Source organism: Streptomyces cavernae (genome assembly GCF_004023625.1).
GTDB lineage: Bacteria > Actinomycetota > Actinomycetes > Streptomycetales > Streptomycetaceae > Streptomyces > Streptomyces cavernae.
Map to the genome: position 1 here is coordinate 167,258 of NZ_RPDJ01000005.1, position 115,343 is coordinate 282,600.

At 70.9% G+C, this 115,343-nt stretch carries 82 protein-coding genes and 8 pseudogenes (2 of these 90 running past the window's edge); 33 read left to right on the plus strand and 57 right to left on the minus strand.

Annotation, left to right across the window (positions count from 1 at the left end):
- A protein-coding gene (locus EF387_RS15385; RefSeq protein ID WP_128377118.1) for an SDR family NAD(P)-dependent oxidoreductase crosses the window boundary here: on the plus strand, positions 1-619 show its 3' portion. Its footprint begins 332 nt before the window's first position; the window shows 619 of its 951 coding nt (coding positions 333-951); its start codon lies beyond the left edge, outside the window; it ends in the stop codon at positions 617-619.
- 276 nt (positions 620-895) lie between these two features.
- Here the strand turns inward: EF387_RS15385 and EF387_RS15390 are convergent, their stop codons facing one another.
- The 3 genes and pseudogenes from EF387_RS15390 to EF387_RS15400 all read right to left on the minus strand — a co-directional run bounded on the left by EF387_RS15390 (position 896) and on the right by EF387_RS15400 (position 3,003).
- The gene (locus EF387_RS15390; protein ID WP_128377119.1) at positions 896-1,447 is read right to left on the minus strand and encodes a DUF3455 domain-containing protein; all 552 of its coding nucleotides are present in this window, start codon (positions 1,445-1,447) and stop codon (positions 896-898) included.
- A gap of 92 nt (positions 1,448-1,539) precedes the next feature.
- Positions 1,540-1,671 (minus strand): annotated as a pseudogene (locus tag EF387_RS48350) (FtsK/SpoIIIE domain-containing protein); the annotation flags it as partial.
- A gap of 399 nt (positions 1,672-2,070) precedes the next feature.
- Positions 2,071-3,003, minus strand: a complete 933-nt coding sequence (locus EF387_RS15400) for a pentapeptide repeat-containing protein (protein ID WP_128377120.1) — start codon at positions 3,001-3,003, stop codon at positions 2,071-2,073.
- 675 nt (positions 3,004-3,678) lie between these two features.
- Here EF387_RS15400 and EF387_RS15405 point away from each other — a divergent pair.
- The 11 genes and pseudogenes from EF387_RS15405 to EF387_RS15455 all read left to right on the plus strand — a co-directional run.
- Positions 3,679-4,977: an extracellular solute-binding protein gene (locus EF387_RS15405; protein ID WP_128377121.1), complete on the plus strand. Its 1,299-nt coding sequence runs from the start codon at positions 3,679-3,681 to the stop codon at positions 4,975-4,977.
- 7 nt (positions 4,978-4,984) lie between these two features.
- Entirely contained in the window at positions 4,985-5,902 is a 918-nt protein-coding gene (locus EF387_RS15410; protein ID WP_128377122.1) for a carbohydrate ABC transporter permease, read from the plus strand.
- Positions 5,899-6,798, plus strand: coding sequence for a carbohydrate ABC transporter permease (locus tag EF387_RS15415; RefSeq protein WP_128377123.1), 900 nt, complete (start codon positions 5,899-5,901; stop codon positions 6,796-6,798). Before EF387_RS15410 ends, EF387_RS15415 begins: the two co-directional genes overlap by 4 nt.
- Before the next feature lie 115 nt (positions 6,799-6,913).
- Complete coding sequence (locus tag EF387_RS15420) at positions 6,914-8,053, plus strand: ROK family transcriptional regulator (protein WP_420802578.1); 1,140 nt, start codon at positions 6,914-6,916, stop codon at positions 8,051-8,053.
- Between the two features lie 45 nt (positions 8,054-8,098).
- Positions 8,099-9,643, plus strand: coding sequence for a GMC oxidoreductase (locus EF387_RS15425; RefSeq protein WP_128377125.1), 1,545 nt, complete (start codon positions 8,099-8,101; stop codon positions 9,641-9,643).
- Positions 9,644-9,657: 14 nt separating this feature from the next.
- Positions 9,658-10,266, plus strand: a complete 609-nt coding sequence (locus EF387_RS15430; protein WP_128377126.1) for a nucleoside deaminase — start codon at positions 9,658-9,660, stop codon at positions 10,264-10,266.
- Positions 10,263-11,231 (plus strand): sugar phosphate isomerase/epimerase family protein, encoded by a 969-nt coding sequence (locus EF387_RS15435; RefSeq protein ID WP_128377127.1) that lies wholly within the window; start codon positions 10,263-10,265, stop codon positions 11,229-11,231. Before EF387_RS15430 ends, EF387_RS15435 begins: the two co-directional genes overlap by 4 nt.
- 62 nt (positions 11,232-11,293) lie before the next feature.
- Positions 11,294-12,352 carry an isopenicillin N synthase family dioxygenase gene (locus EF387_RS15440; RefSeq protein ID WP_128377128.1) on the plus strand — a complete coding sequence of 353 codons (1,059 nt, stop codon included), beginning with the start codon at positions 11,294-11,296 and terminating at the stop codon, positions 12,350-12,352.
- Positions 12,353-12,410: 58 nt separating this feature from the next.
- Positions 12,411-13,511, plus strand: a pseudogene (locus tag EF387_RS15445) (NAD-dependent DNA ligase); the annotation flags it as partial.
- 246 nt (positions 13,512-13,757) lie between these two features.
- Positions 13,758-14,249, plus strand: a pseudogene (locus EF387_RS15450) (nucleotidyltransferase domain-containing protein); the annotation flags it as partial.
- Positions 14,250-14,253: 4 nt separating this feature from the next.
- Positions 14,254-14,604: pseudogene (locus EF387_RS15455) on the plus strand (transposase); the annotation flags it as partial.
- A 315-nt stretch (positions 14,605-14,919) separates the two neighbouring features.
- Here EF387_RS15455 and EF387_RS15460 read toward each other — a convergent pair.
- The 8 genes from EF387_RS15460 to EF387_RS15495 all read right to left on the minus strand — a co-directional run bounded on the left by EF387_RS15460 (position 14,920) and on the right by EF387_RS15495 (position 24,085).
- Positions 14,920-16,284 (minus strand): amidase, encoded by a 1,365-nt coding sequence (locus EF387_RS15460; protein ID WP_238431532.1) that lies wholly within the window; start codon positions 16,282-16,284, stop codon positions 14,920-14,922.
- A gap of 59 nt (positions 16,285-16,343) precedes the next feature.
- Positions 16,344-17,249: an ABC transporter permease gene (locus EF387_RS15465; protein WP_128377129.1), complete on the minus strand. Its 906-nt coding sequence runs from the start codon at positions 17,247-17,249 to the stop codon at positions 16,344-16,346.
- Positions 17,246-18,340, minus strand: a complete 1,095-nt coding sequence (locus EF387_RS15470) for an ABC transporter permease (protein ID WP_128377130.1) — start codon at positions 18,338-18,340, stop codon at positions 17,246-17,248. Before EF387_RS15470 ends, EF387_RS15465 begins: the two co-directional genes overlap by 4 nt.
- Positions 18,337-19,908 (minus strand): ABC transporter ATP-binding protein, encoded by a 1,572-nt coding sequence (locus EF387_RS15475; RefSeq protein ID WP_128377131.1) that lies wholly within the window; start codon positions 19,906-19,908, stop codon positions 18,337-18,339. Before EF387_RS15475 ends, EF387_RS15470 begins: the two co-directional genes overlap by 4 nt.
- Positions 19,908-20,891: a BMP family protein gene (locus tag EF387_RS15480; RefSeq protein WP_128377132.1), complete on the minus strand. Its 984-nt coding sequence runs from the start codon at positions 20,889-20,891 to the stop codon at positions 19,908-19,910. The genes EF387_RS15475 and EF387_RS15480 overlap by 1 nt, the downstream gene beginning before the upstream one ends.
- Positions 20,892-21,057: 166 nt before the next feature.
- Positions 21,058-21,336, minus strand: coding sequence for an AtzH-like domain-containing protein (locus EF387_RS15485; RefSeq protein ID WP_202918270.1), 279 nt, complete (start codon positions 21,334-21,336; stop codon positions 21,058-21,060).
- The gene (locus tag EF387_RS15490; RefSeq protein WP_238431533.1) at positions 21,333-22,949 is read right to left on the minus strand and encodes an AtzH-like domain-containing protein; all 1,617 of its coding nucleotides are present in this window, start codon (positions 22,947-22,949) and stop codon (positions 21,333-21,335) included. Before EF387_RS15490 ends, EF387_RS15485 begins: the two co-directional genes overlap by 4 nt.
- On the minus strand, positions 22,946-24,085 hold the full coding sequence (locus EF387_RS15495; protein ID WP_128377133.1) for an acetamidase/formamidase family protein: 1,140 nt from the start codon (positions 24,083-24,085) through the stop codon (positions 22,946-22,948). The genes EF387_RS15490 and EF387_RS15495 overlap by 4 nt, the downstream gene beginning before the upstream one ends.
- Before the next feature lie 303 nt (positions 24,086-24,388).
- Here EF387_RS15495 and EF387_RS15500 point away from each other — a divergent pair, with 303 nt between their 5' ends.
- Positions 24,389-25,102, plus strand: coding sequence for a FadR/GntR family transcriptional regulator (locus EF387_RS15500; RefSeq protein WP_128377134.1), 714 nt, complete (start codon positions 24,389-24,391; stop codon positions 25,100-25,102).
- A 522-nt stretch (positions 25,103-25,624) separates the two neighbouring features.
- On the opposite strand, the gene EF387_RS15510 is transcribed toward EF387_RS15500, so the two are convergent.
- Positions 25,625-26,224, minus strand: coding sequence for a TetR/AcrR family transcriptional regulator (locus tag EF387_RS15510; RefSeq protein WP_128377135.1), 600 nt, complete (start codon positions 26,222-26,224; stop codon positions 25,625-25,627).
- Between the two features lie 403 nt (positions 26,225-26,627).
- On the opposite strand from EF387_RS15510, the pseudogene EF387_RS15515 reads away from it, so the two are divergent.
- A pseudogene (locus EF387_RS15515) lies at positions 26,628-27,626 on the plus strand (BRCT domain-containing protein); the annotation flags it as partial.
- A 174-nt stretch (positions 27,627-27,800) separates the two neighbouring features.
- Complete coding sequence (locus EF387_RS15520; RefSeq protein ID WP_128377136.1) at positions 27,801-28,493, plus strand: hypothetical protein; 693 nt, start codon at positions 27,801-27,803, stop codon at positions 28,491-28,493.
- Here the strand turns inward: EF387_RS15520 and EF387_RS49430 are convergent.
- The 9 genes from EF387_RS49430 to EF387_RS15560 form a co-directional block, all read right to left on the minus strand.
- Positions 28,486-28,614 carry a hypothetical protein gene (locus tag EF387_RS49430; RefSeq protein ID WP_274388944.1) on the minus strand — a complete coding sequence of 43 codons (129 nt, stop codon included), beginning with the start codon at positions 28,612-28,614 and terminating at the stop codon, positions 28,486-28,488. The genes EF387_RS15520 and EF387_RS49430 overlap by 8 nt on opposite strands.
- Positions 28,611-29,780, minus strand: a complete 1,170-nt coding sequence (locus EF387_RS15525; RefSeq protein WP_420802575.1) for a phosphodiester glycosidase family protein — start codon at positions 29,778-29,780, stop codon at positions 28,611-28,613. Before EF387_RS15525 ends, EF387_RS49430 begins: the two co-directional genes overlap by 4 nt.
- Positions 29,781-29,987: 207 nt before the next feature.
- Entirely contained in the window at positions 29,988-30,350 is a 363-nt protein-coding gene (locus EF387_RS15530) for a DUF779 domain-containing protein (protein WP_238431534.1), read from the minus strand.
- Between the two features lie 160 nt (positions 30,351-30,510).
- Positions 30,511-32,580, minus strand: a complete 2,070-nt coding sequence (locus tag EF387_RS15535; protein ID WP_128377138.1) for an SWIM zinc finger family protein — start codon at positions 32,578-32,580, stop codon at positions 30,511-30,513.
- Positions 32,577-36,215 (minus strand): vWA domain-containing protein, encoded by a 3,639-nt coding sequence (locus EF387_RS15540; RefSeq protein ID WP_128377311.1) that lies wholly within the window; start codon positions 36,213-36,215, stop codon positions 32,577-32,579. The genes EF387_RS15535 and EF387_RS15540 overlap by 4 nt, the downstream gene beginning before the upstream one ends.
- 8 nt (positions 36,216-36,223) lie before the next feature.
- Positions 36,224-37,387: an ATP-binding protein gene (locus EF387_RS15545; protein ID WP_128377139.1), complete on the minus strand. Its 1,164-nt coding sequence runs from the start codon at positions 37,385-37,387 to the stop codon at positions 36,224-36,226.
- 466 nt (positions 37,388-37,853) lie between these two features.
- Positions 37,854-42,779: a DNA-binding protein gene (locus EF387_RS15550; RefSeq protein WP_202918271.1), complete on the minus strand. Its 4,926-nt coding sequence runs from the start codon at positions 42,777-42,779 to the stop codon at positions 37,854-37,856.
- Positions 42,780-42,793: 14 nt separating this feature from the next.
- Positions 42,794-43,669 (minus strand): DUF4132 domain-containing protein, encoded by an 876-nt coding sequence (locus tag EF387_RS15555; RefSeq protein ID WP_128377140.1) that lies wholly within the window; start codon positions 43,667-43,669, stop codon positions 42,794-42,796.
- 607 nt (positions 43,670-44,276) lie between these two features.
- Positions 44,277-46,730, minus strand: coding sequence for a SpoIIE family protein phosphatase (locus EF387_RS15560; RefSeq protein WP_128377141.1), 2,454 nt, complete (start codon positions 46,728-46,730; stop codon positions 44,277-44,279).
- Between the two features lie 735 nt (positions 46,731-47,465).
- Between EF387_RS15560 and EF387_RS15565 the strand changes: the two genes are divergently transcribed.
- Complete coding sequence (locus EF387_RS15565; RefSeq protein ID WP_128377142.1) at positions 47,466-48,263, plus strand: helix-turn-helix transcriptional regulator; 798 nt, start codon at positions 47,466-47,468, stop codon at positions 48,261-48,263.
- Here EF387_RS15565 and EF387_RS15570 read toward each other — a convergent pair.
- The 6 genes from EF387_RS15570 to EF387_RS15595 form a co-directional block, all read right to left on the minus strand.
- A complete protein-coding gene (locus EF387_RS15570; protein WP_202918272.1) occupies positions 48,206-50,617 on the minus strand; it encodes a SpoIIE family protein phosphatase in 2,412 nt (803 codons plus the stop codon). The genes EF387_RS15565 and EF387_RS15570 overlap by 58 nt on opposite strands.
- A gap of 138 nt (positions 50,618-50,755) precedes the next feature.
- Positions 50,756-55,036, minus strand: a complete 4,281-nt coding sequence (locus EF387_RS15575) for a HAMP domain-containing protein (protein ID WP_128377144.1) — start codon at positions 55,034-55,036, stop codon at positions 50,756-50,758.
- A gap of 301 nt (positions 55,037-55,337) precedes the next feature.
- Positions 55,338-56,522, minus strand: a complete 1,185-nt coding sequence (locus tag EF387_RS15580) for a substrate-binding domain-containing protein (protein ID WP_420802576.1) — start codon at positions 56,520-56,522, stop codon at positions 55,338-55,340.
- Positions 56,523-56,572: 50 nt separating this feature from the next.
- Complete coding sequence (locus tag EF387_RS15585) at positions 56,573-57,622, minus strand: ABC transporter permease (protein WP_128377314.1); 1,050 nt, start codon at positions 57,620-57,622, stop codon at positions 56,573-56,575.
- A gap of 464 nt (positions 57,623-58,086) precedes the next feature.
- Positions 58,087-59,634: a sugar ABC transporter ATP-binding protein gene (locus tag EF387_RS15590; RefSeq protein WP_128377315.1), complete on the minus strand. Its 1,548-nt coding sequence runs from the start codon at positions 59,632-59,634 to the stop codon at positions 58,087-58,089.
- Positions 59,635-59,847: 213 nt separating this feature from the next.
- A complete protein-coding gene (locus EF387_RS15595) occupies positions 59,848-63,033 on the minus strand; it encodes a SpoIIE family protein phosphatase (RefSeq protein ID WP_128377145.1) in 3,186 nt (1,061 codons plus the stop codon).
- A 368-nt stretch (positions 63,034-63,401) separates the two neighbouring features.
- Between EF387_RS15595 and EF387_RS15600 the strand changes: the two genes are divergently transcribed.
- Positions 63,402-63,611 carry a DUF2180 family protein gene (locus EF387_RS15600; RefSeq protein ID WP_128377146.1) on the plus strand — a complete coding sequence of 70 codons (210 nt, stop codon included), beginning with the start codon at positions 63,402-63,404 and terminating at the stop codon, positions 63,609-63,611.
- Between the two features lie 410 nt (positions 63,612-64,021).
- The gene (locus EF387_RS50010) at positions 64,022-64,501 is read left to right on the plus strand and encodes an aldehyde dehydrogenase family protein (RefSeq protein WP_420802577.1); all 480 of its coding nucleotides are present in this window, start codon (positions 64,022-64,024) and stop codon (positions 64,499-64,501) included.
- Positions 64,502-64,656: 155 nt separating this feature from the next.
- Here EF387_RS50010 and EF387_RS15610 read toward each other — a convergent pair whose 3' ends face one another.
- Together EF387_RS15610 and EF387_RS46680 are read right to left on the minus strand one after the other, a co-directional pair.
- Complete coding sequence (locus tag EF387_RS15610) at positions 64,657-65,925, minus strand: hypothetical protein (RefSeq protein WP_128377147.1); 1,269 nt, start codon at positions 65,923-65,925, stop codon at positions 64,657-64,659.
- Positions 65,926-66,167: 242 nt separating this feature from the next.
- A complete protein-coding gene (locus EF387_RS46680; RefSeq protein WP_155589762.1) occupies positions 66,168-68,423 on the minus strand; it encodes a protein kinase domain-containing protein in 2,256 nt (751 codons plus the stop codon).
- 287 nt (positions 68,424-68,710) lie between these two features.
- Between EF387_RS46680 and EF387_RS15630 the strand changes: the two genes are divergently transcribed.
- The 3 genes from EF387_RS15630 to EF387_RS47470 all read left to right on the plus strand — a co-directional run bounded on the left by EF387_RS15630 (position 68,711) and on the right by EF387_RS47470 (position 70,460).
- Positions 68,711-69,220, plus strand: a complete 510-nt coding sequence (locus EF387_RS15630) for a hypothetical protein (protein ID WP_128377148.1) — start codon at positions 68,711-68,713, stop codon at positions 69,218-69,220.
- Between the two features lie 85 nt (positions 69,221-69,305).
- Positions 69,306-70,205, plus strand: coding sequence for a glycosyltransferase family 2 protein (locus EF387_RS15635; protein ID WP_238431552.1), 900 nt, complete (start codon positions 69,306-69,308; stop codon positions 70,203-70,205).
- A gap of 87 nt (positions 70,206-70,292) precedes the next feature.
- Entirely contained in the window at positions 70,293-70,460 is a 168-nt protein-coding gene (locus EF387_RS47470) for a hypothetical protein (protein WP_202918273.1), read from the plus strand.
- 137 nt (positions 70,461-70,597) lie between these two features.
- On the opposite strand, the gene EF387_RS15640 is transcribed toward EF387_RS47470, so the two are convergent.
- A complete protein-coding gene (locus EF387_RS15640) occupies positions 70,598-71,719 on the minus strand; it encodes a hypothetical protein (RefSeq protein ID WP_128377149.1) in 1,122 nt (373 codons plus the stop codon).
- Positions 71,720-71,841: 122 nt separating this feature from the next.
- Positions 71,842-75,055, minus strand: a pseudogene (locus EF387_RS15645) (RICIN domain-containing protein).
- Between the two features lie 240 nt (positions 75,056-75,295).
- Here EF387_RS15645 and EF387_RS15650 point away from each other — a divergent pair.
- Both EF387_RS15650 and EF387_RS15655 read left to right on the plus strand, forming a co-directional pair.
- Positions 75,296-75,595 (plus strand): annotated as a pseudogene (locus EF387_RS15650) (glycoside hydrolase family 95-like protein); the annotation flags it as partial.
- A 4-nt stretch (positions 75,596-75,599) separates the two neighbouring features.
- The gene (locus tag EF387_RS15655; RefSeq protein ID WP_128377150.1) at positions 75,600-76,910 is read left to right on the plus strand and encodes an SGNH/GDSL hydrolase family protein; all 1,311 of its coding nucleotides are present in this window, start codon (positions 75,600-75,602) and stop codon (positions 76,908-76,910) included.
- A 150-nt stretch (positions 76,911-77,060) separates the two neighbouring features.
- On the opposite strand, the gene EF387_RS15660 is transcribed toward EF387_RS15655, so the two are convergent.
- From EF387_RS15660 to pqqA, 12 genes are all read right to left on the minus strand, one after another.
- Entirely contained in the window at positions 77,061-79,151 is a 2,091-nt protein-coding gene (locus EF387_RS15660) for a PQQ-dependent sugar dehydrogenase (RefSeq protein ID WP_128377151.1), read from the minus strand.
- A 120-nt stretch (positions 79,152-79,271) separates the two neighbouring features.
- On the minus strand, positions 79,272-80,306 hold the full coding sequence (locus EF387_RS15665) for a LamG domain-containing protein (RefSeq protein ID WP_238431535.1): 1,035 nt from the start codon (positions 80,304-80,306) through the stop codon (positions 79,272-79,274).
- Positions 80,307-80,322: 16 nt separating this feature from the next.
- A complete protein-coding gene (locus EF387_RS15670; RefSeq protein ID WP_128377152.1) occupies positions 80,323-81,096 on the minus strand; it encodes an ABC transporter ATP-binding protein in 774 nt (257 codons plus the stop codon).
- Positions 81,086-81,847 (minus strand): ABC transporter ATP-binding protein, encoded by a 762-nt coding sequence (locus tag EF387_RS15675; protein WP_128377153.1) that lies wholly within the window; start codon positions 81,845-81,847, stop codon positions 81,086-81,088. Before EF387_RS15675 ends, EF387_RS15670 begins: the two co-directional genes overlap by 11 nt.
- Positions 81,828-82,892 (minus strand): branched-chain amino acid ABC transporter permease, encoded by a 1,065-nt coding sequence (locus tag EF387_RS15680; protein WP_202918274.1) that lies wholly within the window; start codon positions 82,890-82,892, stop codon positions 81,828-81,830. The genes EF387_RS15675 and EF387_RS15680 overlap by 20 nt, the downstream gene beginning before the upstream one ends.
- Positions 82,876-83,763, minus strand: coding sequence for a branched-chain amino acid ABC transporter permease (locus EF387_RS15685; RefSeq protein WP_128377154.1), 888 nt, complete (start codon positions 83,761-83,763; stop codon positions 82,876-82,878). Before EF387_RS15685 ends, EF387_RS15680 begins: the two co-directional genes overlap by 17 nt.
- Before the next feature lie 7 nt (positions 83,764-83,770).
- Positions 83,771-85,012, minus strand: a complete 1,242-nt coding sequence (locus EF387_RS15690) for an amino acid ABC transporter substrate-binding protein (protein ID WP_128377155.1) — start codon at positions 85,010-85,012, stop codon at positions 83,771-83,773.
- Positions 85,009-86,187, minus strand: coding sequence for a pyrroloquinoline quinone biosynthesis protein PqqE (gene pqqE / locus EF387_RS15695; protein WP_128377156.1), 1,179 nt, complete (start codon positions 86,185-86,187; stop codon positions 85,009-85,011). The genes EF387_RS15690 and pqqE overlap by 4 nt, the downstream gene beginning before the upstream one ends.
- On the minus strand, positions 86,184-86,441 hold the full coding sequence (pqqD, locus tag EF387_RS15700) for a pyrroloquinoline quinone biosynthesis peptide chaperone PqqD (protein ID WP_238431536.1): 258 nt from the start codon (positions 86,439-86,441) through the stop codon (positions 86,184-86,186). Before pqqD ends, pqqE begins: the two co-directional genes overlap by 4 nt.
- A complete protein-coding gene (gene pqqC, locus EF387_RS15705) occupies positions 86,438-87,148 on the minus strand; it encodes a pyrroloquinoline-quinone synthase PqqC (protein WP_128377158.1) in 711 nt (236 codons plus the stop codon). The genes pqqD and pqqC overlap by 4 nt, the downstream gene beginning before the upstream one ends.
- Entirely contained in the window at positions 87,145-88,089 is a 945-nt protein-coding gene (gene pqqB, locus EF387_RS15710) for a pyrroloquinoline quinone biosynthesis protein PqqB (protein WP_128377159.1), read from the minus strand. The genes pqqC and pqqB overlap by 4 nt, the downstream gene beginning before the upstream one ends.
- 9 nt (positions 88,090-88,098) lie before the next feature.
- Complete coding sequence (gene pqqA, locus EF387_RS15715; RefSeq protein WP_128377160.1) at positions 88,099-88,233, minus strand: pyrroloquinoline quinone precursor peptide PqqA; 135 nt, start codon at positions 88,231-88,233, stop codon at positions 88,099-88,101.
- A 357-nt stretch (positions 88,234-88,590) separates the two neighbouring features.
- Between pqqA and EF387_RS15720 the strand changes: the two genes are divergently transcribed.
- Positions 88,591-89,691 carry a PQQ-dependent sugar dehydrogenase gene (locus EF387_RS15720; RefSeq protein WP_128377161.1) on the plus strand — a complete coding sequence of 367 codons (1,101 nt, stop codon included), beginning with the start codon at positions 88,591-88,593 and terminating at the stop codon, positions 89,689-89,691.
- A 197-nt stretch (positions 89,692-89,888) separates the two neighbouring features.
- On the opposite strand, the gene EF387_RS15725 is transcribed toward EF387_RS15720, so the two are convergent.
- On the minus strand, positions 89,889-90,587 hold the full coding sequence (locus EF387_RS15725; protein WP_202918275.1) for a TetR/AcrR family transcriptional regulator: 699 nt from the start codon (positions 90,585-90,587) through the stop codon (positions 89,889-89,891).
- Between the two features lie 105 nt (positions 90,588-90,692).
- Between EF387_RS15725 and EF387_RS15730 the strand changes: the two genes are divergently transcribed.
- Entirely contained in the window at positions 90,693-91,409 is a 717-nt protein-coding gene (locus tag EF387_RS15730) for an NAD(P)-dependent oxidoreductase (RefSeq protein WP_128377162.1), read from the plus strand.
- 113 nt (positions 91,410-91,522) lie between these two features.
- Complete coding sequence (locus EF387_RS15735; protein WP_128377163.1) at positions 91,523-92,044, plus strand: YcxB family protein; 522 nt, start codon at positions 91,523-91,525, stop codon at positions 92,042-92,044.
- 98 nt (positions 92,045-92,142) lie between these two features.
- Here the strand turns inward: EF387_RS15735 and EF387_RS15740 are convergent, their stop codons facing one another.
- On the minus strand, positions 92,143-93,174 hold the full coding sequence (locus EF387_RS15740; protein ID WP_128377164.1) for a cyclase family protein: 1,032 nt from the start codon (positions 93,172-93,174) through the stop codon (positions 92,143-92,145).
- 120 nt (positions 93,175-93,294) lie between these two features.
- Positions 93,295-94,533 carry an RsbRD N-terminal domain-containing protein gene (locus EF387_RS15745; RefSeq protein ID WP_128377165.1) on the minus strand — a complete coding sequence of 413 codons (1,239 nt, stop codon included), beginning with the start codon at positions 94,531-94,533 and terminating at the stop codon, positions 93,295-93,297.
- 181 nt (positions 94,534-94,714) lie between these two features.
- Here EF387_RS15745 and EF387_RS15750 point away from each other — a divergent pair, with 181 nt between their 5' ends.
- The 3 genes from EF387_RS15750 to EF387_RS15760 all read left to right on the plus strand — a co-directional run bounded on the left by EF387_RS15750 (position 94,715) and on the right by EF387_RS15760 (position 99,528).
- A complete protein-coding gene (locus EF387_RS15750; protein ID WP_128377166.1) occupies positions 94,715-96,190 on the plus strand; it encodes a class I adenylate-forming enzyme family protein in 1,476 nt (491 codons plus the stop codon).
- 96 nt (positions 96,191-96,286) lie between these two features.
- Positions 96,287-98,086: a DUF3556 domain-containing protein gene (locus EF387_RS15755; RefSeq protein WP_128377167.1), complete on the plus strand. Its 1,800-nt coding sequence runs from the start codon at positions 96,287-96,289 to the stop codon at positions 98,084-98,086.
- On the plus strand, positions 98,083-99,528 hold the full coding sequence (locus EF387_RS15760) for a phytoene desaturase family protein (protein WP_128377168.1): 1,446 nt from the start codon (positions 98,083-98,085) through the stop codon (positions 99,526-99,528). Before EF387_RS15755 ends, EF387_RS15760 begins: the two co-directional genes overlap by 4 nt.
- Here the strand turns inward: EF387_RS15760 and EF387_RS15765 are convergent.
- Complete coding sequence (locus EF387_RS15765) at positions 99,513-100,211, minus strand: LuxR C-terminal-related transcriptional regulator (RefSeq protein WP_128377319.1); 699 nt, start codon at positions 100,209-100,211, stop codon at positions 99,513-99,515. The two genes, EF387_RS15760 and EF387_RS15765, sit on opposite strands and share 16 nt — an antisense overlap.
- Before the next feature lie 234 nt (positions 100,212-100,445).
- Positions 100,446-100,967: pseudogene (locus tag EF387_RS15770) on the minus strand (ATP-binding cassette domain-containing protein); the annotation flags it as partial.
- 354 nt (positions 100,968-101,321) lie between these two features.
- Here EF387_RS15770 and EF387_RS15775 point away from each other — a divergent pair.
- Positions 101,322-102,659 carry an LCP family protein gene (locus EF387_RS15775; protein ID WP_128377169.1) on the plus strand — a complete coding sequence of 446 codons (1,338 nt, stop codon included), beginning with the start codon at positions 101,322-101,324 and terminating at the stop codon, positions 102,657-102,659.
- A gap of 22 nt (positions 102,660-102,681) precedes the next feature.
- On the opposite strand, the gene EF387_RS15780 is transcribed toward EF387_RS15775, so the two are convergent.
- Together EF387_RS15780 and EF387_RS15785 are read right to left on the minus strand one after the other, a co-directional pair.
- Complete coding sequence (locus tag EF387_RS15780) at positions 102,682-105,075, minus strand: ATP-binding cassette domain-containing protein (RefSeq protein WP_128377170.1); 2,394 nt, start codon at positions 105,073-105,075, stop codon at positions 102,682-102,684.
- A 153-nt stretch (positions 105,076-105,228) separates the two neighbouring features.
- On the minus strand, positions 105,229-105,597 hold the full coding sequence (locus EF387_RS15785) for a protein kinase family protein (RefSeq protein WP_128377171.1): 369 nt from the start codon (positions 105,595-105,597) through the stop codon (positions 105,229-105,231).
- Between the two features lie 400 nt (positions 105,598-105,997).
- On the opposite strand from EF387_RS15785, the gene EF387_RS15790 reads away from it, so the two are divergent.
- The gene (locus tag EF387_RS15790; protein WP_128377320.1) at positions 105,998-106,837 is read left to right on the plus strand and encodes an SDR family oxidoreductase; all 840 of its coding nucleotides are present in this window, start codon (positions 105,998-106,000) and stop codon (positions 106,835-106,837) included.
- A 296-nt stretch (positions 106,838-107,133) separates the two neighbouring features.
- Positions 107,134-107,616, plus strand: coding sequence for a hypothetical protein (locus EF387_RS15795; RefSeq protein ID WP_128377172.1), 483 nt, complete (start codon positions 107,134-107,136; stop codon positions 107,614-107,616).
- A 221-nt stretch (positions 107,617-107,837) separates the two neighbouring features.
- On the opposite strand, the gene EF387_RS15800 is transcribed toward EF387_RS15795, so the two are convergent.
- From EF387_RS15800 to EF387_RS15830, 7 genes are all read right to left on the minus strand, one after another.
- Positions 107,838-108,494, minus strand: coding sequence for a TetR/AcrR family transcriptional regulator (locus tag EF387_RS15800; RefSeq protein ID WP_128377173.1), 657 nt, complete (start codon positions 108,492-108,494; stop codon positions 107,838-107,840).
- A 72-nt stretch (positions 108,495-108,566) separates the two neighbouring features.
- Positions 108,567-109,412, minus strand: a complete 846-nt coding sequence (locus tag EF387_RS15805; protein WP_128377174.1) for a fumarylacetoacetate hydrolase family protein — start codon at positions 109,410-109,412, stop codon at positions 108,567-108,569.
- Positions 109,405-110,328 (minus strand): 3,4-dihydroxyphenylacetate 2,3-dioxygenase, encoded by a 924-nt coding sequence (locus EF387_RS15810; protein ID WP_128377175.1) that lies wholly within the window; start codon positions 110,326-110,328, stop codon positions 109,405-109,407. The genes EF387_RS15805 and EF387_RS15810 overlap by 8 nt, the downstream gene beginning before the upstream one ends.
- Positions 110,321-111,784, minus strand: coding sequence for an aldehyde dehydrogenase (locus tag EF387_RS15815; protein WP_128377176.1), 1,464 nt, complete (start codon positions 111,782-111,784; stop codon positions 110,321-110,323). Before EF387_RS15815 ends, EF387_RS15810 begins: the two co-directional genes overlap by 8 nt.
- 34 nt (positions 111,785-111,818) lie before the next feature.
- Positions 111,819-112,625 carry an acetoacetate decarboxylase family protein gene (locus EF387_RS15820; protein WP_128377177.1) on the minus strand — a complete coding sequence of 269 codons (807 nt, stop codon included), beginning with the start codon at positions 112,623-112,625 and terminating at the stop codon, positions 111,819-111,821.
- 21 nt (positions 112,626-112,646) lie between these two features.
- Positions 112,647-113,882 (minus strand): NAD(P)/FAD-dependent oxidoreductase, encoded by a 1,236-nt coding sequence (locus tag EF387_RS15825; protein WP_128377178.1) that lies wholly within the window; start codon positions 113,880-113,882, stop codon positions 112,647-112,649.
- Between the two features lie 5 nt (positions 113,883-113,887).
- Positions 113,888-114,076, minus strand: coding sequence for a ferredoxin (locus EF387_RS15830; protein ID WP_128377179.1), 189 nt, complete (start codon positions 114,074-114,076; stop codon positions 113,888-113,890).
- A 351-nt stretch (positions 114,077-114,427) separates the two neighbouring features.
- Here EF387_RS15830 and EF387_RS15835 point away from each other — a divergent pair, with 351 nt between their 5' ends.
- Positions 114,428-115,343, plus strand: the 5' portion of a protein-coding gene (locus EF387_RS15835) for a glutamine synthetase family protein (protein WP_128377180.1). Its footprint extends 449 nt past the window's final position; only the first 916 of its 1,365 coding nucleotides appear in the window; its start codon is at positions 114,428-114,430; its stop codon lies off the right edge, out of view.

The following is a 115,343-nucleotide window of genomic DNA, read 5'->3' on the forward strand; positions in this document are numbered from 1 at the left end:
CCCGTCGCGCAGGGAGACCGAGGACGGTCACGAGCTCATGTTCGGCACGAACCACCTCGGGCACTTCGCGTTGACCCATTGGCTGATGCCGCTGCTGTCGGCTGCGCCGGCGGCCCGCATCGTGACCATGGGCAGCTTCGCGGCGAAGTCGGAGCGGCTCGACCTGGGCGACCTGCAGTCCCGGAAGGACTACCGGCCCAAGCGCGCCTACGGACGCTCGAAGTTGGCACAGATGTACTGCGGCGTCGAACTCGACCGCCGCCTGCGCGCTGCCGGCAGCACGGTGACGAGCGTGGTGGTCCACCCCGGCGGCGCGCTTGACTCCCTCACCCCGTCACGGCCGCCGGTCCATGTGCGAACCGCCGGCGCACGGCTGGGCGCGGCACCTGCGGCCCTCCTCGTCCAGGGCAAGCACGCCGGCGCATGGCCCGCGGTCCGCGCGGTGCTCGACCCGGCCGTGCGCGGAGGCCAACTGTGGGGACCGCGCGTCTTCGGCCTGCGCGGCGAGCCCCGACGTGAACCGGTGTGGAACCACCTCGGCGACACCTCCGTCGCGGCGCGGTTGTGGGACGCGAGCTGTGATCTGACCGGCGTCGACATCGGTACTGTCCCCGGATAGCGACAACGGCGGCGACTGGGGCGGCCACTGGCGCGGCTACCGGGGCAGGCGAGGTCCCGAGTTTCTGGAGCATGACCTCGCGTTCGGTGTTCACCGGCTGCTCGAGGTACTTCGCCCGGCGGCCGGGACGCGTGGACGCTGACGCGCCGGAGGGAGCGGTCCATTGGGGCGCGTACTTCCGCTCCGGGAACTCCGGGCGGAAGTTCAACGCGGTCGACGGCTACCGAGGCCGCTCCGGATCGTCCGGAGCGGCCTCTGCCGTTGTTCCTTACCGCATCACTTGGCGGGCTTGTAGAAGGCGTAGGTGGCGGAGTAGCCGACGCTGACCTGGTCGGTGCCGGTGCAGGCGGTGGTGGGGGCGACGCCGCCGCGGGTGTCGAGGCGCTGGATGTAGGAGACGTCGGCGAAGACCCCGCTGCCGCGGGTGGCGGTGGACTTCAGGAGCAGCTCGGGGATGGTGCCGGTCTTGGGGGAGTTGGCGACGGCGGTGGCGTTGACGGCGCTGCCGTCCACCGTGGACACCCAGACGGGGCCGCGGGAGTGCAGGGCGACGGGGCGGCGGGAGTGGTCCTTCTTGGCCCAGAGGGTGGCGGCGGGCTCCAGCAGCTTCCAGGCGCCGTCGGTGCAGGTGTAGACCTGGACGCCTTCGGCGGCGAAGACGCCGGTGAGCCGGTTGCCGTCGGGTACCTTCAGCGCGGCCGGAACGTCGGCGCCGACGCGGGTGGGCTGCGACGCCGCGGCCTGGTCGGCCGTCGCGCTCGAGAGCGTGCCGGCGGTTACTGCGGCGAGTGCTGCGGTGGTGAGAACGAGACGCTTGGCGAGGTTCATAAGGTGTTTCTCCACAACGATTTCCGAACCAGTGCATGGGGGTGGACGCGGACGTCGGGCAGGTCCCTGAGCCGGGACCGCGTGGTCCGCCGAGTGATGGACCGGGCGACAGCGACGGCGTCCTTGTTGAGATCACCGAGGGGCATTTCAGCCGTGCCGGGATCATTGACGCGATGACAGCTCCGGGCGCCGAGTCGAGCGCGCGGCGCGGTGACGCCGGGGCCCTGCGGCGGCCGGGATTTTCCGCTGCGGATCATCACGCCTCATGAGTAGGGAGTATCGCCGGACGGGTTTCGGCCTGACGAGGGTCTTCGGGGCATACGGGCGGTCACGCCGCCGCGCACTTCCGGGCCGTTCGACGTGCCGTCAGGGCAGTCGGCTGCGGGCGGGCCGCGCACCGCTTGCTTCGGCAGGGGCACGACAAGTGGACGGTCGTGAGGACAGGCTACTCACACACCTCCGTCGAGGACACGCAGGACCATGAGGTGACCCCATGTCTGCCACGTCGAGTTCCACGAAGGCCCGGGCCGCTCCGCGCATCGGCGCGCATCTCACGCATCTCACGCAGGTTCATTCCCGCCGACGGGTAACTACGGCCCCCGGACGAGGGGGCCGCGCTCCGCTCACCGCAGAAGCATCTGCCTCGCCGACGCTGCCGTCCTCATCTGTCCCCAGGTCAGCATGGCGACCCCGACGGCGCCCGCGCCCACCGCCAGATATGGCCCCGCCATGCCCAGGCCGACCCCGACCGCGCACTGCGGGCCCTGACAGGTCTGCTGAACGGGATCGCCGACCCCGGAGGCCACGACTTGGCCGATCATGAATCCGATGAACATGTGCAGGGCGAGTACGACCAACAGCCTGCCCGCCAGGCCGAAGACGAGTCGGCGGGCCCGGACAGCCGCCGGTGCCGGTGCCCGGCCGACGACCACCAGCAGCCGCAGGGCGAGCACGACGAACAGGCCCGCAGCCCCGATGAGCAGATAAAGGTCCCAGCGGGTGACTCCGGTGACACCCTCGAAGGTCGCATCGTCGAGCTCGGCCTGCGTGAACTGCGCCCCGGACAGGGCGGCCCCGTCCAGTCGGGCCCCGGTGAGATCCGCCTGGGTCAGGTCGGCGCCGGTGAGGTTCGCGCCCGTCAGATCCGCCTGCGAGACGTTCGCCTGGGTGAGGTCGGCATGGCTCAGGTCCGCCTTGGCCAGCGTCGCGCCGACCCACTCCGCCTGGGTGAGGTCTGCCTGGTGCAGATCCGCGCCGGACAGGTCCGCGCCGGTGAAGTCGTCCTGGGTGAGCGAGAGGCCGGCCAGGTCGGCACCGCGCAGATCGGCGCAGCGGAACGTGTGGTCGGAGTCGATGTCCTGCTGCGTCAGGTGCTTCCCGGCGAGTTGCTTCCCTGAGTGGGTGGCACATGCAGAGGACTGCGATACCCGCGACGACTCCGGCACCACTGCCTGCGCCGGACCCGCGGCGGCCAGCAGGACGGTGACGGCCAGCGCCCCGCACAGCCGGCGGGCCGTCACAGTGCCGGGCCCCGGCCTACGCAACGACGCGAACATGCAAGCTCCCCTCCGCGAGATTCCACCGGCGCTCGCGCCGATCCGGATCCCCGCAGCCCCCCGCCACACATGGCGTCCCGCACGCACTCCCGCGCAGGCGAACGCCACGGTAAGCCTCCCTGCTTGCCGTGGCAACCTCCATCAACCGGCCCCGCCGGGTCGGATCAGTGGGTGCGTTGAGCAGTGGGTGTTTCCTCACTGAAACCCGCGCTTCGCTCCGGCGTTCCATGGGCCGCCGCGCGGGTTGCTGACACGGTCGCGACGACACCCCCAGGGGACCGCTGCCGGCTCGGCGGGCACCGGGCCGACGGCTACCACGGCGACCACAGGTGAGCGTCCCGACGCTGTCGATGCCGCCGCCAGGGTGTTACCCAACGTGACAGAGGTGCCGTCGTCAATCGCATGAAGCGGGCATACCGCCCCAGAATTTACCAATGCGGCAGGCAGTAGTCGCGACTCAGTGTGACGAAGCAATTTAGCTACAAGTTCCGAAATTATCGGGGACGTTTCCGGGCACGCCGCCGAAACACACCATTCCTACCGTCACTGTCGACGGCACAGATTCCCCATCGGGGCCGTCAAGTCCATCGGCTCATCGGGTCCGGCGGATCAAAAAAGCTACTTCCACCGGAAATCCCCTCACCGCCCCGCACCTTCATCAGGCAGGAGCCACGAGTGTCCAACATCTCCAGACGCGGCGCCCTACGGCTGACCGGCGGCATGGCTGTCCTCGGTACCCTCGCCCTGGCGGGCTGTGGGCGCGGCGACGACACCGCTGCGACAGCCTCCGCCAAGCCCGTCGACAGCTCCCCGGCCACGGGCACCGTCAAGGTGTGGGCCGCCCAGGGGGATGCCGACGTGCTCGACAAGGTCATCAAACCGTTCAAGGCCGCGAATCCCGACCTCGACCTAACGTTCACGTTGATCCCGAACGCCGAGTACTACACCAAGCTCCAGTCGGCGATCGCGGCGGGCAAGGGACCCGATGTGGCCCAGTTCTTCCCCGAGTCGCAGGTGCAGTTCCTCGATCCGTCGATCCTTCAGCCCGTTCCGGACGGCCTCGTCGACCCGAACAGCTTCTTCGAGAGCCTCTGGGACGCCGGCGTCGTCAAGGGCGTCGCCTACACGGTGCCCTGGTACGCCTACACCTACGCGCTCGTCTACCGCGCCGACCTTGCCAAGAAGGCGAGTGTCAAGGCGCCCACCACCTGGGACGAGATGGTGCCGTTCCTCAAGGCGCTCCAGGAGGCGGGCGCCGCGCGCGGCCTCGGGGCCGACATCGGCTGGGACATCTTCAACGGCCAGGACGTCGCCATGTACGCCTGGCAGGCAGGCGGCTCGCTGCTCTCCGCCGGCGGCAAGTGGACCCTCGACACTCCGGCGATGGTCGACGCTCTCAAGTTCAACGCGTCGTTCTTCACCTCGGGCGCCGCCGACACCAGCGGTCCCACATTCCTCGACGCACAGCCGTACTTCGTCGCAGGCAAGACCGCCACGATGATCACCGGCCCTTGGGTCGTCGGTCAGCTCGACACCGCCGCGAAGAAGGACGGCTGGGCAGCGTCCAACGTCGCCACCGCACCACTGCCGGCCGGATCGTCGGGCAGCACCTCCTTCTCCGCCGGAGGCAGTTGGGGCGTGCTCGCGGGCAGCGGCAACGCGGACGCCTCCTGGAAGCTCATCCGGCACATCGCGAAGCCGAGCACACAGGTCGCGCAGTACAAGGCGTACAGCTCGCTTCCGGCCGTCATCTCCGCCTGGGACGACCCGGCCATCGCGGACCAGCCGCTGCTGGACGCCTTCCTCACGCAGATGAAGAACACCCGGGCGTTCCCGCAGGTGAGCACCTGGCAGCAGGTCGCGACCCGGCTGGGCAAGGAGATGGAGGCCGTGGCCAAGGGCACCCAGACCGCCGAGAAGGCGGCTGCGAGGGCGCAGTCGTACGCCGAGAGTCTCGGCACGGGTACGGGGTGACTCCTGGATGACCACCATGATCGCGGGATCCCCGCGCAAGGCTCGGCGCTCCCGGGGCGCCCGTCGAACGGCTGTCGCATGGCTGTTCCTCGCACCGTTCACCCTCGCGTTCCTGCTGTACACGGCGATCCCCACCGTCGCCGCGCTCGGGTTCAGCCTGACCGACCTGCGGGGCACGGATCTGCGTCATCCGCTCGCCGTCGACTTCATCGGGCTCGACAACTACCTCCGACTGTTCCGGGACGAGAGCTTCCTGCGGGACCTCCTCAACACCGCACTGTTCGTGGCCGTCGGGGTGCCGCTGACCATGGGGGTCGGGTTCACGCTGGCTCTCGCGGTGAACTCCGGCATCCGGCGGCTGCGCGGCGTGTTCCGAACGGTCTTCTTCGCTCCGGTCGTCACGAACGTCGTCGCGGTCGCGTTGATCTGGCAGTACGCCTTCAATGCCAACGGCACCGTCAACGAGGTGCTCGGCGCCGTCGGCTTCGCCGGACCGAACTGGCTGGACGACCCCGACCTGGCCATGCCCGTGGTCATCCTGCTCGGGGTCTGGCGCAACTTCGGCACCGCGATGGTGCTGTTCCTCGCCGGTCTGCAGGCGGTTCCACGGGATGTGTACGAGGCCGCCGCCATCGACGGGGCCGGCCGATGGCGGCAACTGAGGCACATCACCCTGCCGCTGCTGCTGCCCACCACCCTCATGGTGACGGTGCTGCTGACCGTCTTCTACCTCCAGGTGTTCGACGAACCGTACCTGCTCACGGACGGCGGCCCGCTGGGCTCCACCGAATCGGTGGCGCTGTACACGTACCACCAGTTCGGATCCGGCGAGTTCGGGGTCTCCTCGGCCGCGTCCTTCGTGACACTCGTGCTCGTGACCCTGGTGAGCGTCGTCCAGTTCCGGCTGCTGAGGCCCCGCACATGACCGCCGTAGCGACGCTGGAAAACGCCGAGCCGAAGAGCGCCGACACGACCACCACCGACCGGATCGCCGTGCGCCACCGGTCCGTCGCCCGGCCCCTGCTGTACGGCGCCCTGGTGCTGTGCGCCCTGCTCACACTGCTGCCGTTCCTCTGGGTGCTCAGCGGATCTCTGCGCAGCCTCGACGAGATCCGCTCCGACCCCGGTGCCTGGCTGCCGGACGACGTCACCCTCGACAACTTCACCCGGCTGTTCGCCACCGCGGGCTTCGGCCGGTTCCTGGTCAACAGCATCGTGGTTGCCGCGATCGTGGTGGCCGGAAACATCGTGGCGGCCTCGGCCGCCGGTTACGCGATCGCGAAGCTCGACTTCGCGGGCAGGCGGATCGCGTTCGGCGCGGTCATGGCGGCGCTGATGGTGCCCTTCACCGCGGTGTTCGTCCCACAGTTCGTGATCACCGTCGACCTGGGTCTGGCGGACACCCTCGCCGGCATCGCCCTGCCCAGCGTGGCGATGCCGCTGTCGGTCTTCATCATGCGGCAGTACGCGCTGTCGATCCCCGACGAACTGCTGGAGGCGGCCCGGATCGACGGCGCGGGCGAGTTCCGGATCTTCTTCCGGATCTTCCTGCCGCTGGCCGGCCCCGCCGTCGCGACGATCACGATCATGTCCTTCCTGAACTCGTGGAACTACTTCATCTGGCCGCTCATCGTGGCCCAGAGCACATCCGGTTACACGCTTCCGGTGGGCCTTGCCGCCACCAGTCAGGCGGCGGCCCACGTCACCGACTACGGACTGATGCTCGCGGGAGCGATCGTGGTGATGCTGCCGGTACTGGTGCTCTTCCTTTTCCTGCAGCGTCACTTCGTGCAGGGCATCGCCGGAACGGGAATGCGGTGACCCCGTCGGACGACCGGACGGAATCACCCGACGCGTCCCGGCACGGCCCCGCCCCGCGGAAGGTGCCGCCTTTCGCCACGGCCACAAAGAGGGCGGAGGTGTGCTGATGCCCCGGATGAACGGGATGAATCAGAGCGCCGTCCGACGCGTCAACACCTCGGTCATCCTCCGTGCACTGGCGGTGTCGGCCGGGCCGACGACGCTGACCGCGCTCGCCGAGCACGTCGGCCTCTCCCGCCGCACCATCGAACTCATCCTGGACTCGCTCGTGGCGGCGGGCTGGGTGACCGAGCTGGATCGCGCGCCGACCAGCGGCTGCGTCGGACGCCCCGCTCGCCGCTATGAACTACGGGCGGAGAACGCGCTGTTGGGAGCCGTGTGCATCACCACCTCGGACGTGTCCGCGGTCGTCGCCGATGTGCGCGGCCGTATCCTCGGCCGGGCGCACCGGCTGCTGCGCGCCTACCAGGATCCGCAGGTCACCCTCGACGACGCGGCGGCACTGGTCCTCGACGCGCTCGACGACGCGCGCGGCTCGACGGACCGGCTGCGCGCCGGGGCGGTCGCGAACGGAGGCGCGATCGACGATGAGGGAGTCGTACGGCGCCTGGTGCACACGACGCGTTGGGAGGGCGTGCACCTGCCCGAACAGCTCGCGCGCCGGATCCGGATGCCGTGGTTCGCGGACAACGACGCCAACCTCGGCGCGCTGGCGGAGCGTTGGCGGGGCGTCGCCGGTGATCACGACAACATCGTATGGGCGATCCTCGGGAACCGGACGGGCCTCGGCATCCTCATCCGCGGAGCCGTGCACCGCGGTCTGGACGGTGCCGCCGGTGAGATCGTCGAGGCACGGTCGATCCCTACCGGCTCGATCGAGAACCGCCCGGTGGCCTGGCTGACGTCACCGGAACCGGCCAGGCGGAGCGTCGCGCTCGACCGCTTCGACGCGGCCCGGGCCGGCGATGCGATCGCGCTCGCGGAGGTCGACGAATTCGTGGAGAACATCGCGTCGATCCTCACCACGTTGTCGTGGACCGTCGCACCCTCGCTCATCGTGCTCGGCGGCGGCCTGGAAGACGCCGCCGACGTGCTGCTGCCCCGGGTCCGCGAGGCGCTGCGCGACGCCCGCACACCCGCGGTCGAGTTGCGTGCCACCGGTCTCGGCCGCGACGCCGCACTCGTCGGCGCCGTCAAGCTGGCCCTCGACCGTATGGACACCGAACTGTTCGGCCCGCTGGTCACCGGCGCGTGACCCCCGCACACATCCGCCCTGTGGCATCAGACATGGAGTCTCCTTGTGACCGACACCCCCCGCACCGACGTACTCATCGTGGGCAGCGGCATCATGGGCTCCGTCGTGGCCCGACTGCTGCGCGAGGCCGACCCCGCGCTGAACCTCACCATGGTCGACGGCGGCTCCGCGATAGGCGAGACCCCCGGCCTGCATCTGCACGACCTCGACGACCCGGTCCTTTGGTCCCGCTACAACGAACAGGTCGCCACCGGCATCCAGGGCATGTACACGGGCGCCGAGGTGGTGCGTGACATCCCCGGAAGCCTCGTCGATCTGAAGCCCGGCATGTTCCACGCGCTCGCCTTCGGCCAGGACGCCGAGGCGATGCCCGCTACGGCACTCTCGTGGAACGCGGGCGGCATGGGTGTGCACTGGACCGCCGCGACACCGTGGCCCGCCGGGGACGAGGTGTTCGACTTCGGCGACCCGGACCGCTGGGCGGCGGACCTGGACACCGCCCGCCGGCTGCTCGCGGTCACGCCCGCCGCGATCGGCCCCACCGAGGTCGGCCGGACGGTCCTCGACGTCCTGCGCCGCCGCTTCGACGGTGTCGGACCGGACGACCGGCGCCCCCAGCCGATGCCCATGGCGGTCACCCCGACGGCGTCGGGTCCCATGCCGCGCACCGCCCCGGGAATGATCTTCCCCGCCATCGCGACCGGCGGCGATCCGGCCTTCACCCTGGTGACCGGCACGCTCGCGACGTCGCTCATCGTCCGCGACGACGACCGGGTCGGCGGCGTCCGCCTGCGCCGCATAGCCGACGGAGCCGAGTCGGACCTCCTCGCGGACACCGTGGTGGTCTGCGCCGACGCGCTGCGCACCCCACAGTTGCTGTTCGCTTCAGGCATCCGGCCCGAGGCGCTGGGCCGGTACCTCAACGAGCACGCGTTCATCACCGCCCGGGTACTGCTCGACCTCGACCGGTTCGGCATCGACCGGGACGCCCTGCCGCTGCCGCGCCCCGGCGAGTTCAGCACGGACTCGCTCTGGCTGCCCCGGAACGGAGCGGCACAGCCGTTCCACGGCCAGATCATGAACCGAACGTACGTGGACGACGACGGCCGGCCCCTGGCGCACTCGGTGGGCCTGTCGCTGTACGTCCCGGTCGAGACGCGCCCGGAGAACCGGCTCGTGTTCTCGCCGACGGAGACCGACCTCGCCGGGATGCCGCGCATCAGCGTCGAGTTCGGCTACTCGGCCGCCGACCGCAAGTCGATCCGGCGGGCACTCGAGGAAGTCAGGTCACTCGCCGAGACGTTCGGCACATTCGATCCCGCCACCGAACGTGCCGTGCTGCCGCCCGGCTCGTCCCTGCACCAGACCGGCACCGTCCGGGCAGGCGCCACCGACGACGGCACCAGCGTGTGCGACCCGGACGGCCGGGTGTGGGGCTACGACAACCTGTACCTCGCCGGCAACGGCGTCATCCCCACCGCGATGGCGGCCAACGTCACCCTGACCGGTGCCGTGACCGCCGTACGCGCCGCCCGTGCCGTCGCCGAACGATCCCGCGCGCTCGCCGCGCACCCACTCGCCGCTCACTGAGAGGAATCCCCGCCATGGTGGACATCCCGAAGCAATACCGCGTGGCGCTGCCCGCGTGGATCGACGACGAACTCGCCGACGTGCCCGCCGTCATACCCGGCCGCGACGACCGGATGCGCCTCGTACACCGACTCGCCGACCGCAACTGGCGCGAGGGCAACGGCGGCCCGTTCGCGGCGCTCGTCGCCGAGCGGGACACCGGGCGGATCCTCTCGGCCGGAGTGAACGTCGTACTCGCCTCCGGCGTCTCCAGCGCGCACGCCGAGGTCGTCGCCCTCGGACTGGCCCAGACGGCGGTCGGCACCTGGGACCTCGGCGGCGACGGAATGCCGGCCCACGAACTGGTCGTGAACTGGCGTCCGTGCGTCCAGTGCTACGGCGCGGCGATGTGGTCCGGTGTGCGCGGCCTCGTGGTCGCCGGCGAGGGCCCGGAACTCGAGGAGATCACCACGTTCGACGAGGGCCCGCTCGGCGCGGACTGGGCCGAGCAGTTCGAGGCGCGCGGCATCGAGGTCACCCGGGACGTGCTCCGCGACGAGGCGCTCGCCGTGTTCCGCGCCTACCGGAAAGCCGTCGACGCCGACGGCATCGTCGTCTACAACGCCCGCGCAGGTGCTGAATGACAGGACCGAACCGCCCGGAGGCTCACACCGCCGCACCCCGCTTCGCAACCGACATCGTGACCTTCTACCACCCGGAATTCTGGGGACTCGAGTCCGCCGGCGACTTCCGTGACTGGGCCGTCGAGAACCCCGAGCGGTTCTGGGAACGGGTGCTGGACGCGCTGACCGAGGCCGGTGTCACCGGCATCGAGCTGACCTTCGCGCCCGGCGACATCGACTCGGTCCTTCGGGCCTTCGGCGACGCCCCGTCGTTCCGCCGCGACCTTGCGGCCCGGGGGCTGTCCGTCGTGAGCGCCTTCATCGCTTCCAGCGAATGCCCCGACTGGCGGCACGGCACGAACCTGCCCGCGATCGTTGCCGACGCCGAGCGACGTGCGGCCTTCCTCACCGAGGTGGGGGCGGAGGTTCTCGTCGCCGGACTGCCCATGCGCGCGACGTTCGGTACGCGTCCGCCCTTCTTCGTCGACGCCGCCTACATGACGCGGATGGCCGACATCGCACACGCGGTGGGGGAGGCCGTCGCACAGCACGGTGTGCGGCTGGCCTTCCACACCGAGTCCAACAGCACGCTCTGGTACGAGAGGGACATCGACCTGTTCATGGTCCTGACCGACCCTCGCTACGTTTGGCTGTGCCCCGACTCGTGTCACATCGCGCTCGGGGGAGGCGACCCCGTCGCCGTCGCGCGCCGCCACTCCCAGCGCATCGCACTGGCGCACTGGAAGGACGCGGTCAAGCCGATCGACGTCGAACTCACCATCGATGAGACGGTCTTCGCTCAACAACAGCCCTACATGACAGAACTGGGCAAGGGCATCGTGGACTTCAAAGGGTGGGCCGACGAAATGTCACGCACTCCCGGCGCCGCCATCGTGCTCATCGAGCTCGATGAGGCACCCGATCCGGTCGCCGCGCTTCGGGCGGGGATCACTGTGGCGCAGGAGGCTCGGGCGACTCGGGCGTGATCGACTTCACCGATCTTACGAACGACCAGTTCGGACCCACACTGAGAAAGGCAGGGAACCAGATGTCCCCACAGGTGCCTGACCACTTCACCGTACCGGTGGTCGACATTTCCCCCTACGTTCAGGGAGGGCCGGAGACGGAGCGCCTCAGGGTCGCGCAGGAGATCGACGACGCCTGCTCGGGTGTGGGCTTCATCCAGATCCTGGGCCACGCCATCCCGGACTCGGCGATCGCCGGCATGGCCTCGGCGATGGACGCCTTCTTCGCCCTGCCTCTGGAAACGAAGCGGACCTACCGCGTCACCGGCGCCAACCGCGGCTACAGCCCACCCAAGAGCGAATCCCTGAGCCTGAGCCTCGGCGTCGAGTCGGCCGGCCGCATGAACGACTTCTTCGAGGCCTTCAACGTCGGCGTGGAGGCACGTTCCTTCGCTTCGCGGGACCTGTCCGAGGAGGACTACGGGATCAACCTGTGGCCCGAGATCGGCGAGTTCAGCGAGAACGTCCAGGCCTACTTCGACCAGGCCGCCCGGGTCGCCCGCACCCTTACCCGGATCTTCGCCGACGCCCTCGGCGTGGATCCCGAGTTCTTCGCGCGGCTCACCGACCACTCCATCGACGTGCTGCGGATGAACAACTACGCCCTGCCGGAAGGAACGGTCACCCTCGACGGCGACCTCACCGGGATGGGGGAGCACACCGACTTCGGGATCGTCACCGTCCTCTGGGCCGACCAGGTCAGAGGCCTTCAGGTCCTCGGCCGGGACGAACGCTGGCACGATGTCGTACCGGCCGACGGCGCGCTGCTGGTCAACCTCGGCGACCTCACGGCCCGGCTCACCAACGACCGATGGATGTCGACCCTGCACCGGGTCAAACCCCCCATCGTCGACGGCACGATCAAGCGCCGCCGCTCAGCCGCCTTCTTCCACGACGGCAACCCCGACGCCGTCATCGAGACGTTGGACAGTCACCGCGACGCCTCAGGGGCGGCCTACGAACCGATCACGGTCCGGGACCACATCAGGGCCAAGCTGGCCGGGTCACGGCAGGGCAAGAAGAACCTCGCCGCGGTACGCGAAGCCGCACGCGTTCACGCCGCCGCCAAGACGGAACGGTGAGTCGTCGGGGTCCGCCACCCAGGGCCCGTTGTCAGTGGTGGCAGGCAGGATGACGGGCATGACGACACCAGTTGCGCAGATCGTGGATGCCGCCGCCTACGCCCAGGCGGTCGAGGACGCGGTGAAGGCCGCGGCCGCCTACTACGCGGGCGGCACGTCGCCCCTGGACGACGACACCTACGACCGGCTGGTACGGGGGATCGAGGCCTGGGAGGCGGAACACCCCGACCAGGTGCTGCCCGACTCGCCGACGGGAAAGGTCGCCGGCGGCGCCGTCGAGGGGGACATCCCGCACACGGTGGCGATGCTGAGCCTGGACAACGTGTTCTCCGCCGAGGAGTTCACCGCGTGGACGCGGTCATTGACCCGGCGGATCGGACGCGACGTGTCCCAGTGGAGCGTGGAGCCGAAGCTGGACGGGCTCGCGGTCGCCGCCCGCTACACCCGCGGCCGTCTCATACAGCTGATCACCCGGGGCGACGGGACGGCCGGGGAGGACGTCTCCCACGCCATCGGCACCATCGAGGGCCTGCCGGAAGCGCTGTCCGAACCGGTCAGCGTGGAGGTCAGAGGTGAAGTCCTCATGACCACTGACCAGTTCGAACACGCCAACACCGTGCGCACCGCGCACGGCGGGCAGCCGTTCGCCAACCCGCGCAACGCGGCGGCGGGCACGCTGCGGGCGAAGGAGCGCGCCTACACGGTGCCGATGACATTCTTCGGCTACGGCCTGCTGCCGCTCGCCGACACCGAGGCGGCCCTGGCCGCCCGGCTGGGCGAGGCCGCGCACAGCGAACTGATGCGGCAGGCGGCCGCCTTGGGGGTGAAGACCACCGCGGCGACCGCGGTGCCCGGTGTCACCGCCGAGACCGGCGAACAGGTCCTGGCCCGGGTGAAGGAGATCGCCGGCTTGCGCGCGGAATTGCCGTTCGGTATCGACGGCATCGTCATCAAGGCTGATCTGGCCGCCGACCAGCAGACGGCCGGATCCGGGTCGCGGGCGCCACGGTGGGCGATCGCCTACAAACTGCCCGCGGTCGAGAAGGTCACCCGGCTGCTGGAGGTGGAGTGGAACGTGGGCCGCACCGGCATCATCGCCCCGCGCGGCGTCCTGGAGCCGGTCCAGATCGATGGATCGACCATCACGTACGCCACGCTGCTTCTGTAGGGGAGACTCGGCTCTACGGGGCTCGTCAACTCTCAAAAGATGCAGCTCAGATGCCTTATGGGCTGAGGTTATCGAGTGCCACAGCTGTCGTGCAAGTGAGCTCTGCTCACAGAGCGATGGGCGCGCCTCTTCCAGAGCGACCAACGCGATCAAGTCGTATCCGTCTTGGGTAGTGGCCTGGCTCCGGTGCCTACAAATAGCCGTACCCGGCTCGGGTTGCGGCAGTAAGTTGTGCCGATGACCGAATCCCTGCCGTCCGGCGGCGCTGTGCTCGATGTGGACGAACTGGAGGCCCGTTGGGCGGACGCCTGGCGTCCGGAACAAGTCGCGGAGCGGTTGGATGGGGTCGGACCGCCCTGGTGCATCGCGGCGGGGTGGGCGCTGGATCTGTTCCGCGGGGAACAGTCGCGGCCACACGGCGATCTGGAGATCTCGGTACCCGCGGCGGGGTTCCCGAAGATTCGGCACCACTTCCCCGAGTTCACATTTGACGCGGTGGGTTCGGGGCGGGTCTGGTCGGGGGCGGGAGCTGAGGAGCTGGCGGCCACGCACCAGACCTGGCTGCGGGATCCGGCGAGCGGTCGGTTCCTGTTTGACGTCTTCCGCGAGCCGCACGAGGGCAGGACGTGGATCTTCCGGCGGGACGAGCGGCTGCGGCTGCCGTACGACGCGATCATTGAGCGAACGGCGGACGGGATCCCCTACCTGGTACCGGAGTTGGTGCTGCTGCTTCTCCCGCGTGACCGTTGATGCCTCCCATGTGCAGGCCAAGCGGGGGCGTAGCAGCCCAAAAGTCGGTCCGAGTCCGGTTGACCGTGCGCGGCCGGGCTCGAAACATCACGTGCTGACCGACGCGCACGGCATCTCGCTGCGGGTGTCACTGACCGGCGGACACCGCAACGACGTCACGCAGCTCCTGCCGCTGGTCGACGGCGTGCCGCCGGTGCGGGGCAAGCGGGGCCGGCCCCGGCGCAAGCCCCGCACCTTGTATGCCGACCGTGGCTACGACCACGACGTCTACCGCCGTCGTCTGCGCGAGCGCGGCATCGTCCCGAAGATCGCCCGGCGCGGCGAGCCGCACGGCCTCAGCGAGCATGTCGATGGCGCCCGCCGCATCCTCGACCGCGCCCATGCTCCATGTGCTCGGAGATACCGCGTCGACCAGCTCGCACACAGCGTCGGCCACAGCCTCCGCGTGCTGCTCTACTCGCGACCCGGTCTTGCTCAGCTTCATGTCCCGCCCAACATTCGCGCCGTCCGGCCGGATGCCCGGCGGCACGGCAAAGGGTCCGCGTGTGAGCTCGGGCCCTCGTATCGTCCTGGCGGAACAGAGTTGCAAGATCCGTCATCGGTCTTGGGCCGTGCTGCGATACGCACTCCGCATCGGCTGTGGCCCTCTTCACTCGGCGGCAGGCCGAGGATGTGATGCCCCGGGCGGCCCGATCACGAAGGGGCGTACGGACTCGTAGGCGCCGGCGGCGGCCAGGACGCCCTGGTCAGCAAGGTGACGGCCGGCGATCTGCAGTCCTACCGGCAGGCCCTCGGCGGTCAAGCCGGCCGGGACTGAGATGGCGGGCTGACCGGTGAGGTTGAGCGGCAGGGTGGTGGACAGCCAGTACGCCGGGTGGACCGGCCGGCCGTCGATCACGGTCGGGCCGATGTCGCCGGGCGGGAACGCGGGCACCGGGGATGTCGGGGTGAGCAGCAGGTCGTAGTCGGCCATGAAGGAGGCCATCACCCGGCACACCTGCTGACGGGACCGCCGGGCGTCGGTGAAGTCCTCCGCGGTCCACGTCCGGTCCAGCACCGCCCGTACGTACGGACTGGTCCGCCCGGCCGCGGCAAGCTCCCGCATCCCGCGCAGATCTGTCTCACTCGCGATCAGCGCGCCGAACGCGGTGAACGGGTCGTCGAACCCGGGGTCGGCGACGACCAGTTCGCAGCCGAGCTCGTCTGTGAAGACCTGGACGGCCGTCTCGACCACCTCCGCGACGGACGGGTCGATCGGCGTGTATCCCCAGCCCATCGACAGTGCAACCCGCTTGCCCCGTAGCGAACCCGGCGTCACAGGAGGCGAGAGGGGCAGGCTGAACCGGTCCCGCGGGTCCGGCCCGGTCAGTACCCGGTAGGCCAGCGCCACATCATCCACCGTGCGCGCCATCGGGCCGATGTGCTCCAGCGCGTCCCAGCTCGACACTCCGGGCAGCCGCTCGTCCTTGCACCCCGGGTAGGCCGGGATCCGGCCCATCGACGGCTTGAACCCGGTGATCCCGCACAGCGCGGCCGGGATCCGGATCGATCCGCCCCCGTCGCTGCCCAGCGCCAGCGGCACGATCCCGGCCGCGACCGCCGCCGCGGATCCGGCGCTGGAGCCGCCCGGGCTGAGCGCCGGGTTCCACGGGTTGCGCGTACTCGCGAACAGTTCATTGTCGCCGGTCGCGGCGTAGCCGAACTCCGAGGCGTTGGTCTTGCCGAGCACAACTGCCCCGGCGGCGCGCAGCCGCGCCACCGACACGTCGTCGGCGTCCGGTACGTGGTCCCGATACGACCATGAGCCGAATGTGGTGCGCAGCCCGCGGGTCGCGATCAGGTCCTTGACCCCGACCGGCACCCCGGCGAGCGGTCCCGGGTCGATGCCGCGGGCCAGCGCCTCGGCCTGGGCCCTTGCGGTACGGAGGGCACCGTCCGCGTCCAGCGTGCAGAAGGCGTGGATGGATTCCTCCCACAGTGCGGCCTGGGCGAGTGCCGCCTCGACCACTTCCACCGGAGAGATCTCCTTTGCCCGGACCGCCCGGGCCACTTCGGTCGCCGACAGCACGGCTCTCACCCCTTCCGGACGAACGGAACAGCCAGCGCGGCCGGCGCGCGACTGCGGCCGGCCAGCCCGCTCACCGCCAGCAGCGCGATGAGGTACGGCGACACCACCAGGATCGCGACCGGCAGGTTCACCCCCATGGCGGGCGCGGTGAACTGCAGCGCCTGCGCGACTCCGAAGAAGAGACAGGCCAGCATCATCGGCACCATCCGCCAGCGGCCCGCGATGACCGCGACGATGGCCAGGTAGCCCAGCCCGCTGGTCATGTTGTCGGTGAAGGCATGGACCTCCGACAGCGCGAGCTGCGCTCCGGCCAGCCCGGCCATCAGCCCGGTGGTCAGGACGGCCCCGTACCGGACCGCGCGGACCGGCAGCCCGGCCTGGTCGGCGACGGCGGCGTCCGCGCCGACCGCGTCCAGCGCCAGCCCGAGCCCGGTCCGGCGGCTGCCCAGCACTCCGAGCACCACCACCAGTGCCAGTGCGACATAGGCGAGCCCGGACTGCCTCAGTACCGGGATGTCGTGCAGCAGGGGAACCTTCAGCGGTTGGAAGCCGGGCACCGTCCTGCCCTGGGCGTCGCCGAGCAGCACCCGCGAGCCGTACGAGGTGATGCCCAGGGCAAGCGTGTTGGCCGCGATGCCGACGATCATCTGGTTCGCGCGCACCGTGACGCTGAGCACGGCCTGCCCGCCGGCGAACACCAGCCCAGCGAGTACCCCGCACAGCGTGCCCAGCACCGGGCTGTCCGTTTGGCCCGACCCGTACACCGCGGCAAAAGCACTGGTCAGCACCATGCCCTCAAGACTGAGGTTGAGGATTCCGGTGCGTTCACTCACCAGTTCGCCGCTCGCCGCCACCAACACCGGGACGGCCATGGTGACCCCACCCGCCAGCAGATCGACGACCGCGCTCATGAGTTCGCCTCCCGGGTCCAGAGCATCGCCCCGGCGATCGAAATGACCAGGAGGCTCTGCACGATCTGCACGGTGGCCGCCGGGACCTGCGCGACGAGTTGCAGGTTGATGCCACCCGAGTTGAGAAAGCCGAACAGCAGCGCGGCCGCGACGACCCCCAGCATCGAGCCGCGGCCGAGCAGGCCCACGACCAGCCCCTGGAACCCGTATCCGGAGGAGAACCCGTCGGAGAGCACGAACGGCGCGGTCGCCACCAGCGCCGCCCCGGCCAGCCCGGCGAACCCGCCCGCGCAGGCCAGGCTCGCCATCTCCAGCCGGGTGACCGGCAGCCCGAGCCGGGCCGCCGCCGGCGCCGACAGCCCGACGGCCGTCAGCTTCAGCCCGGTAGCCGTGCCGCGCAGCAGTATGCCGAGACCGATCGCGGCGACGAGGGCCAGCACGATCGCGATGGTGGCGGGCGAGGTCACCAAGCCGAGCAGCGGCAGGTGCGCACCAGCCGCCAGCGGTTCGGACTGCGGCAGCGTCTCGGCCGAGGTGACCGGTTGCCGCAGCAGCGCGTTCTCGTGGACGGCGAGGGAGACCAGCCCGAGCCCGACGAAGTTCAGCAACAGGGTGGTGATCACCTCGCTGGTACCTCTGCGTACCTTCAGCCAGGCGGCGGGGAAGGCCCATACCGCGCCACCGGCGAAGCCCGCGACCAGGACGAGCGGCACCGCGACCGCCGCGGGCAGCCCGCCCGCGTTGACGCCGACCGCCGTCGCGGCCAGTGCCCCGATGCAGATCTGGCCCTCGCCGCCGATGTTGATGAGCCCCGTCCGTTCGGCGACCACGAACCCGCCGCCGACGAGGATGAGCAGCGCCGCCTGGTTCAGCGAGATCCCGATCGCGTAGTCGGTGCCGAACATGCCGTCCCAGAGCGCCGACCCGGCCGCCCCTGGGCTCACCCCGGCAGCGAGCACGCAGCCGGCCCCGACCAGGGCCGCCAGCACCGAGGCCAGCGCGGCGACGGTCAGCGGGTGGCGCATCAGGTCCGGCATCGATGGTGATGGGAGTCGGCGGCGTGGCACCGTGGCGGTCGATTCAGCGGTCATGAGTCGGTTCCCGACATGAGCCGACCGAGATCGTCCCGGGCGGTGGGTGAGTCGGAGTCGACCGGGCCGAGCAGTCGGCCCCGGTAGCAGACGTACACCCGGGCGCTGAGGGCGAGCAGTTCGGACAACTCGCTGGAGATGACCAGGATCCCCGCCCCGTGGGCGGCCGCCGCGCGGAGCCGGCCGACGATCGCGTCGACCGCGCCGATGTCCAGGCCCCTGGTGGGCTGCGCGGCGAGCAGGCAGACCAGCGGATCCAGGGCCAGCTCCCGGGCCAGCACGACCCGCTGCTGGTTGCCGCCGGAGAGGCTGCGCAGGGGAGCCCGGGGACCGGCGGCCCGGACCGCGTAGTCGGTCAGCACCGCAGTGGCCGCGCGGTCCATGGCCCGCCGGTTCAGGAGGCCGAACCGACGGAACTCGCTCAGCCGCCCCAGACAGAGGTTGTCGGCGACCGTCATGCCGGGCAGGCACCCGTCCAGCAGCCGGTCCTCCGGGATCACCCCCAGCCCGGCCTCGGTACGCCGTCGCGGCGGCGCCTGCGTGAGGTCGGCTCCGCCCACCTCGATGGTGCCCGCCGCGACGGGCAGCGCCCCGCCGAGGACGGCCGCCAACTCGCTCTGCCCGTTCCCCTCCACCCCGGCGATCCCGACGATCTCGCCGGGCGCGACAGTCAGCGACACCCCGTCGAGTGCGGTGGTCCCGTCACCCCGAACGACCGTCACCCCGCTGAGCCGCAGCGCCGCCTTCTTTCGCCTATCTTGAGGTGACAGGCGTATCGACGGGACCGTGGTCTCTAGATCGGCGGGGGCCAGGCCGAGGCTGGCGGCCAGGAGGGGGTCCAGGGTGGCGGGGGAACGGGCGACCATCAACGAAACCAGCTCTCTCGTGGGCAATTTGGACAGCGGGCCGCCGCCCGCCACACGGCCGTTGCGCAGGACTGTGGCGGCGTCGCCCGCCGCGGCGACCTCGCCGAGTTTGTGGGTGACCAGGACGACCGCCTTGCCCGCGGCGGCGATCCGGCGGCAGGTGGTGAGCAGCGCGTCGATCTCGGCCGGGGCGAGGACGCCGGTCGGTTCGTCGAGCAGCAGCAGCCGAGGATCGCGGACCAGGCATTTGATGATCTCGACCTGCTGGCGGATCCCCACCGGGAGGTCGGCGACGACGGTATCCGGCTCTACCCGCAGATCGTACGACTCGGCGATCGCGGCGAGGCGGGCCTCCAGCCGGCGGCGTGGGAGCCGCAGCCGCAGGCCGTCGCCCAGCATGAGGTTCTCCGCGACCGTCATGGTCGGCACCAGACTGAAGTGCTGGTGCACCATGGCGACTCCGGCGGCGAGGGCCTCGGCCGGCCGGGCCGGCGCGTACGGCTCTCCGTACAAGGTCATGGAGCCGGTGTCGGGCCGGTAGTTGCCGTACACCAGGTCACACAGTGTGGTCTTGCCGGCGCCGTTCTCGCCAAGGACGCAGTGCACGGTCCCGGCCTGCACCCGGAGCGTCACCGCGTCGAGCGCGGTGACGCCGCCAAAGGTCTTGCCGATGCTGGTGATCTCAAGGGCTGCGGGGCTCATCAGCCGGTGGTGATCTTGCCGGCGGTGAGGTCGGCCTTGATCTGGGCGATCTTCGCCGAGACGCCGGGCGCGGCGCCGCACAGCTTGATGTCGCTCGCGCCGGTGCCCGAGTTCAGCCCGAACGACTTGGCCTCGGCCTTCCAGGTCCCGGCGAGGTACTGCTTTACGGCGTACTCGGTGGCCGCGCCGATGTCGGACTTGGTGTGCCCGATGAAGACCGGACTGGCGCCGCACGGCTGGACCAGCGGGCCGCCGAGCACGTGGGTGCCGGTCTCCTTGGCGCCCTGCAGCATGCCCTGCAGGCCGTTGTTGAGGATCTGGTAGAAGACGTCGCCGCCCGCTGAGACATCGGCTTGTACTGCCTGTTTGGCCTTGGCGACGTCGTCGAAGTCGCCGGTGTACTGGGGCGGGAGCACGGTGACGTCCGGCCGGGCGTACTTGGCTCCGGCGGCGAACTGCTTGGCGGTGGCGACGATCGGCGGGATCTCCACTCCGGCGACGAATCCGACCTTGCCGGTCTTGGAGGACAGCGCCGCGTATGCGCCACCGAGGAAGGCGATCTCGCCCTGCTTCGGGTCGTACATCGCGAGGTTGGGCAGCGTGGTGGTCGGCCCGCCCACTTCGACGAACTTCACCTTGGGGAACTTCGGCGCTACCTTGCGCACGTCGGCGTCGGTCTGCCCGCCGATCGAGATGACGAGTTGGTCGGTGGAGGCAAAGCGGACCAGCGCCTGCTGATAGTTCGCGGGCTGGACCTTCTCGATGTAGGAGATCTCGACCTGACCGGCGAGCTGCTGCTTGATCCGCACCACACCCTCGTAGGCCGACTGCATGTAGCCCTCGTCGCTGATCGAGCCGGGAATGAGGACGCCCACCTTGACCTTGGGATCCGGGCTTGCCGAGCTGGTGGACTTCGAGGAGCCGCAGCCGGCGAGCAGGGCGAGGACCGCGGCGGCGCAGAGGGCGCGCGAGGAGGAAGTCATCATCGTTCTCTGCCGGGACGAAGAGAAGAAAGTCATCATGGATGTTCCCTGGGGTGAAGGGGTTCAGCACGGGGATGCGGGAGGCTCGTGGGGGCTGACGATGCGTCAGCCCTCGGGGGGCTGGGCCCAGGACCTGCGGCTGGCGGCGGATGCCGGGCGTGGTCGTTCAGGTGCGAGTGGTGCCGACCACGGCTAAGGAGTCTCCAAAGGTGACGATCTCGGTATGGCCGAGCTCGCGGGGCAGGCCCTTCGGAGCGCGCAGGGCGCCGAAGGGCCTGGTCACGGTGAACCCGAAGAGCTCCTCCGCGGCCCTGAACCGCACCGTGCTCCCGTGATCCCGGAACAGCTCGTCCCGGACCGCGACATCATGGCTGACCAGGGCCTTCTCGCACCGCTCGAACGCGGCCCGGGTCTCGGCCACCGTCGCCGGGTCGTTGACGATCATCGATGATCCTCTCGGGGGCGCAGAGAGCGGCCTTCCAGGACGGCCGCGGCCTTGCGGGCGAAGTGGATCAGGCGGACGTCCGAGTGCTGCCAACCCACCAGACTCAGCCCGGCCGGGATCCCGTCGACGCGGAGCGCGGGAAAGGTCAGCGCGGGAAGGCCCGCCAGTGAGGCGAGGCAGGTCAGCCGGAGCGTTCTGTCGCGGGCGCTCTCCAAGTCGGCGAGACCGGTGCCGGCCACCGGTGGCGTCGATGCCGTTGCGGGGAGGAGCAGGAAGCGGTCGCCGAGCGCGGAACGGAGGGCTGCCCCGGCTTGCCCCACGTCGCGTCGGGCCGCCGCTGCCTGCTGCTGCGTGACCTGGGCAGCTGCGGCGAAGCGGGCCGCCACCTCCGCGGACAGAGCGTCGGGGTGGCTGCTGATCCACGCGCCGTGGACGCACCATGCTTCGTATGCCTGCACGGTACGGAAGGCTCGGTACCAGGCCTCGAGGTCCGCATCGAGGACGAGGGGAACCGCACCGAGGGAGTGTGCGGCGGCGTGGGCACCGGCCGTGATGCCCGGGTCGGCCACTTCGTCGAGCATGGGCAAGGTCACGAGTTCATCGGCTGGTACCGCGTCGCCGGCGCTCCAGGGCAGCAGGACTTCGGCGACCTTCAGCAGTGTGTCCACGTCGCGTGTCAGCCAGCCGACGGCGTCGAACGAGGGGGCGAGCGGCACCATGCCAGTGGGGTCTACGGCGCCATGTGTGGTGCGCATTCCCCAAAGCCCCTGATAGGAGCCGGGGACCCGGATGGAACCGGCGGTGTCCGTGCCCAGCCCCACCGTCGCGTCCCCCCGCGCGACAGCGACGGCCGGGCCGCTGGTGGACCCACCGGGCACTCTTCCGGGGGCGGCCGGGTTGACCGGCATACCGTAGCGGCCATTGCGCCCGGTGATGCTGTAGGCGAACTCGTCGGTGTGGGCTATACCGATGATGTCGGCTCCCGCGTCGAGCAACGTGGCCACGACGCCCGCGTGTGCGGGCTGCGCCTGCCCCTCCGCCAGGTAATCCCGCACTCCTGCGCCAGTGGCGAATCCGGCGACGGCGTACACGTCCTTGACGGCGACGGTCTGTCCCGCCAGGCCTCCGTCGCCTGTCGCGGGGACCAGAGGTGCACCGACTGCCCGCCATACGCTGCTGTCCAGTGGTTCGGCGGGAGCACTCACGTGGGCGGCGGTCACCCGCCAGCACCCGTCGATGCGCTGCCAGACCTGGGTCTGCAGCCCTCGCGCACCTCGGGGACCTGCTACCTCCGCCATGATGATCGCGAGTCCGGCGGCGGGGAGCCGGACGTGGACACGGGTGACGCGTCGATTGGGGATGGTGGTCCGGGCGGAGCGGAAAGCGCTGATCGCCTCGTGCCCGACCAGAACGCCGAATGCGTCGGCGCGCAGGGGCGTGCCGCCGGAAGCGAAACTGGCGTCGAGGGCCACGGTGTCGTTCGACAACAGGGCACGGTCATACGCCCAGAAGGCATCGATCAAGTCGGCGGGGAGGGGGTGGTCACTGTGCACACTGGCACCGGCCGCCTGCCGGCCCTGTCCGGCGCTGGAGGGAATCACGGACCGGGTCACCGGACGCTCTCCAGAACTCGCCGGCCGAGAGCCGTGGGGCTCACGGTCGCGAAATCGGCAAGGTTCATCGTGCCGTGCACGCCGGCGACCAGGTCCACGGCCTGGGATATGTGGAAATCGCCCGCGGCACTCAAATAGAGGTACGCCTGCCGGGGTTCCATGCCGAAGCACGCGACCAGCAGGTTCACCGCGTTGGTCACGCACCGGCGCAGGGCCACGTTGAGATCGAGGTCCATGCCCGTAGGGATGAGGAATCCGTCGGCAGCGGCGAACGGACCACGCACTTGGCCCAGGTGCTCGGTCACCTCAGCACGCGGGATGACGTCGACCGTGAGGTGAGCGCGCAGCGGCGCCTCCAGGGCGGTCAGTGCAACCTCGCCGTCGCCCTGCGCGTAGTGCGGATCCCCGATGTACAGCAACGCCTCGGGCACCTGGACCGGCAGGAACAGGGTGGATCCGGAGGTGAGGAGTTTGATGTCCATATTGCCGCCGTGCATCCCGGGCGGCACCGAATGAGCCCTGTCGGAGGTGTCCGTGGCCACGCCCATGATCCCGAGGAAAGGGCGCAGCGCGAAGGTGGCCTGATCGGTTCCACCCCTGCGCGTGGGGAGCGCCCCCGCCCAGCCGTCGCCCCTCTCGATCACCCTGCAGAACGTGCTGTATCCGGCGTCCACCAGCGGATTCCCCGCGAGTACCCCTCGCCCGTGCCGAGTGGAGACCACCCCGTACGGGGCACGCATCTCCAATGCGTCGACATGGACGGCCAGCAGGTCACCGGGCCGGGCGCCGACGACGGCGACAGGCCCGGTGACGACGTGAGGACCGTCTGTTCGAGTATCCCGTCTCCGCCTGGCGGCGATCTCGACAGTGTCGGACAGGACCTGGCCGGGCTCGATCCCGTGGCGCCCGAAGAAGGCGACGGGATCTGATCCCTGGTCCTCCAGAATGCCTTCGTGGCTGACGGTGTCGGCAATGATGCTCTGGCCCGGGAAGACCGTGGCAACCGGCTTGTCGTCACGGCAGGGCAGACGGCCCCACAGCACGTGCGGCGGTTCGGCGGGCAGGTAGGCCCTGCCCGCCGCGATGCCGGTTCCCGACTGCAGAACCGGGAAGCCCTGTGATGCCCTTGCGTTCACTCGTGCACCTTCCGCATGTACTCGCGCATCGGACACCCTTCCCAAGAAATTGGTCAGACCGTCCGATGTATTGGCCACGCTAGGGAGTTGCCTGCGCAGCCGCCAGCCCGGCCGGTGAACGTCACATCCCTTTTACGTCCCGGCAACTCACCGGCCCGGGACACCCCTCAGCAGCAGCTGCAAGCCGTTCCGGACCGAGGGACTGCCCGGCTTGTCAGTGCGGCGAGACAAGTGATAGACATTGGTCAGACCAGTGAGCCAAAAAGTGGTTGATCACAGATCTCTCAACACGTGGAGCTCGGAATGACGGCGTCCATCCCTCCCCTGTTGCGGCGCTCCCGTAGTGTGAGCGCTGAGGTCGCGGCACATCTGGAGAAGCTAATTACCAGCGGCCAATTGCGTGCCGGCGACCGGTTGCCGCCGGAGCGCGAGCTCGCGGCCGGCCTGAACGTCTCCCGCGCCTCACTGCGCGAGGCGATGTTCGAACTGGAGTCGAAGAAACTGATCGAGCGTCACCAGGGCCGAGGAAGCGTCGTTGCGGACATCTCCCAGGAAGCCGCGCAGCTCTACGAGAACCTGTCCGAACTGGACGTCGAAATCGCCAACGCCACAGAGCTGCGAGAACTGGTCGAGCCACGCATCGCCCGGCTAGCGGCGCTGCGAGCGGCGGACTCGAATCTTCTTTCCCTGGAAGAGGTGCTGCTGCGCTCCCACGAGAGTCTCGCCCCAGAAGAGTCGCTCAAGTTGGACGTGGACTTCCACACACTGCTCGCGCACGCTGCCCAGAACCCTCTTCTCGTCACGTTGTGCACCATGACGACCGAATGGACCAAGAAGACCAGGGAGTTGTCGCATCAGACTCTGCTTGGCCGTCGGGTATCCGTGAGCGGGCACCACACGATCTACGAAGCCATCTCGGCACGCGACGCCGACATGGCTGCTGCGGCCATGGAAAGGCATCTGCGGGAGATCCGAGAGGTCAGTTCACCGCACAGCCAGGGGCACGGTCCTCGCTGAGTGCGTTGTGGCAAACCGGATCTTGTTCGAGCGGCAGCGGGTGATCATCTGGACGGAGGTTCGGGTGTGGTCGCGGGCATGAGAGAACGGGCCCCTTGGCAGTGACGCGGTTACGACACCAGCACGACCAAGGAAGCACGTTGCCTGATCAGTTGAGCAGTATCTCTGCGTATGCGTCCCCCGCGGTCACCCCTGGGTGTTACGTGCACAGGTTCGGTTCGATCGCTCCGGGACAGCGGGCACGGCGTTATCCGAGTGACATGACGGACGCGGAGCGGGCCGAGGTCCGCTCCGCGATGCCGGTGCCGGCCTGGCTCTTGAAGCGGGGCGGCGTCCGTATTGGGGTCTTCGAAGTTGAGCGGTGCGCTGGCTCGGTCTGCGGACGGGACGTCACAGTTCGTGTTGCTGTCCTGCGTGATCATTTCTGTTCTCTCCGCAGAACGATCACGCAGGAGTCACGAGCTTGCTTAATTGACGGGCCCCACCGGCCTTCTGCCTCAAGGCGGGTGGTGAGGAGAACCGTCAGGGTTCCCCGGCATGTGTTTCGTCGGCAAGAAGGCCCAGCAGGATGATGTCGAGCGCCCCGGCGAGGCGCTCGTGCAGGTCGAAGGGGGCCGGTTCCTCGCGGATCCAGCGCAGGATCGTCGAGAAGTAGCAGGCGGCCAGCAGTTGGCCGGCCTGGTCGCAGTCGACGCCGGACCTGATCTCCCCTCGTTGCCGCCCCTGCTCGACGATCCTGGCGAGTTCGATATCCAGGGACGGGTCCTGCAGGAGGTGCCCATACCGCGCTGACGCGTCCAGCAGGACGGCGGTCTCTGCACGGGAGGCGACGTTGAGGTCGCCCATCTCCTTCAGGTAGCGGCGCAGCCGGTCGCCGACCGGCAGGTCCTCGGCGTGCTCCGCGCCGAGAATCTCAGCGACGCGGGCACAGCGGCGGATTCCCCATTCCTCGAGGAAGCCGACCTTCTGCGCGAAGTGGTTGAAAACGGTGGCCCGGGCGACATCGGCGGCCTCGGCGATCTGCTCCATGGTGGTCGCCTCGTACCCCTCGGCGACGAAGAGACCGACCGCCGTCTCATACAGCTGGTCGTGCAGCTTCCGACGCCTGCGCTCCTGGCGCACGGCGACTGCTCAATGCCCGACATGCCCTTCGGCGCGTGCCGCAGCCATGTCATGAACAGACCCAAGTCCGGTGCCGCAGTGCGCCAGTCCCGGTCCGTGCGCAGACACCAGCGCAGGAACAACGCGAGCGCGTACGCGTAGGTCTCCGTAGTCGATTCGGCCTTGCCCCTACCGAACCGCACATGCTGCAAGAACCGATCCGCAGCCGCCACTGGAACGAACAACTGGTCCAACACCGTCCAGTACCTCTGCCCCGAAGGCAAGGTCACAGGAAACGCTCTCAACCTGGTGCTCTCTCTCAACTGATGTACGCCATGCAACATGAGCCACACCCCAACAAGTGTGTTGCACACTGCGTTTCGAGAGACTGTCATGCCATGTCACACCACAGAACATCGCCCCCTACAAAACGCTGCACAACCCGGCCGACATCACCCGCCGCGACCTCCGGCTGGGCGACCACGTCATGGTGCACCGGGCCGGTGACGTCATTCCCCGGATCGAAGCCCCGGTCGTCCACCTGCGCACCGGTGACGAACAGCCGATCACCTTCCCCGAGGTGTGCCCGCGCTGCGGGTCCGGCATCGACACCAGTGAAGAGCGCTGGCGCTGCGAGCAGGGCCGCAACTGCCACCTGGTGGCCTCCCTTGCCCACGCCGCGGGCCGCGACCAACTCGACATCGAAGGCCTGGGCGCCACCCGTGTGATCCAGCTCGTCGAGGCCGGCCTGGTCGCCGATCTCGCCGACCTGTTCGTCCTTACCCGCGAGCAGCTGCTGAAGCTGGAGCGGATGGGGGAGACCAGCACCGACAACCTGCTGGCCGCGCTCACCACGGCCAAGGAGCAGCCGCTGTCCAGGGTGCTGTGCGCGCTGGGCGTCCGCGGCACGGGCCGGTCCATCTCCCGGCGCATCGCCCGGCACTTCGCCACGATGGACAACATCCGTGCCGCCGACGCCGCGGCCATGCAGCAGGTGGAGGGCATCGGCACCGAGAAGGCGCCCGCCATCGTCTCCGAACTCGCCGAGCTCGCCCCGCTCATCGACAAGCTCGCCGCGGCCGGGGTGAACATGACCGAGCCCGGCGCCACCCCGCCACAGCCCGCCGCGACCGATGCCGACGGCGACCACAGCAGCGACGAGGGGGCGGGCGGGCCGCTGGCCGGGATGACGGTCGTGGTCACCGGCGCGATGGCGGGGCCGCTGGAGAAACTCAGCCGGAACGAGATGAACGAGCTGATCGAACGGGCCGGCGGCCGCTCCTCCTCCAGCGTCTCCAAGAAGACCACGCTGGTCGTCGCCGGCACCAACGCCGGGTCCAAACAAGCCAAGGCCGAGGAACTCGGCATTCGCCTCGCGACCCCCGACGAGTTCGCCGCCCTGGTCGCCGAGTACCTGGTCTGAATGGCCGGGCCACGACCGGAGTGTCCAGCAGGGACCGGGCCCGCGCGGAGGGAATGTACTCCGGTTGTGGGGATTGGTCTGATCGTCTGGTGTGCCGCTGTGCGACGACGCTAACTTGCCCAGGTACTTGTTCGGTTGACCACGAACAACCATCACAGGGGGACAGAAATCACCATGCGCAAGACGCAGGGACTGCACAGGTTTTTCGCGCGGCTCGCCGTCGCGCTGACCGCGGGCGCCGCACTGGCCATGACCGGACCGGGCGCCGCGCACGCCGACAGCATCGTCGAGATCCCGGCGCCCACCGAGGGCGGGGTCTCGGTGACCGTCGACTTCCACGACGCCGTCGTGCCCCAGCCGTACACCCCGGACCAACACGCTCCGTATTGGGAGCCGACCTCCTGCCAGCTGTACTTCCGCGACTTCCGGGGCTCGTACGGCTGCGGCGGCTTCCGGCTCGGCATCACTCTGAACAATGTGCGCAACCAGCCCGGGTATCTGGCGGGGCTGAACGGCGCCGGGGAGTTCGCGGCACACGCCGACACCTCTCGCACCTTCGGCTGCCAGCGGCCCGACGGCAGCTTCGACGAGTCCACCTCCTTCGTCGTGAACGAGACCCAGCGGCGGCTGTCGTGGGTGTACCCCGAAGGAAGCGTGTCGCAGATGATCTACTCGTCCCGGCAGAACCCGGCCCAGAAGCTCACCCGCAACTGGTACGTCAACTTCTGGGACATCGTCGAGGTGAACTGCCCCGAGGGCATGACCCCGACCCAGACCCGGCTGGAAATCAGCAATCTGAACATCAGCATCGAAGACCCGCAGATCTTCGGCACGACGACCTGGAACCACGCCGGCCCCATCACGTAACCGTCTTCAGGTCCTGGTGGACGGAGGCAGCCAGGGCCGCGGCGGTCAGGGCCGCCGTGCGCGTGGCGAAGATGCCGAGGGCCCGGGCCGAACCCCGGCCGGGTGCCTCGGCTCGGGTCACCGTCGGTAGAACACCCCGATGCCGTTGGCGACGGGGCGCTCGGTGCCGTCGCTGGGGTGGTTGCGTACCGAGACGGTGCTCGCCCCCGGTTTCCGGGCGACCAGGGTGCTGGACCCGCCGCCGTCCAGGCTGAACGCGTGCGTGGAGCCCAACCGGCGCATGGTGGTGGCCACTTCCGCGATGGTGAGTCCACTGCGGTACTCGGGCGCTCCGTCCAGCGCGAGCAGGACCAGCCGGCGGCCCCGGTCCGTGAAGCCGGCCGCCGTCCTGACGGCCGAGGTCCGGTCGTCCAGGCCGGGCAGCGCCTGCCCGCCGCGCAGCACCGGATAGCCCCCCACCGTGAACCAGTACGGGATCCGGGACTTCGCCGCCACCAGCCGCTTGCGCACCCGCACCGACTCACCCTTCGACAGCCGCCGCAGCTGCTGGGCGCCCGCCTCCCGGCCGACCAGCACGGTGGTGCCCGACGCGATCGGTCCGCCGCCGGGCCGGTCGGCCACCTTCACAACCCGGCCCTTCCTGACCGTCACCTCGTAGGTGTCCGAACTGCACGCCGCGGCACGGTCGGTGTCGGTGCCGCAGGTGGCGCGGACCCGCGACACGCTGCCCCAGTCCGGGGTGTACGCGCCGATGGAGCCGACGGGCAGCGCGTACTGGTTGAGGCCGCCGAGCGGCAGCTTCCCGTCGTCCGTGAGGACCGAGCCGTCAAGACCGAGGCCGTCCAGACGGAACGTGCGGTCGGCGCCCATGCCGAGCACGTCCTGGGTGGTGGTGCCCGGCGGCAGGGCGGGGCCGAAGCGCTGGCCGTTCGGCACCGCCGCCTTCAACTGCCGTCCCCTCGCGATCGTCGGACCGACGGGCGCGTTGGTCGCCGCAACACCCGGGTGCTGGGCCTCGGTGATGTTGAAGAAGTCGCCGTTGACGCCCGCCACCGCGCCGCGCGCGTCGGCCAGCCGGGAGACCCGGTCCCGCGACGCGACCGCGCCCGGGTACAGGAGGTCCACGCGCACCCGCGGATTGCGCAGGTCGACGGTGAGCACATGTGCGTGGGCCACCCCCTTCGCCGCCTGGATGTCGAACTGTGTGTACGTAACACCGGGAGCGATCCGTGCCCCGGACACAGCAGCGGCCGGTGCCGCCCCCAACAGGGCCGCACCGGCCAGCACACCGCACGCCGCGACAACAGACAGAACCGTCCCGGGTGTTCTGCGCGTACCGCTGTTTCCGCGCGTTCTTCGTCTACCTCGTTCGCCGGGCGTTCCGATCCGTTTGGTTCCGAGCCGCTCGCTACGAAGCGTCACTGTCCCCCCAATGGTTTCTCCAACTGTCCCAGTGCACAGGGGGAGTTCACCAGAGGACGGTGAGAAGAACGGCTACTGCGCGTCAACCAGACGCGAACGGATGAGGAAACGCACTCCTTCGGGTGCTTCCAGGGAGAAGCCGCTGCCGCGCCCCGCCACGACGTCGACGATCAGCCTGGTGTGACTCCACACATCGAACTGGCTCTTCGACATCCAGAACGTCACCGGTTCGGCAACCCCGTCCACCTCGAGTTCGGCCAGCAGCACGTCCGAGTCGCCGGTACGGAACTCGCCCGCCGGATAGCACATCGGCGCACTCCCGTCGCAGCAGCCGCCGGACTGGTGGAACATCAACGGTCCGTGCGCCTCCCGCAATCGCCGCACCAGATCGGCGGCGTCGGGCGTCAACTCCACACGGGGGGACGTGGCGTTCACATGCATCACTCCTCGGAGCGCCGGGTGCCCCCATTGAACCGGCCACGACGTTGCAAGGGGGTTGCGAGGGGTGTTGCGAGGGGGGCGGCACCGTCCGAGGGGGGCGGCACCGTCCGACGAGGGGCGCGGTCGGCGCCGGGGACCTCGTGCTCCTGCTCCTTCACGAGGCCTGCCACTCCTGCGCCGGGGACTCCCGAGCGCGCCAAGTGGCCCGGACCAACGACCGTTCCGCGCCCGCAAGGAAGACCGCGGTGGCGAGCCACGCCCGCGCGTACCGGTCGGGATCGGCATCGCTCAGCCGGCCGAAGACGTCGCGGGTGCGGCGGTCTGCCTCTGTGGTCAGCGTGACGGCCAGGTCCGCGGCGGTGCGGAAACCGTTGCCGCGCAGGACGGCCCCCGTCGCACGGACGTCCCCGCCGCGCGAGGTCTCGGCGATCGCCCGCCGGCCTCCGGAGACGGCGAGTTCGACGAGACGGCGCACCCGCCACAACGGAGCGTCGGCGAGGGGATCGGACGCGCCGGCCGTGGATGAGAGGCCCGCCGCGGGTACCGTCGCGGCGGCTGACACGGGTGCCACCACCGGGGTCTCCACGGGAAGCAGTGCCTCAGGAGGCGGGAACTGCGAACCCTGGAGGCGGTCGTAGCCCAGGTCCGCACGGCCGAGCCAGTCGGCGGGCAGCCGCAGTGTGGCCTCGGTGTCCGGTACGGGCCCCACCGCGAGGGGGTGCAGGGTGGCGGCCCGGTCCGGAGCGAGGCGGCCGATCACGCGGAGCCGGAGACCCGGACGGGACGCCAGCTGAAGGAAGTTGGCGGTGTGGGCGAGATCGGGATGGGCGTTGGCCGGGACCAGCCGGATCAACGGGCCCTCCGCGTCAGGGAGCTGACCGGCGGAGGCCAGTTCGCGGGCCAGCAGGTGGTCCCCCGCGGCGCCGACGAGAATCAGGTCGCAGCCGATCAGCTCGCGGGCCGCCTGGTCCGCGCCCTCCGGGTCGGCGCCCGGGGTCGTGGACAGCCGCTCCGCGACGACGTCGGCGAGCGGCCGGGCGAAGAGGGCGGAGAGCGGGCCCGAGGTCCAGGCCAGTCCGGCGACGGGGGTGGCACGGACTCCCTTCCCGGCTCCAAGGCGGCCGTCGGGGGAGACCGTGGCACCGGCAATCAGCAGACCGCCGCGAGCGAGTTGGGCGTGGTCCAGTGCGGCGGCCCCGATGGCGACGGGGGCCGTGGCGGCGCCCCGGGCCCGGGCCGGGCCACCGGGTTTGACGTCGGCCACGGAGTACCAGTGGCCGTCGTCGGTCACCACGTGGGTGACCACACCGCCGTAGCCGGTTGCGGCGATCACCGGCTCCCGGCAGACGCCGTACACGCGCAGACCGCCACCGGGCCGGTAGCCCCGGCGGGCGGTGCCGAGGAGGGCGGGGTCGGGGTCGGCCGCCGCCAAGAGCCCCGTGGTGAGCAGGAGTTCTCGTAGGTTCGCGACGAGATCGGCGAGGCGGTGGCCGTCGTGGCGTTCGCGGGCGCCGCGCAGACCACGGACCACGCGCAGCGCCGCGGCCTCGGCGCGGTGCAGTCCGGCGAGCCGGGCCGTGTGAGCGGCCCGCAGCAACTCCGCCTGGGGTACCGCGCCCGCGGCGGGCACCCCGGCGGCGAGAACGGCCGCGGCGGCGGCCCACAGGGCGGCCGCCGCCCTCACCTGGGACCGGGTGGGGCCCGTCGCGCGGGAGCCGTCGGTCTCCTGGACCGTTTCGGGGGCGGCTGCCCGCGGGCCGGTCGCCGGTGGCTCAGAAGCCGGCGCCCCGGTCGTCGGTGGGTCGGTCGTGTGTGGATCGGTCGTGTGTGGTGCGGCCGCCTGGGAGGTGATTGCCGCGGAGGCCGGTACGTCGGTGCTGGTGTCGGCCTGTGCGTCGGTGGTGGTGTCGGCCGGTTCGTCAGCGGTGTCCGGGTCGGCGACCGGGCAGGCGCCGAGAACGGCCGCGCGGTGCAGACAGCGCGGGGCGAGCAGACAACTGCACACGGCCTGCCCGCCATCGGTGAGCACACCCGAGGGCCCCGGGGCCAAGGTCACCTCGGCGTCCGCGCCGCAGCCCACACGGACGATGTCGCCGTCCCTGACGACGGGCGCGGCGGCGTGCCGCTCGATCGCCGCGTCGAGCTTCCTGCGCAGCCGTGAGGTCAGTTCCTCCACGGCCGCGGCCACCACGTCGGGGGCCACGGGGGGCAGTTCCGGGTTCATCGGGCTTCTCCGCGGAGGCGTTCGCCCACCCAGCGGGCGAGGGCGAGGGGACTGAGGGCGGCGACGGGCATGCCGGCGGCGACCAACTGCCGTGCGACGGGCACCGAGTAGCGCGGGGTGCCCGTGTCGTCCAGGGCGGCGCAGCCCATCAGGTGCACACCGCAACTCGCGAGGGCGCGTACCTCGCCGAGGAGCCCGCCGAGCGGGTAACCCTCCTCGAAGTCGCTGACCACCACCACGAGAGTGCGGCTGGGAACCGTCACCAGAGAGCGGGCGTGGGCGAGTCCGGCGGCTATGTGCGTGCCCCCGCCGACCCGCACCTCCAGCAGCAGCGACAGAGGGTCGTCCACCCGGTCCGTCAGGTCGATCACGCCGGTGGAGAAGGCGAGGAAGTGGGTGGAGAGCGTCGGGACGCCACCCAGTACGGCGGCGGTGAGGGCGGACCAGATGACCGACGCCTCCATCGAGCCCGACACGTCCACCACCAGGATCAGCCGCCAGTCCGCCTCCCGGCGCGAACGGGTGGTGAACACGGGCCGTTCCGGGACGACGACGGTCCGGCCGTCGTCGAGCCTGCGGGTGTGCGCGAGATTGGCCCGCAGCGTACGGGGCAGATCGAGGTGGCCGCCCGGGCGGTGGGTCGGCCGCGGAGTGGCCAGCCCGGTCAGGGCGGGCCGAAGACGGGTGGCGAGTTCGCGGGAGAGCTCGTCGACCAGACGGCGGACGAGCGGACGCAGCCGGGCCAGCTGCTGCTCGGGCATGCCACCCGCGAGGGACAGCACGGACGTCAGCAGTTCCACCGACGGGCGCACGGTGTCGGGGTCGAGCTCCGCGAGGACGTCACCGCGCCCGAGGCCGGCGGCCCGCGCCAGCACCTCCTCGCGGACCTCCGTCCCGAACAGCGCGTCGAGCTCCGCGGCCCATTCGCGGGCGGTGGGGAACGGGGCTTCCTGACCGCCGCCCCGGCCCTGGCCGCAGTCCTGCCCGAAGTCCGCGGAGCCCTCGCCGCGGCCCGAGCCGTACAGCTCGTCGAGTGCGTGCGCGTAGCGGCGGGCTCCGGAAGGCAGGCGCTCGGTCTGGCGGCCGAGGAGGAGACGCCACCGGTCGGCGGGCGACAGACGACGGGGCGCCTCGGCGGGGGAGAGACAGGGGGCTGTCTCGGCGGCGGAGGGACGGAGGGATGTCTCGGTCGGGGAGAGACGCAGAGCTGCCTCGGTGGCGGAGGGCGGGGAGGTCACCGCCCGGGCCGGCGTGGGCGTGGCGGGCGCCGGGGCTTCGGACGCGGAGGCGTCGGCCTCCGCCGCCGGGGACGGCAGCCGCAGCGCCCGCAACGCCCCCACTCCCGCCGCGTCCGCCTCCGTCCAGAGGGCGAGCAGATGGGGCGGGGCGGTGAGGGACAGATCGAGCCGGTCGCCGAGACGTTCGGTGACGGTGGCCAGGAGCCGGTCGCGTCCGGCGGGTGTCAGCGTGTCGAACCCGCCGCGCAGTGCGGGCAGCCGGTCCAGGAAGCCCTGGTCGGTGAGCCCGTCGATCCGGTCCAGCAACGGCACGACGGCGGCCGGGGACGACTGCAGCAACGGGGCCGCCGCGCCGAGCAGACCCGTCAGCAGCCGGGCCAGCCGATGGCGCCCCTCCGGGGTGGTGGCGGTGTCGATCCAGCCGGCGGCGCGGGCACCCAGCTCGTCGGGGCCGTCGAGGTCGAGCAGTACCCGGGCGGCCAGCGCCGCGCCCTGGATGAGCGGCGAGCCGGTACGCGCGAGCGTGCCCAGGGCATCGTCCACGCGCAGCCCGAGGCGGTGTTCACCGGCCCGGGCGGACAGGGCGATCAGCGCGGTGGCGTCCGCCGGCTCGTCGCTGCCCGCCAGACCGGGCAGGGCGCGTACCGCCGCTTCGAGGAGGGCCTCGGTGAGTTCGACGGCCTCCTTCCTGCTGCCGGGCGTGGTTCCGGGCAGATGCCCCCGCCGCAGTGCCTCCAACACGTCCAGTCCTTCGAGGAGTTCGGCGAGCGTGGCGGCCGTGGGAAGGACGGCACGCGCGTCGGCCAGCCGGTCGGCGACCAGGCCGGGCAGGTCGCAGCGGGCGGCGTCGCGCAGGGCGGTGATGATCTGGGCGCAGGTCGCGCCACCGTCGGCGGTCTCCCGCCGGAAGGTCTCGCGGAGCGTGCCCGCCGCGGCCAGGGCGAGGGTGACACCCCGTACTCCGGCCAGGTCGAGCCGTGCGGGGACGGCCGGGGTCCAGGCCAGCCGCCAGCGGGTGGTGAGCGCGGTTCCGTCGCCCGTGCCGGTCACCTCGACGGCCTCGCCGTACCCGGCACCGCACACCGCGAGGCGCTGCAGCAGGATCTCGCGGCGGCCGTCGAGCGCGGAGCGCAGCGGGTCCAGACGGAGCTCACGCGGCTCCGGGGCGTCGGGGCCGGGCAACCGCAGCTCGCCGAGTTCCGCCTCCACGGAGGGGCCGAGGCCCGAGCGCGGGGTGCCGGGCGCGACCCGGCCGCGCTCGGCGCCGACCAGGACCACCTCCAGCGCCCGTGCGAGGGCTCGGCCGCGGCCGAGCGGTTCCCCCTGTCCCAGCACCGTCGTCAGGGCCTCGAGCAACTCGCCGCGCCCGGGCGCCGGAAGCCCCCGGAGCCGGGCCAGATCCCCGGCCATGCGCAGGGTTTCGGCGGCCTCACCGGTACCGGCCGTGTGCCCCGCCGTACGCAACTGACGGCACACGTCGGTGATCGCCCGGGCGGCGGCGTCACGGACGCGCTCCGGATCGCCGCCGGAGGCGAAGACTGCTTGCTGCCACCGTGGGTCACGGATGCCCGCGGGGTAGCCGGAACGGGAGTCCAGCAGGTCGAAGGCGTAAGGGACGAGGGACGTGACGACGGACTCCCCGGCCTGCCCGGTGGCGGGCGACGGTTCCGCGGACGTCGGTGCCTCCGCGCCCGCATCCACCAGCGCCGGAGCGTGGAACGCCCCGACCACCGCCGCGACCGGGCGCCCCCCGGCCGCGGCGCGGGCGATCGCCGTCCGCATGTACGCCTCCCGGGCCAGGTCCACCGGCGGCACCCCGCCCGACGACTCCGCGTCGCGGCGCAGGGCCCAGCCGACGCCGAGGGCCGCCCGGCGGACCGCGTCGGGTGCGCAGCCGGGAGCGAGGACCTCGACCGCGCGGTCCCACAGGTCGTCACCGTCGCGGCCGGTGCCGGCGGCGCTGAGGGCGTCGGCGAAGACGGGCCCCGGCCCGCTCGCCCGTTCCGGCGCGGAACCCTCCGCCGAGGTGACCGCCTCCGCGTTCCAGCCGGCATCCGACAGCGGAAGGTCGCAGGCCACGACCTCGACGCCGCGTTCCCGGGCCCACCGGAGGGCGGCCAGCTCGGGGGAGAAGTCGGCGAAGGGATAGAAACCGAGCCGTCCGTCCTCCCGGGCCCCGGCCACGGCCACCGGCGCGAGGGTGCCGGGGTCGGCCAGATGGGGCAGCCAGGACTGGAAGTCGGCGGGCAGCTCCACGCAGACGGCCTCGGCGCCGGAGGCGTCCAGCAGGGAGGGCACGACCGCGGCCAGTGCCGGGCTGTGGTGGCGTACGCCGAGCAGGTACGGCCGTACCGAGCCGGCGAGACCGGCCAGCGCCGCCCGCGGTTCCAGGTGCATGGCCCGCGTCACCGAAGGTTCTCCCGCAGGTCCCACAGGCGGCGCCACATCGCCGAGCCGTCCTCCGCCCGGCGGCGCACCGGGCCGTCCCAGTAGCCGAGCAGCCGGGCGTGGTCGGACGGGTCGTCCTTGCGGACCACTCCGAGGAGATGACCGGGCACCAGGTCGAGGGTGTCGCCGCCGGGGAGGTAGGCCGCGGACACCCCGAGGGACGTGGCGACCTGCACCGCCTCGGCGGTGGACATCACCGTGCCCGGCCGCTCCACGTCCCAGCCCTCGGCCGACCGCCCGGTGCGCAGATCGCGGAAGACGGTGACCAGCACGTCGAGCACGGCGTCGTCCACCCCGAAGGCGGCGCCCGCCCGCTGCACCGCGGCGGTGGCCTGGCCGCGCACGAGCGCGGTCTCCGCGTCGGCGTCCGCGATCGGCTGCACCGTCTCGAAGTTGAACCGGCGCTTCAGCGCGGCCGACATCTCGGACACGCCCCGGTCCCGCAGGTTCGCGGTGGCGATGACGGTGAACCCGGCCGCGGCCGCGACCTGCGCGTCGTCCGTGCCGGACAGCTCGGGCACGCTCACCCGCCGGTCGGACAGGATCGACACCAGTGCGTCCTGCACCTCGGGCAGACAGCGGGTGATCTCCTCGACACGGGCCACCCGTCCGGTGCGCATGGCACTGAGCACCGGCGAGTCCACCAGCGCCTGCCGGGTCGGGCCCTGGGCGAGCAGCAGGGCGTAGTTCCAGCCGTACCGGAAGGCGTCCTCCGTGGTGCCGGCGGTGCCCTGCACGGTCAGGGCGCTGGTGCCGCACACGGCTGCCGCCAGCAGTTCGGACAGCATGGACTTGGCGGTGCCGGGCTCACCGACCAGCAGCAGACCGCGCTCCCCGGCGAGGGTGACCACACAGCGCTCCACGAGGGCGCGTTCGCCGACGAACTTCGGGGCGATCGTCAGCCGGTCGGGCAGCGACTCGTGCGGCTTGGGAAGGGTGAGGGCCTCGCCGCCGCTGCCGCAGACGAAGGTCACCACCGCACGCGGGGTCAGCGCCCACCCCGGCGGGCGCGGGCCGTCGTCGTGGGCGGCGAGGAAGGCGAGTTCGGTGGCGTGGCGCTCCTCGGCGGGCAGTGTCTGCCGGGGCGGAAGCGTGGTGGGGACCGTTTCGGTCGAGGTCATGGTCGTCCTTGGTCGTACGTGTCGTGTCGCGTGCTGTCAGGCATCTTGTGCGGGACCGCGGTACTTCGGTCCGGGGTCTGCCGGGGTTCGGGTTCCGGGTTCCGGGTTGGTACGGGGGGTTCGGGGTCCGGATCTGCTGGGGTCCGGGGTCTGCCGGGGTTCGGGTTCAGGGTTCCGGGTTGGTACGGGGGGTTCGGGGTCCGGATCTGCTGGGGTCCGGGTTCCGCGTTGGTACGGGCTCCGGGTTCGTCTGGGGGAAGGCTTCCGGGGCCGTCCGGGGGTTCAGGGTTCGGGTTGGTCCGGGATCCGGGTTCCGGGTTCGTGCGGGGCACGAATCCGGCGGGGTCGGCGGCTGCCGTGCGTTCTGCGGCAGGGAGCGGCGAGGCACCGCGCCCCCGCGGTGCCTGCGCCGGTCAGCGGCGCCGCCGTCCTCTCCGGAGCAGCGGCGGCGTCGCCACCGGCCGTTTCAGCGGCGCCGCCGCCCCCGCCTGAGCTTCAGCTCCTCGAAGCGCGGAGCGTCGCCGTCCTCGATCCGCTGCCAGGTCCTGCGGTAGAGCTCGGCGGCCGGCTCGCCCGGCACGACCACGCCCAGCAGGGCGTGTTCGCCGCTGGTCAGGTCGTACAGCGGCAGCTTCCACTGCTCCAGCGGCAGACGCGGGGAACTCAGGACCGTCCAGCCGCCCGGCAGGAACAGCGACCGTCCCGCCCGGGCCCGGTCCGCCTGCACCACCAGGTCCGTGGCGGCCAGTTCGGCCCGGGCCGCCTTGAGCCGGGCAGGCCGCCACCCGGTCCACCGGGCCGTGTTGCGGTCGGTGGGGTCGGGCATCGCGAGCAGGGTCAGATACAGCGTGGCGGCGTCCTCGCCGATGCCGTACGCCTCGGCCGCCTCGGTCACCAGCCCGGGCACCGAACGGCTCGGGTCCTGCGGCCACCAGGTGCCGTCCTTGCCCCGCTCGCCCGCCACCGGTTCGCCCGGTTCCGCCAGCAGGGCCGCGAACCGCGGGTCACGGGCGGTCCGCAGCGCCACCTCGGCGGGGAACGGCCGCTGGTCGTCCAGCCGCAGCACCGGCAGATACGGGTCCTGGCCCGCGGCGTCCAGCAACGCGGTCCGGATGCCCGGTGCCGGCTGGTCGTCGTGGGTGGCGAGGACCACCGCGCCGTACCGCTCGAAGCCCTTGCCGACCTCGGTGGGCGTGCCCGCCGCCTTGCGGAACTGGGGGAGGCTGACGTAGCGGCCGAGGTCGAGCATCAGCCCGGGATGGGCGAGCCGGTCCCGCACCGCCGCCAGCGCGCCGGGCAGCACGGATCGGACCGGGTCGCCGACGGGCAGCCGGTGGGCGAGCCAGGCGAGCAGCGCGACCGAACCGGTCAGGGTGTCCGCGGTGAACCCCTGGGTGTCCTTGCCGACGGGCTGGACCCGGTCCCCCTTGACCTTCCACTCGAGGTCACGGCTCAACTCGGGCGCGGCGGGCGGGTCCAGCAGCGCGGGCAGCGCCCGGCCCACGTCCCAGTGCGCGGGCCGCAGCGCACGCTTGGCCTCGGAGAGCAGCGCCTCGGGGACTGCCGTACGCCGGCCCACCCTGCTGTTCCAGATCTCGGCCGCGGCCGCCACGTCCGGACCGTCCGTCCACAGCCGGGCGGGGTCGGCGGGCAGCAGGGCGGCCACGACGGCCCGCCGGACGTCCGCGTCCAGCCCGCTCAACTCGTCCTTGGCGACGGCGGCTTCGGCCACCTTCACCCCGAGAGTGGTCCGCGCCTCGGCCGACAGGAACGACCTCTGGTACGTGTCCACCTGTGGCAGCCCGGCCACCACCAGCCGTGCCATCGTCGGCGTGACACCGGTGAGCCGGGCGAACTCCTCGGCCGCCTCCGGGAACCATCCGGCGGCGCCGCGCTCGGTCAGCTCGGTGAGGAACGCCGTCAGCCAGCCCGCCTCGCGGTCCTCGCCGACCGCGGACGAGGAACGCACCGTGTAGGGCGCCGGAACCTCGAACCCGCCCGCGGGGTCATGGACGTACGCGGTGAACAGACAGCCCTTCTTCCGGCTCGCCGACTCGTGGTCCACGACCGCGAGGCAGGCGCCGCCGCCCAGCGGCACCACCCCGCGCGCGTTGCCGTCGCGCCATTCGTCCGCGGGCGTAAGAACATGAGCGGCGTCGAGGTGCAGCCGCGTCTTGCGCAGGCGCCCGGACGCGACCCCCAGCGAGTCGAGTTCGCGGAGGAGTTCCGTCAGGGCCGCCCGGTGCTCCGGTGCGGTGGTGGCCGACGCGGCCCGCACCGCCAGGGCCGTGCCGTGGTCGAGCAGGGTCTCCAGGCTCACCGGACCGGTGGGCACCTCCGGCCCGTCGAAGTGGAGGCGCACGGCCGGTCCCTCCGGTACGGGCCCGGCCGCCCGCCGTGCCGCCCGGCCGAACACGCGCAGTCCGCGGAAGGTGGTGTGCTCCGCGTCCCCGGGACGGCTCCACCAGTAGCCGCTGGAGGTGCCGAGTCCGCCGAGCGCGTCGTGCAGCAGTCCGTCCGAGGGGCCGACCGGTCCCTCGTCCTCCAGGCCGCCGGTCAGCGCCCGGTCGAGGCGGTCCGCGGCCGCGTCCAGGACGGCCTGCTGGGCTGCGGCGTGGCGCACCGCTCCGGCGATACCCGCGGCCAGCCGGTCGTCGGTGACCGGCAGGAGCGTACGGATCGTGGTGGGCAGTTCCGCCCTGTCCCCGGCGGTCTCCGACGCGGCGGCCTTCAGCAGTGCCGCGGCCGTGTCCCGGTCGATCCGGCGCAGCGCCTCGGAGCCCTGCGGATCACGGGGCCGCAGGCACTCCCAGTACTGCACCGGCGGCAGCAGCAGGGAGCCCTCCGCGAAGACACCGGGTGACCGGTCCGTGTGGACCTCGGAGGTCACGACACCGTCCGGGTCGACCAGGTTGAGCCGCCAGCCGTTGTGGGCGACCGCCCGGGGTCGTTCGTCGCCTGGGAACACCACGGCGAGGACCGGGTTCCCGGAGCCGTCCGGCACGGTGACGGTGCGTCCGGACAGGTCCTGGCCGCGCTGGGAGCCGTCCGGCAGCTTCACCACGCGCCAGCCGGTCAGGCCGTTCACCGGGGCGCACGCGGGGCCGGCGCCGGCTGCCGCGGGCAGTAGCCGGCCCGACCGGAAGGTGCTGCCCGCGGGGGCGTCCCGCAGCGCGTCGGAGAGGAAGGAGGGCAGGCCCTTGCGGCCGCGCTCGCCGGTGGCCGGGTCGTACTCGTACCACCCGATGGTGCCCTGGTCGGAGTTGACCGAGGTCCAGGACCAGAACGAGATGCCGTCGGTGATGACCGAGCGTTCCTCGGGCAGCGTCGTGTCACCGCGGTGGAGGATCCCGCCGCCCGCGGCCCGCCCGCCGCCCGGCAGCGGCAGACTGATCGCCATGTGGCCGCCGTACCAGTTCATCTGCGTACCGCGCGTGCCCCGGCCCTCGAGTTGCTGCGGGTGGTCGGCACGGTGGTGCCAGTAGCCGCGCAGTCCGTCGTCCCGGGTGTTCCAGTGGACGAGCAGTTCGCCGTCGACGTAGTGGAATCCGGGGTCGCCCCAGCTGTCCTTGCGGGGGATCCGCAGATCATGGGTGAGCACGGTGCCCTCGGCGCCGATCACCCGGGCCCGGGCGCCGCCCGCCACGATCAGGTGCGGCCAGGCGTCGGCGACGATCAGGTCCTGGACGCGCTTCTTCGGCACGAGGTGCTCGACCGCTTCCTCCCAGGCGGGCCAGCCGAGTTCATCGAAGAGGCCGGCCCGCAGGGTGCGCGCCAGAACCGGCGCCAGATCGGTTCCGACGGCCTCGCGCACCTCCTCCTCGGCCAGGACCAGGGCCTCGGCCGGCAGCCACCGCAGTCGGTGCAGCGCGGCGGGCAGCTGCGGCAGGCCGGCGGCTGACGACTCCCGGGCGACCTGGCGCATCCACTCCGCCAGCATCGGGCGGCCACCGGGCGACCGGCTCAACATGCGGATCGCCTGCAGCCCGTCCTGGTCGTTGGTGCACCGATCGGCACCGCGCAGGAAGGCCGGCCGGAACCGGGCGTCGGCCGCCACGGCCAGCAGCTCACGCTGTCCGTCGCCCTTCGCCCACTCCTCGAGCCACAGGTACGCCTCCTTGGAAGGATCGGCGACCGGCACCCGAAGGGACAGCAACTGGTCGAGCAGATCGACGTCATGAAGGATCCCCAGCCCACCACCGGACGCGGTGAGTTCGGCGCGCAGTACGTCCGCCATCCGCTCCACCAGCGGGTACAGCTCCGGCAGCCGCGGGGTGGCGCTCCAGGACCGCGCCCGTTCCCGGAAGTTCAGGAACCGCTTCAGCCAGCCCGCCGTGCCGTCCTGCGGCCGCTCCTGAACCGGCAGCGCCGCGTCGCAGAGCCCCGCGGTGGCCCCGCTCTCCTCGAGGATCTCCAGCCACAGCTGCGGCATCTCCTCGTCGGAGCAGCCCGGAACGAGGTTCAGCAGCGTGCCGCGCACCCGCGGATTGCGCCGGGCCAGGGCGACCAGGGCGGCACGGCTGCCCTTCCACCAGCCCGCCGCCGCGCGCTGGGTGGCCGGCAGGCCGAGCAGTTCGCCGAGACAGGCCTGTTCGACGAGATCCGCGTCCTGACCGGCGGCGCGGGCCAGCTTGCGCAGGTCGTTCGCCATCTGCGCGGACGGTGGCAGACCGCCTCCGGTGCGCCGCAGGCACAGCCGGGTGAAGCGGTCGAGTGCCTGCTGGGGCGGGACCCGGGCGGCCAGTTCCCTGGCGTACGCCGAGAGCACCTTCACGGGAAGCGCCCCGGCCAGCGCGAACTCCAGGAAGACGGTGTCCAGCCGCTCCTCGTCCACCGCCAGCCCGTGCTCGGCCTCCGCCGTGCGGGCCCGGGTGAACATCTGCGCCGCGTACTGCGCGTTCTCGTGCGCCAGGAAGACGCGCCCGGCCTGCTCGTAGAAGGTCGGCAGGAAGTGCGGTACGGCGGCGGCCAGCCGGGCGGCCAGCTCACCGTAGGCGTCCAGCGCCGCCTTCGGCCTGGACTTCGCCTGCCGGGCCGCGCGCTCCAACTCGGGTACGACGCCCAGCGCGTGGTGTCCGTCCTCCGGGTGGTGCACCAGCACCCACTCGGGGAAGCCGAGCGACTGCCGCAGCCCCAGTCCGACCTCGGCCGGTTCCGCGTCCGGCTCCAGGCCGAGGAAACCGGCGGCCAGGTCCTCCGCCGCGCCCAGCTCCCCGGCGACCAGCCGCACCACCACGCGGTCGTCCAGCCCCGGATGCCGGTACGTACGGGCCGTCAGCGGCACCGCCCGATCGTCGGCGGCCTCGGTGCCCGGCGGCAGGACCGCCCCCGCCTTGAGCAGGTCCTCGTACCGGTCCCGCGCCTCGCCTGCGCCCATCTCCGTGTCCGTCATGCCCGTTCCCCCGCTCACGCGCTCTTCCCCTCCTCGATCGTGCGTCCGGCATACAGCGCGGCGGCCATCCGCATCCCCTCCGACCAGGCCACCGGGCCGACCTCACGCAGCGGCAGCGAACGCCCGTCCGGTCCGTGCCAGGTGAGGTTGCCGGTCTCCACCTCCTCGTCCCAGTACGGCTCCCCGATCCACACCGACGCCTCCACCGTGTGCCCGCCGTCGCGTACCCGGGCCGTGGCGTAGCCGCCCGACACCCGGTAGCCGAGGGAGGTGGCCCGGGCCGCGAGCGTGAAGCGGGAGGGGAACCTGCCCCCGGAGAACTCCCGCACCGCACCCGCCCCGGCGTCGATGTCATCCGGGGAGTCCGGCTTGCGCCATATGGCGCGGTGAATCTGCTCGACGCGCTGCACGATCCCCAGCTCCGCCGCGAACTCCCGCAGGTCCTCCAGGTCCGGCAGGAGCACCGGGTGCGGCAGCGTCACCGTCCTGGGCGACAGCCGGACCGTCTCGCCGTCCAGGTCCACCAGCCGCAGTTCACCGGAGTCGGTGGCGCCCCGCAGGAAGCCCACCTCCTCCGGGTCGTCACCGACCACGGCCAGATCGCGCAGCGCCGACTGCCACGCCTCGTCCGGCCAGACCCGGGCCAGCAGCCCGGTGGGCACCGGCAGCGACGACACCATCCAGGTGTCCACCTGGGCGACACAGGCGGCCGCGTGGCGGTCCAGCCATTCGGTGAGCCGGCGCAGCCGGTCGACCTCCGGATGGTCCCGCAGCGCCTTGGGGAGCGACTTCAACTGCCGCCCAGCCGCCCGGCCCGCAGTGGCCCTCGCCGCCACCCGCCCCTCCACCAGGGCGACTTCGTACCCGTCACCCGCTGCCAGCCAGCCCACCGGAACCCCGCCTTCCGCATCAAGAGCACAACCGGCGCGCGACAAGGGCACCGGAAATCAGCACAGTTCGGCCGGGGCAATTCCGGCCCAGTGCGACGATGCACGGAACGTTAGCGGTGGCCACTGACAATCGGTACGGGTTGCCGCCAATGCCCGTCTCGCGCACCACCCGCCGGTAGCCGCGGCACTCTGCGGGAGCGGTCCCGGCCCGGTACGGGACGCACGTCGCCTGTCGGTTTCCCTTTCCGTGGCGCGCACCCGCCTGTTTCATGGCGAAGCCCTGCCGGGAGCTTTACCGCGAGCCCATTGAAGGCGGGACGGGGGCGCACAACGATGGGAGGTGCGGCCGCGCGTGAAGTTCTGAGGCCGACTCCCTGGTGCCCGCCGTCCCTGATGCCTTATCGGCCTCCCCCGATCAGGGTCGGCGGGACGGCCGCGTCCACCTCCGCGCGCCCATCGGCCTTGCGCGGGCAGCAGTTGTCAGGCGGCGGCAGCAGCCGTCGGCTCGCGGGCGGCGGCAGTGAGACTGCGGGCAGCGGCCGCCCGACGGCGGGCAGCAGCCGTGAGACCGCGGATGAAGTTGCCGTCAGACTGCGGGCAGCCGCTGTCAGACCGTGGGCAGCGGCTGTTCGGCCCAGATGGTCTTGCCGTTGTGCCCCTGCCGGGTACCCCAGGCCTGCGTCAGCTGGGCGACCAGCAGGAGACCGCGGCCGCCCTCGTCGAACGTGCGGGCCCGGCGCAGGTGCGGCGCGGTGGTGCTGCCGTCCGACACCTCGCAGATGAGGCTGCGGTCATGGATCAGCCGTAGCTGGATGGGTGGCCGGGCGTGCCGGATGGCGTTGGTGACCAGCTCGCTGACGACCAGCTCGGTGATGAACACGGCTTCCTCCAGGCCCCATTCGGCCAGTTGCCGACAGGCGTTCCGGCGTGCCCCGGCCACTTCGGCCGGGTCGGGCGGCACGTCCCAGGTCGCCACGTGCGACGCGTCCAGTACCCGGGTGCGGGCCAGCAGCAGCGCCACGTCGTCGGTGGGACGGTCCGGGAGCAGCGACCGCAGCACCATGTCGCAGGTGTCCTCCAGTGAGGCGCTCGTCCGCCGCAGCACCTCACGCAGGGTCTCGGCGCCCTCGTCGATGTCATGGCCCCGGGCCTCGATGAGCCCGTCCGTGTACAGCGCGAGGACGCTGCCCTCGGGGATCTCCAGCTCGGTGGACTCGAAGGGCAGGCCGCCCAGTCCCAGCGGAGGACCCGCCGGCACGTCGAGGTAGTCCACGGTGCCGTCCGGGGTGGCCAGCACGGGCGCCGGATGGCCCGCGCGGGCCAGCGTGCAGCGGCGGGAGACCGGATCGTAGACGGCGTACATACACGTGGCCCCGATCTCGCCGGCCGCGCCGACCGTGCTGCCGGTCCCCGCGTCGCCCACGGCCTCGGCCTCGGTCGCCAGCCGGTCGACCTGGTCGTCCAGGTGTGTCAGCAGTTCGTCGGGCGGGAGATCGACGTCGGCCAGGGTGCGTACCGCGGTGCGCAGCCGCCCCATGGTCGCCGAGGCCTGGACACCGTGGCCGACGACGTCACCGACCACCAGTGCCACCCGGGCCCCGGACAGCGGGATCACGTCGTACCAGTCGCCGCCGACCCCGGCCCGGGTGCTCGCGGGCAGATAGCGGGAGGCGACCTCGACGGCGGCCTGCTCGGGGAGCCGCTGCGGCAGCAGACTGCTCTGCAGCGTGAGCGAGGTGGAGCGCTCACGGGAGTAGCGGCGGGCGTTGTCGATGCACACGGCGGCCCTGGCGGTGATCTCCTCGGCCAGCAGCAGATCGTCCTGCTCGAAGGGCTCAGGGCGCCGGTGCCGGGAGAAGGTGGCGGCCCCCAGGGTGAGGCCGCGGGCCCGCATCGGCACGGCGATCACCGAGTGGAAGCCGAACCGCCGCATGCGTTGCGCACGGTCCGGTGAATGGCGCTCCAGTTCCTGAAGCGCGGACGGGGTCACCTGGTGGACGAGGGGACGTCCGGTGGCCAGGCACACGGCGGCGGGTGTGCCGTCGGGGTAGGCCGTCACCGTGCCGCGCCCGACCGCGACCTCCGGGCAGCCCGGGAGGACCGACTGGTAGGCGACGCGTCGTAGCATCACGGGGCTGCGCGGGGCGCCCCGCGGCGGATCCTCGCCGCCTTCGATGGACGGCAGCAGATCCACGGTGACGAAGTCCGCGAGTTGCGGGACGGCCACATCGGACAGTTCCTGCGCGGTACGGGCCAGATCGAGCGTGCTGCCGATGCGGATGCTCGCGTCGTTCAGCAGGACCAGCCGCTGCCGGGCCAGATGCTGCTCGGTCATGTCGTGCGCCGACAGCAGCACGCCCCGCAGGGCGCCGCCGGAGTCCCGAATGGGGGCGAGCGACACCGTCCACACGCTCTCCCGTTCGTGGCCCGCCAGCCGCAGCGCGACCTGCAGGTGCTGCTGCTCGCCGGTCTGCAGGGCGCGGCGCATGCCCTGTTCCGTGCGCTCGCTCTCCGGGGCGTGGACGATCTCCGACGCGCGCAGCCCGCGCATCTCCTGCTCGGTGAGGCCGATCACGCGTTCCATGTCCGCGTTCGCGCGCCGGAGCCTGAGGCCGCTGTCGTAGAGGGCCATGGTCCACGGGGACTGGGTGAACGCCCACTGCTCGAACGACTCGTCCTCGAGGACGGGTGCGGGGCGGGTCACCGGTGTGACCAGCAGCCAGTGCGCGTGGTCCGTGTTCTGTGCCAGCCGATGGGCCAGCAGGCTCACCGTGAGCGGGTGGCCGTCCCGGTGCAGCAGCGTCGCCGTGCCGTTCCACCGCGGCGCGGCTGCCGTGGGGCGCGGCGCACCGGAGGGCGGCCCGTCCGCGAGCAGCGCGGCGGCCGCCCGGCCGACGACGTCCTGGGGCGGGTGTCCGAGCAGTCGGCGTGCTCCCTCGTTCCACCCGGTCACGATGCCGTGCCGGTCGAGGGTGACCCGGGCGGTGGCCGCCTCGTCGACGAGCTCCTCCGACCAGGCGGGATGGCCGTCGTCCCCGGCTGCGGGTGCTGATCTCGTCATGGCGCTCGTCCCGCTCACTCGGGTCACTCAGGGAGCACGATTCCTAGGATCATATGCGAGATATGTGGCAGATGTTCCTGTCGTGGATTCGTTCTCGCGCTGTGCGAGTGAGAGGCCACGGTGCGCGATGGGCTCACGCCGGGAGAACGGCGGTATGGCCCGTTGGTTCCCGGCGGTATGGCCAGGTAGTGCCCGGCGGTACGGACGGTGGTGTCCGGCGATCGACCGGTGTTGTCCGGCGGTCGAAAACGCGTTTTCCGGTCGGCGGTAGGACGTGAATCGGTAATCCTCGACCGAGTTCGATCGACCCCGGAAACGGCCGGGCCGCAAGGGCGGAAGCCGGGCTACATTCGCCGAAAAGCCGGTGACGCGCGCCCTGTTCGGCCGGGGCGGGCGCCGGGAAACGGGGGTCGGACCGATTGCGCCGTGGCTGGTACGGGAGGTCCGGATCGCGCTGGGGGTGGCCGTGCTCGTGACGGGGTGCGGCAACTCCGGCCGGTCGTCCGCGTCGAATCCAACTCGGCGGCGGAGGACGGTCAGTGGGCATACCCACCGAGCCCCCGACCCTTCCTGCTTTTCCCCTGGTCCTTCCCGTTGTTCCCTTCGTCCTTCTCGTTCCTCGCGTCCTGCCGGCCCTGCCGGTCATGCCGGTTCTCTCGGTTTCCTCGATTCCTTCGCACACCCGTCATGCTCACGGCCGAGCACCCCGTCGGCCCTCCAATAAACTGCCGAACAATGCCGAAAACCCGCCATGAGCCGGTGGCCCCGACCCGAAGCCAGTGGCTGGCGCCCGGGGCCGCGATCGACGCCCACCGCCACCACGACCACCAGATCGTCTACGCGGCCCGCGGTGTGCTCTCCGTCACCACCGACGCCGGCTCCTGGGTCGCCCCCGCCACCCGCGCCATCTGGGTACCGGCCGGGACCGTGCACGCCCACCAGGCCCACGGCGAACTCGAGTTGCACCTGGTCGGCCTGCCCGCGGCCGACAACCCGCTGAACCTGACCGAACCGACCGTGCTGAGCGTCGCCCCCCTGCTGCGCGAGCTGATCCTCGCCTACACCCGCGCCCCCGACGACGACAGCCCCGAACGCGCCCGCCTGCGAGCCGTCCTGCTCGACCAGTTGAGGGCCTCACCGCAGCAACCGTTGCACCTGCCCGCCCCCACCGCCCCCCAACTCAGGGCGCTCAGCGCCATCCTGCACACCGACCCGGCCGACAACCGCACCCTCGCCGAACTGGGCAGGGAGGTCGGGGCGAGCGACCGTACCCTCTCCCGCCTGTTCAAGGCCGACGTCGGCATGACCTTCCCGCAGTGGCGCACCCAACTACGCCTCCACCACGCGCTGGTCCTGCTCGCCGAGGGCACACCCGTGACCACCGTGGCGCACCGGTGCGGCTGGTCGTCCGCCAGCGCCTTCATCGACGTCTTCCGCCGCGCCTTCGGACACACCCCGGGCCGCCGCACCGGACTTCACCCCACCCGGATGCCGACGATGCAGGTGTCGTCGTCCGTGTCCGACTTGCTGTAGGTGAGCAGACGGTCCAACTGCTGGTCCAGCGTCGGCGAGACCATACGGGCCTCGGTCAGCAGATGGGCGAGCGACTCCTCCACCGAACGGTCACGACGCTCGACCAGGCCGTCCGTGTACATCAGCAAGGTGTCGTCGGCCTCCAGACGCACCTCGTGCTCCTCGTACACCGCCTCCGGAACCGCACCCAGCAGCAGGCCCTTGAGCAGCGGCAACGGCGCGGCCTCGGCGCCACGCACCAGGACGGGCGGCAGATGACCGGCCCGGGCCCAGCGCAGTGTGTGGCTGTCCGGTTCGTACAGTCCGCACACCGCGGTGGCGGTGACCGTGCCCGTCAGATGGTGCGCCACCATGTTGAGCCAGGACAGCAACTGACCCGGCCCGGCGCCCGTCACGGCCAGCCCCCGCAGCGCGTTGCGCAGGACGACCATGCTGGTCGCCGCCTCGATGCCGTGTCCCGCCACGTCACCCACGCACAACAGCACCAGGCCGGACGGCAGGAGCACCGCGTCGTACCAGTCGCCGCCCACCAACTGCTCGGTCTCCGCGGGCCGGTAGCGCACGGCCACCTGAAGGCCCTCGGCCCGCAGCGGGGCGTGCGCCGGGGGCATGATGGCGTGCTGCAACTGCAGGGCCAGCCGGTTGCGTTCGGACGCCTGCTGCTCGGTGTGGGCGAGTTGGTCACGCGTCGCGGCGAGCGCCACCTCCGTCCAGTGCTGGGCCGAGATGTCCTGGTAGGCGCCGCGCACCGCGAACAGCCGGCTGTCGGCGTCGAGTACCGGCTCGGCCGCCACCCGGATGTGCCGGGTCACCCCGTCGGGGCGCTGCAGCCGGAAGGCCACGGACGCGGGCCGGCGTTGGTTCAGCAGCGCGCGCAGGAACCTGCCGATGGCGACCGCGTCGTCCGGGTGGGCGTGGGCGGGCAGGTCCTCCAGCGGCACCGGGGCGCTCGACTGCGGCTTCCCGTAGAGGCTGAACAGCTGGCCGTTCCAGGTGATCTCGCCGGTCAGCAGGTTCTCCTCGAAGCCGCCGATACGGCCGAGGCGCTGGGCGTGCTGCAGCAGGCTCGCCAGCCGTGCCGTCTCGTCCTCCACGCGCCAGATCAGCAGCACGCTGTTGCCGTGCCGGCTGATGTTTATGTCGGCCACCGCCGCCAGCGGGACGTCGTCCACCAGCGCCGTCAGGCTCATACGGTGGGCGCGGAAGGGCTCGCCGGTGGCGTAGACGCGCTCGATACGGTCGAAGAGTTCGCTCTCCCCGGCGGCCATCGGGTAGGCCTCCAGCAGCAGCGCACCGCTCACGACACCCCGCGGCCGGCCGGCGGGGTCGAGGAAACGGCTGTTGACGTGCCGGATGCGGAAGTCGACGAGATCCCCTGCGGCGTCGAGGTGCGGAACCAGCACCAGCGCGGGATCGTGCAGCCCGTCGGCGAGATCCATCAACTCCGCGGCGTCCGGCGAGACAAGCGACCCGGGGAACCCGTCGTCGGGGTGCGCCGGCGCATGGGTCTGGAGCGTGTGGGCGCACAACTCGGCCAGGGCCTCGACCTGACGGACGATCTGCGGCGACTGCGGCGGCAGCGGAGCCGGCCAGGCGATCTCCAGGACCCCGTGGACACGACCACCGGTACCGGCGGGAAGGGCGGCCCGACCGCCCTCCGGATGGTGGTGCCGGCCGATGGACGGCAGACCGGTCTCGGCCAGCGACGTGATCCATTGCCCGGCGCGCTCGGCGAGACCGCAACGCGCCACGGTCGCCACACCCGGAGGCACATAGCGCCAGCGTCCCGCCTCCGCCGACGAGAACCCGGCGCTGCCCGCGAGACTCAGGGAACCGTCGGTGCCCGCGGCCCAGATCGCCACCGCCACCGCACCGAGCGGGGTCAGCGCGTGCTCCAGCAGGGAGTCCGCGACGGCCTGCGTGTCGTCCGCGGCCAGCACACCGCTCTCGGCCGCCCGCAGCCGCACCGCGGAGGAGCCGTCCTCCGCCGCCGCGGAACCGGCCGCGGCGGCCAGGAAGGCCGTGGTCACCTCCGAAACACGGTCACGTGACGCCTGGTTGATGACCTCGACGGCGAACTCCAGTTGTGTGACACCCGCCTGCTCGGCCAACTCGGCCAGCTGCCGGGCCGCCCCGGCCGGCCCGCACCTCAACCGCTCGACCAGGATGCCCTTGGCAAGCTCGATCAGCGCCCGGCCGTCGGCCTCGGCCTGCGCCGCCCGCACCTCCCGCCGCAGACGTTCCACGGTGGCGGCCAGCCTGCCCACGGGCGACGGGGGCACGCCCGCCGGCTCAGTCGGCTCGCCGACCGGGCGCACGCCGGCCGGCTCGGACGGCTGCTGGTCATCGCTCACGGTGTGCCTGTTCGTCGTCGGCTGGGACGTCCGGGGACGCGGTAGGGTCGGTTTGCCGGTGTTGGTGTTGGTGCCGGGTGGTGTCGGCACTGCGGGTTCGCACGGCGGGTTCCTCACCGTGCTGACTTCTCACCCGTTTCATGAGGGCAGCAGCCAGCGCCTGACGCGGGTGATGAGGTCATCGGTGTCGACGGGCTTGGTGACGTAGTCGTTGGCACCCGACGCCAGGGACTTCTCCTGGTCACCCGGCATCGCCTTCGCGGTGACGGCGATGATGGGCAGGTCCGCGTACTGGGGCATCTTCCGGATCTCGGCGGTGGCGGCGTAGCCGTCCATCTCCGGCATCATCACGTCCATCAGGACGATCGAGACCTCCGGATGGGCGAGCAGCGCCTCGATGCCCTTGCGGCCGTTCTCCGCGTGCAGGACCCGGAAGCCGTGCAGCTCCAGGATCCCGCTCAGGGCGAAGAGATTGCGGGCGTCGTCGTCGACGACCAGCACGGTGCGGCCGACGAAGGCGTCGTCCACGGGCTGCGCCGCCGTGTGCTGCGGCTCCTCCGCGCGCACCAGGGACAGTGCGTCCCCCGGCTCCTCAGCGGACAGGTGCAGCACGACGCGCTCACGCAGTTCGTCCAGGCTGGAGAGGAAGTCGAGCGGCCGGCCCGCCGAACGGGACTGCAAAGCCCGCTCCTGCGCGAGATCCATGCGGTGACCGCTGTGCACCAGCACGGGAACGCTCGCGAGCGCCGAGTCGCCCTGTACGGCCTGCAGGAAACGGGACGCCTCGTCGTCCGGCATGCCGAGCTCCAGAACGACGCAGTGGCAGGGTTCCGCGGCCAGCGCACTCGCCGCCTCCTGCGCTCCGGCTGCCGTGATGATGTCGATCGCCTCGCTCGGGTCGCCGTCGCCCCGGCTGCGGGCGATGTCCGCGACCGCGCTCTCGGCGACGAGTGTCAGCAGCCCCCGCGTGCGGCCCTCCACCACCAGCAGCCGGCGCCTGCGCTGCCCGGGCAGGCCGGGCAGGCCGACCACCGGACGGGGTACCACCACGGCGTCCGAGGCGATCTGGGCAGTGGGCTGCTCGGCCGGCCGGCTGCCCGCCAGCACCTCCTCGAAGTCGGCGCGGGACACGGGCAGGAACAGCGTGAACGTACTGCCCTGCCCCGGCGTGCTGTCCACCGTGACGGCGCCGCCGAGCAGATGGGCGATCTCCCGGGTGATCGACAGCCCGAGACCGGTGCCGCCGTACTTGCGGCTCGTCGTACCGTCCGCCTGCTGGAACGCCCCGAAGATGGTCTCCAGTTGCTGCTCGGGGATGCCGATACCGGTGTCCTTCACCCGGAAGGCCACGACGCTGCCGCCCCGGTAAACCTCCGCCGGCACCTCGTCGGCGGCGGCCGGTTCGATGCGCAGTTCCACGCTGCCCCGCTCGGTGAACTTCACCGCGTTCGACAGCAGGTTGCGCAGGATCTGCCGCAGCCGCGAGTCGTCCGTGAGCAGATCGGCGGGCGCGCCGGTGGCGGTGGTGATGGTGAAGTCCAGGCTCTTCTGCGTGGTCATCGGCCGGAACGTGGCCTCGACGTACTCCAGCAGCTGCCGCAGCGCGACCGGTTCCGGAGTGACGTCCATCTTGCCGGCCTCGACCTTCGACAGATCGAGGATGTCGTTGATCAGCTGCAGCAGGTCCGATCCGGCGGAGTGGATGATGCCCGCGTACTCCACCTGCTTCGGCGTGAGATTGCGGGACGGGTTCTGCGCCAGCAACTGGGCCAGGATCAGCAGGCTGTTCAGCGGGGTGCGCAGCTCGTGGCTCATGTTCGCCAGGAACTCCGACTTGTACTTCGAAGCCAGCGACAGCTCCTGGGCCCTGGTCTCCAGTTCCTGCCGCGCCTGCTCGATCTGAAGGTTCTTCGCCTCGATGTCGCGGTTCCGGTCGGCCAGCAGGGACGCCTTCTCCTCCAGCTCGGCGTTGGAACGCTGCAGTTCCTCCTGCTGTACCTGCAGTTCCTCGGAACGCTCCTGCAGTTCGGCCGTCAGACGCTGCGACTCCTCCAGCAGCTCGTCGGTCCGGGCGTTGGCCACGATGGTGTTGAGGTTGACGCCGATGGTCTCCATCAGCTGTTCCAGGAAGTCCCGGTGGGTCTCGGTGAAGCGGCTGACCGACGCCAGCTCGATGACGCCCAGGACCTGGTCCTCGACCACGATGGGCAGCACCACCAGCGCGGTCGGCGCGATCCGGCCGAGCCCCGAGGAGATCGCCACGTATCCCGGCGGGAGTTCGTCCACGCCGATCGTCCGCCGGTTGCGGGCCGCCTGGCCGACGAGCGAGCGCCCCACGGGGATGCGGTTGGGCCGGGAGTCGTCGTCGGGGAAGCCATAGGAGCCCACCAGCCGCAGTTCGGGCCCCCGGTCGGTGTCCTCCGCCAGGTAGAAGGCGCCGTACTGGGCCGACACCAGCGGCGTCAGCTCATCCATGATCAGCTCGGCGACGACGGGCAGATCACGGTGCCCCTGCATCAGGCCCGAGATCCGGGCGAGGTTGGTCTTCAGCCAGTCCTGCTCCTGGTTGGCCCGTGTCGTCTCTCTCAGCGACTCCACCATGGAGTTGATGTTGTCCTTGAGCTCGGCGACCTCGCCCGACGCCTCCACGGTGATCGAACGCGTCAGATCGCCCTCGGCGACGGCGCTGGCGACCTCGGCGATCGCACGGACCTGCCGGGTGAGGTTCCCGGCCAGTTCGTTGACGTTCTCCGTCAGCCGCTTCCAGGTGCCGGAGACACCCTCCACCTCGGCCTGGCCGCCGAGCCGCCCCTCGCTGCCGACCTCCCGCGCCACCCGGGTCACCTCGGCGGCGAACGACGACAACTGATCCACCATCGTGTTGATCGTGGTCTTGAGCTCCAGGATCTCGCCGCGGGCGTCGACGTCGATCTTCTTCGACAGATCACCGTTGGCCACCGCGGTCGTCACCAGCGCGATGTTGCGGACCTGACCGGTCAGGTTGTTCGCCATCGAGTTGACGTTGTCGGTGAGGTCCTTCCAGGTCCCCGCCACGTTCGGCACGTGCGCCTGACCGCCGAGGCGGCCCTCGGTGCCCACTTCGCGGGCGACGCGGGTCACTTCGTCGGCGAACGCGGACAGCGTGTCGACCATCGTGTTGATGACTTCCGCCAGCGCCGCGACCTCGCCCTTCGCCTCGACCGTGATCTTCTGGGAGAGGTCGCCGCGCGCCACGGCCGTGGCCACCTGGGTGATCGAACGGACCTGACCGGTCAGGTTCGACGCCATCACGTTGACGTTGTCCGTCAGGTCCTTCCACGTGCCCGAGACACCGCGGACGGTGGCCTGCCCGCCCAGATTGCCCTCGGTGCCCACCTCGCGGGCCACTCGGGTGACCTCGTCGGCGAAGGCGGACAACTGGTCGACCATCGTGTTCATCGTGTTCTTCAGCTCGAGGATCTCGCCCCGCGCGTCCACGCTGATCTTCTGCGACAGGTCGCCCTTGGCCACCGCGGTCGCCACCTGGGCGACATTGCGGACCTGGGTCGTGAGGTTGCCCGCCATGAAGTTGACGGAGTCCGTCAGATCGCGCCAGGTGCCCTTGACGCCCTGGACGTCCGCCTGACCGCCGAGGCGGCCCTCGGTGCCGACCTCGCGGGCGACGCGGGTGACCTCGTCGGCGAAGGCGGACAGCTGGTCGACCATCGTGTTGATGGTGTTCTTCAGCTCGAGGATCTCGCCCCGCGCGTCCACGGTGATCTTCTGGGAGAGATCGCCCTTGGCCACCGCGGTCGTCACCTGGGCGACGTTGCGGACCTGGGCGGTGAGGTTGCCCGCCATGAAGTTGACGGAGTCGGTCAGGTCCCGCCAGACGCCACCGACACCGGGCACCTGCGCCTGGCCGCCGAGGCGCCCCTCGCTGCCGACCTCGCGGGCGACGCGGGTGACCTCGTCGGCGAAGGCGGACAGCTGGTCGACCATCGTGTTGACGGTCTCCTTCAGCTGCAGGATCTCGCCCTGGGCGTCCACGTCGATCTTCTGGGAGAGGTCGCCCTTGGCCACCGCCGTCGCCACCTGAGCGATGTCCCGGACCTGCGTGGTCAGATTGCCCGCCATCGCGTTCACGGAATCGGTCAGATCGGCCCAGGTGCCGGAGACCCCCGGCACCTCCGCCTGCCCGCCCAGCGTCCCCTCGGTGCCCACCTCGCGCGCCACACGCGTCACCTCGGAGGTGAAGACGGACAACTGGTCGACCATTCCGTTGAAGACGGTCGCGATGTCCCCGAGGAGGCCCTCGCCGTCATCCGGCAGCCGGGTGCCGAAGTCCCCGTCCCGTACGGCGGTCAGCCCCGCGAGCAACTGCCGCAACTCCTGTTCGCCCGGAGCCCGTTCCGTGGCCTCAGTGGTCCTGCTGGTCATGCGCACCCTCGTTCCGCTCCCCAAGAGTCCTCGTACGAGAACTCGGAACCGCGCCGGGCCCGCGAACGGCCCCGCTGGTCGCCCCCGCATTCCCCTCGGTGTTTCCGCAGCTCACGGATCTTCCCGAGGAGAAAATACGCCGCAGGTTAACTCAGTTGCCGTGCGACAACCAAAGCGCAGTGCAAAGATCTCGGGCCCGGCGGGGAGACACGGATCGAACACGCATGGAGACGCCGGATCGGGGTAAGAGGGAGGGCGCTTTGAGGGTGTGTCAGTTGTTGATGTTGGTATTGACGGTTTGTCACCTGCGCCAGATCTCGCGGTACGCCTCCCGGTAGCCCGACGGATTCCAGGTGGTGACGCCCTCGCTGTTGCCGGCCGTGCTGATGTGCACGGGAGCGACGTAGCCGCTGGCGGGCCGGCCGGAGAACGCGCGGTTGAACTCGTCGATGATCTGCCAGCCCTGCAGGGACAGCGGCTCGGGGACGGTGGCGGCCTGGTACCGCTCGCTGTTGACGCGCTGGAAGGCCGAGGGGTCGCCGTCCCCCGCGCCGATGTTGAAGGGCGGGCCGGACCCCTCCTTGCCGGCGGCGCGGAAGGCGGCGGCGGCGTCGGCGAAGTACAGGTCGTTGATGGCCACGGAGTACGTCCAGTCGTCGCCGAAGCGGGAGAGGAGCGCGGAGATCTCCCGGGGCGTGCGGGTGCTCGCGTCCGGGATCGGGATGTTCTCGTAGGCCAGCAGCCGCACGCCCGAGCAGGTCGCCAGCTCCTTCCGGATCAGCTCGGACTTGTTCTTGGCGAACGGGATCGAGGCGTCGGTGAAGACCACGACACCCGCGTTGCCGTTGGAACGGGCGATGACCCACTGGGCGCTGATCCTCGCCACCTCGTCCACCTCGGTGGTGACGTTGGTGAAGAGCGGCGGCTGCCTGCTCGGACCGGGGGAGGCGACCGCGTGCCAGCCGATGAGCGGGATACCGGCGGCGCTCGCCTGTGCCACCTGCTGCGACGTCGAGTTGGGGTCGAAGCCGCCGATGACGATGCCCGACGGTCTGAGGGCCACGGCCTGGCCCAGCGCCGACTGGATGCCGGCGGGCGTGCCCCCGCCGTCGATCACCCGGACGTTCCAGCCGATGACCCGCGCGGCCTCCCGGACACCGTTCGCCGCACCCGCGACTCCGGGGTTGGTCATGGTCTGCGCTACGTAGACGATGGTCCTGCCGGACACCGCCGGGGGGCCGCTGGTGGGGCCGTCCCAGGGGATGTCGGTCCGCTCGGCCCGGCTCACGGCGGCCTCGGCCGCGTCCTGGACGGCCGGGCAGCCGCTGCGGCCCGTGGCGGTGTCCGCCGGATCGTCCGAGGAGCCGCGTTCGCATCCGGCGAGGACCGCTGTCACGGCCAGCAGGGCGGTGGCGACGAACGGTGCTTTGCGGGTGCCGGGGGTGGGCACGATCCTGAGGCTGCCGGTCCTGTGATTGCAGTGCACGGGAGCTCCTTGCGGGTTTGCGAGGAGAGGGGCCTTGGCGTGACCGGAGGTCACGGAGGCGCTGTCGGCGGTGCCGGCGGCGGTGGCGGCGCCGGCGATGGGGCGGGCGAGTCGCGGGCGGCGGTGGCGCCGGTACGGAGGCGGCGGCGGGCCGAGTAACCGGCCAGGCCGACGGCAACGAGGAGGGTGGCACCGTTGAACAGCGGTGTCGCCCAGAAGTCGGCCCCCATCTGCCCGATACCGGCGAGGCCGATGGCGAGGACGGCGACGGCGACGACGGTGCCGAGGGCGTTGGGCCGGCCCGGTTTGATCGCGGTGGACCCGAGCAGGGCGCCGACGAAGGCGGGCAGCAGATAGTCGAGGCCCACGCTCGGGTTGCCGATCTGTTGCTGCGCGGCGAGCAGCACCCCGGCGAAGCCTACGATCAGCCCCGATGTGGCGAAGGCGTACACCGAGTACCTGCGGGTGGGGATGCCCACGAGGTCGGCGGCGCGCGGGTTGGAGCCGATGACGTACAGGTACCGGCCGAGCGGCAGCCGCTCCAGGACCAGCCAGAGAACGACCGCCAGGGCGAGCACGTAGAAGGCGGGTACCGGAAGGCCGAGGAACGAGGAGTCGTAGATGTCGGTGAAGGCGGGCGGCAGGCCCTCTGGGCCGGGCACGATCCGGCCGCCGTCGGTGACCCAGCCGGTGACCGCGTACAGCATGCTGCCGGTTCCGAGGGTGGCGATGAAGGAGTCGATCTGGCCGAACTCGACGATGATCCCGTTGAGGACGCCCACCACCGCGCCGCCGATGACCACCGCGAGGCAGGCGAGCGGCCAGGGCCAGCCTTCGGCGACGATGAGCTGCATCACCATCACGTGCGCCAGCCCCAGGCCGTAGCCGATGGACAGGTCGAACTTGCCGGTCGCGATGGGGACCATCGCGCCGAGCGCCAGGATGGCCGGGATCGACTGGGTCGACAGGATCGAGTCGATGTTGTCCAGCGTGGGGAAGGTCCGCGGCAGGGTGAGCGAGAAGACCAGGAAGAGCAGGGCGGTGAGGGCCAGCAGGCCGTAGGTGCCGATGAGATGCCCACCGCCACCGCGCCTTCGCAGCCCTGCGGGCGGGGGTGGGTTGTCGGGTCCGTTCGGTCCGCCGGGCGGGGGTGGGTTGTCGGGTCCGTTCGGTCCGCCGGGCGGGGGTGGGTTGTCGGGTCCGTTCGGTCCGCCGGGCGGGGGTGGGTTGTCGGGTCCGTTCGGTCCGTCGGGTCCGCTTGGTTGTCCGGGGCCACCAGGCCCACCAGGGTGAACCGGGCCGTCTTCCGGACGGCCGCGTTGTTCCGGCCTGTCCGACTCGCCCCGCGCCCCGGGCTCCTCCGGCTTCTCCGGCTCATCAGGTCGTCCCGGTGCGGCCACCCGCTCCGATGTGGCCACCCGCTCCGCTCCCGCCACCCGCTCCGGTGCCTCGGGCGCCCCCGGTACCCGCGGTGCAAGAAACGGTTCCACCGGTGGCTGCGGGGCGTGGGCGGGGCGAGGAAGCCGGTCCTGGCGTCCGGCGGCGCGGGGAGGGGGGGAGGCGGTCATCGGTTCGTCGGGGTTCTGGCAGGGGGTACGGCCGAGGCCGCCCCGGTGAGCCCGGCGACGGTGAGGGCCGTGCCGCTCAGCTCGGCCGTCACGGCTCCCCGCACGAAGACCACGGCACGCCGGCACACCCCCGCCACCTCCTCGAAGTCGGAGGAGATGAGCAGCACGGCGAGACCGGCGCCGAGCGCCTCGTCGAGCAGCCGGTGGATCGCGGCCTTGGCGCCGATGTCCACGCTCGCCGTCGGCTCCTCGAGGATCAGCAGGCGCAGCCCCACCCGGAGCCAGCGGCCGACCATGACCTTCTGCTGGTTGCCGCCGGAGAGGGTGGCGATGACGGCCTCGCTGTCGCGGGGACGTACCGCGAAGCGGTCGATCAGGGCGGTGGCCTCCGCACGCTCACGGCGCGGGCCGATCCAGCGCAGCGCCGGCAGGCCTCCCGCGCGCGGGTTGGCCAGGAGGTTCTCCCGTACGGTCAGCTCGGCGGCGCACCCCTCCGACTGCCGGTTGCCGGTCACGATGCCGACCCCGAGACCGACGGCGTCGGCCACCGTACGCGGGCGGTACGGCCGGCCGCCGAGCAGTGCGCGGCCGCCCAGCAAGGGGCGGGCCCCGGCGAGGGCGCGGCCCAGGTCCATGTGTCCGGCGCCCGTGAGACCGACCAGCCCGAGCACCTCCCCGGCCCGGAGTTCCAGACCGACCGGCCCCGTCCCCGCGGTCCGCACCCCGTCGAGGGTCAGCACGGGAGGACGGCCGGAGGGAACCGTGGCGGGACGGTGCCCGGTCAACTCCTCACCGACGATGTCGTGCACCAGCCGGACCGGACTGTGGCCCGCCAGCGGGCCGTGGCTGACGACGTGTCCGTCACGCAGGACGACAAAGCTGTCGGCGACCTCGTACACCTCGTCCAGACGGTGGCTGACGTACAGGATGCCGTGTCCCCGGTCGCGCAGGGTGTGCAGGACGGCGAAGAGCCGGGCGCAGTCCGCGGCGGGGAGGCTCGCGGTCGGCTCGTCGAGGACGATGAGCTTCGCGCGGGACGCCAGCGCCCGGGCGATGGCCACCAGCGAACGGTCGGCGGGTGCCAGGTCGGCGATCCGCGCGTCCGGGTCGAGGTGTCCGGCGACGGTCCTCAGGACTTCGGTGCAGCGCTCCCGGGTCCGCCGCCAGGAGATCACACCGGCACGCCGTGGATATCCCGTGCTCAGGGCGATGTTCTCGGCGACGGACATCCACTCCACCAGGCCCAGGTCCTGGTGGATGAACGACATGCTCAGGGCGGCGGCATGGGTCCCGAGCGGGTGTCCGTCCACCGTGATCTCTCCGGCGTCGGCGTGATGGACACCCGCGAGGACCTTGATGAGGGTGGACTTTCCGGCGCCGTTGGGACCGAGGAGGGCGAGGATCCGGCCCGCGTGCACGTCGAGGTCGACGCCGTCCAGCGCCAGGGTGCCGCCGAATCGCTTGCCCAGTCCGCGGATGCGGACCAGGGGCTCCGCGCCGAGGGGCGGGAACGCGTTCACAGAGGTGTCGGGAGCGTCGTGCACGGACATCTCCGGAGGGTCGGCCTGGCGAAGCGAGTTCTTCCCGACGTGACGAGACACGGTGAGAACGCGTGACGAGACACGAGCGAGAATACTGTACTAATTACAGCATTTCAGACATTGCGCGGCTCGTAACCCGGTTTTCCGGTCGTGGCAGCAGCCCGGTGGCAGCCCGGTGGCAATCCGGGTGGCAGCCCGGGTGACAACCGGGTGCTCTCAGGCGGCGTCCACCGCGCACTCGGCCCAGATGACCTTGCCTTCCGGCGTGTAGCGCGTCCCCCAGGACTGGGTCAGCTGTGCGACGAGGAAGAGGCCCCGCCCGCCCTCGTCGGTGCTGGCCGCGCGGCGCAGGTGCGGTGCGGTGTTGCTGGTGTCGGAGACCTCGAAGATCAGGGTGCGGTCGTGCAGGAGCCGTACTCGGATGGGCCCGGCGCCGTGCCGGATGGCATTGGTCACCAGTTCGCTGAGCAGCAGCTCCGCGGCGAACACGGTCTCCTCGAGACCCCATTCGGTCAGTTGCCGGGCGGCGGCGGCGCGGACCTCGCTGACGCGGGCCGGGTCGGCGGGCAGGTCCCAGATGGCGATCCGGCGCGGGTCCAGGGCGTGGGTGCGGGCGACGAGCAGGGCGATGTCGTCACAGGGGTGGGACGGCGCCACGGTGTCCAGGACCGCCTGACAGGTCTCCTCGGGGGTGCGGTCCGAGTGGGCGAGGGTCCCGCGCAGGTGTTCGAGGGCGACGTCTATGTCGCGCTGCCGGTCCTCGATGAGTCCGTCGGTGTAGAGGACCAGCTGGCTGTTTTCCGGGATGTGTATCTCGGCGGTTTCGAACGGCAGGCCGCCGAGACCGAGCGGGGGCCCGGCGGGCAGGTCGGGGAAGGTCACGGTGCCGTCGGGACGGACCAGCGCCGGCGGCGGATGGCCGGCGCGGGCCATGGTGCACTGCTGCGAGGTCGGGTCGTAGACGGCGTACAGGCAGGTCGCGCCGATGATGCCGGCGTCCGCTTCGGCGGGGTTGCGGCCGCCCTCCCGGTCCTGGCCCTCCTCCCGGTCCAGGCGCACGACGAGGTTGTCGAGGTGGGTGAGGACCTCGTCCGGCGGGAAGTCGAGTTCGGCGAAGTTGCGCGCGGCCGTGCGCAGTCGGCCCATGGTGGCGGCGGAGTGCAGGCCGTGTCCGACCACGTCGCCGACGAAGAGGCCGATCCGGGTGCCGGACAGCGGGATCACGTCGTACCAGTCGCCGCCCACCCCGTGCTCGGCGGGCAGATAGCGGTGGGCGACCTCGACGGCGTTCTGCTCGGGCACGCCGTGCGGGAGCAGGCTGCGCTGCAGGGCAAGCACCATGGTGCGTTCGCGTGTGTAGCGGCGTGCGTTGTCCATGGACAGCGCGGCGCGGGCGGCGAGCTCCTGGGCCAGCGAGCGGTCGTCGTCGGTGAAGGGCGCCTGGTCCTGCGAGCGGTAGAAGCTGGCGACACCCAGGACGACACCGCGGGCGACCAGGGGGACGGCGACGAGCGAGTGGACGTGGCTGAGGAGCCGCTCGGTGTGTTCGGGGTCCTGGTCCAGCCAGCCGGCGGCGTCCTTCAGATCCGGCTCCAGTACGGCCTGTCCGTGGGCCAGGCAGCGCAGCTGGGGCGTGGTCGGCCGGAAGTCGATCCGCTTGCCGACCGGACTGAACGGGAGGTCGTCGCGAATGCCGTGGACCACCGTGCGGCGCAGCTCGCTGCGCGGGTCGGCGGACTCGTCGCCGCGCAGTACGGCCTCCGGCAGGTCGATCGTGACGAAGTCGGCCAGCCGCGGGACGGCCGTCTCGGCGAGTTCCAGTGCGGTGCGGGGCACGTCCAGGGTGGTGCCTATACGGGCACTGGCCTCGGACAGCAGTTCAAGGCGGCGGCGAGCGGCAAGCGCGAACTTCCCCACCTCCGGCTCACCGAGCAGCACCAGCCCCCTGGCCGGGGGCTGGGCACCGGAAGGGGCGTGGGAAGGACTGCTGGAAGGGGCACCGGAAGGGATGCCGGGCGGCGGGGCGGCGGGCGGGGCGCCGGACGCCGGGACGGACGGCGGGACGGTCGGCAGGGCGCCGGACGGCGGGGCGTAGGGGGGAGGCCCGGAGGATGGGGCGGATGCCCGCTCGGGGTGGGCGCTGAACGTCGGTCCGGGACGGGTGGCGGTCGTCCGTCCGGGGCGTTCGCCGCTCGTGCCATCGGCGTGGGCGGGGACCACCTGCTCGATCTGGCGCGGAATGGCGCGCGGCGCCCTGGGGGCACCGCCGGGCAGGAGCACCTCGATCGCGACGCCCGTCACTCCCGAGGCGCTCGTCATCGGGCGGCTCACGAGGGTGATCCGGCGGCCGTCGGACAGGGACACCTCGATGGCGGCCCGCTGTGCGGTGGAAATCAGTTCGGCGGCCTTGTCCATCAGCAGCGCCTGGTCGCGACGGTTCAGACTCCGGGCCAGCTGGTCCACGGCGGTGGTGCGGTCGGGCAGAGTGCCAGTACCGGTACCTGGTCCGACTCCGGTTCCGGTTCCGGTCCCGGTTCCCGCCCCGGTTCCGGTGAGCATGCCGGTGGCTGCGGCCGTCGCTGTGGCCGTGGCCGGCCCGATGCCGATCCCGATGCCGGTGGCGAGGTCGAGGCCGGCGGTGAGGTCGAGACCGGTCGCGGGGTCGAGGCCGGTGCCGACGGCCGTATCGGTGCCGAAGGCCACACCGGCGTCGGCCGCGGTCTCCAGGTACGTTCGCAGCAGAGCGCGCTCCCGCGCGGAACTCTGCTCGAGCAGTCGCCGCTCGATGGCGTCGGCCGCCCTGCGTATCACCGTGGCCAGCACGGGATCCTCGGCACTGCGCGGATAGCCGAGGCACAGGACGCCCTCTATGCGCCCGCTGAGCGGGTCGCGGACGGGGATGGCACGGCAGGCGCTCGCCTGGGAGCGCTCAGCGAAGTGCTCGGCCCCGTAGACCTGGATGAGCTGTCGCTCGGCGAGTGCGAGACCGATCCCGTTGGTACCGGCGACTGATTCGGCGAACACGAATCCGGGCACGCGCTGGATCGCCGGAAGGCTTCTGGCCAGGGACGCCTCTCCGAAGCGGCGCAGCAGGACCGTCCCGCTCGCATCGGCGACGGAGATGTTCATCTTGCTGCCCGCGAACCTGGACTCCAGCCGGTCGAGTACGGGACCCGCGGCGCGGACGAGCCGAGCGTCCGGATCGAAGTCGTCCCGGAAGGGGAGTTCGGACTGATCCGGTGAGAGGCCCAGCGTCCGGCAGCGTTGCCACGAGTTGAGGATCGAGGGCCGGACGCCCTTCTCCAACCGTTCGCCCTGCAGGAACCGCTCACGAGCGCTGACGGGCCCCGCGCCGTCGGTGGCAAGCCCCGTCTGCGTCGCTTCCTTGCTGGAACGAACCACGTTTCGCCCCACTCATCCGTCACTCGTCAAGTCGAACCGGGCATTCATGATGATACGTGGAATAAAGCCCCAAGTCGTGGTTCGTTACCTACGTCACACCAGGTCACGACAGGTCACGACTGGAACCTCTCTGTTTCCTGGCAACTCGCTGCACCCCTCGGCTTCTTGCCCTAATGGGAGGTGAACGAAGTCCTACATTTGACAGAGTCTAATCTGGGGGCTAGTTTTCGAGTCCATTGATCCCGTGTGTGCGATCTGGGGGGAATTCTCTGTATTGGCTCCCGTAGTGGCGCGCGCGCCGGTGTCGGGAACCAGCCATTCCTCTCTCAGTCGTCGCACCCGGCCCCCTTCTGAGAACGGAGTTGGACATGAGGTGCTACGACTGCCTCCAGGAGGCGCGCAGCGACACCGACGGCATCGGTGTGTGCTCGCGCTGCGGCTTGGCCACCTGCGAGAACCACGCCCGCATCCGTCAGGTGCACGTCGCCCGTCAGGTCGCCATGGGGGCATCCCACAGCCGCCTCCCGGCACGCAGGGTGGTGTGCCACACCTGCGACGCCGCCGAGACGACGCACTGACGGCGTCGTGCGGTTATCACCGGCCGCCGGGGTGCGCGTTCCCCGAAGTAAGCGCCCCCCGGCCTACCCGGCCCCCTGGTCCTGCTCGGTCCGCTGGTCCGGCTCGGCTCACTGGTCCGCCTCGGCCCGCTGGTCCTGCTCATCGATCCGGCCTCGCTCACGGGTCTGCCCGCCACCCGCCTACGTGCCTACCCGGCTCAGCCGACTCACCCGGCAAACCCGGGCCCACCGCGGCTCACCGGGCCTACCAGCCCCGCCTGGCCCACCCCGTTCCACCGGGAACTCCCCGTCGTAAGCGCCCCGTTACCGAATCTTGCCGCCGCCCACCACGGCGGCTACGCTCCCTGCTGCGATGCCCCCGCCACCTGCGATCTGGGGTCCGAGCCGCCCCGGATCACCACTCGGCGGCCGTGGAGCGGCGCTGGGCGCCCCACCTCCGTACGACCGACACGAGGTCCCCGTCCCGTCTGATCGCCACGGTGTACGAACTGCGACGTGGTCTCGCGGTGCACGGCGATGAGCGCTACCTGGAGCCGTTCAAGCGCTTCAGCTGTTACGGGCACCCGATCACCCACCCGGTGACCCGCAGACTTGAGGGCGTGGAGGAGATCTTCGGCCCGGTCCTGTCCCTCATCGCGTACGACGACGTCGACGACGCCGTCCGCATCGCCAACGACTCGGACTTCGGCCTCGGCGGCACGGTCTGGACGGCCGACCCGGAACGCGGCGCGGCCGTCGCCCGCAGCGTCCACACCGGAACGATCGGCGTCAACCGCTACATCCCCGACCCCGCGGCCCCCTTCGACGGCGTCAAGGCCAGCGGCCTGGGCCGAGAACTGGGCCCGGAGGGCCTCACGGCCTACCAACAGACACAGACCGTGTACCTCTGACACCCATGACACCCAGTCCGCGCCTCGGCGGGCACTCTCCGGCTCGTGTGACGCTCTTCTGCCGGAGGATCCACGGCGAGCTCAGGCAGGGTCAGGGGTCGTGCGGGTGCGTCGAGCGGGCGGCCCGGACAGCACCGGAGCCCCGAGCCTGACGGTCAGCGGCCCTCGCCCGGGCCCCTGCCGCGTAGTGAGGACAGGACGAGGCGGCCGTAGCGTGTGGTGAGGGCCAGGCCTGTGACGGCGAGGGCTGTGGTGAGGGCGAGGGCGGTGGGGACGGCTCCCTTGAGGTCCAGCAGCGGCAGGATGCCGAGCGAGGTGCTCAAGGGCAGCCCCAGGATGGTGAGAAGGCCCAGGGCTCCGGCGATCTGCTGGCTCTCCTGGGTCTGGACCAGTCGGGCGTAGTCGGCCGCCTCGGCCAGGATTTCGTCGAATCGGGCCGGCAGACGGTGCTGTGACTGGAAAGCCAGCAGCAGGTCGTTCGCGGGACCGTGCGCCGTCAGGTGCTGGCGCCAGTAGGTGCTGCGGAAGGCGGCGATGTGCCGTTCGAGGGCGGACACCCGGCGGGCGAGTCGGGGACCTTCGAAGATGCCCGAGAGGCCGTTGGTGAGCTCGTCGATGTGGTCGCGCTGGATGGTGCCGAGCAGCAGGGCGTCGAGGTAGACGGTGCGGCAGTGCAGCTCCGCGAAGGCGTAGAAGTCGCCGTCGCCGGTGTCGGCGCGATGGCCGAGGAAGGCCGCGCCGTGACGCAGTACCAGGGCGCTCCAGTCCGCCGAAAGACGAAGCGCCTGGGCGGACTTCTCCGGCCAGTGCTCGAGCGGCACCGGGAAGTCCGTGTCCGTCGACCGCGACGCCAGCGACCACAGCCAGCGGTCTGCAGTGTCGGGCAGCCTGCCGTCCTGCCGCAGTGCTGGTGTGTGCTCCGCGTCGGGGGTGAGGAACGCGATCGTGTACGGGCGGGCTATAGCGAACGGGGCGGCGACGCGCGGCTCGGCGACGCTGCCGAGGAGCGCCGCCGGGGACAACGCGCCTTCGAGGGGGTCCGGGCCGGCGAGGGGCCGGTGGCCGATGGCGCGCAGCGTCGGGAGCAGCGCGGGCCCCTCCACGGAGAAGTGCAGTACGGCGAGGGCGTGGTGCGGTTGTCGCGCGGTGGAGGTGCGCAGCAACTCGATGCCCCGCAGACGCAGCGCTTCGTCGCGAATGTCCATGAACCGGTGCCAGCGGCAGGGCCGTTCGGGAGTGCCGTAGAGGGCACGGGCGGCGGCCGGGGTGAAGTAGGTCTGACGGGTACCGGCATCGGTCCGGCGACTGCCCAGGTCGAAGGGTATGGGACCGGTGGACCACGGGGGAGGGGCGGTGAGCCGGACGGGCAGGATGGCGGCGAGTGTTTGCCGTACGCCGGTGAGGGAGCTCAGATCCGTGGTCAACGGTGGGACGCCTCCGATGGGGACCGGTGAGGTCTGTGCCGGCGTGCGGAAAGCGGAACGGTGAGGTCTCCGCTCAGCGGCGCGCGCGCTTCAGGATACGGAGCTTGCCGGGACGTTGTGATCGGGATGCGGGCGTTGTTCCGGGTGACGGGGGGAGGACCGCGGTGCAGTCCTGCCGCCGTCTCGCGGGGGCGATGGCCGTGGGGCCGCTCCGGTGTCGGGGGTTGTCGCCGTGCGACGGTTCACTCCCAGTTCCACGACTGGTTGGGGTTGCCCACGCATACCCAGCCCTGGACCCTTCGGCCGTTCTGGCCGGAGGTGGCGGCCTCCGCGTCCAGGCAGAAGCCGTCGGTGATGCTGACCAGCGCCTGACCGCCGAACAGGCTCGGGAGGCCCAGCGTCCACCGCTGGGCCTTGAGTCCGTCGCAGGGCCTGGTCAGGATCCGCTGGCCGTTCACGGCGTTCGTGGTCGCATCGGCGTCCAGGCAGCCGAACGTGCCCTGGTTCACGATGGTGTACTGCAGCAGGCCGCCCGGTACCCGGTGCAGCGCCCAACGCTGCTTGGCGACGCCCGTGCAATCCGACACCCGGACCTCCTGGCCGCCTCCGCTCACGGAGTCGGTGCCGGTGTCGAGGCACTTGGCGACGGACGTGCCGTTGACGCTCTCGTCCACTGTGAGCGAGCCCGTCCGGACCGGGCCGCGAGGGCGGCTGTAGAGCGCCTTCTTCGTCTGCGCTCCGACCTTGCCGTCGGCGGTGATCCCGGCCTCGGTCTGGAAGACCTTGACCCGGGCGAGGGTCTGCGCGCCGAACCGACCGTCGACCGTGACGTTCAGACCGTAGCCGACGAGGAGTTGCTGCAGGGCGGCCACGCAGTCGCCCCGGTCGCCCGAGACGATCTGGGCGGGGCACGCGGCCGAGCGGATGTCCAGGTTCCCGGGGTTCGGAGGCTTCTCCGGTGTCGTCGGGGTGTTCTTCGACTTGGAGGGCGTCGCGGTGGGCGACGGCTCGGGGCTCGCCGTCGGTGACGTGGTGGGTGTCGCGGTCACGACCACCGTTACGGCAGGAGCGGGCCCCGGGTCGGCCGTGGCGCGCTTGTCGCCCTGCGGCAAGAGCGCCACCGCGGTGCCCACGGCGAGCAGGGCGGCCGCCGCGGCAGCCAGTACAACGTTTCTGCGTCCGCCGACCTTTTCGCGAAGGCCCAGGTTTCCGCGTCCGCCGACCTTTTCACGAAGGCCCAGGTTTCCGCGTTCGTCGACGCTGCCGCGTCCGTCGAGGCTTCCGCGTCCGCCGCCGTTGTTGCGTGCGCCGTCGTCGTCGCGTCCGTGGTCGTTGTTGCGCCCGTCCACGTACCTGTGCCCGTCGACGTTCCTGCGTCCGCGGCGGCCGGACCGCGTGGGGGCTGCGGGCCGGCCGTCCGGCGTCGGCACGGATTCAGTTGTCGTCGGGTGCGGGTCGTCTGCGGTGGTGCGCCGCGCGGTGGGCCGGGTCGGGCTCTCGGCGGAGGTGACCGGGGGAGCAGCCGGGGAAGCGGAGCGGGCGGGGCTTCCGGCCCGTGTGCCGGTCGTGCCCGAACGTGGTGGGCTACCGGCTGATCCGGCCGACAACTGGTGTCCGATGGCGGTCCGGAAGACCGTCTCCGGGGACGGCCGGCGTTCGGGATCCTTCTCCAGGCAAGTGCCCAGGAACTCGGCCAGCTGCGGGTCGGCGGCCGTCACCTTGGCGACGACCTCCTCCTTCGGCGGATCGAAGGCGACCCGGTGGAGCACGTCCACACCGGTGCCCTCACCGAAGGGCGCCTGTCCCGCGACGGCGTAGCTGACGGCGGAGGCCATCGAGAAGACGTCGGAGACCGCGGTCAGTTCATGTCCCCTGACCTGCTCCGGTGACATGAAGGCGGGGGTTCCGACGTGCTGGCCGGTGGTGGTGATCGAGGTGGTGTCGGCGGCCTGGACGACGCCGAAGTCGATGAGGCGGGCGCCGTCGGCCGCGAGGATCACATTGGACGGCTTCAGGTCGCGGTGGACGATCCCGGCCTGCCACATCGCCTCGATCGCGCGGCCCAGATCGGCCACCAACCGCCAGGCCGCCGCCGCGTCGATCGGTCCGTGTTCGGTGACGGCGTCCGCGAGAGTGGGCCCCGGTATGTACTCGGTGGCCACCCACACCAGGGCCTCTTCGCAGCCGCTGCCCATCAGCCGGGCGGTGTGCGCGCTGCGGACCCGGCCCAGCGCGGCGACCTCCCGCTCGAAACGCCTGCGGAACTGCGGGTCCTCCGCGTACTCCGGCCGGATCACCTTCACCGCGGCCCGGCCCTGCCGCGCGGTGTTCCGGCCCAGATAGACCCGGCCCATCCCGCCGCTGCCGAGCACCGACTCCAGGACGTACGGACCCACCCGCGTCGGATCGTTCTTCCTCAACGGAACCGGAGGCGTCGGTTCCATGCCGATCGCCGCGTAGGCCATGGTGTCCGACCTGCCGCGGCTCTGCTCTGGCATGTAAATCCCGGTCTCTCGCGTGGCGCGTGTGAACGTGAGACTAGCGCAGCGGACGTGTCCGAGAAGTGAGTTGCGCGGTCAGAACCGTCCCGGGGTGAACCGACGTCATCGCTGATGAATCCGACTGATCCGATGGTGGATGGGGGATGCTGTGCCGGAACCGTCCGATTCGTCCTGGTTACGGAAAACGTCGGGAGTGCCGGAGCTGCCGCAAGGGTCCGCGAGGGTCCGCGAGGGTTCTGGTCCGTTTCAGGGATCTGCAGTTGGCGGGTGGGTCGAGTTCGGCCGTGGCCGGGCTCATCGCCTGGGGCCTGGTCGTCGTCGCCGACAGAACCGAGACCCTGCTTCCGGGTTGGCGGATCCTCGCCTTCTTCCTGGCGATGGTCGTCGTTTTTCAGGGGCTGATGGCCGTCGGCGTCTTCGGTGTGAAGGCCGCCTTCAGTGCGGCCGTCCCCCTCGCTGACCCTGACACCATCCTTGCCGGGGGCCGGCGGGGCCTGCGCCACTTCGGCCCCCGCTACGGGGCGTTCTTCGTGCTGGAAGCCGTCCTCTACTCGGTGATCGCCTTCTTCGTCGTCGACGCCCGGATCGTCCTCCTGTTCTTCTCGGTGATTCCCTTCCTGCGTGCCGGCTGGACCGCCTGGTGGGAGCGGCGGCACGAAATGCTGGTCTGGGAGGCGTGGCAGGGCGAGGTCCGGCAGTCGCGGCAGCCCGTCACGCGGAAGGGCAAGAAGCCGATGCACGTGCTCTACACGACGCCGAGCCGCGTCAACCGGTCCCGGGTTCCGGCGGGTTGATGCCTGTTCCTGTGGCGGGCACCTTGCCGCGCACCCGGACGGTGCTGCCGTGCCGGGTGCCGGCCGGGATCCGGATCGTGACCGACTGGCGGGCGCGCTCGCCCATCCCGCTTCCTCGGCAGCTCCGGCAGCGGGAGCCCTCAACCAGGCCGTCGCCTGGATGCTGCCGCACCTCGCCGACCGCGATCTGCTGCTGGTCCAGGACGCCGACACCGTCCTCAACCCGTGGTTCGCCGAGACCGCCGTCCGCACGTTCAACCGCCGTGTCGGCGCGGTCGGCGGTGTCTTCTACGGCGAGCAGGGCGGGGGACTGCTGGGGCTGCTGCAGCGCATGGAGTTCCACCGCTACGCGTGGGAGATGGAGCGCACCGGTGGCAAGGCCCAGGTCCTCACCGGCACTGGCACCATGTTCCGCGCCCGGGTGCTGCGTGAGGTCCGCGCCGCCCGTCGCTCGGGCCGCATCGGCGGCGGGACCGACTACTACAGCCTTGCCTCACTCACCGAGGACGACGAGATCACCAAGGCGGTCAAGACCCTCGGCTACCGCACCATGTCCCCGGCCGGCTGTGCCGTCACCACCGAGATCATGACCACCCTTCCCAAGCTGTGGCACCAGCGCCTGCGCTGGCAGCGCGGCGCCCTGGAGAACCTCCGTGACTACGGCTGGACCCGGGTCACCGCCCGCTACTTCGTCCAGCAGTTCATGATGGGCTTCGGTGCGCTGAGCTTCGCCATCTACCTGGCCTACATGACGCTGGTGCTCTGCACATACGGCTGGCCGGGACTGTCGCCGTTCTGGACCGCCATCGGTCTGATCTTCGTTGTCGAGAAGGTCGTCTCCGTACGCCGGGCCGGCCCGCTGGCCGTATTCGTGGCACTGCTCATGATTCCGGAGATGCTCTACGACCTCTTTCAGCACGCCGTGTACTTCACCTCCCTGTGGGGCCTGGTACGGCGCAGCGAGGAGAAGTGGGTCGCCACCTGACGTTCCCACTCCACCCCCAGCCCCCACGATCCACCAGCACCACCTTCCAACCGCACCACCTTGTACTGCACTGCCTGGAGGAACACGATGTACGGAAGAGTCGTAGGCGCCGGTACCACCGGAACCGGCGGGGCCGCGCTGGCCGCCACCGGCATCTGGATCAACAGCATGGCCCTGGTGGTCGCCGCCACCACCCTGCTGGCGGCCGGCCTCGCGCTCTACAAGCTGGCCCCGCGGCCTCGGCGCCGCGGCTGACACCCCCCACGGCATGACCGCCCCGACATCACGTCGGGGCGGTTTGTGTCATGCGTGCTTCCCGGGGTTCGGGGGTCCTCCGTGAGCAGTTCGGCGGTCTCCCGTGAGCAGTTCCGCGGTCCTGCGTGAGAAGGGGCTCAGCTACGGCCGAAGTGCTCCACGCGCACCTGGGCGGGCGGGTAGGGGTAGGAGGACGTCGTGCCCACCGACCAGTACTCGCCGGTGCCGGGTATCCGGGCGAGCGCGTTGATCAGGACGGGAGTCGTCGACGTCGGTCCGCGTTCGCTCACCCAGGCCGAGCCGTTCCACCGCAGGTAGTGCGCGCGGGTCTCGTCCCAGAAGTCCCAGCCTGCGATGGCGTCGGGCCGGCCCTGGTCGTCGCCGGTGACTCCGCTGAGCAGACCGATCGTGAACGGCGTGGTGACGCTGTTCCAGGTGGTGCCGTCCCAGTGCCGCAGCACGCAGTTCGGGGGCCTGCCGGGCGGACCGCCGACCCCGTTGTCGAATCCGGTGAGCCACACGTCGTCGACGGCGCGGGCGAGGAGCCCCGTGACGACGAGACGGATTCCCGTGGGCGGCGCCAGTTGCGTCCATCCGCCGCCGTCCCAGCGGGCGGCGAAGCCGGTGCCGTACACCCAGATCTCGCCGCCGGGGGTGCGGTGGACGCCTGACGGGGCCCCGCTCACCGTGCCCGGCAGCGGTGCGTCCCAGCCCCACTGCCGTCCGTCCCAGTGCAGCAGTGCGTGCCCGGCACTGGTGCGCCCGGAGACCCAGGCGCGCCCGTCGGGGGCGACCGTGACACCGGTGAGGACGGTTCCGGCGGCACCCCGCCCCGGGTACGGCGTCTCCTGCCAGGTGGAGCCGTCCCAGGCCAGGAGGTGTCCGCCGCCGGAGGTGTCGGTGCCGACGGCCCACGCCTGGTCCGGGGAGCCGGCGACGGAGTGCAACTGTCCGGCGAACCCGAGATGGCCGAGATCGGTCCGGCTCCACGCCGTACCGTCCCACACCATCGACAGGGGCCTGCCCCGTGTGCTTCCGCTCCGCCCCTCCTCACCCACGGCCCACGCGATTCCCGGCCCGCCGGCCGCCACGTCGACCAACTGCGCGGCCTCCCGTCCGCTCGGCACGGCCACCGGCTGCCATCCCGCGGGGAACGCGGCGGCGGCACTGCCGGCGGCCGCTGACGGGCCCGTCGCGGTGGTGAGACCCAGTCCTGCCGCGGTACCGATCAATCCACTGACGAACTGCCGTCTTCGCACGGGGACTTCCCTTCATCCGCCGGGTAGGGGGGACCACCGTCGGGCAGTACGCGGAAGAGGTCAATGTACGGACGTGAGCACTTCGCGCCGCCGTGCGAATCGGCCGAAACGCCCCCCGGACGTCACCGGTTCCCGCGTACGAGCTCGATCCGGTACTTCCGTGTCCGTGTCCCGTCCTCACTGGTCACCGAAACGACGGCCGACGCCCGACCGGGCCCGCCGGCTCCGGCCCTGTCGACCACCACGCTCGCGTAGGGGTCGCGTGCGGTCGCCGTGACCGTGCTCCGCTTCGGGTCGGCGGTGCTCACCCGGTACTCGGTCGTGTCGGGGTCGAAGGGCGCCACGGGGACCCCGGCCACCTCGATCGACGCGGCGGCGGCGTCCGAGGAGACGCCGGGGGCCTTGGCGTGCACCTCGATCTCGCTCATCGTGATGTAGCCGCCCGGACGTGCGGTCATGACCACCCGCACTGCGGTCGCCGGTCCCGCCTTCAGCGGTACGTCGACCACGGGTGTGCCCTCGGTCCCGACCGGGATGTCGTCGCTCGCGTCGGCCCACGGACCGTCGCCGGCCGTCCGCACCTGCACCTTCAGAGTCACGGGGAAGGAGACGTTGGTCCCGTCCCGGTGGAAGTGCGCCACGACCCGGCTCAGGTCGCGCGCCGCCGGCAGCGTGAAGGTGACGGTGTCGGACGGGTTCTTCGTGTTCCCCGGTTTCCAGTTGGACCAGGCCTTCTCGGACAGGTCGCCGTTGCGCAGGCGTTCCGCGGAGTACCCGCTCTCGGTGAACGTCGCGCCGACCGAGGCCCCGTCGTCCGGCGCGATGTTGGTCTCCACCGGTTCGGTGACCTGGACCCGTACGGCCGCGTCGACGGTGCTGCCGTCGACGACCCGTGCGGCGCCGCGCAGCGTCACCACGCCGGTGGTGTCGAACGCCCCGTCAGGTGCCGGCTCCCAGGCCACCGGGAGGTCGGCCCTGCCGCCGTCCCTGCCGACGCCGACGACGACGGCCGGGAGTTCGGGCTTCCCGCCCGGGTAGGTCTTGGCCCGGCCCGGGAGGGTCGAGGCGATCGTGTCGACGGTGACGACCGCCTTCGCGGGGATCTTCCGCCCGAGGGGGTCCGTGGCGCTGCCCGTGACGCGTACCGTCCCGGGTTCGCGCCACTTCCGGTCCGGCGGGAGCGTCCACACCACGGGGAGGGAGCCGCGGGCGCCGTCCCGGAACACCGGCGTCACCGTCTCCGGGAGCCTGGGCGGCAGACCGGGGACGGTGAACGCCTCGACCGTGTCGGTGCGCAGCACCGTTTCGTCGGTCACGGTCCAGCGCTGGTTCGCCGCCGAGGTCGGGGTGTACGTGGAGACCTTGGCGCCGTCCGCGGAGGACTGCCCGGTGACATCGACGAGGCGGCCGGTGGCGGCGTTGACGAACGTCCATGAGCCGTCGCCGGTCGTCGACATGATCCACTGGGCCGCCTCGTCGGCCCGGCCCCCCTGCGGTTCCTCGAGCACGGCCTGGTTGTCGCGCACCGTGAGCCGCTTGCCGGTCTTGGCGTTGGTGATGGTGTACCGCTCGCGGTTGCCGGTGCCGCGCGTCAACTGCTCGACGGACCAGAGCTGTTCAGCGCCCCGGGCGCCGGTCTGACCGGTCGTGCGAATGACGACGCCGCTGCCGTCGTCGGACGGAGTGAGCGACTTGCCGCTCTGCGTTCCCTGCAGCCGGTAGACATGGCCCGGTCGGACGAGGGCGGCGTCCTTCGCCACGCCGCTGACGCCCTCGACCAGGAAGGTCGTGACCGACTTCGCAGGCACGACGAGCGTGGCCGACCGGTCGGTCACCCGGACCGGGTTGCCTCGTACGAGGGCTCCGTCGGTGCTCGTCACCACGGGCGTGACGGTGGCCCGTGGCGCGACCCTGCCGAAGCGCGAGAGATCGAGGGTCACGGAACGCGCGGACGTACTGCTGTTGACGTGGACCACCGTCGCCGCGCGGCCGGACTTCCGCACCGCGGCGACGCTGGACGGATCGTCCACCTTCACGAAGTGATCGCCGGGACGGATGTGGTGGGTGAAGTTACGGATGGTGTGGAACTTCGAGTTGGTGCGGATCGGGCAGGTCTCCAGGGTGTCCTTGGCCGTGCAGTTGAACGGGATGTGGATGCTGCCCCAGTTCTTGCCGGCCGCGGCCTGGGGGATCGCGTCCTCGACCGGCTGCCAGAACACCCAGGCGGACGGCTCCAGTTCACGCATGTCGTCGACCATGCGGGTGGCGATCCCGAGCCCCGGTTCCATCCCGGTGAAGTCGGTGCCCGTGCCCCAGGTGCCCTCGACCTCGCTCATCCACAGCTTCTCGTCCGCGCCCTTGGCGATGTCGCGTGCGCTGGTGCGCATGCTCGTGCCGTAGGTGTGCACGTTGAGCTGGTCGACGGCGGCTCGTGCGGGAGCGCCGTAGGCGTTGTAGTTCTGGGTGAAGATGCTCGGGTTGGTCTCGTCCATCGCGGAGATCATGGCGCGGGTCTTCGCCCCGTCGAGCGCCTTGTCGAGCGCGAGGACCACTTTCTGCTGGAGCTCCGGCCCGGCGTGCGCACCCTCCTGACGCCCGCCCGTGGGCTGCCCGTCCGCTCCGATCTGGGTGCCCCAGTAGTTCGTATTGGGCTCGTTGAGCGGGGCGATGGTGTCGAACCTGATGCGGTGTCTCTTCTCCAACTGCTCGGTCACGCGCACCAGATAGGTGGCGAAGTCGTCGACGCGGTCGGTGCGGATCTGGTCCGCGTTCGAGTCGAAGCCGCCGGAGACATAACCGCTGACCGTCTGGAACCACGGCGGCGAGTTGCTGAACGCCTCCCAGCGGGTGACCTTCTTCTTGATCTGGTCCACCCACCAGCGCTGGCCCGCGTCGGCATCCCAGTTCCAGTGATCCGGGTTGTTCGGGTCCCACCAGTCCATGTCCTGCCGGGTGGTGCCCTCGGGGGCCTTCCAGAAGCCCTCCATGGTCGCGCCCGCCTTCATGTAGTCCTTGCGGACATCAGGGGCGTTGCCACCGCCGATGTTGTAGCGCGCGATGGTGAGGCCGAGACCGTCCTCGCCGAACAGCATGTCGACGAGCCGTCTTCGGATGGGGTCCGGGTAGCGCCCCGTGGCGTTGGCGAACCAGACGAGGCTCGTCCCCCATCCCTCGAACTCCTGCTGGCGGTAGGACGGATCGATCCGCACCGTGACCGCGCTGCGGCGGCGCGTCAGCGGCGGCGGGCGTGGCGGCGGGCGCGGCGACCAGACCAGCGCCGAGCACCAGGGGAATCGTCGGCGCCAACGCCCGGATGATGCGATGCCGGCTGGACAACGGCACTCCCTTCCACAACACAGAGGCGAAAACACAGAGACGAACAGAACCGACCAGAAGCAATCGAGCTCAAGGCATGCTGAGCGGCAGAAATGGACACGTCAAGACATCGGGCAGCCTCATGTCCGATACATCCGGGGGGTGCAGGGCTCGCTGATCACCGTGTGGTGGTTTGCGCTTGTCGTGCTCCAAGTACCCCGGGCTCAACCCCGACGGCGGCAGGGAACGCCTCTTCCTCACCAGATCGACGGCAACTTCGGCACACCCGCCGCGATGATCGAGATGCTGGTGTACTCGCGTCCCGGCCGTGTCGAACTGCTGCCCGCGCTCCCCGGCGCCTGGGCCGCGTCCGGATCGATCACGGGCGTGGGGGTGCGCGGTGGCTTCACCGTCGACATGAGCTGGAAGGCCGGGAGGCCGACCGAGGTCACGGTGACGAGTGTCGGCGGCCGGACGACAACGGTGGCCTACGGGAAGAGCTCACGGAAGCTCACCCTGTCTCCCGGCCGGTCCGTGACCTTGCGCGACCTGGGGCGGTGAACCGGTGCGTCGTCACACTCCTCGGGCGGCCGTGCCGCGGCTGCTGCGCAGACTCGCCGTACCGGTCGTCGCGTCGGCCGCCGTGGCGCACCTGTTCACCGCACCCACAAAGACCGCACCCACGGAGACTGCACCCACGGAGACTGCAGCAACGGAGACCGCAGCAACGCAGGCAACGGCCGCGGCGGCGTCGGCCGCGACCCACGACATCGTCACCTGGGGCGCGAGCGCCGATCGCATGGGTGAGGCGGCCGCGGACCGCAGCTACCGGCTCGTCGTGCGGACCAGCGCCGGCGGCACCGACCTGCGCGTGCGCCTGTCCAACGCCTTCGGCGACCGGCCCGTGACGTTCGGCCGTGCGTACGCGGGCGTGCAGAAGGAGGGCGCCGCCCTGGTGCGGGGCAGCAACCGGCGGCTGACGTTCGGCGGTGAGCGGACCGTCACCGTGCCGGCCGGTGCGACCGCGCTCAGCGATCCACTGCCCGGACGGCTGCCCGCCGCGACCTCGCTGGTGGTCAGCCTGTACACGGCCGAGGCCGGCGGCCCGGCGACGGGTCACGGCATGGCCATGCAGACCTCCTACACCACGACGGGCGACCACGTCGCGGAGGAGGGCCCCGACAACTGGACCGGTACCACCGGCTCCTGGTTCTACCTCGACGCCGTCACTGTACGGACCCGCTCGGACACGGGCGCGGTGGTCGCCCTGGGCGACTCCATCACCGACGGCTGGCAGTCCAGCACCGACAAGAACCGCCGCTGGCCCGACTACCTTGCCCGCCGCCTCCGGGCCGACCCGGACACCCGCATCGAGGGAGTGGCCAACGAGGGAATCTCCGGCAACAAGGTTCTCGCCGACGGAGCCGGGCAGAGCGCCCTGAACAGACTCGAGCGCGACGTGCTCGCCCACCCCGGGGTCCGCACGGTCCTCGTCTTCGAAGGCGTCAACGACATCAAGGCCCACACCGGGGTCACCGCCGGGGACCTGATCGCCGGGTACCGCCGGATCATCGACCGGGCGCACGCGGCGGGCGTGTGTGTGGTCGGGGCCACGGTCGGGCCGTTCAAGGGCTGGTACGAGTGGGACGCGCAGGCCGAGGCCGTACGGCAGGAGGTCAACGAGTTCATCCGCAATGGCGGCGAGTTCGACGCGGTGACCGACTTCGACCGCATCCTGCGCAGCCCCTACGACCACGAGCGGCTCCTGCCGTTCTTCGACAACGGCGATCACATCCATCCAAACGACACCGGCATGCAGGCATTGGCGGACTCGGTGCGGCTGGAGGACCTCTCCTGCGACCGCCGAGCCCCCTGAACCCGACTCCCAGGCACGGCTCCGGGGCTCTACGGCTCCACGGCGGAGCGGGCGAATGCGGCGACAACCGCAGACGCCCGCGTCCGTCAGGGAGAGGAAACGTCAGGGATAGGGGACCTCAGGGAGAGGGGATATCAAGGGGAGGCGACATCAAGGCGAGGAGACCTTCAGGCCTCGCAGCCGCCCGATGTTGTCGAACGACCCGAAGCCCACCCTTCCCGAGGTGAGGGTGGTGTCGACGGCGGTCATCAGAGGCCGCTTCGAGCCGTCCACGTAGACCGCGATCTCGCCGTTGCTCGCGCAGCGCACCACCCGCACCTTGTGCCAGTCGGCGTCGGTGATGGCCGGCGGGGCGCCCGTCCTGCCGTTCCACTGGTCGTCGATTCGCACCCGGTCCGCGTCGTTGACGACGAAGATGCCGTTGTGCGGATAGATCGTGTTGTCCGAGGACAGATGGACGTAGGAGAACTTCGTGTCCGACTGATACCCGAAGACGAGGATCACGTCCCGGTTGGTGATCTCCACCGGGGTGTCGAGCCGCACTTCGGCGTCGATCCGCACGTCGCCCTGCTCAGGGCCGGCCGTCAGCACGGCGTACTCGAAGGGGCGGCGCGGCCCGGGGCGCTGGACTCCGGCCTCGGCGAGGACGGCCTCGCGGCCCGGGAACCGCCACTTGGACGGGGTGACGGGGGCCCAGTTCCTGCCGTCCATGACATGGGTGAGCCGGGAGCCGTCGGTGTCGCAGGAGGCGAACTTCCGGGTGCCGGTGACCTTCCAGATCTTCCCGTTGGCCTTGGAGAGCAGATACAACTCGCCCTTGGCGTCCCGCCCGAAGTGCAGGTCCACCCGGGTGTTCCCGGCCAGGTCCCGCATGGTGACGCGCTTGCCGCTCGCGTCGTACAGCGACAGGTCGTACAACTGCGCCAGCTTCTTGCTGCCGCGCCGCATGTCCTTGGTGTCGGCGAAGAGCAGACGGCCGTCGACGATGTCGCCGAAGACATACTTGCCGCGCAGCTCGGGCAGGTCACGGCCGCGGTAGACGAAGCCGCCGACGACGGCCCGGCCGACGTCGGAGGTGCAGTTCCAGTCGGCGGGCGGGTCGTGATCGTAGGCGGCGACGGGATACGTGTAGCCGTACTTCTCGTCGTCCTCGGGAAGGGGGAGGATCTGGTCGCAGGGGTTGGCGGCGGTCTTGTCGTAGACGAACGCGCCTTCGCGTTCGCTCCAGCCGAAGTTGTCGCCCGCGCGCACCTCGTAGACGGACTCCACGGCGTGCTGCCCGATGTGACCGAGGTACATGCGGTGGCTGCCGGCGGGGTCCCAGCTGAAGCGGTGCGGGTCGCGCATGCCGTACGCGTAGATCTCGCCCAGCGCGCCGGGGGTGCCGGTGAACGGGTTTCGGGCCGGGATCCCGTACTTGCCGTTGGCACTGTTGGTGCCGCGCGGGTCGATGCGCAGGATCTTGCCGTGCGGCAGGGAGAGGTCCTGCGGTTCGGCGTTCCGGACGCCCTGACCGCCGTCGCCGACGGCCACGTAGAGCAGACCGCGGTCGCGATCGAGGGGACCGGCGGTGGGGTTGAAGTCGATCTGCTGGATGCCGTGGATGGTGCCCGCGAAACCGATGCGGAGGATCTCGCGGCGGGTGCCCCGGAAGGTGTCGGCCGAGGGGTCGTCGGCGGTCCACTCGGTGATGATGCCGTGGTAGACGCTCGCCGCCTGCTGCCGGAAGTCGGGTACGGCGGTGGTGACGGAGGCCAGTTCGGTGTGGACGGTGTAGAAGCGGCCGTTGCGCTTGAAGCCGGGGTCGAAGGTGACGAAACCGAAGCCCTGGCCGAGGCCCCTGCTGGCGAAGAAGGCGGGGGAGAAGGTGGCGGCGATGTCCAGGTAGACCTGCGGGCTGCCGCCGTCCTTGACGAAGTACAGCTTGCCGTTGAGGTCGGGCACGGCCTTCCGGCCGGAGCCGTCGGGCAGTTCGCTGAGGTAGTTGATGCGGGCCTGCCGCACCAGCCGTGGGTCGGTGACCGGACCGGGCAGCGGCTCGGTCTTCGGGAAGGAGGCGTACTCCTCGACGGTCAGTCCGATGCCGGAGGCCGCGGGCCGCTCGGGGATGGGATCGGTGATCGGGCCGGCGGCGGCGCGCGCCGTGCCGGGGAGGGAGACGAGGGCGGACAGTAACAGCGCGAGGATGACGAGGGGGGTCAGCAGTAGGGCTCTCGGTCTGGCATCGGGAGATGGGACCATGGGTGCAACTCCTTTGTCGACGTGCGTCGTTGCCGGGATCGTCAGTGGCCGGTCACCGGCCGGTACAGGTCACCGGACCGTGCTGGTCGCCGGACCGCGCTGATCACCCGCCCGTGCCGGTCACCAGCCCGTCCCGGTCACCCGCCGGTACTGGGCCCGGATCCGGTCGCCGCTCACCGCGCTGTCCAAGAACATGAGGCTGTCCATGCGGCAGTCGCAGGGATTGCGCTCGGCTGTGTTCTGCGGGAAGCTGCCGCCGATCTTGATGCCCCGCGGATCGGTCGGTGAGGCGCGGTGCGGGCCCGGCCCCGAGAGGTCCCAGGGGTCGCCGGGAACGGTGTAGAAGCCGTCCAGGCGCTGCCCGTTGCGGTACAGCGCCATGGCTCCGGTGCCGAAGTCGAAGGTGGCGGCGAGGAAGACCCATTCGCCGACCGGCAGCAGGGTCCGCCAGTCCTGCGAGGCGGCGAAGGTCTGCGAGCTCCCCCCGTCGACGCGCCGGCCGAGGGCGACCAGCCGCAGTTCCCCGTTCACCTCGATGATCTCCAACAGCCCCCGTACGGCGTGGCCGTCGGAGTCCCCCGACAGCACCCCGGCCAGGCCGACGGCACCGTAAAGGTCGTCCGGGGACGCCGAGTTGCTGTTGGGGCTGGGATTCGGGCCGGTCATCTTGTACCAGCCCATGACGGTCATGCCGTCCACCGCGTTGAAGGCCCTGAGCGTCGGCACACCGGAAGGCCCGTACACGCCCGCCTTCCAGTCGTCGTTGCCCTTGGCCTCCGGGGTGACCTGCCGCACCTGGAGCGAGGTCCGGCTGCCGCGGTGCGCCCCGTCCTTCGTGCGCATCCGGGCCCCGCCGCCCACGAGGTCGATGTCGGTACGGGAGAAGCCCAGGTCCCGCTCCTTCGCCGGGTTGCCGCGCACGGGGTGCTCGAAGTCGTAGTACGCCGCCAAGTGGGGCCACAGCGCCGGATGCACGGGGCTCTTGCCGGTCAGTCCCGGGCGGCCCCCGGCCTCGGTGGGCGCCACCCGGCCCCCGGCCTCGGTGGGCGCCACCCGGCCCCCCGCTTCGGCGGGCGCCACGGTGAGGGTGGTCACCGTGGCGAGGGTGGTCAGGAAGGCGGCGAAAGCCGTGACCGTGTTCCTCTTGCGTCGCATGAACTTCTCCTTGGAGTCATCGGCGTGCGGGCCGGCCGCCCAGATACAGCTCGCCGAGCTGCGGGTCGGCTAGCAACTCCCGTGCCGGGCCCGCGATATGGACCCGCCCGAGGTCGAGGACACAGCCGGTGTCGGCGGCCTCCAGGGCGCGCCGCGCGTTCTGCTCGACCAGCAGGACGGCGGTTCCCGCGTCCCGCATCCGCACGATCTGCTCGAAGACCACACCGGTCGCCTTGGGGTCGAGGCCCATCGACGGCTCGTCGAGGAGCACCACCCGGGGTTTGACCATCAGCGAACGAGCGAACTCCACCTGCTTCTGCTGGCCGCCGGAGAGCAGCCCGGCCAGACTCGTCCACCGCTCGGCCACGACCGGGAAGAGGGCGCGCACGAAGTCGGCCCGTTCGGCGATCAGTGCCTTGTCCCGCAGGGTGTAGCCGCCGAGCAGGACGTTCTCGGCGACCGTCATCTCCCGGAAGACGCTGTGCCCCTGGAGGACATGGGCGACTCCGGCGGACAGCATCCGTTGCGGTCCGTGGCCGGTGAGGTCCTCGCCGTCGACGAGGATCCGGCCCGAGCGGGGGACGAGCAGCCCGCTGGCGACCTTCAGGACGGTGGACTTGCCCGCGCCGTTGGGTCCGACGAGGCAGACGATCGCCCCGGCCGGCACGCGCACCGTCAGCCCGCGCAGGACCAGCGCGGCCCGGCCGTATCCGGCCCGGACGTCGTCGAGTTCGAGGAGGAAAGCAGGGCCGGAACCGGGTTCGGAATGGGAGTGGGAGTCAGACGCCAAGGTATGCCCCGAGGACTCGTTCGTCGGACTGGATGACCGAGGGCGGGCCCTGTGCGATCGGCCGACCGCGGTCGAACACGACGACGTGGTCACTGAGACTCATGACCATGTCCATGTTGTGCTCGACGATCAGGAACGTCCGTCCCTCGGCGTTGAGTTCGCGTACCAGGTCACAAATGCGGTCGATGAGCGCCGGGTTGACCCCGCCCGCGGGCTCGTCCAGCAGGATCAGCTCCGGCTCGCTCATGAGCACACCCGCGAGTTCCAGCAGCTTCTGCTGTCCCCAGGAGAGCTGGCGGGCCTCCGCGTGCTCCAGGTGCTCGATGCCCATCCGGGTCAGCCAGTAACGGGCCCGCTCGGTCTCCTCCCGCCCTCCCGAGCGACCGAGCTGCCCGGTGAGACCGCGTGGCCGGACGGCGGCGAGGAGGTTGTCCAGCACGGTCAGCCGGGGGAAGACCCGGCAGAGCTGGAAGGAGCGCCCGAGGCCGGCACGGGCGATCCGGTGCGGGGGCCTGCCCGTGAGGTCCCGGCCGCGGTACGTGACGCGGCCGGAGTCCGGACGGATCATCCCGGTGACACAGTTGAAGAAGGTCGTCTTTCCCGAACCGTTCGGCCCGATCAGGGCGTTGACCTTGCCGTGGTGGAAGGTCACGGTGGCGGAGTCGAGCGCGGTGACCCCGCCGAAGGCTTTGGTGAGCCCGGTGGTCGCGAGGCTCGGCTCGGGCTCGCTCTCAGGTGCTGCTCCGCTCACTGCTCACCTCCGTCGTGTCGTTTTCCTCGCGCCGCTCCCGCAGTTCCGCGGCGGTCACTTCCCGGATGGAGGTCTCGCCGGTCCTGCGGAACCGGCCGAGCAGGGCGGTGGCGGCCGGGATGACCCCGTCCGGCATGAACGTCACGACGACACCGAGGAGCAGTCCCGCCACGACCAGGTGCAGCGGGGTGTCCCCGAACTCGACCTTGGCGTATTCCAGGGCGTACCCGACGACCAGCGCCCCGAGCAGCGGCCCGTAGAGATTGCGGACGCCCCCGAGCAGTGCCATCAGGACCATGTACGCCCCGCTGAGGATGGAGAACTGGAAGACCGGGTCGAGATCGCCGAACCACAGCGCGTAGAGCCCGCCGGCCAGCGCCGTGAAGGTGGCGGAGACCACGAACACCACCAGCTTGTACGTGAAGGTGGGTGTGCCCAGGGACTGGGCCTTGTCCTCGTCCTCGCGGATCGCCTTCAGCCCCATGCCGAACCGTGAGCGGTCGATGACCCACCAGACCAGCAGGGCCACCGCGAGCAGCGCCAGGAAGAGGAAGTAGAAGGTGCGGTGGTGCTCGGAACGCAGCATGCCGGGGAACGGCCGCGGTACCACCAGTCCCCGGGAGCCACCGGTCAAGGACGCCCAGGACTGGAAGACCAGCAGCAGGATCAGGACCAGGGCGATGGAGACGATGACGAAGGAGGCGCCGCGCACCCGCAGCGCCGCGTAGCCGACCGGTACGGCGAGCGCGGCGACCACGGCCGCCGCGGCGAACAGCGCTGCGAAGGGCGGGAGTTCGGCCTTGGTGACCAGCAGTCCGGTCCCGTAGGCGCCGAGTCCCGCGAAGGCCCCGTGGCCGAGGGAGATGTAACCGGTGAAGCCGCCGACGAAGTTCCAGGAGGTGGACAGCACCGCGTAGTTGAGGATGGCGATGCCCACGGTGATCTCGTAGGGGCTCGGGGCCATGGACGGGAAGGAGAGGGCCAGGGCGACGGCGACGAGCAGGACGCCGAGACGGAGCCACCTGGTGTCAGAACCGCTGCGCAAGCCGCCCCCCGAAGAATCCCTGGGGCCTGACGGCCAAGGTGGCGAAGAGCGCGACGTAGAAGACGGTCTGCGCCCACGTGGTGGAGAGTTCCAGTTGCAGCAGGCTCTGGAGCATGCCCAGCGTCATCGCGGCGATGGCCGCTCCGGGTACGCTGCCCAGTCCGCCGACGACGATGATGGCCATCAGCGGGCCGATCCAGTGCCAGTGCAGTGACGGGTAGATGGTGGTGTCGAGGGAGAGCGCCGTGCCGCCGACGGCCGCCGTGGCGAGGCCGAGCCCGAAGCCGTACCCGGCGATCCGGTCGGTGTCGATACCGAGCAGCCGGGCCGCGTCGGGGTGCTGGATGGTGGCCCGCAGCGCCTGGCCGAACCGGCTGCGCTTCATCAGGACGTACAGCCCGAGCAGGGCGAGTGCCGCCATGCCGAAGGCGATCAGCTTGACCACCGCGATCCGCGCCCCGAAGAACTCGATGGACGCGGAGCTGTAGCCGAGCCGGATACGGCGCTGGGTGCCGCTGAACGCGTACCCGAGCAGCCCCTCGATGACCAGGGCCACCGAGAAGGTGAGCAGCACCGACATCATGGTGAGCGTCGCCGGGCGCAGGCGGGTCAGCAGCAGCCGCTGCATGACGACCCCCGCGGCGAAGAACAGCGGCACGGTGACGAACAGGGTGAGCAGCGGGTCGACACCGATCTCCCGGTGGGCGTACCAGGCGAGGTACGCGGCGAGGATCAGGAAGGCCGAGTGGGCGATCATCACGACGCGCATCACGCCGAAGTAGAGGGTGAGGCCCGCCGCCAGGAGGGCGTACAGCCCGCCCAGCAGCACACCGAGGACGACGCTCTGGAAGACGAGGCTCGCGGAAGGCATGCCGGCCTCACCACTTCGGCTTCGGGTAGATCAGATCGGCTTCCTTCTGCGCGTCGGGGAGCACGATCTGGATCTGCCCGCCGACCCACTGCTGGATCATGTGAGCGCTCTGCGGACGGCCCTTGTCGTCCCACTTCAGTGGCCCGACGACGGTCTCCACGGTATTGCCGCGCAGCCACTCGACCAGCTTCTTCTGGCAATCGGGGTCCTGGGAGGCGCACTTGGCCGCCTCGACGGCCGCCGCGACCACCTGGCCGGTGGTGTAGGCGTTGGCCTCGTCCTCCTCGGGGGCCTTGCCGAACTGCTCGGTGTACTTCTCGACGAACTCCTTGTTGCTCGGGTAGTCGGCCTTCTGGGTGTAGCCGGTGGGCGCGAGGATGCCTTCGGTCTTGTTGCCGATGGCCTTCGCGAACTCCGGTTCGGTGGGTGCGGTGGAGAAGGCGGCCATCTTCGGCTGGTAGTCGAGCTGTTGGAGCGCGACGATCAGGTTGACGCCGTCCTGGTACTGGGTTCCGCCCACCACCATGTCGGCCTTCGAGTCGGCGATCTTGGCGGCGATGTTGCCGAAGTCGGTGGTGTTGGGCGGGTAGACCTCGTCGGCGACGGTCTTGACCCCGCCCTTCTCGAGCTTGTCCTTCAGCCCGTTGGCCGTCCCCTGCGCGAAGGGGTCGTCCATCGCGGCGTACGCGACCGTCTTGGGACGATCGCCCTCCGGCATGGCCAGGATGTACTCGGCGAGGTGGTTGTAGTGGTCGTTCGCGACGGCCGGAGCGGCGTAGAAGAGGTTCTTGAAGCCCTGCTGGAAGACCTCCGGGGCCGCTCCCGCGGGTTCGACGAACAGCATCCCGTATTCCTCGGCCACGCGCGCGGACGGGACGACGAGCCGGGTGGAGAACGGCCCGAAGACCAGATCGACCTCGTCCCGGCCGATCAGTTGCTCGTAGTCGGAGACGACGCGGTCGGCGTTGGACTGGTCGTCGAGGATCTTCAACTCCACCTTGCGGCCGAGGAGTCCGCCGTTGTCGTTGACGATCTTCGCCCAGGCCTTGTAGCCGCGTTCGACGCCCTTGCCGGGTTCGGAGAAGTCCCCGGTGAGCGGTAAGGAGACGCCGATCACTATGGGATCGTCGGCCGAGTCCCCGGAACCGGACCCGGACCCGGAGATGCAACCACTGGTGACGAGCACCAGGGCGAGCGTTCCGGCGGCGATCCCTCCGTGCGTACGGCGAGTACGGTGCGTTCTGCTCATCGCTTGACACCCCTCGTGACATCCGTGTGGTGGCGATCGGGCCCGCGGTAGACGTAGCGCGAGGCGTCGGCGGACGCGGGATCGGGGCGCGGTGCCTCCGCAAGGGCCCGTACGAGGCCGTGGTCGGGGGAGAGCGCGCAGGCGGGGTCGGTGCGGGCGGCGTCGCCGGTGAGCGCGTGGGCCTGACAGCGGCAGCCGCCGAAGTCCGCCTCCCGGCGCGGGCACTCACCACACGGTCCGCTCATCCAGTCCGTGCCGCGGTAGCGGTTGAAGGCCGGGGAACTGTTCCAGATCCACTCCAGGGATCGGTCGCGTACGTTCGGTGCGTCCAGCCCGGGCAGGGCGCCCGCCGCGGGGCACGGCAGGACGACGCCGTCCGGGGCGACGGTCAGCGAAACCGCTCCCCAGCCTCCCATGCACGGCTTCGGCACCCCGTCGAAGTAGTCCGGCACCACCCACACCAGTTCGGTGCTGTCCCCCAGTTGCTTCCGCCGGCGCTCCACCGTCTCCTGGGCGCGGGACAACTGGTCACGGGTGGGCAGCAGCGTGGTGCGGTTGCGCAGGGCCCAGCCGTAGAACTGGACGTTGGCCAGCTCGATCCGTTCGGCGCCCCAGGCCACACCGAGGTCCACGATGTCGTCGATCGCGTCGAGGTTGTCGCGGTGGAGGACGACGTTGAGGCCCAACGGCAGTCCCGCGTCGCGTACGACGGCGGCGGCCCGCTCCTTGGCCGCGTAGGACCGGCTTCCGGCGATCCGGTCGGACGCCGCCGAGTCCGCGTGCTGCACCGACAGTTGGACGCTGCGCAGTCCGGCGGACGCGAGCTCGGACATCCTCGGCTCGCTCAACCCGACTCCGCTGGTGACCAGTTGGGTGTAGATCCCGGCCGACTCGGCAGCGCCGACGATGGCCGCCAGATCGGGCCGGAGCAGTGGCTCGCCACCGGAGAGATGGGTATGGACGACGCCGAGTTCTCCGGCCTGCCGCAGTACGTCCTCCCATTCCTCGGCGGACAGTTCCCGGGAACGGCGCACGAGTTCCAGCGGGTTGGAGCAGTAGGGGCAGTGCAGCGGGCAGGCGTGGGTGAGTTCGGCCAGCAGGGCCCACGGAGGCGGTGGCGGCGGTAAGGGCGGTGGCAGTGGCCGAGAGGTGTCCGGTCCGGACGGGTCGGTCATCGCAGCCAGCCCTCCTCGCGTACCCGGTCGAGGAACCGGGGGACTTCGGCCGCCACGGGCGCGCCGGGGAAACGGGCCGCCAACTCGTCGACGATCTCGCCGACCTGCCGGTGGCCGTCGCACAGCCTCAGGACGTCCGCCGCCCGGCCACTGAGGACCACCACGCGTTCCGGCAGGACCAGCAGGTCCGTCCGGCGTACCCGGTCGTGGCGGAGCACGACCGAGCGCGCCAGGGCCGGCCGCCATCCGGTCACGGCCGCTCCTTCCCGTCGGCGTGGTCGATCGCGTCCAGCAGCGACCACAGCACGTCGCACTTGAAGGCGAGGGCCCCCACCGCGCGCTCCTGGTCGGCCTCGGTGCGCGCCCAGTCCAGTACGAGGCCCAGCGCCTCCGCGCTGTCCCGGCGCCCCTGGGGCTCGCGGGAGCGGAAGTACGCGAGCCCGTCGGGGTCGATCCACCGGTAGTGGCGTTCGAAAGCGGCGATGCGGGTGCGCATGATGCCCGGTGCGGACAGCTCGGTGAGCGATGCCGCCACGGCTTCCAGCGGGGAGCGGAGCCGGCAGAAGTTGACGTATCCGTCCACGGCCAGCCTTACGCCGGGCAGCACTCCCTCGCCGGACAACAGCTCGGAGCGGTCGATTCCCGCTGCCTCACCCAGTCGCAGCCACCGCTCGATACCGCCCTCACCCTCGCTCCGGCCGTCGTGGTCCTCGATCCGCCGGAGCCACATGCGGCGGAGCCGCGGGGTGTCCAGCTTGGCCAGGACGAGGGCGTCCTTCACGGGGATGTGCCGCTGGTAGTGGAAACGGTTGAGGATCCAGCGGCGCAGCTCGTCCGGGCTCAACTCGCCTTGGTGCATGCGTACGTTGAAGGGGTGGCGGTCGTGGTAGCGGTCCCGGGCCACGGCTCTGAGCCGGTCCTCGAACGCTGCCTCCGTACTCGTGCCGATGCCTGTGCTCACAGTTGGATCACCATTCCGTCTCCGGCCACCTCGATGCCCCGGCCGGCCAGTTGCTCGTGCTGCGGTGCGCTCGGATCGACGAGGGGGTTGGTGTTGTTGAGGTGGGTGTAGAGACAGCGGGCCCTCAGCGGCGCCAGGCGCTCCGCGGTGCCGCCCGGCCCGTCGATCGGGAGATGTCCCATGCCGGTCGCGGTGCGTGTGGAGATGCCCGTGCGGCGAGGCTCCTCGTCGTCCCAGAACGTGCCGTCGACGATCACACAGTCGGCTTCGGCGACAGCGGACTGCAGGGCGTCGGGCCAGGCGGCCAGCGCGGGGGCGTAGACCGCCTTCGCCCCGGTGGCGCGGTCGGTCAGCAGCAGGGCCACGACCCAGGGATCCCCCGCGGAACCGGGGAGATCCGCCGCGTAGCGCGGCCGCTTGGCGGAGACCGGGATCGCGCTGATCGTGACCGCGCAATCAGGGGCATCAGCGGAATCGGGGGAGCCGGGGGAGTCAATGGCGAGTGGTTCGGGTTTTTCGAGAGATGGTTCCCGCCAGGTGAGCGGGGTGTACGGACCGATGACGGCCTCCAGTCGCAGCCGGGTGAGCAGTGCCTCGCGTACGGGCCGGGTGGCGAGCAACTCCAGGCCGCCGGCACCGGCCTCGCGCAGCCGGGCGATACCGAGGGTGTGGTCGAGTTCCGCGTCGGTCAGGATCAGTCCGGCGATCGGGGTCCGTCGTGAACCGGGGCCGGGGTGCAGGGCCGGGCAGTTCTCGATCTGGTCGCCGATGTCGGGGGTGGCGTTGACGAGATACCAGCGGTCCTCCGACGCCTGTACGGCCAGTGAGGCGTGGCGGCGGCGCCAGTGCGGGTGAGCGCGTGCCCCGGAGCAGCCGGGGCACGCGCAGTTCCACTGGGGTACGCCTCCGCCCGCCGCAGTGCCGAGCACCTGCAGCAGCACGGCGGCGGACTAACGGTTGTTCAGGGCGTAGGCGGTGACCTCCAGAGCGGTCTCGACGACCGCGTAGTCGGGGGTCTGCCAGGCCGGAGCCTCGCTGCCCATGGGGTGTGCCTGAGGTTCAGCCTGAGTTACGGATTCGGTCATGAGCCGTGCCTGCCTTCCGATGTGGGATACCGGTGTGCCTGGCGGCCGCGTGTGGTGCTCTGTTGCAGAATCGCCAGCCGAGCCAGCCGGGTCAATGGGTCGGCACAAAAGTGCTCCGATCTATCTTTGGCTGAATCTGGACGTCCCAAGGTCGGCCGGGCGTGGGTCACTTGCCATCTCTCCTGTTAAGAGGGTGATGGGCGTCGGAACTTGCACCGAAGGTATGAACCTTTGGCTCTAACTCCCCTTGACCCTCCACTGCATACGTCCTACCTTCTACCTTCCAATGAGCTGACGTCTCATCAGATTCCGTGCCAGCCACGGATATCCGACACCCCCCACCCGAGGAGCTCGCCCATGCGCGGATTCCGAACCATCACATCGGCCGCAGCCGCGGCGGCACTGACCGCCGGTCTGCTCGGCGCGGCGGCCGGCGCCGGAAACGCCACGGCCCGCGGCGACAGCGCAGCCGACAGCGGCATCGACTCCGTCCCCTCGGCCATCCGCACGGTCTCGTCCGGCTGGACCATTCCGTGGGGCCTGAGCTGGCTGCCCGACGGATCGGCGCTCATCACCGAACGGGACTCCTTCAAGCTGTTCAAGCTCACCCAGTCCGGCACCAAGACCTCGGTCGGCACGGTGCCCAACGTCGTGACCACCAACGGTGAGGGCGGCCTCCTCGGCGTAGCGGTCTCACCGAACTGGAACAACGACCGCTACGTCTACCTCATGCACTCGGCGGCCTCCGACAACCGCATCGTCCGGATGAAGTACGACGGCACGTCGCTCAGCGGTTACAAGGTCCTGGTCACCGGTATCGCCAAGAGCAAGTACCACAACGGCGGGCGCATCAAGTTCGGTCCGGACGGCTACCTCTACGCCACCACCGGTGACGCACAGAACACCAGCCTCGCCCAGGACAGGAACTCCCTCAACGGCAAGATCCTGCGGATGACGACGGACGGGAAGGCCGCTCCCGGCAACCCGTTCGGCACGCTCGTCTACTCCCTCGGCCACCGCAATCCCCAGGGCATCACCTGGGATGCCCAAGGCAGGCTGTGGGAGGCCGAGTTCGGCAACAGCAAGTACGACGAGCTCAACCTGATCGAGTCCGGCAAGAACTACGGCTGGCCGACCTGCGAGGGCAACTGCTCCACCTCCGGAATGACCAACCCCAAACGGCAGTGGACCGTCAGCGAGGCCTCCCCGAGCGCGGTCGCCTACGCCGACGGCGCCATCTACATGGCGGCCCTGCGCGGCGAGCGGTTGTGGCGGATCCCGGTGAGCGGCACCAGCGCCGGGACCCCCGCCTCCTACTACGTCGGACAGTACGGCCGGCTGCGCACGGTGGAGCAGGTCCCCGGCAAGAACTCCCTCTGGCTGTCCACGACCAACGCCGACAACAACGGAGGCGAGCCGGACGGCGCGGACAAGGTGTTCCAGGTGGACCTCAGGTAACGGCCGGGGCTCGGACCGCGTAACCGTCCCTCGCCGGGAGGGGGGAGGGGGCCGTTTCCGGCGAGGTGGTCACCGAGCGGGCGCGCGATCGCGCGCCCGCTCGGTGGCGTTCGCTCAAGAGCACTTTCCCTCAAGAGCACTTTCCCTCAAGAGCACTTTCCCTCAAGAGCACGTTCCCTCAAGAACACGAATGAGACTCAATCCCGCGACGTGGCGCTCCCGGTCTCGTCCGGGTGGAGGGCGTCGAGGATGAGATTGAGGCCGAACTCGAACTCGTCGGCGTAGTCGTAGCCGGGCTTGAGAACGTGCTCGGCCGCCAGCTCGGTGAGGTGGGGGTAGGTGTCGGCGGGCATCTCGCGCAGGATGGCGCCCGCGACCTCCTCCAGCTCCGCGGCGCCCTTGAACGGCAGGCTCAGCTCCTGGAGCACGAAGCCGTACAGGTAGCTGTCGATCAGCGAGATGGCGTGCGCGGCCATCGGGACGGAGAATCCTCCGGCCCGCAACGCCCCGATGACGGCGTCGTGGTGGCGCAGGGTCGCGGGGCCGGGCTGGGAGCGGGAGTCCATCAGGCCGATGGCCCAGGGGTGGCGCCTCAGGACGGCACGGGCGGAGTCCGCGCGGTGGCGCATGGCCCTTTTCCAGTCCGTGTCGCGCGGCGGCAGGTCGATCTCGCCGAACACCGCGTCCACCATGCCGTCGAGGATGTCCTCCCTGCCCGCCACGTGGTGATAGAGCGACATCGCCTCGACTCCCAGCGGTTCGGCGATGGCCCGCATGGTGAGCGCGGCCACCCCCTTCTCGTCCGCCACCGCCACCGCCGTACGAATCACGCGCTCGCGACTGAGCGGAGTGCGCGCCGACGCCCCGCGCCGGCGGCCCTTGCCTCCCTCGCGCATCCGCCCCTCCTTCTGGCTCCTCGCCCGCTCCTCTTGACCGCCTTACAGCATAAGGCTACCTTGCCTTACAACATAAGGTTGGCATCCTGACGAAGGGGCTGCGCCATGGACACGGATCAAATGAAAAAGGTCTGCATCGTCGGCGCTTCGGGGAAGCTCGGCCAGTACATGGTCCGGCACGCGCTGGAACGCGGCTACGAGGTGGTCGGCGTGTGCAGGGAACGGAGCGTGCCGAAGCTGGCCGCGTTCGAAGGCCGGATGACCGTCGTCCCCGGACCCACCAACGACCCGGAGGTGATCCGCAGGGCGGTCGCCGGGTGCGACGGGGTTCTGACGGTGCTGGTGCCCTGGGGTGTGCGGCAGTACGCGTCGGGCACGGCGCAGGCGGTGCTCGACCACGCACGGCCGGGCGCGCGCCTGGTCTTCTCCTGCGGCTGGCACATCACGCGCGACGGCAAGGACAAGTACTCGCGGATGTTCACCATGGGCGTCCGGATCGCCGCCGTGCTGGGCAAACTCGTCCGCGCCGTCGAGATCGACGACCAGGTCGAGGCGTGCCGCCGGGTCTTCGCGAGCGACACCCGGTGGACCGTGGTGCGCGGCAGCTCCCTGGAGGAGGGCGAGAGCCAGGGCCTGCCCGTGTGGAGCCGGCACGTGGGCGACCCGGTACTGGCCAGCGACCTGACGCGCCGGGTGGACTTCGCGCTGTTCATGGTGGAAGCCCTCACCAACGACGCGCTCGTCCAGGAGGCCCCGGCGATCGTCGGCTGCCAGACCCCCAGCGCCCTCGCCCACACGGGCGGCTCCCAGGGCCAGGCTTAGCCAGTAGTCCCGTGGCCGGTCCGCCGCTGGCCGGCGGTGCCGCGGTCGGTCCGCCGCATGACCGGCTGACGCAGCTGATCACGGGAGCGGCACGGGCAGTACGATCCCGTCTCATGGTCGTGGACATGGGGCGGGACGGAAGACAGGACACGGTCGAGCTGGTCTACCGGCCGACGCGCGCCGACACCCTCGCGGGCGTCCGGCTGCGTGAGCGCCGTCGGCGCCTCCACCTGGTCCGGTGGGGCTTCACGGCGCTCTTCGGGGCCGGCGCCGTGCTCGTGGTGACCTCACCGGAAAGCTCCGCGCTGTCGTTCGCGACCGCCGTCTTCTGCGCCGCCTGGGTCTGGTCGATCCCCCACATCCAGGCCAACCACGCGCTGCGCACAGTCTCCTGGCAGGGCCAGTACCGCACGTCCGTGAGCGGGACGGGGATCGTGGCCGAAACCGAGCACGCGACGCTCCTGCAGCGCTGGTCGGTCTTCCGCGGGTACCGCGAGACCCGCGACCACGTGGTGCTGCTGAGCCGCGACCCGAACATCCTGCTCGTTGAGGTGCTGCCCAAACGCGGGCTGCACTCCCCGCAGGACGCGGAGCGGCTGCTGGCCCTCCTCAGCCACCATCTGCCCCGCGTCTGACCTCCCTGACCCCCAGGCCACCTTTCGGCCGTCGGCGTCCAGGAAGTCGCTGCTGACGCCGGCCCCGGAACGTGTCGCAGTCCGCGTGCCGCCGTCCATCACAGCACCGCGACGGGGTTGACCGGCGAACCCGTGCCGCCGGGGATGTTCAGCGGCGCGACGACCAGGAGGAACTCGTAGCGGCCCGCTTCCGCGCAGGCGGCGCTGAGCGCTTCGAGGTCGAGGTTGTCCAGCAGCGGCACACCCATCGCCGTGATCGCGAGGGCGTGGACGGGCGAGTGGAGTCCCTCGACCGGCGAGGGCCGCACATCGCTGTCTCCGTCGCCGCCCAGCAGTGCGATACCGCGCTCGGCGAACAGCGGTACGGCGTGGACGTGGAAGCCCGCGCTGGCGTTGTCGGGGTTCCAGGCGCCGAGTTCGGCGCGGCGGCGGACGTGTCCCGAGCGCAGCAGCACCGCGTCGCCGTCCCCGACGGTCACACCGAGCGCCTTCTCCGCGGCGAGCACGTCGTCGGCATGCACGGCCGTGCCGGGTTCCAGCCAGCCGGTGCCGCGCACGGCCGGCAGATCGAGCAGGGCGCCCTTGGTGACGAGGGGGCCGAGGGAGGAGACCGCCCCGAAGTGGGCGCCGGCGGCGTCGACGACCTCGCGCGCGGTACGGCCGTCGTAGAGCTGCCCGCGGTAGGCGATGTGGGAGAGCGCGTCGAGGTGGCTGACGCCCTTGCCGTGGTAGTCGGCGGCGATGAAGTCCTTGTGGCAGGACGGCTCCGGTGCCTCCACGTCACCCAGGTCGGACATGTAGTGCAGCGCGGGCTTGCCGTTGTCGGGGCCGGGCACGGTGTTCCAGGGCAGGGCCAGGGGCACCGTCACGCCGGTGCGGGCCAGGGCGGTGGCCCGTTGGACATGGGCGGGGGTGACCCGGTTCCAGGCGCCGCGGTCGGCCACGGCCGCGTCCCAGCGGCCCCAGGTACGCACCGCGGCGAACAGCGTGTCGAACTCCTCGCGGCTGACCGCGGGCCCGTTGTCGGGAGCGTCGGGGGAAGTGGCCGGCGGGTTGGCCGGAGGGTTGGCGGGACGCTTGGCGGCCGGGGGAGAAGGCCGCGGGTCGCGGGCCTGCGGACTGCTGGTCATCTGTGCTCAGCGCTCCATGACTCGGAGGTGACGTACATCGTTGCCGCTCCCTCCCCGGTGAGGCGTACCGGAAGCTCCGGGGCAAGTGGTCCAGCGTTCCCCGGCTCCCGGCCGCCTGGGCTACGGGCCCTCCGCGGGCCCGAGTCCCAGCTGTGCGCAGGCCAGCAGTGCCACCTCGATGTCCAGGCGGTTCTCCGTGAGCGGGTGGCCGAGTATTTCCTCGGCCCTGCGGACGCGGTAGTGGACGGTGTTCTTGTGGACGTGCATGCGTGCGGCGGCATCGGTGAAGCTGCCGCGCGCGTCGAGGAACACCTGCACGGTCTCGCGCAGCCGGATCGTGGCCTCGTCGTCGCGCATGAGGTCACCGAGGACGCGGGAGGCCCAGGCCCGGACATCGGGCAGGTGATCCACCAGCAGGCCCGCCAGCGCGACCTGGGAGTGCAGGACGAGCGCGCGGTCGGGGGCGGCCCCGCTGACGGCGACGGCCCGGGCGCGCTGTGCGTCCCTGAGAGTCTGCCGGAAACCGTCGAGGCCGGAGGACGGGTCACCGACCGTGATCCGGAGCGCCGGATGCCCGCCCAACTCGCGCTCCAGTCGGCCGGTGTCCAGGACCGGCCTGCCGGTGGAGGAGATCCACGCCCAGTACGTCTGCTCGTCGGCGGAGATCGTGAGCGGGGCGATTCCGGCGGCAGCGCCCAACAACGCCGCACCGGCACCGAGTTCGGCCCGAGTGTGGTCGGGGGAGCCGGGCCTGGTCCAGATGATCGCGGCGAGGTGCCAGCCGCGGAGCGACATCGACAGCATGTGCTCCGCCGACGCTAGATCGAGACCCTCGGTGTCGAGCACGGCCCGGACCTGGGCCGCGCGTGCCGCGTCGGAGCGCGCGTCCCACCGTCTGCGCTCGCTCTCGTAGATGTCGATGAGGCCCTCGATGACCTGGTCGATGTAGCTGTTCGTCAGCAGTGCGATCCGGCTCGTCGTCGTCAAGGCCTCGTCCGTGGGCAGGTGGAGAGACCGCAGGGCGGTCATGGCCCACTGCACGAACATGTGCTCACCGAGGCGGTAGGCGCGGAGCAGGGCCTCCAGGGACAGGTCGTGCTGGGCGAAGCGGCGGGCGTACTCGGCCGCGGCCGGAGGCACGGTGATGTCGTCCAGGGAGATGTTCAGCGCCAGCATGTCGCAGATGGCCCCGAGGTTCGACGAGGTACTGGCGATCATCAGCCGACGGACGGCGTCGTCATGCCGGAACTCCGGGATGACCTCGACGAACATCGACGTCATCTCGGTGGTGAGGCCGTCCAGGTCGGTCTGGATGGCCTTGGCGACATCCCGGACGATTCCGTCCACGTCGGTGCTCATACCGGGACGATACCGGGCGGCCCCGACCACGCGACCCCTTCGTGCACCGGTGGCCGATCCCTTGTGACCGCGGCACAAAGGCACGGGTCCGCACTGGTGCACAAGCCCATGGCCGACCGGGCACGCCGTCCCTACCTTTTCCTCATCGCATTCGTCACTGCGACTCGATGGTGAGGAAAACGTGCAGCACATCGCCGAATTGCCGGACGCCCGGGCCTGCCGGAATCCCATGGGTCCCTGTATTGCGGACGATCACGAGCAGCTGGACAACCGGACTTTTCTGCGGCGGGTGCGGAAAGCGGCGGCTGCCCTGCGCGGACACGGAATAGGCGCCGATGACGTGGTCGCGGTGATTCTGCCGAACCGCCTGGAACTCGTCGTCGTCATGTTCGCAGTCTGGCGTCTGGGCGCGGCGGTCACGCCCGTCAATCCGGAACTCACCGATGCGGAGGCGCGCCATCAGATCGAGGATTCCGCGGCGAAGGTGGTGATCACCGACGGCACCACCGCACGCGCGTTCCCGACCCTCGACGTGTCCGCCCTGTCCGCCCTGTCCGCCCTGTCCGCCGAAGCGGCGGAGGACGAGGCCGGCACCGTCGTCCAGGTGCCGGACCGTCTCGCCCTGATCATCTACACCAGCGGGACCACGGGCCGCCCCAAGGGCGTGATGCTCGACCACGCCAACGTCGCCGCGATGTGCCGGATGATCATCGATGGCCTGGGACTGGACGGCACCGATCACAGCCTGCTGGTCCTGCCGCTGTTCCACGTCAACGGGATCGTGGTGAGCGTGCTGTCGCCGCTGCTGGCCGGCGGTCGGACGACGATCGCCGGCCGGTTCAGGGCGCCGGAGTTCCTCTTCGCCGTCGAGCGCGCCCGGCCCACGTACTTCTCCGCGGTGCCGGCGATCTACGCCAGGCTCGTGTCACTGCCCGACGACGTGCGTCCGGACACCGCGTCCCTGCGCCGCGTGGTCTGCGGGGCCGCGCCCATGCCCGCGGAGCTGATCGCCCGGTTCGAGGACCGGTTCGGGGTGCCGGTCGTCGAGGGATACGGACTGTCCGAGGGCACCTGTGCCTCGACACTGAACCCGCCCAACGGTCCGCGCAAACCCGGGACGGTCGGACTGCCGCTGCCCGGACAGTCGGTCGCGGTGATGGACGGCGACGGCCACCTGCTCGACGACGGAGCGGTGGGCGAGGTCGTGGTCCGGGGCCCGAACGTGATGCGCGGCTACCTCGGGCTGCCGGAGGAGACGGCCAGGACCGTCGTCGACGGCTGGCTGCACACCGGCGACGTCGGCCGCTTCGACGAGGACGGCTACCTGGTCCTGGTCGACCGGATCAAGGACATGATCATCCGCGGCGGGGAGAACATCTACCCCAAGGAGATCGAGAACGTCCTGCACGCCCACCCGGCCGTGCTGGAGGCGGCGGTCGTCGGCTCACCCCATCCGGTGCTCGGCGAAGTCCCGGTCGCCCACGTCGTACCGCTGCCGGGCGTCGCGGTCACCCCCGAGGAACTCGTCGAACACTGCCGCGGCTCGCTGTCCCGGATCAAGGTGCCGGTCTCGGTCCTCGTCACCGAGGCACTGCCGCGGAACCCGGTGGGGAAGATCGACAAACGGCGGCTCCGAGTCCTCGTCGCAGATTCCTGAAAGTCCGCGCGCCGCAATACCAAGTATTCGTGAACACCCGGTGATTACCGGGAGCCGGACCAGCGCGCTCCAAAACCGATGAGAGAGGTAGTTTCCATGGGATTCAAAACAGGCGACTTTCCGCCGGTCGATCAGGAGACTTTCCTGGAAAAGCCTCTCCAGGAACGCCTCCGAACACTGGCCCTGCACTGGGTGGAATACGGTTTCGGCACGCCGAAGATGATTCCGGCGATCTATGTGTGCAAAGTGCTCTTCCTGTACGTCCTCACCGGTACCGCACTGACCACGTGGACCTCCGGCGTCGGCCCCTTCTGGGACGTGGCGCACTGGTGGAACGAGCCGATCGTCTACCAGAAGCTGGTCCTGTGGACGGTGTTCCTGGAGGCGGTCGGAGTGGCCGGGTCCTGGGGCCCGATCGCCGGCAAGTTCAGGCCGATGACCGGGGGCATCCTGTTCTGGGCCCGGCCGGGCACGATCCGGTTGCGGCCCTGGAAGCGGGTCCCCTTCACCGGCGGCCACCGCCGTACGGCCGCCGACGTGCTGCTCTACGTGGCCTTCCTGGCATCCCTGCTCACGGCCGTCGCGCTGCCCGGCGCGCCGAGCGCGTCACTCACCGAGGCACTGCCGGACAACACCTCCGGACTGGTGCGCCCGGCGCTGCTGATCGCGCCGATCGTGCTGTACCTGGTCAACGGTGTGCGGGACAAGACGATCTTCCTCGCGGCCCGGGGTGAGCAGTACCTGCCGGCGCTGGTGTTCTTCGCCGTCCTGCCGTTCACGGACATGATCGTCGCCGGGAAGCTGCTGATCTGCGTGGTCTGGATCGGCGCCGGGGTGTCCAAGTTCGGGTCGCACTTCACGCATGTGGTCCCGCCCATGGTCTCCAACAGCCCCTGTGTACCGGCGAAGTGGCTGAAGCGGCTCAACTACCGCGACTTCCCCCGTGACATCCGACCGTCGAGGAACGCCTCGCTCCTCGCGCACATCGGCGGGACGACCGTGGAGATCATCACCCCTCTGGTGCTGCTGTTCTCCACCGACCCCCGGCTCACCCTGGCCGGCGCGGCGTTGATGGTCGTGTTCCACCTGTTCATCACCTCCACCTTCCCGCTGGCGGTGCCACTGGAGTGGAACGTCCTCTTCGCCTACCTCTCGGTCTTCCTGTTCCTCGGCTTCCCCGCCCAGGACGGCTACGGCATCGGCGACATGTCCTCGCCGTGGCCGGCCGCCGGTGTCACCGCCGCGCTGGTGTTCTTCCCGGTCCTCGGAAACCTGCGCCCCGACCTGGTGTCCTTCCTGCCATCGATGCGGCAGTACGCGGGCAACTGGGCCTCCGCGCTATGGGTGTTCGCGCCCGGCGCGGAGCAGAAGCTGAACTCACTGCCGCACCGGCCGACGACGAACCAGGTCGACCAGCTCCAGGCGATGGGCTATCCCCCGGCGGTCGCCGAGATCACCATGCAGCAGACCATCGCCTGGCGGTCGATGCACAGTCAGGGCCGCGGACTGTTCTCAGTGCTGATGAAGAACCTGCCCGACCTGGACCGGCGTACCGTGCGCGAGGCCGAGTTCGGGTGCAACTCCCTGATCGGCTTCAACTTCGGCGACGGTCATCTGCACAACCTGGATCTCATCAACGCCGTGCAGTCCCAAGTGGGGTTCGCCCCGGGGGAGTGGATCATCGTGTGGGTGGAGTCGCAGGCCATTCACCGTGGAACACAGCACTACCAGGTGATCGACGCCGCGCTCGGTGTGGTCGAGCGCGGTACGTGGAAGGTCGCCGACGCCGTCGCGGAACAGCCCTGGCTGCCGAACGGCCCGATCCCGCTCGACGTCACCTGGACCCGCGAGCAGCAGCCGGCCACCCCGCCCACCGCCCGGGCCGGCACCACATGAGTACGGCAACCGTGGTCGGCGCGGGCCCCAACGGGCTCGCCGCCGCCCTCGCCCTGGCCCGCGCGGGGGTGCGCGTCACGGTGCTGGAGGCGGCCGACGACATCGGCGGTGGCACCCGCTCCAGTGAGGCGATTCTTCCCGGCCTGCTGCACGACCACTGCTCGGCCATCCACCCCATGGCCGTCGGATCGCCCTTCCTGCGCAGCCTGGACCTGGAGCGGTACGGGCTGCGGTGGACATGGCCGGAGATCGACTGCGTCCACCCGCTCGACGGCGGCACCGCGGGGGTGCTGCACCGCTCGGTCGCCGGGACCGCCGCCGGTCTCGGCCCGGACGGCGAGCGCTGGCGCCACCTGTTCGAGGGCCCGTCGGCGGCGTACGACAGCCTCAGCGACGACATCCTCGGCCCGCTCCTGCGCTTCCCCCGGCGCCCGCTCCGCCTCGCCCGCTTCGGCATCCCCGCACTGGCGCCCGCGTCGCTGCTGGCGAAGCTGTTCACGACCGAGGAGGCCAGGGCCCTGTTCGGCGGGATCGCCGCACACGCCTTCCACCCGCTGAACCGCCCCCTCAGCGCCGCCATCGGCCTCGGCATCATCACCGCGGGGCACCGGTACGGCTGGGCCGTGGCCGAGGGCGGCTCACGCCGCATCACCGACGCCATGGCCGCGCTGCTGCTCGATCTCGGCGGCAGGATCGAGACCGGAACGCGGGTGCGATCGGTCTCCGCGCTGCCGGAAGCGGACGTGACCGTGTGGGACGTGACGCCCACGGCCCTCGCCGACATCCTGGGCGATCTGCTGCCGGGCCGCATCGCACGGGCCTACCGGCGGTTCCGGTACGGCCCCGGCGCGTTCAAGGTCGACTTCGCGGTCGAGGGCGGGGTCCCCTGGACCGCCGCGGCGGCACGGCGGGCAGGCACCGTGCACGTCGGCGGCACGTACGAGGAGATCGCCGCCGGGGAGCGCGACATCCACGCCGGACGGATGCCCGAGCGGCCGTTCGTCCTGGTCGGCCAGCAGTATCTGGCCGACCCCTCCCGATCGGTCGGCGAGGTGCACCCGGTGTGGACGTACGCCCACGTCCCCCACGGCTACACGGGCGACGCGACCGCGGCGATCACCGCCCAGATCGAACGCTTCGCCCCGGGATTCCGGGACCGGATCATCGGCACCGAAGTCCGCACGACACCCGGATTCGCCGAGTACAACCCCAACTACGTCGGCGGCAACATCATGACCGGCGCCAAGGACATCACCCAGCTGCTCCTCGGACCACGCCCCACCCTCCAGCCGTACGACGTCGGACTCCCCGGCCACTTCCTGTGCTCCGCGGCCACCCCGCCCGGTCCCGGAGCACACGGGATGTGCGGCGCCAACGCCGCCGCACGGGCCCTGCGCCACCTGGGACATCAGGAGCGCCCCGTGCGTCAGGCCGCGGGCTGAACCAGGCCGGACTCGTAGGCGAAGGCCACCGCCTGGACACGGGCGCGGGCGCCGATCTTGGCGAGGATATGGCTGACGTGGGACTTGACGGTGGTCGGGGAGATGGACAGCCACGCCGCGATCTCGGCGTTGGACCAGCCCGACGCGACAGCGGTGAGGACGTCACGTTCGCGCCCGGTGAGGGTGCCGAGTTCGACGTCCCGGGTCAGGGGGCGGGTGGTGCGCTGCCGGCGGACGGCGTCGATGAGCGCCCGGGTCAGTCCCGGGGTGATGACGGCGTCTCCGGCGGCCACGACCCGGATGGCCGCGGTCAGCTCGTCAGGGGCGGCGTCGTTGAGGAGGAACCCAGCGGCTCCGGCGCGCAGGGCGGCGGAGGCGTATCCCTCGTCCTCGGTGGGAGTCAGCACCAGTACACGCGGTGGGCGCTCTTCCGCGCCGGCGGGTTCGGGTGACCGGGGGAGGAGTGGGGGCCGTGCGACGCGCCGGATGATCTCGACACCGTTCGTCCCGGAGGGGCGGTCGGCCATCAGGACGACGTCGGGACGGAGCGTTGCGCTCAGCCGGACCGCCTCGGCTCCGGTCGCCGCTTCGCCGACGACGGCCAGGTCGGGCTCGGCGGCCAGGAGCATCCGGAGGCCGACGCGTTGCAGGGACTGGTCGTTGACGATGAGTACGGAGACCATGCCTGTCTTCTCCATGCTGGACGAGGGGGTGAACACCGACTTCGCCGACGGGACGAGCACGGCGACACGGTGATGCACACCCCGCTAGGAACGAAACTGTTTCGTTCACTTAGGGCCACACTAGTCCTGCCGTTGTCGAAACGGCATCGTTCTCGTCGTGGTTTGAGTCACATCGGGAGATGAGGTCGCGCGGTCTGACGGCTGTCGGATCCAGGTGTGATCCGACGCCTGTCAAGCAAGGTTCTCGAGCATGGGTCGGACGGGGAACACGCCCTCCGGGTCGAGGCCGTTGACCGGTTCGTCGAGCATGACGATCGCCGGGGCGCCGAGGAGAGCCGCGGCGACGCCGAGCCGCTGACCCATGCCGAGGGAGAAGGCACCCAACCGCTTGCCGGCCACACTGGTCAGCCCGGCCAGCTCGATGGCCTCGTCCACCCGGCGGCGCGGAATGCCGTGGGTGTGCGCGAGCGCCATCAGATGGTTGACCGCCGTACGCCCCGGATGCACGGACTTGGCCTCCAACAGGGTGCCGATCTCGTGCAACGGTGCGGCGTGCCTGGCGTACGAGCGCCCGTTGACGGTGACCGAGCCGGCGGTGGGGGAGTCCAGACCGATGATCACGCGCATGGTCGTGGACTTGCCCGCACCGTTGGGGCCCAGGAAGCCGGTCACCTCAGCCGGCTTGACGGGGGAACTCAAGTGGTCGACGACGGTCTTGTCCCCGTACCGCTTCGTCAGTTCACGTGCCTCGATCATGGCTGTCGGCCTTCCTCGCCTCGACATCCCGCCACGGACGAGCACCGCGGCCTTCGCGTTCGAAGCTACGAGTCCGGCCGGCCCGGACCGTGGGACCGCAGGGGACTCTTCGGAGGCCGAGTGGTACCGCGGACCACTCGCCCCGGACGGCCTTCACCCACGGGGTGTCGTTCGGGTCACCCCGGTGAGACACCCCTGGGGCCCGCCCGTATACCTACCTGGACGTAGAGTTTCGCTGTCCGGTGCCCGAGTGCGCCGGACACTCGTGAGCGGCTGACCGGTCGGTGCGGCCTGGGTGGGGAGATTGGGGCGCCTGTGGGCGGTAGGGGACAACGGCGTGCCGGTGGCGGATCGATGCGACTGACCAGGCGGGGCCGGATCCTCGCCTGGGTCGCGGGGGCGTGCGCCGTGCTGATCCTCGGTGCGGCCGGGGTCGGCGCCTGGATCTACCAGAACCTGGACGGCAACATCCAGGCCGCCGACCTCGACAACAAGCTCGGCGAGGACCGTCCGGCCAACCTCAGCCCGGGGTCGAAGAACATCCTGGTCGTCGGCTCGGACAGCCGGGAGGGGGCCAACGCCGAGTACGGCAAGGACCTGACCACCATGCAGTCGGACACCCTGATGGTGCTGCATGTCCCGGCGGACCGGAAATGGGCGACCGTGGTGTCCTTCCCGCGTGACTCCTGGGTGGTGCTGCCCGAGTGCGACCGGGGCAACGGCACCAAGTCAGCCCCCCACCACGCGAAGATCAACGAGGCGTTCGCGATCGGTGGCACCAGCGGCAAGGTGGCCGACGCCGCCGCCTGCACCATCAAGACGGTCGAGGCGAGCACCGGTCTGCGCATCGACCACTTCATGTCCGTCGACTTCCAGGGCTTCAAGGGAATGGTCAACGCCCTGGGCGGCATCGAGGTCTGTCCCGAGCAGGCCATCCGCGACAAGAAGGCACGCCTGAACCTGCAAGCCGGCTGCCAGACCATCAAGGACGAGAAGGCGCTGGGTTACGTGCGCACCCGCTACAGCGTCGGCGACGGCTCCGACATCGGGCGCATCGGCCGCCAGCAGGAGTTCATGGAGGCGCTCGCCGCGAAGGCGCAGACCAAGCTGACCAGCCCCAACTCCCTCTACGGTTTCCTGGATTCGGCGACCAAGTCCCTGACCACGGATCAGGAACTCGCCGGCATCAAGCAGTTGTACGGTCTCGCTTCCGAACTCAAGGGCATACCGCGCGACCGGCTCACCTTCGTCACCGTCCCCAACTATCCGCGCGAGGCGGATGTGGTCACGGACAAGGCGAACATCGTGTGGCAGTACCCGCAGGCCGCCGACCTGTTCACCTCCCTGGCCAAGGACAAGGAGGTCGTCAAGAAGGATTTCCAGGCCGCCGTCAAGGACTTGGTCTACGCGTCCGCCGTACGCGTCCAGGTCCTCAACGGCACCGGCATCCCGGGCCGCGCCGCCGCCGTCGCCGGGAAAATGCGCGAGGCCGGCTTCACCGTGGCCGGCACGGGCAACGCACCCGAGACCGCTCGTAGCACCACGGTCACCTACCCGCAGTCCCTGCGGAAGCAGGCGAGGGTGCTGGCTTCCCGGCTGCCCGGCGCCCGCGCCTCGCAGGACGCGGACGCCGCCGCGGGCGTGGTCACTCTCGTCGTGGGGACCGACCTCGGCCTCGACGACATCAGGTGACACCGGCCGGTCCGGGCCTCGGTCAGGTTCCGACGTAGTCCGCGAGGTGTTCGCCGGTCAGGGTGGAGCGGGCGGCGACCAGTCCGGCCGGTGTGCCCTCGAAGACGATCCGGCCGCCGTCGTGGCCGGCACCGGGGCCGAGGTCGATGATCCAGTCGGCGTGCGCCATGACCGCCTGGTGGTGCTCGACGACGATGACCGACTTGCCGGAGTCGACGAGCCGGTCGAGCAGACCGAGCAACTGCTCGACGTCGGCCAGGTGCAGTCCGGCGGTCGGCTCGTCGAGGACGTAGACACCGCCCTTGTCGGCCATGTGCGTGGCCAGCTTTAGCCGCTGCCGCTCGCCGCCGGACAGCGTGGTCAGCGGCTGGCCGAGAGTGAGGTAGCCGAGGCCGACGTCGGCGAGGCGGCCCAGGATGCGGTGCGCGGCCGGGGTGGCGGCCTCCCCGCTGCCGAAGAACTCCTCGGCCTCCGTCACCGACATCGCGAGCACCTCACTGATGTCACGACCGGCGAGCCGGTACTCCAGCACCGACGGCTGGAACCGCTTCCCCTCGCAGTCCTCGCAGGGGGTGTCGACGCCGGCCATCATCCCCAGGTCGACGTAGATGACACCGGCGCCGTTGCAGGTGGGGCAGGCGCCCTCGGAGTTGGCGCTGAACAACGCCGGGCTCACCCCGTTGACCTTCGCGAACGCCTTCCGGATCGGATCGAGCAGTCCCGTGTACGTCGCCGGGTTGCTCCGCCGCGAGCCGCGGATCGGCGTCTGGTCCACCGACACCACACCCTCCGGCGCCGGGATGGACCCGTGGATGAGTGAACTCTTGCCGGAGCCGGCGACGCCGGTGACGACGCAGAGCACACCGAGCGGGATGTCGACGTCGACGCCGCGGAGGTTGTTCGTCGTCGCGCCGCGGATCGGAAGCCGGCCGGTGGGCTCGCGCACCGTCTCCTTGAGCGTGGCACGGTCGTCGAGGTGGCGGCCGGTGACGGTGTCGCTCGCCGGCAGCCCCTCGACGGAGCCCTCGAAGCAGACGGTGCCGCCCTCCGTCCCCGCGCCGGGGCCGAGGTCGACCACGTGGTCGGCGATCGCGATCGTCTCCGGCTTGTGCTCCACCACGAGCACCGTGTTGCCCTTGTCGCGCAGCCGCAGCAGCAGCTCGTTCATCCGCTGGATGTCGTGCGGGTGCAGGCCGATGGTGGGCTCGTCGAAGACGTAGGTGACGTCGGTGAGCGAGGAACCGAGGTGGCGGATCATCTTGACGCGCTGCGCCTCGCCGCCCGAGAGGGTGCCCGTCGGCCGGTCGAGCGCGAGATAGCCGAGGCCGATCTCCGTGAACGAGTCGAGGGTGTGCTGGAGCGCGGTGAGCAGCGGCGCCACCGACGGCTCCTCGAGGCCGCGGATCCAGGCGGCCAGGTCGCGGATCTCCATCGCACAGGCGTCGGCGATGCTGATCCCCTTGATCTTCGACGATCTGGCCCCCGCGCTGAGCCGGGTGCCGTCGCACTCGGGACAAGTGGTGAAGGTGACCGCCCGCTCCACGAACGCCCGGATGTGCGGCTGCATCGCCTCCTTGTCCTTGGACAGGAACGACTTCTGGATCTTGGGGATCAGCCCCTCGTAGGTGAGGTTGACGCCGTTGACCTTGACCTTGGTCGGCTCCCGGTAGAGGAAGTCGTGCATCTCCTTCTTGGTGAACCTGCGGATCGGTTTGTTCGGGTCGAGGAATCCGGAATTGGCGTAGAGCCCCACGGTCCACACGTTGTCCGACTTCCAGCCCGGGATGGTGAACGCGCCCTCCGCGATGGACTTGGAGTCGTCGTAGAGCTGGGTGAGGTCGATGTCGGAGACCTTGCCCCGGCCCTCACAGCGATTGCACATGCCGCCGGTGCGCTCGTAGGTCGCCTTCTGGGCCTTGGTCTTGGCGCCGCGCTCGACCGTGATCGCACCGCTCGCCCGGACCGAGGCGGTGTTGAAGGAGTACGCGCTGGGCGGGCCGATGTGCGGCCGCGCGAGCCGGCTGAAGAGGATGCGCAGCATCGCATTGGCGTCGGTGGCGGTGCCGACCGTGGAGCGGGGGTCGGCGCCCATCCGCTGCTGGTCGACGATGATCGCGGTCGTCAGCCCGTCCAGTACGTCGACCTCCGGCCGGGCCGGCGTCGGCATGAAGCCCTGCACGAAGGCGCTGTAGGTCTCGTTGATCAGCCGCTGCGACTCCGCGGCGATCGTGCCGAACACCAGCGAACTCTTGCCCGAGCCCGAGACGCCGGTGAACACCGTCAGCCGGCGCTTGGGGATCTCGACGCTGACGTCCTTGAGGTTGTTCACGCGCGCGCCGTGCACGCGGATCAGATCGTGACTGTCGGCAACGTGCGGCGCAGGTGACTGCGTGTCCGTCCTCGTGGCCATGCTCATGCTGTCTCCATCTGTTACGTGTGACCGCTGTTCTGCGGGACCGCCTCCCGGCCCTGCGGTCCACCGCCCGGCACCAGCCCGTTCGCGCGAACGGTGACGTCCATGCCGGTCACATTAGGCGGCGCTCGGGGGCCGGCGCTTCTCGAATCCTGATCAATCCGGCCACCGGAACCGCACGTCGTCCTGATACGGGGTGACCGCCGCCTCACGGTCCGTGCTGGTGCACGGCCTCGGGAGGGAGGGGCCCGGGACGTAGGCGGAGGCCAGCCAGGGCACCCGCGCGTCCCGGTCCGCCGCCGGCACCGGCACCAGGCCCGGCCCGGAGACCGCCCGGGACGCACGGACCTCGCGCGCGAACCGTTCCCGGAAGCCGGGAACGTCGGCTATCTCCGCGTACACCACCTTGACCGCCACGATCCGGCCGTCCGGCGCCCGCCCGAGATACACACAGCCCGTGCCGTCCTTTCCGAGGCGGTGCGACAACCGGTACTCGCCCACCCGCCGCGGATCGTCGTCGGCCAACGCCTGCACTCTCAACGCCCCCGCTGGACAGCGCACTTGGACGATGTGCAGATGCTGACACCGCCGCCTCACTCGCGCCACCGCGCACACCGCGCGAAACACGGACGTCTCGGATGCGGACGCTTCGGCCGCCACGGACAACCCTCCCTGCCGTCGGTTCGCGGGGCGAGGCGTAGCCCGGCCGTGTGAGCTGCCCGGCCGAAATGCGGCTGGGCGGCGCGCCGGTCCGGACCGCCCGTGGCACCGGGTGCTTACGTCTGGGGGCCGGGCGTGCGCCGGCTCCTGTGACCGGCATGCCGGCGGGTACCCGGCCTTTGATGTGCGCCGCCCGTTCCCCGAGGGCGTGCCGTCCGCATCGCCCGAGGGGCGTCCCGTCCGAAGTGCCCAAGGAGGAATCGTGGTGGCAGGGAGTGCCGACGCGAACCGTCAGACCGACCACGCGCAGCTTCTCAGGGGCCAGAAAGCGCTGGTGACCGGTGCGAACTCGGGCATCGGTCTGGCGACCGCCATCGCCCTGGGCCGCGCCGGAGCGGACGTCGTGGTCAACTACGTCGTCGGTGAGGACGAGGCCCACAAGGTCGTGGAGCAGATCGAGGGCTTCGGCGTCCGCGCCTATGCCCACCAGGCCGATGTGTCCGACGAGGACCAGGTGACCGCCATGGTCGCGCGGATGGTCGAGGAGTACGGCACGATCGACATCATGGTGGCCAACGCCGGCCTCCAGCGTGACGCGCCGCTGGCGCAGATGACGCTCGCCCAGTGGCGCAAGGTCATCGACGTCAATCTGACCGGCCAGTTCCTGTGCGCGCGGGAGGCCGCCAAGGAGTTCGTGCGGCGCGGTGTGGTGGAGGAGGTGTCCCGTTCGGCGGGAAAGATCATCTGCATGAGCTCGGTCCACCAGACCATCCCGTGGGCGGGGCATGTGAACTACGCGTCCTCCAAGGGCGGGGTCGGGATGCTGATGCAGACCCTCGCCCAGGAGCTGGCCCCCCACCGGATCAGGGTGAACGCGGTGGCGCCCGGCGCCATCCGCACACCGATCAACCGCGACGCCTGGTCCACCCCCGAGGCCGAGGCCGAGCTCCTGCGGCTGATCCCGTACGGCCGTGTCGGCGACCCGGAGGACATCGCCCGCGCCGTCGTCGCCCTGGCGTCCGACCTGTTCGACTACGTCGTCGGCAGCACGCTCTACGTCGACGGCGGAATGACCCTCTTCCCCGGCTTCGCCACCGGAGGCTGATCCGAGCCTCGCGGCGGGACGGGCTCGACGAGCTGGACCAGGTCCTGTTCGCCCCCACCCGCTCCTCCGGAGGCCTCCTGATAGGTTCGCCCGTCATGGACACGCCGTTACGCCCTGCCGGCGAACTTCCCGCCGATCCCGGAAGGCTGCGACTCGACTACCGCATGCGGGCTTCCGCTCTTCCCCGCGACGGGGACGACGCCGTGGAGGAGTGGACGGTAACGGCCTCCGTCTCTCGGCTTCCGGGACGGACGGCAGGCGCCGAGGTGGGGTCCATGACGTTGTACCGGCTCCGCATGGACAGCTCATCGGGGATCGGCCCGCTCCAGGTGGCCGAAGGCTTCGATCACGGGCTCTTCCAGCTCGCCTTGTTCCTGATCGACTGGGACAGCACCTACCGGGAGCGATTCGTGCGGTGGGTCCCGTCCCCCGACGGAGACCTGCTGGTGGTACACATCGTTCACCTCGACGCGGCCTGGCGGGGATTCGGCCTGGAAGCGGCTCTGACGGCCGAAGCGATCTGGAGCCTGGCCGACGGGTGCTGCGCCGTCGTGGCGGACCTTCACCCCGATGCGTGTCCCGACCACGGCTTCACCGCGGGCATGCCGTGGCCGCCCGCGTCGTCCGCGGCGATCGGCGCGGTCTGGGAGGAGATCGGTTTCCGCCGGCTGCCCAGTCTCTACCTGCTCGACACAGCAGAAGAAGAGCCCCGCGACCTCCGCCGACAAGCACGTTCCCGGCTCGCCGCGCTCAACGACGCGTACCCGAATCATCGCTGACGCCGAGCCCCGTGGTGCTGCGGCGCTGCCCTGCGTAAACCTTTCGGGCCTCCCGGGCGACGCCGGAAGGCGCGTTGCGGCAGGGTGTCACATGCCCTTGAGAGCGGGTGCGAGGTCGGGCTCCGCCGACTCCTGCTGCGGGTCGTCAGCCATCAGCTCCGGAAATGTGGTCTACATCCCAACAGCGCGCTTGGACGTCGTCCTCGCTGCGCGTCACATGGTCATGCGGGGGCTTCGCCGCCGCCGTCGGCGTGGGTGTCGGCGTCAGCGTTCGCGTCGGCGTCGGCTTCGAGGAGTCTCAGCAGGGAGCGCAGCTCTTCCAGGGCGGCGTCCGTGACCTCCGGCTCGCCGAGGACGAGCTGATGGAGCACCAGACCGTCGAGCGCGGCGAAGACCAGCCGGGTCAGCGCCCTGTCCGCGCCGGCCGGCAGCATTCGACTCAGCTCGCGCTGGGTGGCGTCGAAGTACTCGTCGTACAGCGCGCGGATCTGCGGCAGCAGCTCCGGCCTGCGCCGTGACTCGAGGAGCAGCTCGTACTGGAACGCCTGTGTGCCCGGATCCGCCGTGACCATCTCGGACAGTCCGGTCGAGAAGTCCGCTACGTCGCCGGTGCCCGGTTCGAGGGCGCTGGTGCTCAGCGAGGTGCGGATCGTGTGGGCGAGGGCCTCCTCGACGAGTGCGTCGCGCGAACCGAAGTGGTGCACGACGAGGCCGTGGGTGACACCGGCCTCCTCCGCCACGGCCCGGTAGGTGAGCTTGCGCAGTCCGCCCCGCGCCACCACACGCACGGCCGCATTCAGCAGGGCCTCGCGCCCCTCGCCGTAGTGCAGGCGCTTGCGTGGCTGCCGGCTCCCGGCGTCGTCAGCGGAATCGGTCATGCGGTGACCCTACCGTTACGTGACGCACCGGGTGCCTCGGCCGACAGGCCCGGTGCGGCACGTCGCGCGGCATCAGCGCCGGGGCGGGCGGATGCCGCGGAACTCCCAGTCGCCGCCCAGCGCGGTCGACAGCACCTCCTCGGACTCCGTGGGCTGCGCGCCGACGTCGGTGCGGATGGGGGTCGGTCCGGTCACGATGTGGTTGGTGAGCCGTCCGAGCCCCTCCACCTCGACCTCGACGACGTCACCGGGCTGGACCGGCCGGGAGTTGGCGGGGGTGCCCGAAAGCAGTACGTCGCCGGGGTGGAGGGTGATGGTGCGGGCGATGTCCGCGACGAGATAGTGCATGTCCCACTTCATCTCGTCGGTCGAACCGTCCTGCACCACCTCGCCGTTGACGTACGTCCGCAGGCTCTTGCCGTGGAAGTCCCAGTCGGTGACCAGGCCGGGGCCGAGCGGGCAGAGCGTGTCGGAGCCCTTCACCCGGAGCATGGAGCCGGCGTCGGTGTCGCGGAAGTCGTGCAGGCCGTAGTCGTTGGCGACGGTGTAGCCCGCGATGTACTCGCCCGCGTCGTCCGGGGAGATGTTGCGGGCCGTCTTCCCGATGACGATGGCCACCTCGCCCTCGTAGTTGAGCCACTTGCAGCCCTCGGGGCGGACGATCGCGCCCTTGTGGGAGTTGAGGGCCGAGGTCGGTTTGTGGAAGTACGTCGGCGTGTCGGGGAGGTCGATCTGGAACTCGTCGACGCGGCTGCGGTGGTTGAGGTGGACGGCGATCACCTTGGAGGGAACCACCGGCGGCCGGTGCTGCGCCTCCTCGACCTTGACACGGCGGCCGTCGCCGGCGACGAGTTCGTCCCCGTCGACGGTGACCTGGACGGCGGCGCCGTCGAGGAGGATGCGGCGGTACTCAGGCATGGGAGGACTCCTGTGCGGGGGTGTGGTGTGCGGTCCAGCCGTCGGCGGGGCGGTCGAACCAGAGGTGGACCTGACCGGTGCCGACCGAGTTCTCGTACTCGCCGTACTGGCGGGCCTTGGCGACGCATGCCTGCTCGCCGAGGGCGCCGGCCATCATCAGGTAGTGGAAGAACTTCGCCTCCGGCTTGAACTTCCAGAACTCGTCCATCGTGTCGAGGACCTTGTCGTGACGGCCCTCCTTGAACCACGCGATCCGCTCGTAGTCGGCCTCACGGGCCTCGGGCGTGAAGATGTGCACCGGGTCGCTGGCCTCGTGGTCGCGCAGCTCGCGCAGCGGCCAGAACGTGTGCGAGAGGGCGCCGGAGGCGATCAGCAGCACCCGCCGTCCCGGTGTGGCGGCGATACCGTCCGCGAGCGCACGGCCGAGCCGCAGATGGTCCTCCATGTCACCGGTCTGGCAGACCCCGATGGTCACCCACTGTTTGTCGGGCAGTCCCTCGCCGAGGTACTTCCACAGGTTGATGGTGGCGTAGTAGATCGGCAGGTAGTCGTCGTCGATCGCGGTGATCCAGGTGCCGTGCTTGTCGGCGAACTTCTCGATGTTCCGGGCGAGTTCGGGGTCGCCGGGGAAGTCGTAGGGCATCCTGCACATGCCGCGCGGCAGCTCCTCGGAGGTGAACAGGCCGGCGCGGCGGTGCTGGGCGGTGACCACGAACTCGACCGTCGTGGCCCAGTGGGAGTCGAGGACTACGACGGTGTCGTAGTCGTCGGCGCGCTCGAAGACGTCCTCGCGGAGCTGCTGAAGGCCGGTGACGAGGGTGATCTCCTTGCCCTCGTTGAGCTCCAGCCGCTCGGCCTCCGGGAGCACGATGGTGGGGACATGGGCGAGGAGACCCGCCCCGACGATCTCACCCATGGTTCTTCCATCCGTTCGGGGCGGTCACGGTGTTCTTGACGTCGCAGTAGAAGTCGAAGCTCCAGGTGCCGCCCTCGCGGCCGACCCCGGAGTGGCGGGAGCCGCCGAAGGGTGCCTGGAGGTCGCGCACGAAGAAGCAGTTGACCCACACCGTGCCGGCCACCAGCTGCGAGGTGACGCGTTCGGCACGCTCGGGGTCGCCGGTGGCGACGGTGGCGGCCAGGCCGAAGCGGGTGTCGTTGGCGAGGCGGACGGCTTCCTCCTCGGTCGCGAAGGTCTGGAGGGTGAGGACCGGCCCGAAGACCTCCTCCTGCACGATCTCCGAGTCCTGGGCGACATCGGCGAGCAGGGTCGGCGCGTAGTACTGGCCGTCCTTGCGATGGCCGCCGATCACCGCGCGCGCCCCGGCCGCGATCGCCCGCCGCACGAAGCCGTCGATCTTCTCCAGCTGGCGCGGGTGGATGTTGGGCCCGATGTCGGTGGCCTCGTCGCGCGGGTCGCCCTGCCTCAAGGCCGTGGCCTTCAGCACGAACCGGCGCGTGAACTCCTCGACGACCGACTCATCGACCAGGAAGCGCGTGGCGGCCAGGCACACCTGACCGGCGTTGTCGTACTGCTCCACAGCGAGGTCGACGGCGAGGTCCAGGTCGGCGTCCGCGAACACCAACAGCGGGGATTTGCCGCCCAGTTCCAGGCTGAGCGGGGTGAGGTTGCCGGCGGCCGACTCGGCGATCCGCCGGGCGGTCGGCACCGAGCCCGTGAAGCTGATCCGGCGGACGTCCGGGTGCGAGGTGAGGGCATCACCGATCTCGGAACCGTAGCCCTGGACCACGTTCAGCACCCCGGCGGGCAGTCCGGCCTCCGCGGCGATGTCCGCGAGCAGGGAGGCCGTCAGCGGGGACCACTCCGCCGGCTTGAGGACGACGGTGTTGCCGGCCGCGAGGGCCGGTGCGACCTTCCACGTGGCCAGCATCAGCGGGGCGTTCCACGGGGTGATCAGCACGCAGGGGCCCGCCGGGTCCCACGAGACGTGGTTCGTGTGGCCGCGCGTCTCGAAGTCCTCGTGGTCCAGCTTCAGCAGCCAGTCGGCGAAGAACCGGAAGTTGTGCGCGACGCGGGGCATCACGCCCCGGCGGTGCGAGCGCAGCAGGGCGCCGTTGTCGGTGGTCTCGACGATCGCGAGCTCTTCGATCCGCTTCTCCACACCGTCGGCGATGGCGTGCAGTATGCGGGCGCGCTCGGCGCGGGAGGTGGCCGCCCAGGCCGGGAAGGCGGCCTTCGCGGCGGCCACCGCGGCCGCGGTCTCCGTCGCCGTGCCGCGGGAGATCTCGCCGATCGTGCTGCCGTCGATCGGCGAGACATCGGTGAACGTTTCAAGGGAGGCGACGCGTTCGCCGCCGATCCAGTGCCGGGTGTCTACGGCGACGCCGGCCACCGTGAGAGTGTGCTCGGTCATGTCCGGTCTCCAAGTCCTGTGCTGCGCAAGGTGGTCACTCGGCTCCGGACGTGCCGGACTCCAACAGGCGGCCGCCGTCCCAGACCACACCGACCTGGCGGTAGTAGGCGGCGATCGGCTCGCGGATCTCCAGCCGGGCGAGCTCCTCGGTGGGCGCCTCGAACAGCTCCAACTCGGCGTCGCCGACCCACGGTTGCCCGCCCTCGAAGGAGGCGGCACCGGACTCGATCAGCTCGTCGAGGGCGAGCCCCTTGCCCTTCTCGATCGAGGGCAGCCAGCGGTGGTGGGCCATGGGGTGCCCGTTGACGAACCCGTTCGTCTCCGACGGCTCCCGCAGGGTCACCACGGCCTGGGCCAACCGGCGGTCCGCGGCGGCCAGGGTCGCCCCGAACCGAGCCCCCGCCTCGATGCGCGGAGCGGGACCGTACGGGTGCGGGCGGGTCTGGTGGATCGATCCGAGCTTCTTCGGGTAGCCCTGGTGCAGGCCGCGGGCGATGGCGAAGTCCTTGTCGACCCAGATGTACACACAGCGGGTGTAGGTCTGCCCCTTGTAGCTGCAGCGGACCACCGCGAACGCCTCCCTGTACTGGGAGAGCACCGGGTCCAGCAGTTCGTCACCGGAGGTGGAGCAGGACTGCCAGTCGGCCCAGATCAAAGCGACCGCGCCGGGGTCCTCGTCCGCCGGCTCCAGTGGTTCGGGCAGCAGTTCACGTACCCGCGAGGGATCCGTGCGGTACTCGACGGTGAGCAGGTCACCGGAGTAGCGCCAGGGCGGGGAAGGGATGAGCGACGAGGCGCCGCTCGCGGTCTTGGGATGGAAGTAACCACGGACAGGGGGCATGGCGGGATTCCTTACGGTTCCTTACGCGGTGAGGGCGGGCTGCTTCAGCAGCTGGGCGCGGTAGCGGGCGGCGCCCATGGCGGCGGCCTGGCCGCCGAGCGCGACGACGCCGACCAGCAGGCCGCCGGCGTGGTAGCCGACCAGAACGTCGCCATCGAGGTCGCCGTCCAGGATCCGTACGTCGTCCTTGCCGAGGACCGGCGCCCCGAAGGACTGCAGCCGGAACTCGTGCTGGTCGCTCCAGAAGGTGGGAAGCGGCGCGAAGGGCGCCAACTCCGCCTGCGCACCCGTGAGATGGGCGACGAGGGCTTTCGCGGCGTGCTTGGCGGTGTCGGTGGGGATGGACCAGTGCTCGACGCGCCGGGGTACGCCGTCGTAGCGGGCGTTGGGAAAGCGGGCGACGTCACCGACCGCGACGACCTCCGGCCGGCCGCCGACCCGCAGTTGCCCGTCCGTGAGCACCCCATCGGAGAGGTCGAGGCCGTTGCCCTCCAGCCATTCGACATTGGCGACCGAGCCGACCGACTCGACCACCACGTCGGCGGGCAGCACGGTGCCGTCGCTCAGCACGACTCCGGTCACCCTCCCCCCGCCACCGCTGGGAGGTGCTCCCGGGTCGCCCTCGAAACCGGCGACGCCCGTGCCGAGCACGAAGCGCACCCTGCGCTCCTCGTGCCGCTTCAGCAGCGCGCGGCCGAGCTGCTCGCCGAGCGGTCCGACCATGGGCAGGGGCAGCGGGTCGACGACGGTCACCTCGCGCACGCCGAGTCCCACGGCGGTGGCGGCGACCTCGCAGCCGATGAATCCGGCTCCGACGACGACCACCCGGACACCGGGCCGGGTCAGTGCGTCCCGGAGGCCCTGGGCGTCGGCGAGGGTACGGACCGTGTGGCGGCCGGTGAGCGGGCCGGGGCAGCCGAGGCGCCGGGGCCGCATGCCGGTGGCGATGACGAGTCCGTCGTACGGGAGCGTCGAGCCGTCGTCGAGTGTGACGGTCCGCTCGGCGAGCCGGGCCGCGACGGCCCTGGTACCGAGCCGCCACTCGACGTCGGCGGCGGCCGCCTTCGGTGTGAAGGCCAGCGACTCGAAGGGCGCCTTGCCGGCCAGGACCTCCTTGGACAGCGGAGGCCGGTTGTACGGCATGTGGGGCTCGTCACCGACCATCGTGATCGCCCCGCTCCACCCCGCCGCGCGCAGCTGCTCGGCGGCCCGCAGGCCGCCCATCGAGGCGCCCGCGACGACTATGCGTCCGGTCATGGGACTCAGGCCTCGATCCGGATGGCCTGGAGCGGACACACGTCGGCGGCCTCCTCGACCTCGTCGCGCAGTGTGTCGTCCGCGTCGGAGACGTACACCAGGTGCCCTTCGTCGTCCATCGAGAAGACGTCCGGGGCCGCGAAGACGCACTGGCCGTGGTCCTGGCACTTGTTCATGTCGACGACGACCTTCATCGCGGTCCTCCTGAGGGGTGAGGGCGAGGGAACGGGGAGGGGGAAGAGGGGCGGAGGGGCCCGGCCACGGTCACCACCGGGTGCCCTCGGCCGATGGGATGCGAGGAGCCGCGCCGTGACTCGTTTGGCTTCAAACAACATAGGAAGCGACTCGGCCCTGGTCAAGACCTGTCCAGGTGGATAAATTTTTTCCCCACCCCCTTGCGGGACGGTTGCTCCGTTCATACCGTTCGGAGTCAAACGACTAGCGGGGTGCGCTCTCCCTCCACCCCGGCTCCCGTCCGCCGCACCCTCCCCATCCCCTGGCCACCGGGCATGGGAGAGACCACCTTCCCGCCCAAGGAGACACCGGTGAGCGCATCCGACAACCCAGACATCCGCCGGCACATGGAGCGGCTCGCCGCCGAGGGTGTCGACGTGGTCCGGGTGATGTACCCCGACCTGATCGGCACCGACCGCGCCCGCGACGTCCTGCTGGACCACCTGCCGTCGGCGGCCGAGCACGGCCTGGCCTTCTGCCGCGCCGTGTACCACACCAGCCCGCAGGGTGACGTCGTCCCGGTCGCCGGCGGTCTGGACGCCGGCCTGCCGGACGTGTGCGTACACCCCGACCTGTCCACGGCGGTCCCGCTGCCCTGGGAGCCCGGCGTGGCCACCTGCCTCGGCGAGGTCAGCGACCCGGTGACCGGGGCTCCGGCCGCCGAGTCGCCGCGCGACCTGCTGCGCACCGTCCTGGCCCGGTGTGCCGAGCAGGGCCTGCGGCCCGTCGTCGGCCCCGAGCTGGAGTACTTCCTGCTGGAGCCCGCCCCCGGCACACTCAAGGGCTGGCGCCGCGCACCGGAGACGGCCGGCGCCGTCTACACCGCCGGCCTGCGCGCCGACCCGGAGAACCATCTGCTGCGCACCCTGCGGCAGTTGCGCGACCTCGGCCTGGGCGTCGTCACCGGCAACCACGAGTTCGACGGCGGCCAGTACGAGATCAACCTCACCCACTCCGACGCCCTGGACGCCGCCGACCGCGCGTTCCGCTTCAAGGCGGCCGTCAAGGAACTGGCCCGCCGGGAGGGCAATCTGGCCACCTTCATGGCCAAGCCCTTCGGCGACGCGGGCGGATCGGGCTTCCATCTCCACCTGTCCTACGAGACCTCCGGCGAGGAAGGCGCCGGCAACGCCTTCGACGACCCGGCGGGCGCGTACGGCCTCTCGGCCACCGCGCGACACGCACTCGCGGGCATCCTCGCCCACGCCCCCGCGCTCGCGGCGCTGG

Excerpts from the sequence above, each read along its gene's own strand:
- EF387_RS15390 (WP_128377119.1), bottom strand. The coding sequence starts at position 1,447 with ATGAACCTCGCCAAGCGTCTCGTTCTCACCACCGCAGCACTCGCCGCA.
- EF387_RS15400 (WP_128377120.1), bottom strand. The coding sequence starts at position 3,003 with ATGTTCGCGTCGTTGCGTAGGCCGGGGCCCGGCACTGTGACGGCCCGC.
- EF387_RS15410 (WP_128377122.1), top strand. The coding sequence starts at position 4,985 with ATGACCACCATGATCGCGGGATCCCCGCGCAAGGCTCGGCGCTCCCGG.
- EF387_RS15415 (WP_128377123.1), top strand. The coding sequence starts at position 5,899 with ATGACCGCCGTAGCGACGCTGGAAAACGCCGAGCCGAAGAGCGCCGAC.
- EF387_RS15420 (WP_420802578.1), top strand. The coding sequence starts at position 6,914 with ATGAACGGGATGAATCAGAGCGCCGTCCGACGCGTCAACACCTCGGTC.
- EF387_RS15430 (WP_128377126.1), top strand. The coding sequence starts at position 9,658 with ATGGTGGACATCCCGAAGCAATACCGCGTGGCGCTGCCCGCGTGGATC.
- EF387_RS15435 (WP_128377127.1), top strand. The coding sequence starts at position 10,263 with ATGACAGGACCGAACCGCCCGGAGGCTCACACCGCCGCACCCCGCTTC.
- EF387_RS15440 (WP_128377128.1), top strand. The coding sequence starts at position 11,294 with ATGTCCCCACAGGTGCCTGACCACTTCACCGTACCGGTGGTCGACATT.
- EF387_RS15465 (WP_128377129.1), bottom strand. The coding sequence starts at position 17,249 with ATGAGCGCGGTCGTCGATCTGCTGGCGGGTGGGGTCACCATGGCCGTC.
- EF387_RS15470 (WP_128377130.1), bottom strand. The coding sequence starts at position 18,340 with ATGACCGCTGAATCGACCGCCACGGTGCCACGCCGCCGACTCCCATCA.
- EF387_RS15475 (WP_128377131.1), bottom strand. The coding sequence starts at position 19,908 with ATGAGCCCCGCAGCCCTTGAGATCACCAGCATCGGCAAGACCTTTGGC.
- EF387_RS15480 (WP_128377132.1), bottom strand. The coding sequence starts at position 20,891 with ATGACTTCCTCCTCGCGCGCCCTCTGCGCCGCCGCGGTCCTCGCCCTG.
- EF387_RS15485 (WP_202918270.1), bottom strand. The coding sequence starts at position 21,336 with ATGATCGTCAACGACCCGGCGACGGTGGCCGAGACCCGGGCCGCGTTC.
- EF387_RS15500 (WP_128377134.1), top strand. The coding sequence starts at position 24,389 with ATGACGGCGTCCATCCCTCCCCTGTTGCGGCGCTCCCGTAGTGTGAGC.
- EF387_RS15520 (WP_128377136.1), top strand. The coding sequence starts at position 27,801 with ATGCGCAAGACGCAGGGACTGCACAGGTTTTTCGCGCGGCTCGCCGTC.
- EF387_RS15535 (WP_128377138.1), bottom strand. The coding sequence starts at position 32,580 with ATGAACCCGGAACTGCCCCCCGTGGCCCCCGACGTGGTGGCCGCGGCC.
- EF387_RS15540 (WP_128377311.1), bottom strand. The coding sequence starts at position 36,215 with ATGCACCTGGAACCGCGGGCGGCGCTGGCCGGTCTCGCCGGCTCGGTA.
- EF387_RS15545 (WP_128377139.1), bottom strand. The coding sequence starts at position 37,387 with ATGACCTCGACCGAAACGGTCCCCACCACGCTTCCGCCCCGGCAGACA.
- EF387_RS15550 (WP_202918271.1), bottom strand. The coding sequence starts at position 42,779 with ATGACGGACACGGAGATGGGCGCAGGCGAGGCGCGGGACCGGTACGAG.
- EF387_RS15560 (WP_128377141.1), bottom strand. The coding sequence starts at position 46,730 with ATGACGAGATCAGCACCCGCAGCCGGGGACGACGGCCATCCCGCCTGG.
- EF387_RS15565 (WP_128377142.1), top strand. The coding sequence starts at position 47,466 with ATGCCGAAAACCCGCCATGAGCCGGTGGCCCCGACCCGAAGCCAGTGG.
- EF387_RS15575 (WP_128377144.1), bottom strand. The coding sequence starts at position 55,036 with ATGACCAGCAGGACCACTGAGGCCACGGAACGGGCTCCGGGCGAACAG.
- EF387_RS15600 (WP_128377146.1), top strand. The coding sequence starts at position 63,402 with ATGAGGTGCTACGACTGCCTCCAGGAGGCGCGCAGCGACACCGACGGC.
- EF387_RS46680 (WP_155589762.1), bottom strand. The coding sequence starts at position 68,423 with ATGCCAGAGCAGAGCCGCGGCAGGTCGGACACCATGGCCTACGCGGCG.
- EF387_RS47470 (WP_202918273.1), top strand. The coding sequence starts at position 70,293 with ATGTACGGAAGAGTCGTAGGCGCCGGTACCACCGGAACCGGCGGGGCC.
- EF387_RS15660 (WP_128377151.1), bottom strand. The coding sequence starts at position 79,151 with ATGGTCCCATCTCCCGATGCCAGACCGAGAGCCCTACTGCTGACCCCC.
- EF387_RS15665 (WP_238431535.1), bottom strand. The coding sequence starts at position 80,306 with ATGCGACGCAAGAGGAACACGGTCACGGCTTTCGCCGCCTTCCTGACC.
- EF387_RS15685 (WP_128377154.1), bottom strand. The coding sequence starts at position 83,763 with ATGCCTTCCGCGAGCCTCGTCTTCCAGAGCGTCGTCCTCGGTGTGCTG.
- EF387_RS15690 (WP_128377155.1), bottom strand. The coding sequence starts at position 85,012 with ATGAGCAGAACGCACCGTACTCGCCGTACGCACGGAGGGATCGCCGCC.
- pqqE (WP_128377156.1), bottom strand. The coding sequence starts at position 86,187 with ATGACCGACCCGTCCGGACCGGACACCTCTCGGCCACTGCCACCGCCC.
- pqqA (WP_128377160.1), bottom strand. The coding sequence starts at position 88,233 with ATGACCGAATCCGTAACTCAGGCTGAACCTCAGGCACACCCCATGGGC.
- EF387_RS15720 (WP_128377161.1), top strand. The coding sequence starts at position 88,591 with ATGCGCGGATTCCGAACCATCACATCGGCCGCAGCCGCGGCGGCACTG.
- EF387_RS15725 (WP_202918275.1), bottom strand. The coding sequence starts at position 90,587 with ATGCGCGAGGGAGGCAAGGGCCGCCGGCGCGGGGCGTCGGCGCGCACT.
- EF387_RS15730 (WP_128377162.1), top strand. The coding sequence starts at position 90,693 with ATGGACACGGATCAAATGAAAAAGGTCTGCATCGTCGGCGCTTCGGGG.
- EF387_RS15735 (WP_128377163.1), top strand. The coding sequence starts at position 91,523 with ATGGTCGTGGACATGGGGCGGGACGGAAGACAGGACACGGTCGAGCTG.
- EF387_RS15740 (WP_128377164.1), bottom strand. The coding sequence starts at position 93,174 with ATGACCAGCAGTCCGCAGGCCCGCGACCCGCGGCCTTCTCCCCCGGCC.
- EF387_RS15745 (WP_128377165.1), bottom strand. The coding sequence starts at position 94,533 with ATGAGCACCGACGTGGACGGAATCGTCCGGGATGTCGCCAAGGCCATC.
- EF387_RS15755 (WP_128377167.1), top strand. The coding sequence starts at position 96,287 with ATGGGATTCAAAACAGGCGACTTTCCGCCGGTCGATCAGGAGACTTTC.
- EF387_RS15760 (WP_128377168.1), top strand. The coding sequence starts at position 98,083 with ATGAGTACGGCAACCGTGGTCGGCGCGGGCCCCAACGGGCTCGCCGCC.
- EF387_RS15765 (WP_128377319.1), bottom strand. The coding sequence starts at position 100,211 with ATGGTCTCCGTACTCATCGTCAACGACCAGTCCCTGCAACGCGTCGGC.
- EF387_RS15775 (WP_128377169.1), top strand. The coding sequence starts at position 101,322 with ATGCGACTGACCAGGCGGGGCCGGATCCTCGCCTGGGTCGCGGGGGCG.
- EF387_RS15780 (WP_128377170.1), bottom strand. The coding sequence starts at position 105,075 with ATGAGCATGGCCACGAGGACGGACACGCAGTCACCTGCGCCGCACGTT.
- EF387_RS15795 (WP_128377172.1), top strand. The coding sequence starts at position 107,134 with ATGGACAGCTCATCGGGGATCGGCCCGCTCCAGGTGGCCGAAGGCTTC.
- EF387_RS15800 (WP_128377173.1), bottom strand. The coding sequence starts at position 108,494 with ATGACCGATTCCGCTGACGACGCCGGGAGCCGGCAGCCACGCAAGCGC.
- EF387_RS15805 (WP_128377174.1), bottom strand. The coding sequence starts at position 109,412 with ATGCCTGAGTACCGCCGCATCCTCCTCGACGGCGCCGCCGTCCAGGTC.
- EF387_RS15810 (WP_128377175.1), bottom strand. The coding sequence starts at position 110,328 with ATGGGTGAGATCGTCGGGGCGGGTCTCCTCGCCCATGTCCCCACCATC.
- EF387_RS15815 (WP_128377176.1), bottom strand. The coding sequence starts at position 111,784 with ATGACCGAGCACACTCTCACGGTGGCCGGCGTCGCCGTAGACACCCGG.
- EF387_RS15820 (WP_128377177.1), bottom strand. The coding sequence starts at position 112,625 with ATGCCCCCTGTCCGTGGTTACTTCCATCCCAAGACCGCGAGCGGCGCC.
- EF387_RS15825 (WP_128377178.1), bottom strand. The coding sequence starts at position 113,882 with ATGACCGGACGCATAGTCGTCGCGGGCGCCTCGATGGGCGGCCTGCGG.
- EF387_RS15830 (WP_128377179.1), bottom strand. The coding sequence starts at position 114,076 with ATGAAGGTCGTCGTCGACATGAACAAGTGCCAGGACCACGGCCAGTGC.